Raw genomic sequence first — 113,916 nt, 5'->3', positions numbered from 1 at the left:
GTAGCTTTGACATTCGCCAGGGTTGCAATCATTTGGACCCAACGCGCCTGCATGTCTCTCAGAGTTTCGGCTGACTTACCTGCGGCCTGCTTAAACAGAAAATTCTTCACGAGATCGAGGGGCGAAAGGTCCACGCCACGATCATTTAGCGTCTCAAACAGGGTGTAGGCAGCGTTTTCATCTTTAGCAATCAGCCGAACCGTCCGAATGTTGTCGCGAAAGTAAGTCACAAAATCAAAGAAATGCTTCGCCGTCTTTGACGGATCAGCGATGGATTGGGCCATCCCCTTGACCCGATCATGCGCATAGATCACTGCTTCCAAGAGAAGGCGATTTGGGTCATTCCTCTTCAGCTTTCTGTGGGCAGCAACCACATCATCAATCGCAGATCCCTTCACAACGAAGTCTACGAAGTACTGATTGTTGGTCTGATTGAGAACAAGTTTAGGAGTAGGCTCGCTCTGTCCAAGCTCGCTACCACCAATGTACCAATCCTGAATCTTTGTCGCATCTTGAGCGTACTGCGGATATTGCCTTAGCCAATCTCGAATTGCCGCAAAGATTACTACCGTTGTAGCAAGCCGTTGCTGACCGTCGAGTATGGTGTAGGAACTGCCGCTGTACAGAAAAACCAAGAGTCCTAGAAAATATGAATCGTTCTTCTTTCCGAGAGAATCGATCACATCGTCAAACAACTGCTTCACGTCATCATCGCCCCAAGCAAAGTCGCGCTGATGAGACGGAACAATAAACCTTCCTTCCTGTAGAAGGCGCGCAATGCCATAGGCGGGTGCTTCTGAAAGGGCGTCTGTCATACCGATAATCTCGTTAATGCAAAATACGTATAGTAGAGTAGATGCGGATGATACAACCAGACCAGGACGCATACCGTCAACACTGTCAATGCGGTTTGCAACCGATGATCCCCCGCTTTTGGCAGCGGCGCGATCGGTTGCATGTATCGATCAATCACCCGACCCCGAGATAGGCCTTCTGCACCTGCGGATCCTCGGCCAGGGCCGCGGCCGTGCCCGACAGCACGCTCTTGCCGACCTGGAGCACGGTAGCGAAATCCGAGACTTCCAGCGCGAGCTCGATCGACTGCTCGGCGAGCAGGATGGTCAGCCCCTCGCGATGCAGGCGGCCGAAAGTTTCGTACATGGACTCGACCACCGCAGGCGCCAGGCCAAGTGACGGCTCGTCGAGCATCAGGAGTTTCGGGTCGCTCATCAGCGCGCGGCCGACCGCGAGCATCTGCCGCTCGCCGCCGGACATGGTGCCCGCGCGCTGGTTGCGGCGCTCCTTCAACCGCGGAAAGAACTCGTAGACGCGTTCGAGCAACGTGGCCTGGCGCGACTTGTCGTGCAGCGGCGTTGCGCCGAGCATGAGGTTGTTTTCGACACTCTGCTGCACGAACAGACGCCAGCCTTCCGGCGACAGCGCCAGCCCCTTGCGCACGATCGCAAACGCCTTCTGGCCGGCGATCTCCTCGCCGCGAAAGCTGATGGTGCCTGAATGCACCGGGATGAGCCCTGCGATCGCGTTCAGCGTCGTGGTCTTGCCGCCGCCGTTGGAGCCGAGCAGCGCAACGACACCGCCTTCGGGCACCTCCAGCGACACGTCGGAGACACCGATGAGGTCGCCGTAGCGCACCTCGAGATGCGCGATCCTGAGCAACGGCCCGCTCATAGGTCCGGCCCGCCCATCAGTTCGACCGGCGTGTGGCCGGCGGCCGCCTTGGCGGCGCGGGTGCCGAGATAGGCTGCGATCACGGCCGGGTTCGAGGTAACCTCGCGCGGTGACCCGCGCGCGATCTCCTTGCCCTGGTGGAACACCATCACGCGGCTTGCGAGCGACATGATCACTTCCATGATGTGCTCGACAATCACGAGCGTGATGCCGGAGCGGTGGATGTCGCGCACGAGGTCGATCGCGAGCTTCACCTCATGCGCGTTGAGACCGGCCATGGCCTCATCAAGCAGCAGCACCTTCGGTTCGGTCGCGAGCGCGCGGGCAATCTCCAGCCGCTTGCGGCCGGGCGTGCCGAGCGAGCGCGCCGGCGCATCCGCGAGCCTGCTCATGCCGACGCGCTCCAGCACGGCGCGCGCCTTGGTCTCGGCCTCTTTGCGATGCGCGGTGCGCAGGAAGGCGCCGATCATGACGTTCTCGAGCACCGTCATGCCTTCGAACGTCTGCGGCACCTGGAAGGTTCGTGCGAGCCCGAGCCCGGCGCGCAGCTCCGGCGTGAGATCGGTGATGTCGCGGCCCTCGAACAGCACGCGGCCCGAGCTGGTCTTGAGGTCGCCGGTGAGGCAATTGAAAAAGGTCGACTTGCCGGCGCCGTTCGGCCCGATCAGGCCGAGAATGTCGCCCTGCTCCAGCGTCACCGAGGCATCGTCCACCGCCTTGAAGCTGCCGAACGCCTTTGTGATCCTGCGTGCCTCAAGGAGCATGGCCTGCCCCCGTGTCGGTATTCGGCTTGCTGCGCCGCTTGAACAGGCTGAGAAGGCCGCCCGGCTGGAAGCGCGCGATCACCACGATGATCGCGCCGTAGAGCACGAAGGTGAGCCCTGCCCCCCTGCCACCGAGCCAGCTGTTGGAAATCTCCTCCAGCGGCACCAGGATCGCAGCACCCACCAGCGGCCCGAACAGCAGCCCTGCGCCGCCCAGTGCAGCCATGATCAGGATCTTCACGGAGATCAGGATACCGAGACCGGACTCGGGGTCGACGAACCCGAACATCATCGCATAGAGCGCGCCGGCAACGCTGGTCAGCGCCGCGCTGAGCATGAAGGCGTAGAGTTTTGTGCGGCTCGCAGGCGCGCCGAGCGAGCGCGCGGCGCGCTCGGAATCCTTGATCGCACGCAGGTAAAATCCCATCCGACTGTTGGTCATCCACCAGGTGATCAACAGCGTGATCGCGAGGATGACGAGGAAGAGATAGTAGTACGGCAGCGACGACAGGAACGAGAGATCGAAGATGTTGCGCGGCACGGTCGGACCGGAGAGTCCCACGGCCGCGCCGAGCCAGTCGGTGTTGGTGACGATCAGCCGCATCGTCTCGGCGACCGCGATCGTCGCCATGCTGAAATAATGGCCTGATAGCCGCAGCGTTGGCACGCCGATGATCGCGGCCAAGCCTACCGCCAGCACGATGCCGCCGGGGATGCCGAACAGCGGCGACAGGCCGAATTTTGCGTAGGACCCCATCGCAGCATAGGCGCCGCAGCCGAAGAACACGACGTGCCCGACCGAGACCTGGCCGGCGTAACCGCCGACGATGTTCCAGGCGGACGCCGCGATCGCATAGAGCAGCACCAGCGCGCCGAGGCGTTGCTGGAACGGCGATGACAACAGCAGCGGATAGGCGATCGCAATCGCCGCGACGACCGAGAGCCAGATCAAGCGCCGCATCACATCTTCCCCATCAGGACTTGCCCATCAGTCCTTGCGGCCGGAACCAGAGGAAGAGCAGGAACAGCACATAGACGACGATGTCCTTGTAGACCGCGCCGATCAGATAGCCGGAGAGCGACTCGATCACGCCGATCAGGAGGCCCGCGACGAGCGCCCCGGGCACGCTGCCGAAGCCGCCGAGCGAGACCGTGACGAAGGCGACGATGCTGAGCGTCTCGCCGACCGTCGGCACGATGTAGAAGAAGTTTGCGATCAGCGCACCGGCCAGCCCCGTCGCACCCGCCGCGATCGCCCAGGCGATCGCCTGCATGGTATCGGGCCGGATGCCCATGAGCTGAGCCGCGGTGGCATCCTCCGCCACCGCCAGCATTTTGGAGCCGAGCGAGGTGCGCGTCAGCAACAGGTGCAGGCCGAGCGTCACTAGCAGTGCGACCACGCCGGCCAGCAACCGCGAGGCCTCGATGCGCAGGCCCGCCACCGCAAAGGTGCCGCCGACGAAGTTTTGCGGCATCGACAGGAAGTTGGCGCCGAACCACCAGAACACGGAATAGCGCAGCAACAGCGCAAGGCCAAAGGTGCCGAGGATCTGCGCCAGCATCGGCCCCTTCATGATGTCACGGATCAAGGCGAAATAGACCACGATTCCGACGGTTGCGAGCACCAGCGTTGCCAGCGGCGCGCCGAGGATCGGTCCTCCGCCCATCAAGATGTACACGACATAGGCGACGTACATGCCGAGCATGACGAAATCGCCATGCGCGAAATTGACGATGTTCATCATGCCCCACACCAGCGTGAGGCCCGAGGAAAACAGGGCGTAGACGGCGCCAAGCAAAAGCCCGCCGACGATCACCTGCACGAGTACAAAGGACATGAGCTGCGTTGCTCTGATCAAAACATCTCGGGAATAGCGGGGCGCGCGCCCCGCCTTCAAAAAATCTCACCAGCCCTTGTAGGGCAGCACGGGGGCCTTCTCGGCATTGGCCTTCGGCCACACCGCCGTGTAATTCTCGCCATCCTGGAGCTGGATGATGAGGCCGGAGGCGAGAATATTCTGGCCCTTGTCGTCGAACTTCACGCCCTTGTAGCCCATCATCAATTGCTCGGGCTTCAGATCCGTCGCCTTCAGCGCCGCCTGGATCTTTGCCGGGTCGGTCGAGCCGGCACGATCGATCGCATCGGCCAGCACGAAGAAGCCCTGCATCTGGCGGCCAACGGTGTCGTCCATCTCCTCACCGCTTTTCTTCTTGTACATGTCGGCGATGATAGCGGACGGCGAGCCGGAGGGACCAACTGCCCATGACGAACGGTTGAAGACGCCTTGCGAGATCTTGCCGACAGCCTTGATGAAGGACGGATCGGAGTAGCCGGCGTCGTCGGCGAGCAGGATCGGCGGCTTGTAGTCGAGCGACTGCATGGTCTTGGCGAACAGGATCGCATCCGACGTGTAGCTGATCATGATGATGACGTCGGGCTTCTTCTCCTTCAGCTGGAGCACCTGGCCCTGCACGTCGGTCGCATTGACGGGATAGGCCACATCGATCGCGACCGGCTGGCCCTTCTCCTTGAAGGCTGTGCTGATGGTGTTGGCGACGGAGGTGCCGTATTCGGTGTTGTCGTGCACCAGCGCGATCGCATCGGTCTTGGCGCCCTGCGCCTTGATGTCGGCGAGGAAATCGACATAGGCCTTGGCGAAATCGGTCGCGATCGGCGTGGTGCGGAAGAACCATTTGAAGCCGCGCTCGGTGAGATTGGCGGCGACCGACTCCGAATTCAGATAGGGAATGCCATATTTCTCAGCGATGGCGCTCGAGGTCAGCGTGATACCGGACTGATAGGCGCCGAACACGGCCGCCACCTTATCTTCCGTGATCAGGCGCAGCGCCTGGTTCTGGCCCGTCGCCGGGTTGCCCTGGTTGTCGGCGAACACGGCCTCGATCTTGGCGCCGCCGAGGCCGCCAAGGCCTGCATTCTTCGCCAGCGGCAGACTACCGAGCTCGGGGTGGGCGTTGTTGATGATGTCCATGGCGACTTCGAGAGCCGCCTTGGCGTGCGCACCGATCGAGGCGGTGCCGCCGGACATCGGCAGGATAACGCCGATCTTGACGACCTTGTCCTGGGCCCGCGCGCCAGAAGCAAGCGCAAGGGACATAGCGGCCACGCAAAGCAGCCCGGTGACGTGCTTCAATGTCATGAAATCAGACCTCCCAAAGGGTTTCCCCAACCAAGATTTTTTGGAAAGCTCGGCGAGCGCGCCCGCTTCCGTTTGATTATGCCTGGCGACGAGAGGATGGCATGACAGTCCCGAGCCGGCAAGGTGAACGGATTGCCACGATGCAGCATAGGGAAGCAGCGACTACGCTGGCGCAAGGCGCGCTCAGCCCGCGACATCACGCGCCTGAAGCAGCGCCGTGAAGCCGCCATAGATCATGCGCTTGCCGTCGAACGGCATGCCGTCCAACTTCAGCCGCGGGTCCGCCATCACCTTCTTGTTGACGGCGTCGCGGGTCTCGCGGTCGCGGTAGACGATCCAGGAGAACACCACGAACTCGTCCTCCTTCGCCATCACCGCGCGCGGAAACGAGGTGAGCTCGCCATAACGACTTTCAGATGAGGCAAACCGTCGCGAGCGTGGCCCGGCGCGCCGCCCGCGATCCGGCCGCTAACGCGCGCCGATGTGGACCGCAAAACGCCTGTGCACCGCAGCGCTTGCCAGCCCACAGCCGAGCGGGTAGAAACCCCTCCACGCCTGAGCCGTGATTTGCGCGATAAGCGCCGTCGGCCACAGCCGAACAAATCAACAAGTCATTGAATTTGTTCGGCTATTCCGTTGGGGAATGGTGTAACGGTAGCACAACAGACTCTGACTCTGTTTGTCTAGGTTCGAATCCTAGTTCCCCAGCCAGGCTCGAATTTCCTCTCGCAGATCAAAGACTTCAAACCCGCAGCTTCTCGAAAAACCGCGGTGGTCCACAACAATGGTCCACATGGGGTTCGAATGGCGTCCGGTCGGTACCTGCGACGGCGTGGCTGTACATGGTTTTTTCGCTTCCGATGGCCTGCCGCGCTTGCCGCTTGCCATGTCTCGGGCGAGCTTATCGTGAGCCTGAAAACCCGCGACTACCGGTGCGCCCTGCACCGCGCCCGCGTTCTCAGGCTGGGCCTGGAGGGCCTAATGACCCGGTTTACCCCGTCCAAGACCAAAAGTGAGGCGGAGGGACTGGTCCGGCGATGGATCGACGCCGCCCTTTGGCGTCAAGAAGCCAAGCTGGCGGAAACCGATGGGTTTGCTTTCCTGGAGCCGGACGAGATCAAAACAATGGACCGGCAGGACGCCATCGAGCTCGACGGGCTGATGCGCTTTGGCGACCAGATGTTTGCCGGCGAGCAAAAGGCCAAAATCGCACGCGCGCTCGGTCCCGGCAGCCCCGGCTTCGATGCTTTCGACGGGATCGTGAGCGCCGTCGGCCGCGCCATAGACGTACCTGTCGATCGCGAAACCGCTGACGGCCGGTTCTACGCGCGAATGATATTGCGCGGCCACGCAACTCTGCTCGACGAAATGCGGGAGACCATCGCCAGCATCCCCAAACAGGTGCAAGGGTCGGTGGAACAACCGATCCTGCCGAATTTTCCGTTCTTCACGTATTGGGACGAATTCGTCGCCACCAAAAAGAGCGACCGCAAATGGAAGCGAGATACCGCGGGGGGCGCGGAAGCCTCGCCTCGCCTGTTCAAAGCGCTCATCGGCGATCTGCCATTTCCACAGATTGATGGCAGCGTTGTCGGCCGCTTCCGCCTCGAATATTTAAAGCTTCCCTTCGACCACTTTCACAGCAAGAAGTGGAACAAGTTGACGACCAAACAAGTGCTCGCGGCGGTACAGAAACTCGACGATGCGGCCAAAGCGAAACTTCGTCTGATCAGTACGACGAGCGCTAACAAGCACGTCATTAATTTTATCGAATATTGGGACCACCTGGCGCTGCATGCGAAAATCCCGCGCGGCCTGGACAATCCATTCCGCGGCCACTTCACGGCCAAGCCGCGCGGACGCGCCGCGCGTGATGAGCACCCGATGTGGCCGACGGAGCTTGATAAGGCGTTTTTCACTTCGCCTGTCTACGCCGGCTGCAAATCGATTTTCCGACGCGGCATGCCGGGTGATGAAATCCATCGCGATGCGCTGTTCTGGATTCCTCTCTTCGGCCGTACCATGGGCGTTCGTGAGGATGAAATCTGCGGGCGGTTGGTCGGCGACATCGAGTGGGTCGATACGGAAATTGGGCGGCTGCCGTTTTTGAAAATCCGCAACAGCAAAACGAGTTCTTCGAGTCGAGACGTACCATTGCACGAATTAGTCTTGCAATTGGGATTTCTTGAACACCGCTACTTTGGACGCTCGCCGGATGAACCGCTGTTTCCTGAGTTGATTGCGCAGGGCGTCGAGCCGCGGCGCAGCGGCGCGTTCAGCGGCCGATTTACCGAATACCGGAAGAAGACGAAGACTTATCGGCTGGGGGTTGATTTTCGTTCCTACCGCGGAGCCGTGGAAACTGCGCTTCGCAATTTTCCGGATGTGAACGCTGGCTGGGTCGATGAACTCATTGGCCACGACTCTCCGATTCGTCGCAGCGAAGGCGCCCGTTACACCAAATCGATTTTCATGGCCAACCTAAAGCGGACCATCGACAAGATCACCATTAGCGCCGATCTGTCGAAACTTTATTTTTCCGGTCAGCACGGCGTATGCGCGCCCGACACCGCGGAAGAAATCGTACGCTATACCACGCTTGCGGTGCGCGAGATGAATAAGAAAGCAGCCCGTCGCCGCCGCTGATCTTCCGCAGTGTTGCAGTCCGTAACGTTGAAAAGTGCAGCCTCACGCCAAGGGCCTCTCTAGAACGCTGTATAAGGCCCCAGACGTAAGTTTGAGCCTCTCGCAAGTATTGAGCATGATCATGGGATGTACTGGATTTGTCGCTACGGCTAAGGCTACACAGGGCTACAACAGACGACTCGCCCGGTTTTTTCCGATCCGGAAAGGCAAGCCCTCATGAAAGAAATTAATCAATCAGCCCAGCGACAATGCGGAGGTTGGCGGTCCCGGGCCGCCGCGCTTGCCTTGGACCTTGAAGGCTATGGGCTTCAAGAACCGGAAAGCGCGTGAGCCGCAGGCTTAGCGCGAGAGAAGTGGCGTATCAGCCGGAACGCGGCGACGGCAATCGCCAAGGCCGAGACCGGTAAAAGGGACACTCAAGCCGGCACATGCCGATTATCGAACTCCTCCCGTGAAGGGAGTTGCAAAAACTGTCATTGAATAAATCTAACGTTAGCCGGATCGAGCAATAGCTGCTTTCCTAGTCCCTGGGTCCACTGCAACCCTGGAATCGGCGGGCTATTCTTGGTGGCGTAACGATCAAACCCTGCAAAAGGCGCCGTTTTGGCGGATACCGAAAATTCATCGGCAATTTCATTCGCTGTGGATTCTAAAGCCAATGCCTCCTTTCTTACTTCGTACGTCCGCAACGCCTTCGAATAGAGCGTCTCTCCGTCTTTTCCTAGAACAAGGTCACCGGTTCCCAGTTTGCTCGGATGCATCAAGCTCTCACTGTAATAGTTGCCCAAACCGGGCGCTACTTCAGGACTGGCCCAAGCGAAAAGTTTGCTTCCCTTAGGTATCCTTTTGACTGCCACTTCTTCCGCAAAATCAATCCCTTTCAAATGCTTCGCAATTTTTTCACTGTTTCCGACAAAGCCGCGAACGTTGTTGTAATAACCCACCGCTGTGGCCTTCCGGGCCAGTAGCGTATCACCACTCACGCCGTAATGTTTGGCCTCTGCCGCTAACTTGCCGACATCACCCGTTAGAGTATCGACAGTTCGTCGGTAGGCAGCTTTCGCTTCGGGACTCCATGTCGTGAACGCTTGCAGAGCCTCATCAAAATTTCTTATTTCAGAACCAAGCACATTCTTCTGAAACAGCGCAAATTTGTTGATTTGCTGTTCTGACCAGCCCATCGCCTTTAGCTCGTCGACGATGTATTTGCTTCCATAGAGCGCTTCAAGCGCAGCCCTCGCTACGGTGGGATTCATCTCTCGAATCACGCCCGCCACTGCCTTAACGGCGTTTGCCAGACTCGAAGCAGCACCAAACGTCACAAGCGAAGTGGTGAAGATTGTTCCAGCCATAACCCGTTGCCATGTAGCCAACTCCTCGCCTGTGATGAAGTTTCGACCTGTTGCGAGTTCGTAGCCCGAACGAACAAATCCCGTCACTGGATCAAGCCCGACTAGGAGATCCGCCATCATAGTTCCGATGGATAATTGCGTCTCTGCGGTCGATATATCTTGGTCGTCCCAAGATTTTGATGCCGCCATGATCGCAGCATTGCCAAGATCTCTTACTTCCTGCTGCGTCGGATTCAATGGTTGAACCTGAGAGAGGCGTTTCCGGATGGGCTCCGCTCGACCCACAAATTTTGGGTCGGAAGTCTTGTAGCTAGAACGAATATCAGAATCAGATCCTAGTGGAAGCTTCGGACCATTCACAACTTGTGGCGGCGTTTCCAAAAGTGCTTTGACCGACGAAACGGCTATGCGCGCTTGTTCATAGGCATCAGCATAGGCGGTTTGCATTTCTTGCTGAGCCTGCGCCTGACCAGCTTGAGCAGCGTTAAAATTCTCCGTGGCGCGGCGCATTTCCGCCTCACGCGCTGGCGGCATTATCACTGTATTATAAAATCCCCTAAGAGCCGCTGCAGCCGCCGCAGCGGAGAGACCAGCTTGAGCCGCGTCGCCAAATTTTGGCCCGTTCGAGGAAGCTACCGGCGATCCTTTCACAGGCGGACTTGCCGAGGACGGGCCGGATGATTGCGAGCTAGGGGCGGCCCCAGGTTCAGGTTTTGCAATGGATTTCGTGGGCGGGACATAGCCGGGGGGCGCCGAACCGGGAACGACTTTCGGGGAGCCGACGTTTATCTCTAGCGGCTGCACCATGTGGACTGGTTGTCCATTTATGATCTCAACACCTTTGTAAATTCCCAACGTTGGGAGTCCGTTGCGGTCCGAAAAGTAGACCGGTTGACCTTCTCGCCCGCGAAACAAGTCCGTTTCGGTCTTTGGTACTAAATAGATGTTCCGCAAGGAATCGTCGAGCGCGTACGCGCTTTGAGCAAACAACGTGAGAGCAAGTATCGATCCAAGAAATTTCAGAGTTTTCTCCTATCCGCCGCAACAATCTTTGAATAAATACCAATGAATAAACGGTCTGCTCTGGAATACACCTGCTCCAAATTGGGATCCTTTGAGTCGAGACTGCTGCAATCGTTCAGCTGAAATTGCTTCATCAACTGCCGCATTTCGTGAATATTCGAGACTTTTTCATTTGGATAAGGCTGAAATCCATTCAGTGCTCTGGGCCGAAGAAATGGAATTGCCTGTAAAGTGAGTTTTCGCGCCGTAATCAAACAAATTTGTTTGAACAAGACGATCTGCGGAATTCCACCTTCGTCCAGTGCCTTTTTCATCAAGACACTTGCTGTCCAGGTGGCATAGGCTTTCAAACTCTGATTAATTTGAGTTTCAACGGCATCAACTTCCTTTTGATACTTGTTAACGAGGTCTTCCATTTCTTTTCTTGACGTTCCCACTGCCTTAAACAGTTCGTCCATTGATAGAGTTCTATTGCTGATGCTCAAGAGTTCGATGGTCAAATCAACCAGTCGACGATTTTCCGTCGCGTACTGAATTAGTGACTTCAAGCAATCGTCAATTTGGTTCATGGTCTCAAAGACGGTCTGAGGTCCGCAGCTTATTCTCAAATATTCGGCGCCCTTGAGTACGTTCGAGCTCGCCGTACTGACTCTTTGGCGAAGATCGTTAAAGCGAGCTTCGTCAGCGCGCATCATCTGTGATTCCATTTTCATCGACTCTTGATAGTTCTGAGCGACGCGAGTGTAGATCTCCATCAAACGCTTGGCGTGCTTGGCAGATTCGTTGGCGTCTGCGAGCTGTACAGCTACTACGACCGCAGCCACGACTATTCCAACAACTGGATTCACCAATGTCACAGCACCAACAACTGCGCCCGCAGCCGCAAAGCCTCTTTCCTTATCGGTTTGCGCTTTGCTGTAATCGTTGATGGCGATTCCAAGAGAGACCGCAAACAGGACCGCACCACCGACAGAAATCCCACCGCTCGCTCCACCTGCAGCACTATTCGCTCCACTCGTCGCAGCACCGGCAGCGGAGGTAGCGCCTGACGTTCCGACCTGTTGAGCCGTTTGGGCGGCTATCTTATCCAAATAACCTTTGACCAAGTGTTCTACGGCGGCTTTCGCGGCCGCTCTGCCAGCTTCTTCTAAAAGTTCCTCATCTCGGCTCTTTGCTAAAGCCGGAAAGCAAAGCGCAAAAATAATCAAACAGGAAAGTGACCGCCTCATTGGCTACTTATTCAATTCTGCGAGTTGAAGCTCTAGACTCTGCTTCTCCTTCAAACAACTTTCAAGATTCTGTTCTTGGGTTTGCTGAATGGATTGCAAGGCGCCTCGAAGCCCGGAAAGTTCCGTCAAAAATGTAACGACAGCAGCTGGGCTGCCTCCTTCGATCGCCTTCACGACGTAAGCGGCGGTCGTTTGATGCGAACCTTTGATCGAATCCGCTAATGTTTGGAGGACATCATCCCAAACATCCGCCGCTCTAGTATTCCTCTGTGTTTTTGACGATTGAACGAGGGTCACAAACATATGTAGGGCGGCGTCGGAATCCTGGACCGCCTTCGACGCCATATCCAGATTGTTCTGCAAGTGGCCGATGTATTCGAGCCTTGCTTTAGCAAAATCGATCAACAAGTCTTGCTGCTTTGAAACCGCTGGGTACTTTGCGATGATCTGCTTCCATCTGCGAATCTCGCGCTCTTTATCCTGCAGTTGGTTTTTTAAACCGTTGATCTTTTCGGTCTTGGCCTTCTGACTGCCCTCGCGCACGAGCCTTGATTTGTCTTCTTCCGTGTTGGCGCGATCGATGTCTCGCTTACGTCCGTGACCACCGAAGGTAATTAGGTCTTGGGACACATCGAGAGATCGAACCGTGTCCGCAACCGCCTTGTTGAACATATCTTGATATTGTTTAGCGGTCGGCACCTTAGGCGCTGGGGTTGTAGCTGGAGGAGCGGATTGCTTCGGTAGCGGTTGCTGCGGATTTATCGGACCACTCCCTCCTGCGGGTAAGTCCGGTGTTTTTTGGGGCGGCGCTGGGGCTGGCAACGCTGAGTCGTCGCCGGTAATTATCGTGTGGGGCTGGGTAAAGGTTTTGAACATATCCTTGCCGACGGCCGGGCTGGAGATAAGAAATAGCAAAACGGTAGCCACTGACAAATTGCGCTTGGTCATCGGGGTTACTCCCAACCTCAGAATCGAATTGTTCCAAAGAACCATTTTGAATAGCAAGGCTTTTGTAACACAATCTACCTGGAGATGCACTAAATTGGCCCGTCGCAGCAATCCTCCGGTTCATAGCACGTGGGGCCGCCCGAAGGCGGCCCCAGAACGATTAGGCCGCTTCGCCTGCCGGCGCGTCGGCCTCTTCGACCTTCGGCTTGCGAATGACGATCTCCGCGCCGTTAAGCGGGAGGTAATCGAGCTTCACATTGAAGCCCCAACCGTCGCTGTGCACCCAGGCTGCTCCTATCGGCTGCCAGAAACTGCGCTCACCGTTCTTGGTCACGGCGTAAACCCGGTGGCTCGGGCGGTTGGTTGGGCTGCTCATTTGATGTTCCTTCGTACTTGGTTTGAAAGCCATGCACCTTGCGCGGCTTCGTGGGGCACACAGGCCCGCGCGGAAAAGCGGCGCGTTCAAAGGCTGCACGCAGGGCACCGCGAAGCGGCGCGGAGTTGGCAGGGAGCCGAAGGCGACTGAAACGAGCGGCCTTGAAGGCGAAGCGCGCGCGGGTATAAACCCATAAATTCAAAGCCGCTGGTACTGGCTTTCTGATCGAAAGGAACATCAAGGAAATGAGCGACCGACGCCCTTAACCGCCGCCGAAAACCTGGGAAGCGCGCTGAAGCGCCTGGCATTGCGATTAACGGGGTGTGCTCAGGGAGCGGCAACAAGTGTGGAAATCATGCAACGATTATCCCTCGCTTTCTCGGCGCGCAGGCGTAGCGGCAAAAAAGGTCGGCTCAGCATAGCGGCCGGCTGCAGTCCGCTCGGTCGCAGGACGGCAATCGTCTTTTAGCTCGAACAGAGCGAGTTGCCGAGGCTGGGCGGCTTGAATTGCCTCAAGCTGTTGCCGCCGAAGTTCGCAGAGGCGTTGCCAGCTAGATGCATGGCCCAAGGACAATGTCAGGCTTTGCCATGATGCGTCTCCGCTCAGGCCGCGTCGGCCTGAGCGGAGATGGCTTCCTGCGAAGAAGGCTTCTGCAAGCCGTTCAGGAAATCCGTCGCGCGCTGGGCGTGGGATGCGGCGGTGAAGATCGCCCGTTTGTCGTTCTTCAGAACCTTGATCCATGACGCGATATAGGCGGCGTGATCCTCCCGAACCTCGGGGGTCAATTCGAGGTCGGCGGAAAGGAACGCTGAACCAAGCTCAGCGACAAGCTCTTCCATCGCGTAACCCTCGTCGCCGAATCGCTTGCGTCCGAATTCGCGATTGAGGCGAGAGCCGTGACGAGTCCAATGGATCGTCTCGTGAGCGCGCACGGCGTAGTAGCTCTCGGCATCATGGAAAAAATCGATACAGGGCATATGGATGTTGTCGGTGGAAGGGACGTAACAAGCGCGGCTGCCGCCGTGAATGACATTCGCACCAGTCGCGGCGAAAAAGTCTTCGGCATGCCCAATGCGCTGCACGGGGTCGGTGAGAGCTTCCGGTTTTCCGTAGTAATGCTCGGGCAACCCTTCGATCTGCTCGACGTTAAAGACGGTGTAACCCTTCATGAAGGGGATCGCGTGCTCGCTCTCCTCGCCGGTAGCCTGATCTGTCTCGGTGCGGATGATCTTGTCTGCGTAAACGACCAGACTGCCTTGCTCGCCCTTGCGGACGTAGGCTTTCAATTCCAGCGCCTGCTTGAAAGTCATCCAGATCGGAGCGGCGTAGCCCTTCTCGATGGCTGCCGACCACAGCGTCAGAACATTGATACCCTGATAAGGGACTCCATTCCCCCGCAGCGGTCGCGTGATGCGTCCGGCGGTGTGCTCTGCTTTCCACGGCTGGTGCCAGGGCCTAACCCCTTTCTCTAATTCGGAAACGATCTGATTGGTAATCCTTTCATAAACATCGGTTCTCATCTTCTGCTCCTAGTTTGCCGGTTGCGCATGCAACCGGAACTAGGCGAGCGCCGATGAGCGGGGGTTGGCCGTCACAGGCCGGAAAACGAGCGGGGTGGTGCGGGCCGGAGCCCCCTCTTCCTTGGGGCGACTACACGGCCCGCCGGTTTCCGCCCCCCATTCTTCATGGGGGCTTGGCCTTAATGGCCTGGGGGCCGCAGGCCCCGACTTCAAATAAAAAAATTCAGCCGAACGGCTGGCACTGACAAAAACGAAAACAAAAATGCAGCCGCAGGAGCGTCAGCATAGCGACGACGAAGCCGTGACGCGGGACCGACTGCTATCCTGAGACCGGTTAAAAAGGCAGTCGCAGGAGCTTCAGCATAGCGCCGCCCGCGGCGGGAAGCGGGATCGAGTCCCTCCGGCGAAGGGTTCAGAATCCTCTTGCGCGAAGGATTGTTACCGAATGGTCGAGAGCCGACATATGGCTGCGATTCGGCCTTTGTAAGTGTGCCAGACAGACAAATTTGTACAATGTCTGACAGATGATTCATCTTTTATTTGACATTGTACGATTTTCGTGCCCAAGATGAGGCATGCGTGACGACATCCACAGAAGCGTCCCCCGTCCTGCTAAGGTTCAGCAGTGGGTCAAGTGCGCTCTTCGCGAGGCCGACCGCGTAACCGGACGCTCGGTTGAGGCCCTGGCCGTCGCGATGGATGACGCTTGCAAGCGCGAAATATCCGCTGGTTTTCTGAATGGCATAAAGGCGCATCTACAGGGCCTTCCTGATTTGTTTGGCCCCCTGGATGGCGTCGCTCATCCGCGCGACGTCGGCGGCAGCGGCGGCCAGCTGGAAGTCGACATGCTGTCCTGCGTCCAGCGTCGTGTCGCTGAAGGTCAAGCACTGCGGGATGCGATTACGCAGGGATTTGGCGAAGCTTTATCTGCCCGGAACGACGCCGACATTCGGGCCGCTGAGCCGGTATTGCTCGGCTCTGACGACCCTCGCGCGCGCAGTGGCATCAGCCAAATGCGCAAAGACGCCGCATCGATCGATTGTCTCAGCCGCGCCGAGTCGCTACTTGAGCTTCAGCCGGGCGCCAGTGTTGCCCGGCCCGCGCATCGTCTTTCCGCAGACGAAGATTTGCTTGGCGGCACGTTCCGCAATGGTGGCGTCTAATGTCAAACGCGGCGCGGATTGTCGTTAGACCCAGTATCGCCTCCCCGGAAATTTCGACCAGCGCTACACAGTGCGTTGTCGGAAAGGACATCAAACTCAATCCACAGCACCTGCAGGATTACAGCGCCACCCTTCTATTACCCGTCGAGCAGGATCTGGTTATTGTCGCCGGAGCCGTCGCCTACGCGGACAGGATCACTCGCCGGAACCGGTCCTCCGGCTGGAAGCGGACGATCGAGCTCACGCTGCCCGTCAGCGACCCTAGCCGATGGGCCGACCGCAGGGTAAGCGCGCCCCTCACGGACGCGCTCAGCTTTGTGACGGGCGATGATTGGGACTTTACCTTCGTGCCCGGCGCTGAAGTTCTGACCATCCCGCAATCCAGCTTCAACTTTCTCGAACGCGAATACGTCGTTGTGCCATTCAGTGACGGGCTCGACAGTTTCCTGCAATGGCAGATTCTGTCTTCGCAGGCCGGTGGACCGTCGCCCCTGCGCATTCAAACGTCGTCCCGCGCTATTGACGAACGCCGCAACCGCGACATTGACGCGGCGGGACACCATCAACCCCCGCGGCTCAACCTGCCGGTTTCGTTCGCCGTAGGCACGCATCCCGAAATATCATTCAGAACGCGCACTTTCCTATTCTTCAGCATGGCGGCGCTTGCCGCCAGGAAAATTCGCACTCCCCGGATTGTTGTGGGCGAGAATGGCGTTGGCGCGCTAGGTCCCAGTCTCCTCCCGTACGCGGACGAATGTCCTCACCGCACCACGCACCCCGGCTTTACGCGCCGCCTGGCCGCCTTCGTGAACGGCTTGCTCGGCGGCAACATACGGTTCGATCATCCGCAGCAGTTCCGTACAAAGGGCCAGGTGCTCATTGAAGCCATAAAATCCAACATCGCCGATGGATTTGAGCAAACCCGGTCTTGTGTCAGGGGTTCGCGCGATCGCCTGGGCGGTTTCCACTGCGGCGTATGCAGCGGTTGTCTTCTGCGGCGCACGACCTTTTATGCGGCTGGGATCGAGAACGGCACATACTTTTGGGACGATCTGTCCGGCATTTCGCTGGATAGTTGCCGCAGCGATTCCTCTGGTCGTCAGGCAACGCCGAACGATGAGGGGATTGCGCATCATGCAGCCCACGGCATGACCGCGCTGGCGGCACTCGCTGAACGGAGCGCTGGTGATCCTGTCTTCCGCCGCGCGGCGTGGGACATCGCAAACGACGTCACCGGCACGACAGCAACCGCCATACATAGCCTGACGCTGGCCCATGCCGCCGAATGGTCGGCTTTTCGCGAGTCGTACGGAACTGGCGGCTTCTTGAACCACTTAGTCAGAGAATAAAACCATGTCACGTCTTGAAGAAATGTCCGCGCTCGAAATGGGCGAGCGATTAAAAACGGCTCGGAATTCTGCTGGAAAGACGCAGGACGACGCCGCCAACGCCATTGGCGTCTCTCGTCAAACCTTGATTTCGATTGAGAAGGGCGGGCGAAAGGTGAAGCCCGAAGAGCTGGAGCAGCTCGCGCATTTCTATGGCAGCTCCGTAAATCGGTTTGTTGCAAGGGATGCCGTCCATATCGATTTAAACGCCCGCTTTCGACGACAAGGTTCAGAGAAACAAGAAACGATCTCCGCTATCAACACGCTCAATAAACTTGCCGCGTCCACCGTCGAATTGGAACGCATGCTCGGCATTGAATTCTCTCCAAGTTACCCTCCTGAACAACGGATCCTGCCCGGCTCTATAGAACGACAGGCCGAAGAAGCAGCAATGGCTCTTCGGCACCGGTTGGGCGTAGGGCTTTCCCCTATATCCGACATTGTCTCACTTCTTGAGCAGGAACTCGGCATACGCGTTTTCATCAGGCCCCTTCCATCAGAAATATCCGGTCTTTTCGGTTACGATCCCATCGTCGGCGCGTGCATGGTTTTGAACGCACGACATCCCTGGGAACGCCGCGCACTAACCGCTGCTCACGAAACGGGCCACTTTGTCGGCAGCCGTTCGTTCGTTGATATTGTGGAGTTGGATGAAAATGCAACGACCGCGGACGAGCGCTTTGCGACGGCATTCTCGCTCGCGTTCCTGATGCCGCCAGCCGCGGTCAGGCGTAAGTTTCAGGAAACGATCGAATCCGACCGCCGCTTTACGCCGCGCCATCTCATTCTAATGTCCCACATGTTCCACGTTTCGCCCGAGGCCATGTGCAGACAATTAGAACGTCTTGAACTTGTGCCGCAGGGGACGTTTGATAGCTTGCGTGAGCGTGGCTTCAACCGCGAATTTGTCCGTGGTGTGATCGGCGACGTCGCGCCGGCCTCTCCCAACTTGCCCCATAACCCCAGGCTCGCTCAACTCGCGTCTTCCGCCTATCGCCGGGGGCTTTTGTCCGAGGGGCAGCTGGCACGCATGCTGGACATGGACAGGGTAGAAGTCAGGCACCTTCTCGATGCTTTTGGGGGAGGTGAAGGCGATGAATTCGCGATCTCCCTCAATTGAACTGCCGTTGGGCTGCTGGCTGGTTCTGGATGCAAGCGCACTAATCAACCTGCTCGGAACAGGGATAGCCGGAGAACTGGTCAAAGCCGCAAATCGACGCATGCTCGTTGAGGACTATGCTTTTGAGGAGCTGCGCCGACATCCTCTTCCCGAACAGGATATTCAGTCCGAAATTGCCGCACTGCTGGATTCTCGATTGCTGCAACGCGTCCGGATGGACGATGGCGCGCGCGCCTTGTTTCGTGAACTGACGGATGGCGACCTAACGGCGGGGCTCGACGACGGCGAAGCCGCAACCATAGCCTATGCGATGAGTCACGCGGCAGCGATTCCAGTGATCGATGAGAAAAAAGCCAGCACCGTCTTCGTACAACGATGGGCTTCCCGAACGATCGTAGACACGGTCACCCTTCTCGGCCTGCCCTGCATTATAGCCGCGTTCAGCGAAGAGCAATATGCTTCAGCCATTCATTCGGCGCTTCGATACGCGCGCATGCGCGTCCCGAAGGCTGCAAGACCTTGGGTTAGAGCACTGCTTGGAGATGAACGGGCGGCGCAATGCCCATCGCTGGGGCAGGCCGGGTTTATGAATACACCGGGAGGCAAGTGATGAGCCCGGCTGCAGATCAGAGCGCCAGCTATCAGCCCCCTTCCGGCGACGGGGCTGGCCAAACCTGACGGGCAATCCTCTTGAATTCCGAAACACTCAGGGATCCACGCGCCCTCGCCTTGCTTTCGGTAAGCACAAGAAGCTTGGCGACTGAAGAAAATGGCGCTTCCCACATTTCGCGTGGGTCCAACGTTGCGTTGTCCAGCAGAACAAGAAGAACGATGTCACAAGGCGAGTCGGCCTTAATGCGTGACATTCTTTGACCGGGCTTAGCGTTCTCGCCATAGGCGCGTCCCTTAATCTGAATACGCTCCGTGCCGCGCAGCGCGTCATAGCCGATGGTGCGGGCGGGAGCGAGCACCAGGCCCAGCTTTTCCGCCGCGTGAAATTCGGCAATCTCCCCGGTGACACCAATCGGTTTCCCGGTCAGCCGATAGAATTCGCAGGCCAGCGGTTTGATCGTCGCGAGTATCTCGCGGACGCGAACTTCATTCTTGGCTGCGTCCGGCTCAGGATCTTTCATCTATTTGCGCTTTTCATAGGGTGTTTGAGTCCGGGCTATCTGTAATCGCCGGGATCGATATTCTGTTCGTGACGCCGTTCCATTTCGCCTTCGCCGCCACATGCGCGGCAATCGTTGCCTTCCACACGGCCTGTCCCATGGCAAATCGGACACTTGACGTCCTCGTAATCTCGAACGTCAATGCGTTGCAGATCGCCACGATCGATCTTGGCCTCCCCGCCGCAAACGGGACAGTCATCACCTTTGCGCCGACCTTTGCCGTCGCAGACCGGACAATCCACTTTTGAATAATCATTGATATCGATCTTATCGGCAAACCTGCGCTGCATCCGCGCGTCGCCGCCGCATTCAGGACAGTCGCGGCCTTCGTACCGGCCTTTACCCTCGCATAATGGACAGTCAACCTCTTCGTATTCCCTCAAGTCGATCCGGTCGGCGTAACGACGATCTATTTGGGCGTCACCGCCGCAGGCCGGGCATTGATCTCCGTCAAAGCGACCCGAGCCTTCACAGAGCGGGCAATCAACCTCCTGATATTCACGAATGTCGATGTTATCGGCATATCGTTTGTCCATCTGCGCGTCGCCTCCGCAGACGGGGCAATCGCTTCCCCTGAAATGGCCATCGCCGTCGCAAAGAGGGCAATCAACTTTGTTGTAGTCGCTTAGATCGACGCGGTCGGCGAAATGCTCTTCGATTTCCCTGTCGCCGTTGCAAACCGGACAATCGGTTCCTTCATGTCGCCCAGTAGCCTGGCAGAGTGGACACGCGACAAAGCCAAAAGTCGCGACATAGTCCCGCCGGATGTCCTGCGCTTTCCGCAAACGTACAGAAATCGCGGCTGCCCCATTGGAGAGCGATGCGACATCTGCCGATATCGCCTGGTAGGCTTCGTATTTCGGATCGGTCTTCGAGAGGGGTGCGAGCACCGGCATAGCCGCGATCGCTTTTTTGGCGAGGTCTTCGATGGCTTCGATCTGATCTTTCGTCTTAGGGGCCTCAAGTTGTTTGGCCAGAACGTCACAAGTCTGAAGCATGGCAAAAAGCTTATGGCTGAGCTCCTGCTGCATCAGCCACAAACTGCGCTTGAAGTAATGGAGCGCCTGCTTGAAACCCTGGACGAAGTCGGCGTCTTCCGGCTTGGGACCGAAGAAAAGGCCTTTATCGTAAGACGTGTGGTGATTGCTGCATAACCACAGCAGATTTTCCGGATGGTTGTTAAAGGTCTTTGCGACAGGCTCTAAATGCGCAGCTTCGCATGAATCTTTGTTGGACCGACAGATGGCGCATTCACCATTCGCCTCTACCTTGATCTCCCGCCGGATTTCGGCCGGAATATTCGGCCGTTTGCCGTCTTTATGGGGCCATGGGGATTTCAGCCAATTGTTGAAGGATAGTAGTTCTTCCTCTTCGTAGAAGTATCTGTTGTTTTCAATCTTTGCGACTTTGAGGACGCGCGTGTCAGCATGTTTTGGCGGATTCTTCGTCAGCCATCTCAGCAGGTCCGGTGACATGCCGGACGCTACAGCCGCCTCGTATTCGTTCAAGACTTTCTTGTTGGCCATCTCTGCTTCGCTTGGTCCGTCAGTCGTTTGCTCAGGTTACGGGAATGGCGACATGAAAGCGCCCCGCTCTGCAGCGCAGGCCGGCAAGCCGACCCCGTCCGGATTCCAGGCTTCGCCCGCGATTCCGGTTTCGAACTCGTCCTCTTTCGTCTCGGCGATTCGGGGGAGGATCAGACAGGATGTGTTGCCGCGCGGATTGCCACAAACCTTACCGGCCCATCGACTGTCGTGCCACGGCACACGCACGGAGACGTGCATTGTCGGCAACTGCCTTGCACCCTGAATCATAACCCCACCCTCATTGTCAATTATCGTTCTTATTGAATTACCCAGTTCGCCACTTGGACGATGAGATCGCAATTACCTTGGTCTCATCTCCGAACGAATCTCAACCGGATCTCCGGATCTGTGAACCATCACTTTCCAACCGATCATCGCGTAACAGCCCATTTATCAGCGATCGCGCAGCATCTTCTATCGCTGGCCCCGTTCGACGGAATCCCATCCACCGAGCGAAGGCGCGGGTGGCACCTTCCCGTTCAATCCACTGCCGGCCAAGCAGGGAAGCCAAGAACTGCTCCTTCAGAAAGTCACGATCATACTGTTCTATCGTGCGAGCGAATAGACGAACGCCGCCGGACTTGTTGGCGAGGATTCTTCGCCGCGCCGCTGTGCGCAAAGCATTATCAATCTCTTCGTGAATTCGGGTTCCTGTTCGTGGGTACCCTAGCTCTCGGGCAAGCGCATCGATCGCCGTCTCACGTTCTAGTTCCCGGCCGTCGCCGAACAACTGGCGGATGCGGCAAATCAAATCCTCCCGGTCTAACTCGTCGGGATTGGGGCGCATAACATCGGGTTCGGTCGATGCGGCTATTTCGTAGAATGGCGCTTCCGGTTCAGCTGCTTTCAGTAGCTCCGACGGCGGCGTCCGATATGTGATGGTCGCAGAGTTCGGATGCGGTAGGCTTCCCGAATTGCCGGTCTCCTCAGCCTCCACAACGGCTGCTTCGATCGTTCTGTCGCCTTGCGCGAACGCACCCGGCCAGCCACCGTACTTTTCGATTATGTCGTCAACCTCTTTCATCAGCCGAATGGTTTCGGCCAGGGCCATCACGATCTTCTGATAGTGCACGATGTCGTCCTGCGAGAGCGTGCGGCCCCTGCGGTCCTTCAACCACTTTTCGCAGACTTGATAACCTCCCACGTGGAAGTTCCACACTTTCTCGGACACGCCGCGAAACCCAATTGTGCCGGGCGTCGCGGGCTGATCCTTCCTAGTTGCCGCAGCGTCGAGCCAGACGGTGCCATCCGACCAACCGATTCGCTCGACCTCAGGATCTTTCGGACCCGAATATACAGTTATTGGATGATCAAGCTCAGCCGCTTCCAACAGGTGCAGAGCTGTGAGTTCGCGACCGATTCGAACGAGCGCGCGGAACAGCTCTGAGTTAGCACCCAATGGAACACGCGGGAATTCCATCTTCAGCAAATCTTCGTAGCGCGTCCTATAGATGGACGAATACAAGATCGCATATACGTAAGCAAATCCGGCCTCTGCGATTTCGTCGGTCAGTGTTTCAGGTTTTGATGCTGCATCAACAGGTGAAAACAATTCAACAAGCTGTCGTGCAAATCTTTCTCCGAGATTTGGACACCACTCGTCACCAGCATTTCGCTGGAACAGGCTCGTATTGTCCTTCGTAAAGAGAGGGAATAGCGATTGGCCTTCGCGCGACTTATTCGAGATACAGAACATGTCCGCGGGAGCATTGACGACTAGGGCATGACGGAAGCCAGGCGTAGATTGCTGCCTACTACAAAGGAGGCCAACCCGGCTCGGCCCAACACACGCCATCACTTCGCTTCTAGGCCAATCCACGATATCCTTTGTTAGGGCAATCCACTTCTTATCAAACGAGCGAAACACGCATTTAACAATCGTCTTCTTGACCTTTTCGAAATTGGATGACCGTCGTACTTTTTTGACTTCCCAGCCTCGGGTATTTGATAGGCCGAAATCGTCGACTATTTGCTTGTCGGATCGGCTGGCATCAAAGAAGTTACGAAGGCGCCCTTCTAGGCCATGGCGATCATAGTCCGTTGCGAAATCGTCGCGCGATGTCTGGATGCCAGTTCCGTAAAACGGGAAGATATCCTTCAGCGAATAGTACTCACGATACTCGGCATCGAAATCAAGTTGTCGTTTTACAAAAAGATAATACGGGGAAGTGGGATAGAGCTCAGTACTGATGTGCCGGCTTGATGTGTGCCCGAGAAGCCAATCGAATTTGAAATTACGTGCCCCCCAAAGGTCGAAGCTTAGCACGCGCGCAGACGCCTTTTGGGCATCCTTCACGAACATCGCAATCGCAACTCCCGGCAGAATGTCGAAGACGTTGTCATCAATCTGGCCATCAGGAGCATTCTCACCCTTCTTGGTGCTTCCGTGCAGATCGACTATATTCAGATGCGTGAAAAAGCGCCGCAACTGGAACCTCATCCCCCGGCACGTTGGGCTATCGACGTAGCTATGATTCGTAATCATCCCATGAATCCCGAGCGACGATTGATCGAGCAGGAAGTGGGAAAGACGAATGAATTTTACATAATCATCTTGTAGCCAAATCTTTTTCTCGCCTAGCGGTTTACCATCAACTTCGTAGTAGTTTGCTGTCGCGTCACCATTCACGTCCTCGCCTTTCAATAGCCCTTCTATCCAGTCGTTCCGGTTAGAAGAAACTCCTGAGTAGGGAGGATTACCAATAACAACGGTGAACCGCCGGTCGCGTTTGATTGCGTTAACAGCACGAGCCTCATGTGCGAGCGCCGGCACCCACTGTTCAAACTCTCGTTGGGTCTTGTCATCGTTAGGTGGTTCAAGTGCGTTCGTGAGATAAATGCGGGCACGCTCGTCGCTGCCGAAGCGATAGCCTGTTTCAAACAACTTCAGCCCAATCTTCAGATGAGCAATGGCATATGGTGCCATTAGTAGCTCGTAACCATGCAACCGCGTCAGCAGGTGCTTTGGCACGTACTCATTCCACAGTGCTTCTATAGCTTTGTCGGTGCGACCCTCTGCTTTCCATTTCTCGTTGAGAGTTTTATGGATGAGATCGATTACTTCCACCAGAAATGTTCCCGTACCCGTGGCAGGATCCAGGATTTGAACGAAGCCCTGTGTATCTGAAACTCCCTGAGGAATTTTTACGTGCTCATGGCGCGTTGCCATTTCGCCCCACGTGGTGGTATCGGCAAGGCCATCAGATAGACCAAACTCAGTGCGTAGCGACTCGTCCACTGATCGGACGATGTATGAGACTACCGGGCGCGGAGTATAAAAGACGCCGCGCTGCATACGCTTCTTGGCGTCGTACTCTTTAAGAAAAAGCTCATAGAAGTGAATGACTGGATCTTCCAATGGATTCCTGTCGCCAAAGTCTTGAACAACTGCCTCCATTTTCGCGTCGTCGAGTAGTTCCACAACTTCACTAACGCCCAGCTCATCAAAATCGATGCCTGGACCTCCGGCCTTGCCTCGCCTCCCACCGACTCTGAGAAACATCTCCATCAGCTCGCGCAAGAACGGGTTGGTGCGCATGTGGGCAGCGAAATCGTCGGTCGTCTTCTTCTCCGGGTCGGCGATGCGGGCCGAGAGCAATCCATAGGCGATGGTCTGCGCGTACATGTCCGCGAAGCCGTCAGCGTCGAGGTCGTGGACGAGCGCCTCCTGAAATGCCTTCATCAGCTTAGTTAGCGGGCCGGCCTCCGTTTCAATGGCAAGGGCCGCCTTGATGCGGTCACGGATGGCACGCGCCAGTTCGGCGAGACGAATGGATAGGTGTTGCGAGGTGGTGACAACTTCGCGATGGCGCAGGTTGAAGGCACCGCGCCAGCTTCTTCGCCAAGCTTCTACGTCTTCGTCATCGTCGGGCCAAGCGAGGTTTTGCGTCAGCTCTTTAACCACATTGTCGAGGTGGAGTGCCGTATCGAGATTATCCCAGCCCAACACCTTGAGGGTCGGCAAATCGTGGCCGTCCTGCGCCCTCGAAAAGTGTGCGAAGCTAATCTGACGCTCGTCGCCCTCGCCGTAGTTTGAAATGAACAACAAATCGTCCGCAGCCCAGGCGGCTCGCTCTGCGCTATTGGCAGAGGGGCGCTTCTTAAGGGCGACTTGGCTCAGAATGCGGCGCAGTGCGACGACCGGCAGATTCTTCGGCTCGAACTTTACAAAGAAGATGCCCCACGGTTGTTTAGACGAAAGCGGACGCAGTCGCTTGATCTCTTGGATCTTCGCTGAATTCTGAGCATCAATACCCAGCTCAGCGGCCGAAAAATCGTAGAACAGATCATTTACGTCCTCAAACGAGTCTCGGGCAATGGGCCATCCCATCTCGTCACGCAGATAAGCGATAAGCTGGTCGAACCGCTTTATCTTCGCAAGTGCGGCACGGTGATCGGTGACCATATCCTTAGCCCTCGTTGAGTTCCATCCAGCACTTGAGCGCCGGCTTCACACCTACGGGAGCGTCTACCCGTTTAAGGTACGTGTTCTTGATGTGGTTTTCGAGCTTGCTGCGAAGATCGACCAGGGTCTTTTCGTCTGTTTTGCACTGGCGCGGCGTGTCCGCTTCGGAACGAATGCTGGCGACAATCTCGCCTGGCTCTTCCAAAATTGTATTCCGGCCGAGGTCATACAGATACCAACGCATCGTACCTGCCTCATGGGTAAACTCGCCGGTCTCCTTGTCGAGAGCGGGGAGACCATAGCAAAAGAACACACCCGTCGTACCCTTTGCTGGTCGTTGCCTTCCGCTGAAAATCCCGCCGGGCAGTGCCCGAAGCCGGCTTTGAAGCGTCGGATCTGTCAAAAGCAACGCTTGGTATTCCAGGTGCATGTCCTCGACGGCGGTTTTGGTGCCCTCATACGCGTGATTGAACTCCTTGAGCGCATCGTAATCATCATCCGGTCTCAGAAGCTTCTTTCCTTCGATCCCGAAAGTCTTGGAAATCAGGAGCGTTTTCTGAGTTACCTTGCGGTACAACGTCAGGATTGCATTCAGTTCGTCAGGTGGCAGGAAGTTCCAGAAACTTACTTTGCCGCGCGAAGAGGCCACCTCTGGATGATCGTTGACCAGGCGCTTCTCGACCTCTGGATTCATTCGGCGATCAACACGGCCAATACGCTGCATCAGCCGCACCGGATTCCAGTGAATATCATAGTTGATCATCCGCGACGCATCTTGAAGGTTCAAGCCTTCGGATAACACGTCAGTTGAGATCAACACCCGAATTTCATCGCGGCCACTGTCAACTAACATCTTGCTGGTATGGGCATTGTAGTATGGTGAGAACCGTTGGATGACATCCGCGCGATTGGTCTTGGTCGCGCTGTCAACCTGTGCAACTCCCTCCACGTCTGCCTTGTCCAATTGGCGCTTCAGGTAACGAGCTGTATCGGCAAACTCCGTAAAAATCAGAATCTTTTGGCCGGCAAGTTCCTTCGATTTCAACAGACGAATGAGCTTCTGCAACTTGTCATCGTGCTTTGTTTCGAATCTTCTGGCTTCTTCGATAAACTGGACGATCTGATCAAGATCCAGAAACGTCTCCGACATCATCTCGATAACGTCGTAATCCTCTCGATTGAGGCGCTCGACCGCATCAAGCATCTCCTGCGGCACGACGTCGTCATCGGGATCGCTGTCGTCGTCTTCCCAGAATTCGAGTTGCCGCGTCGCCGCATAGCCAAGAATCTCAGCGTTTTGGGATTTCCAGCGGTCCAGCCGCCTCTTTTCTGCGTCAGTTTCGCTGTGCACCTCAAGGAATGCCAGCAGCTTCCGGAGAAGCCGATCGCAAGACAGCTCGAACGCTGCCACAGAGCTCTCGAACCGCTTGAGAAAATTCGTCCTGATAAGACCAACGACCTGTTCCTGCCGCCCCTCTTCAAGGGGGTCTATGCTCTTGTCAGCGCCCTTATACCAAGCGAGTGGATAGTACATAGGCAGCGTGAATAGCGGCTTGGTGCGCGTAAACGCCTTTTCAAACATTTCCAATAAACGGCCGTAGGTCTTCCGGATGGAGTATTCGGCCACCTGGGGAGCTTTTCGATCCGGAAAGACAGCCGCGTTGCCCGTCTCACGCATTTGGCTCTCGCGAGCATATGCCCTGCTTCGCTGCACCACGAGAGTTTTGAAGATCTCGTCCGCAGCAAGAAAGTCCTGGACCTCCGCTATGTGCCCAGAGACGTCCGCGACTTCGGGACCAACGGTCCTTCGTAACTGCTTCTCGATATTGTTAAAGTGCGATCGCAGGTTATTTACGCCGAGCGTTCGTGCGAAATAGGCTTCGTCGCGGCGGGTGAACAGCTCGGCCATATGCCGAAAATCGCTGATCCGATTATTGATCGGAGTGGCCGTAAGCATGAAGAGACTCTTCGGGCGTACTGACGAGTCCAGAAGGTCGTAGAGCTGATAGTAGCGGGATGGAACGCCCTCCTCGTCGGTCGCCCGCCGGCTTCCAGGATTGCGAAAATGATGGGCCTCGTCGATGATCACCACGTCCGCCAGTTCTGCAATACGGCGAAACCGCTCCGGAAACTCACCCTTTCGGCCGAGATCCGTGTGGCTGAATACCGCCAGATTGCTGAAGTCCGCATTACCTCCAACTCCGCCAATGTGAGGCAGATATTCGCGCAGGTGAGGTTCCCAAACACCGTCTTTTGCCGCTTTCGGTGCAAACAGCACGACTCGCTTCCCCTCGTGGAGGACGAGGCGTTCGATCAGCATCAAGCCAACAAACGTTTTGCCCAGGCCGACACCATCACAGAGAAACGCGCCTGAATGTTGCCGCGCAATCTTCATCAGGGCCCAATAGGCCTCTTTCTGGTAGCGATCGATTTTCGGAAACATCTTTGAGCGGGTCTCATCCCACTCGGTCGCCGTCAATTCGTGCCCGCGGAAAAATTCCTGAAGCGCCTTTGTGTAAACGTCGAACGGCGAATAGATTCGGACATGACGCGAAATCGCTTCGAAAATATGATCCGTGACGTCAGCAGCCTCAACCCAATGAGCCTCAAACCATTCCTGGAGTTGAGTTACCTCACGCGCACTCTGAATCTGGACATTGAGCTCGATATTCTTGGTCAAGCCGGGCATCGTAAAATTGCTTGAGCCAACCAACGCTTGCGAACCAATGACGTCCAGCTTCGCGTGCGTAATGTATGTTTTGGCGTGGAATTTTTCGCGATCGTAGACCCGGCATTCGATCTGCCGGGACTGAAGTGCCGCGATGATCGCCCCTACACCTCGGAGAAACGGATTTGGATCCTTGGCTGCCTCCAGGCTCTTGTCGAGTTCATCTACAGCCTTTTTGACCACGGCATCCAAAAACGCCTTTCGCGTCCGATGCGTCGTATCGGCCCCCATAAGTATTCGGATCTTGTTGAGCGACTGCCACTTTCCGTCGAGTGCCAGGATAGTGCCGATGTCGAAATAGCCGGTAGCAATATCAAAACCTTTGGCTATCTCGGTCCACTCTTCGAGATACCGAAGCGCAGTCCAGCCCGACACACTGTTGTCGACAATGAAGAGATCACGACCCTTTCGTTCGTCGTTCATGACCGGGCTCCCCGAGCGGAGGCAACCACGGCTTGACGCTTTAAAACCTCGGTCTCGAAAGCATCAAGGACGAGATCATACGAACCCTCATTCTTGCCTACCTTTTGCGGGTCAGCGCGGAAGGCGTCGAGAATGACGCGATATTTTTTTACGATCGATTCCAAATGCTCGTCCAGGAAGCGGAATGGATCTTCTTTCCAGTGGACGTGGCCATTTGCGTCCTTTGCCATCAGTGCTTTTAGCCCATAAACAAGGGGCATAATGAGCCCATCGGGATATGCGTAGTCGACTTCCATGTCTGTGAAATGCGATCGCGGTTTGGACCGCATCCTGTCGGCCATCTTGACCACGGTAAGTCCACCAAAACGACCGTCTCGATCGCCGTTGTAGGCTGCCGGGAAGTCTCGATAGATCTTGTCGTAAAGCTCGGGAAGTTCGCCCGCGATCACGAGAGCACTATGCACGGCGCCATTGTGGAGTTCGTGTGTATAGTCGCCATCCGAAACGCTGGAGACGCGCTCATCACTCATGAGGGTGTCGAAATGCTTCGCAAGCTCACCCTTGTTGCGGTAGAGGTTCTGCGGAGGAATTTTGATTTCGACAGGCAGATCAATCACGGATAATGGAATCCAGGCAAGCGCGATCAGATCCCGTACCTTAATCTCTCCCCCGTCATTGGTTTTCCACTCGACGCGATTTGCGATCGTTGGCTGCAGAGATTTTCGAAGATACTCGTAGAATCCCTTCTTGTTCGCTTTGGTTTCCAACGTTAGCTCGACGTTGTTGTTGCGGGCTGCGCAAATATCGAGAAGGGAACTGTTGAACTCGTCCACTGTATCGCTGTTGGCGATATCGGCAGGCACAAGGACTTCGACTGGCACAAGAAAATCGAGCGGTCCGCTTCCCGATTCTTCGCCAGCGGCGCGCTTTAGCTCGGTAATCTCCGCGCGGTTTACAGCCCACGCATCCTTGAGCTCCGACCAACGCTTGATCTTCTTGAAAATTCGATCATCGCCCAGGGCTCGCGCCAAAACGTAGGTCCCGATAGCCAGCATATTGTGCCCGCCATCCAAAATTCCTTCGATTTTCGTATTCTCGAAACGGATTTCGTAACGTTTGCGTTCAAGGGCGACATAATTTGAGGCGCCGACAAGAACACCCTTGGTCTTGAACGGGAAGGTCTCCGGCGTCTCGCAAATGCTGTCGATGATATCTGCGGTTACTGCGCCAGCCTTGGCCTCGCGCGGGTTGGCTTCGAGATCTGCGGCATCAAACAGCTGCAGCATATTCTTGGCCCTGACGAAGCCCACGATTCGGCGAACCGGGCCTTCCGTTTGCTCGGACACCTGCTCAAAGCGGATAACGATTTTATCGGGATTCATTTTCGGTTCTCCAAATGGAGAGACCGATTCTAGATGCGGTTTCCGCATATGACGGTTCGATGGAGGCGCAAAATGCCTCGATAAACCATCGCTATCCAGCGACACCACTACCAGAACCGTCTCGGGTTCTTCTTTCAGCTTCCGTCCGGAAGCGTCACCAACATGCACAATCGCGGGTTGTCCGTCAACATAATCTGTTCGAGGCGGCGCTGGCTGATCGGCAAAGGCTCGCGGGCCACGATGCGCGTGCCGTAGAACTACGGCTTTCGGCTACGAGAGGAGGCCGAACTTCACGGGGCTTTTCGAGTAGCCCTTTCTGGACGGGCCTCATCCGATCGACTTCGTCGGAAGTCGCAAGTGGCGGGCCTAGACGGAACCGAAAAAAGCAGGCTCAACTGATAGTTGCCTCGGGACCGAGGGTCTAGGGGGATTTGGGGGACTCGTCAGTATGCACGCGGGGGAAACACCGCCTGAGAAACTAGCGTTGCCGACTCCACGTGCCTCGGTCCAACTTCTAGAGACTGCGTCACCGTGGATTTTGGAGGATTTCGAGACAAGTCCGCAGGGGGACAATGATTTTGACCCCTGGGAGCCTTTGTTCATTTTTCGAGTCCCCCATTTTCCAGAAGTCGAAGACCGTCCCACTGATTCGCCTGTCTTGGAGGACTTTTGGGATCCGATCTCTCCAAGCCATGCCGACGTCGACATCGTCGGTGCTTCCAACTGGCAGACCGACATACTTCTTCCCGACTTCGTCCCGCACGCGGCCGAAAATCCTTTCCATCTTGAACTGAGAGCCCCGAGCAGCGAAGACAAAGCCGGCCAACGTGCCCGTTGGCTTGTATCCTTGCTCGACCTTCCGCAACTAGAACGCCGAAGGGCTTTCGAACGCCGCTTTTCAGAATTGTTTGCCGTCTATCCGCACGCAGCAACGTTCTCGGCGCTCGCAGACCTTGCGCTTGAGGGTGCAGTCGCGGATGACCTTTGGTGGGCTTTCGAGCTTAAGGAGATCTGGGCGTCGTCGCCTTCGTGGTGGAGCATGCGACGCAGGGGCTCGCGCCAACCTCTCACACCGGATGGTGGGATGGGCATGCTTGGTTGGGCACGGTCGCATAGGTTCATCATCGACAGAAAGGGCCTTCCGCCAGAGGCCATAATAGACCCCGATTGGTTCGATGACTGGCTGGAGCTATCAATCGGAGACCCACTTTACTGGCGATTTATCGACTATGCGGAGGCAAGGATTGAGGCGTTTGCTGCTGGAACGCTTGATTCCCCAGTTCCTCCGCGTCGCCATATTGGCTCGCGGCCAATCGTCACCATCGACGGCTTTGACATATTCAATAGCTTTTCCCGCACGGCCGTCTTGTACCGCGCCGAAACCGAGTCCTGGGCCCTAACAGCTGCCCGATCAGAAGACGTCCTTAGTCCCAACAAGGTCCGCGCATGAACGAATTAATACCGATCGAAAACGCCTGGGTCTGCCGAGGTAACAATCCAGCCGAGATCGGCTTCGTTAAGCGAGTTTTCGCCACAGGTGACGAGCCATCTATCGAGGTGGATTTCGGTCCAAAGGGGGTCGCACGCCTCAAGGTTGGAGAATGGGGTTGCGGTTTGCGTGCCGGTTTCACAGTACAGGACGTGCCATTATCCGGTGTACGCGAGACCCTCGGAACCGGAACGGTCATGAAGACTCGCGAACTTGCTACGCGACATCAGGCGCTCGTTCAATTTCACTCAACCGGCCAATCGCTCTGGCTACCATTTGAACGACTCCGCAGAGTCATGGACCCGGCGTTGCGCTTTCGCCGCTCTGAGCCGGCAACAAACGACTCAGCGGAACGCCTCGCGCTGAATGTGATCGCCCACCTCCTAAAATCCTGGAACGAGGCTACCGGTGCTCTAGATCGATTGGACGTTGATCCTCTTCCCCACCAAATTGGGTTGGTCCACCGCATACTAAATTCCGGCCAAACAAATTGGCTGATCGCAGACGATGTTGGACTAGGCAAAACGATCGAGATCGGACTGCTGCTGGCGGCCCTCGAACGGCGTCAAAATATTCGTCGCATACTGGTGGTCGTTCCCTCGGGCCTGACCCGGCAGTGGAAAGAGGAAATGCTCATCAAGTTCGATAGACGATTTCTTATTTATGGGATCGACTTCCGTGTGTCCGATCCACGGGAATGGGGCCTCTACGAACGTGTCATCGTTTCTCTTGATCTTGCAAAGCCGCGCAACGCCCAGGATGACGGCTGCGACATGGATTCAACTTTCGGAATGTTCATGGCCGCAGGTGCTTGGGACATCATAATCTTTGACGAAGCTCATCGTTTGTCCCGGGATGAGCAAGGTCGATCCACGTTGCGTTTTCGGCTTGCGCAAGGGCTGCGCGAACGGACGGACGCGCTCGTCCTGCTCACAGGCACGCCCCATCAAGGTGATCAAGGGAAATTTAGAAACTTGCTAACTCTAGTCCGCCCTGATCTGGGAGCCCTCATAAAGAACATCGATCAAACCCCCGATGTTGTTCGTGAGATTATTCTCAGAAACCGAAAAATTGATGCCGTCGACATTGACGGCAATTTCCTTTTCCACGGTTTGTTAGTTCGGCGGGTGGAAGTGGAAACCGACGAACAATTTACGATCTTGGAAGCACGCCTTCGCCAATACCTTTCCAGAGGGTACGGGGCCGGCGACTCTATCGGCGGCAAGGAAGGAAGAGCCGTAGGCTTCGTCATGACGATCTATCGCAAGCTTGCATCGTCGTCTGTTGCGGCCCTCTGGATCGCCCTCAGACGACGTCTTGATCGGCTTTCCTTGCAGCCAAGTGCTCCTGATGAAAATCAAGAGGCGTTTGACGAGGATGACCAGCCCGAGACCGATGACAATCTTGGCCAACATGGGCCGCTGGAAAAACGTCAGCCTTTCTTTGAGGGCGAGGAGCTCATGCTGAGGGATCTGATTGCCCGTGGCGAAGCGTGCATGAGAACGGACAAAAAAGGCGCAGCTCTGGTCAAAATCGTGCGAGAGGTAGTTCAAGACCAAGGCCAGAAACTTCTGATCTTCACGGAATTTCGATCGACGCAGGCATATTTGCTTCACCAAGTTGAGAAGCTCCTCGGAGCGAGACCCGTGATAATCCACGGCGGAATGACTGTAGACGAAAAACGAGAGGCAGTTCGATCTTTCGAAGGAGATATTCCAGTCCTCATCTCCACGGAAGCCGGTGGCGAAGGTTTAAACCTGCACCGACGATGTCACATCCTTGTAAATTTCGATTTACCGTGGAATCCCGCGCGCCTTACTCAGAGAATGGGGCGACTGTATCGATATGGGCAGAAAGAGCGGGTTGTAGTGATAAATTTCCACGCTCGCGATACCATCGACAACGAAATCGTTTCAACGGTTATTGATCGCGTCGATACTATAGTGCGCGAAATGAAAAGCGTCGGGCCTGAATTCGACGAGCTGTATGCAGCGGAAGTGATGGGCGAACTTTTGGAACGTGTGGATATTTCCGAGTTATTGGATGAGGCGCGAAACGGACATGTCGAACGGACCAAGGAACGCATTGATGCCGCAGTTGCTGAGGCAACCAAGGCCAAGAGGCTACAGGATGAGATCCTCAATCAAGTCGATCGTCCAGATGTTTCAGGATCGCAGTTGCTCGGGGGTTACACCACTGCCAACGTGGCCTCATTCGTTCAACGGGCTTCTGTTCGATTTGGTATCGAGGTCGAAGCGTCGTCTAACCTCGAGAATTTTACCCTCCGCCTCCCCCCAGAACTGCGTGGCACATTTCATGAATTTGGAAATCGAACTGTTATCGTGGCTACGACTCGACGAAGAGGCTGGAATCCAGCCGGTGAAGTAGCGTTGATCGACTTCTCAGGCACGTTCTTGAAGTATCTTGTAACCTCCGTGACGGCGGCCGATTTCAGCGGCTCATATGCCACCTTCGCGGAAGAAGCAAACTTTCCAAAGTTCTTTGCGGTTTTCCTAGCGAGATTTCAGGACGACCAAGGACACCACCAAGGAGAAAATTTGATTGTTGTTCAGCAAGAAGAGGATTCAATTGAAGTAGATGGAAAGTTCCTAAGTCGGCTGTTCGACGGCCCTCTCCGTGATGCGGATCCGATCAAGAGAGATCCCACTACCAAAAAAGCGGAACTGGACGCCGCGAGAGACCGCGCGGAGTTGGCCATGGCTAAAGACGTCACTCAATTCCGTCATCCGAACGATTTGGTTACATTAGCTGTCGCCGAACTTGGTTCGCCAGCCCCGTGAGATATGCGAATCCCGCTAAGTGAGAACAATTCATTGTTCGACGAGGCGACCTTTGAAGGAACCTGCAATGCGATCTTCGTATGTAAAAGCACTGCTGATCATAGGGGTGTGCCTTCTTCTTGAGCTGATTTTCATTTGGCTTTTTCGAGCAAACCCGAGCCTCTTATCGAGACAGCTCTTGAGAGTTTGGTTCGTTGCCGGCGTCTTAGTTGGCTTGCTACTCTTAAGTCCGGTTGTCCGCTATTTGGGTGCATTTTTGCTTGCGGGTTCGGCAATCTACACCGCTTGGAGTTTCGCATCTGCGAAAATTGCAGTGTCGATGATGATCGCTTCGGCCATTGCGGCAAATACCTTGTTCGAGTTTATTGCCGTTTATCTGCTGGTATTTTCTCATTCATTTTCGGAAGATTTTTCTGCTCGACGGGCTGATGCCCCACCTTTTATCAGTTACATGCGCAAGGCATTTTGGGGGTTGGTTGCGGTCTATGCGATCTGGATGACGTTCCTCGATATCCAGAATCTAACGAAGTAGGTCTCTCCTGCTTCCCGCTAAAATCAATTAGGGTAATGCTTTAGCAAGCTTCGCAAGCGAGGGCCGAGGATGAAAAAGGTGATCCGCAAGAGTGCTAAAAAGAAGCGGCAGCTTTTCAATACCTACGGAGAAAAGACGAAACCTCCACGCGGAAAAATACAGGGACCTAAGTTAGCGTCCGCCGGACGGGTTGACGGCTTTCCGGTCCGGGGCAATCGCGCATAATTTCCAACTGAGACATTACCAATGATGCAGATCTATTGACAGTTTCATCGGCTCATGTCCCGATCTTGAGTTACCACACGTTCTTTGGCTCTAAGTTCTAAGCGGTCCTTGATTGCGTGAACAACCCCTGCCACGCGTCGCGAAACCTGTCGTCGCATATGGCGCATGCTTTCGACCAATCGCCAATTTGGGAGGATGAAGAACCAGTGGATCGATATCTCCCGGGCAGCCTCGAATGTCCGTTGTGCAGCCCGCGCAACTATACCGAGATTAAGCGACCTTGCATCACGTCGTATTTCAATTTTCCCAGTGCGCATGAATTCAATTCGGTCCACGACATAGTCTGCGACGTTGGCCTTTTCCGCGTACGATCTTGCTTCCGTGAACAGCCGCTCCCGGATTGCGATAGGCGACGCGGTGGCCCGCCCGTCGAGTTGGCGGCGCTGGACAGTCGCAGCAAGGCGGTCGCATTCGGCGACGACATAAGCGTCGATTCTGTGTCTGGTGAGTCCGACATAGACTTCTCGCGCATCGGTCGGCCTTGCGATGTAAAGGACGGCGGCAGCTGACGTGCGCGCCTGAACCGAATAGGCGGTTCCTGCGTAGGCCGACGAAATTCGAGGCGGGCTGGACAGACGTCCAGGTTGCTCCCGGACCAACGCTGCCCAGGGCTCGTGGATCAACCGGCCGTCCTCGAGTCGGATCGCGACTTTCGTTTGATCGATATCTGATTCAATGCGCTCGATCGTGCCGCGCGTCCCGTTGCGGATCTGCAATTGGGGTAGGTTTTCGCCAAATCGGATTCGATCGCCCTGGGAAAGCTCGATCGGACCGATCTTTTTGTCCCGGCCTACAGCAGTAAGAGATCGATTTGGGCCTGTCAGCCGGCCTTCGGCACGCAGCACGAGGCGGGCAGCCTTGTTGAGAGCCGCCGCGTCGGCATTTCGACGGGTGACGATGAGAACATCGTCGCCATGGGCTGCGCGATATTCATTCCAAGCCTGAATGACGCGGGCTTGCGCTGCCGCCTCGCCCGCAACCAGTTCGAGTTTCTCATTTCTGGCATACGCCCGCAGGCCGGCCTCAGGATCGCCCCTCGCCATTACCATCGAAGCAGCGCGTTGCCACGCAACTTCCTGTCGGCGTACTTGAGAAAGCACCGCGCCGCGCGCTACGACATCAGCCACCGCGCGTAGTGCACTACCCCCAGGAACAGCCTGAAGTTGCCGACGATCCCCGAAACACACTACCTTCGCGTGCGCCTCGTGCGCGGCCTTTAGGACGGATTCGAGTTCGCGCACACCAGCGAGTCCTACCTCATCAATGACGATCAGGGTCTTGGCGTCTAGCGTCAAACCAAGCCCACTCGACTGATCGTACCGCCATTTCGCAATGGCATGCGCATCGATGCCACACGATTTTGAAAGTTCGTCTGCGGCGATCCAGGTTGGTGACAATCCCAGCACCGTCAAACCCGACCGCTGGGCAGATTCAACCAAAGATTTCGTTAGAACGGTCTTTCCCGTGCCGGCAGGCGCTTCACAGATCGCAACGCCATCTCGATTGGCCGAGAACCGAATTGCCTGTGTCTGCTCCTCAGACAGGTGCGGTGCATTGGCAAGTGCTGCTTCCAGCGCGTCCGGCCGAAACCAATCATGCTCATCAAGGCGGTCCGCTGCACGTAGCAGGCTCGCTTCAGTGGCTGCGATGGACGGCGTCGTCCAGCACTCCGACCTCTCCTCATCCGCAAGCCGGACAAGAATTCCCCGATCCTCATACGACTGCAGTTCTGCCCAGACTTGGTCTATACCAACCGCGAGGAAGGTTGCCTCGACCAACGCGCCATGCAGGAGCTCTTTGCGGGTGACCACACTTTGGTGCCGAAAGAGCTTTGATGCGGCAACCGCGACCGGACCTGTACCTTCGATTTCAGGAGGATCAAAGGCACGTTCGACCATCGTCTCGATCTCGCGACTTGGTACGAAATCGCGTGCCGCCTTCCACGGATCGATGCCGGTCTCGGATAGTTCGTCTCTCCAGCGCTGCTCCAGAACCTCGCCAACAGGGATTTCATCTTTTGAGCCACGCGTTGCGAGCGCAGCAAGTTCCTTCTGGGCGCCGCTTGCGTCCCGTCCGACGAGCTCTTCGATCTGGTGCGATCTCTTTGAAAATGCCTCGATCACATTCTCCGGGATACCAGCAATCTCGAATTGGTTTCGGCCCGCCGCACGCAACGAGAAGCCGTTGTCCGCCAGCCCCCGCGCTAAGGAAGCTCTGAATGCCAAGCCAACCAGAAGTTGCGAATTGAACAATCTCTCGGGCTCAAGAGTGCGACACTTCTTTTGATCTTGGCAACCGGCCACGTTTAAAACTACGGAATGTGTGTGAACGTTGGGGTCACCCTCGCGCGAGGTGTAGTGATCGAAGCAACCGACGATGACGTCAGTCGGCGCCTCACGGATATATCCGCCTTGACCTAAGCGAACTTCGACGAGGCGCTCCTTCACCAGGAAGCCGAGGGCATCCTGCACCGCTGCGCGATGCAGTTGGTGCAGCATGGCACGCTGATTCTCGTCTCCGGCCATCCACAGTACGGATAGAGTTTTTGGGGCAGAAAATGTTACATCCCAACCGGCGCGATGTTTGGCTCCGGAACCACGAACAAGTGGTTTTCCGGTACTGGGGTCAATCCCGCCACACAGATCTCGAAATGTTTCCTTGTCGATTTCGGCACCGTGGCGAACGATCGTCTCGCCAGTTGACCACCAGGTGCCGCCCCCGTCGCGCACGTAATATTCATCGCGACTTCTTGGACGGGCCTCCCGATTGGGGTCATTGACGTAATAGAGACCGGCGTCGCGGCCGCCGCCCAACGCGTGAAGCGATGCGGTCATACCTTTGCAGGCGAGTATCGGCACAAGCTGGAAACGTCGACATCGCCGCCAGCGGTCGCCTCGCCGACGAAGGTCGCCAATTCCAGCAGCCCCTGATCGACTGCCTCTAGACGTTCAACCAGGGCAAGGTGTCGAATCGCAATATCCAGATGTTGCCTGACGCACTCTTCAATCAGGTCGACAGGCGATACCTTCGCGGTATTAGCGGCCCGCTCAAGTCGCTCCGCGAGCGTCTTCTCGATCTGAACCGTGTAGGCGGTCATGAGTTCTCCAGATGCCTTCGGCGATTACTGCTGCCGACCGCTTTGGCCGTCGCACGGCGTAGCCGGCGCAACAAGGCCGGATTCGGATCGATTTCGATCGTGGTTAGCCGGTAGCAACTTTAGTGCGTGTGGTGTGCAATTTAGTTAAAATAGTAAATGACTAGTGCTTGGACTGGTAACCCCTAGCATGACTAGCACTGGCTAGTTCGTTGGAATTGCCTAGGGTCAGATTTATGTCCCTAGATCCTAAGAAGCTTCGCCAAGACGCTCAGCGCCTCCATGGCGCGCGTTCAGCGACTGGCGTCGGCAGGGAGACGCTTGGGACGACCAAAGCCGTCCGGGCCGCCCTTCCGGTCATCTATGAGCTCAGGAAGACAGGGGTGTCATGGCCGGCGATTGCGGAGGCGCTTGGGGCGCAGGGGGTCGTTCAGGGAAGAGACCGGGTTCCTCTGACGACGAACAGACTTACGGCGCTCGTGACCCAGATCGAGGATCAAGTGCGTCGGAAGGCGGCAAAGGTCGTCCATCGCAACAGAAACGATACGACTGAGAAGGCAGCGGGACCAGTCAGGCCGCTGACACTCTCACCTGACTTTGCGAACGTTTTCCCAGACACCAGCCAACCACCCACATCGACCGCGGAAGGTCTGCGACGCGACGCGTTGCAGAGGCTTCAAACTATACTAAAAAAGGAAGACTGAATGCCTCGCATTTTGATGATCGCTCAAGAAAAAGGCGGCGTGGGAAAGACCGTTTTCGCGCGGGCTTTGGCTGAAGCGATCGACGGTGCGCCCGTGATCGAGATCGACGCGAGCCCACGCATGATCGAGCTTGGAGAGCGTGTCACCTTCTTCAAAATGCGCGCTGACCGCGAGGCTATTGAGAAAACGGGTGGTAAAGCTTCCCGCGCAGAATTTGACGGTGTACTGGCGGCACTGGAAGCTGCGAAGGCACCAACGATCGTCGATGTAGGCGCGAACACGTCATTCACGCTTTTAAGCGTGATCGCGGAGAGTGCGCCCTTCTTGTCGAGTCGTGGTTGCGAACTTGGTGTGTGCGTCATTGTAACGACAGAACACGCCGCTCTTGCGGCGGCATCATCTATCCTTTCGTCGACCAAATCGTGGACGGCGGCCCAATTCCTGATCGAGAACCGGCTGCACGAAAATGTGGACGCCGACTGGATGAGGAAAAACAGCAAAGGCGTGACGGTAAGTTCCTTCGAGCAACAGATGCTGGAAAAAGGCGCCGAGGAAATTCTGCAAGATGGCGGTTTGGGAAGCATTAAGCGGATCGATCCCGAGAAACTGCGCGCACGACACGGGATCGGGCCCGGGCTCCGCATTCAAAAAGATCTTGAACGGTTCAGAAGAGACGCCATGGAGGCTGTAAGGCCAGCCGCAGAGTGGTTGATTGGATGAGCGGCAAGAAGGACGCGTTGAACAAGAAATATAAGGCTGCGGCTAACCGAGTGACAGAGGTTGAGCGTCAACTCGAAACGGTTAGTAAGATTCGGCTTGCAGAATTGCTGAAACTATCAAAAGCACAGCGCCTCAACGCATTCGATGATCCCGATCTGCTTCCGAACGAGAGACACGAAATTCGGAAGTCGATCTTGATTGGTGACGCGCCACCAAAGTGGCAGGCCGTGACTTGGCGGGCACGGGCTATATTTCGTCGAAGCCGGGCCAGGCTTTTGTCATCGTTGCTTGGAGCTTGCTATGTCGCTGTTTTCATTGTGCCCATAGGATGGCTATTCTACGCCGTATGGCGCAACACAGGCCAGCTTATCGTCGCCTCCAGCCCAATGACCGTTGATTGGAGGATGCCGACCGGTGAAATTATCAGACGCATAGTGCCGGCCGGCGAAAGTCTTGTGCTAATGATGCGGCCCGACGGATCTTACTTCTTCCGGAAGTGGCATCCACAACAAGGTTATGCGATAGCCGAAGTTAATGTCGCCCCCCACCCATAAAGACACTCAGCCGCTCTTGCCTACTGGTGGCTGAAAATCGACAAACGATGCAAAGCGCGGGTCATCATGAGCAACCGTGCGCTTTAGCTTAACCCGGTCCGGTGTGTGGGACAGGCTGTTCAAGAACATAATTTGGTTCTTCTGTAGCACCTTTGGGAGATCAGAGGCGGGCACAAGCCGCAATGCTTCGGTCGTTTTCGTCTGAACCGGCTTTCCCGTCTTGGAGTCAGGCGTCGTTGTGATTTTGATCCCGGTGTAGGTGCCGATTGCGTTCGACCAATACTCGTTCTCTTTTGGCAGCGACGCCGGAAGATTGAAGATGCTGAGCATTTCTGCAGTGGCAATCATGGTATCGGCCCCGTTGACGTTGTACGTATCAACGAGTTGAGATCGAGACTGCCAAAACGTCCAAATTGACAATCCGTAGCCCGGTAACTCTCCGACGCCGTTCAAGATGGCGTCAAATCGACCAAGCACAAATGCCTCGTCGATGAAAGCAATAATCCGTTCTTTAGGTCGATTTTTGCGCACGGACGCGAATAGATCAGCAAGCAGCCAGCGCACATATGGCGCAAGAATCTTTTTCTCTTCTCCGGCAGGTAAGACAACAAAAAGATCGACATTGCCGGCGGCGAGGTCCGCAAGTTCAAAAGTATGAGCTTGCACGACCTCTTGCATACGATTGTCCCGCAGCCACACTGTGGCTTGCTGCGCGGTCGATGTTATGCTGTCGCGAGATTTCGCATCCATCTCAAGTATTGCAACTGCAGCCTGAGAGGAATGATCTGTTGCGCTGCGGGCTGCCTTCAGCATGTCATCGGGCTTCATAAGAAGCAGAGCTGCTCCGACCGGATCGGCTTTTCCATTGCGCACCGTTGCCAGGATTGCGGCGACGATCAGATCGCTCGCTCGGCTGTGAAAATAACTGTTTTCATTTGCCTCCTTAACGGGGGGCAAAAGAGACAGGGCCATGCTTTGAAGATAGAGGATGTCTGTCGGATCTACGAGTAGAAGGGGATTCCATCGGTCCGCTCCGCCGGCGAGATTGAGAGGATCGATACAGCGCACAACGCGCCCCATTGATTCACGGCGACGCTTGACGGCTCGGTAAGCATCGCCTTTTGGATCGATTACCACGGCTGGCCCTGCCCAAGCATCAGGTTCTGGAAATGTTAGGTTTGGAATAATGAAGCCACCAGTTTTCCCTGTTCGAGGTGGCGCGATGGTGAGAAGGTTTCCCTCCACCTGGATCCGTACCGCTTTGCCGCTGATGGGATCGATGCCGACCTCTAACCCCTTATTCATTTTACTGACAGTTCGGTCCGACGCCCAGCTGGCATCGCCATAGACTCCTGAATTGTCGCGGAGCGAGGGAAGCTTGCCACCGAGGAGAAGGAGCGCGGCAATGAAGGCTGTCACGGCCGAGATGGCATAGGACTGGACGACCCCGCCACCAGCGAAGGCGGGCGACTGACCCCGCGCCATATCCCAATACGTGCCGAAGATCATCGGAAAGTTGATAAAGCGATCGAAAAGATGAAGCGCCCAGGCGGCGGGCGAAACGCCGGTGAGTTCTGATGGCCAACTCACTGCAAACCAACCATGCTGAGCAATAAAGGCGGCCGGATAGCCCACCGTAAGCGCAAAACAAACAATGATAAGTGTCAGCGATATTCTTGGAAAAGTCGGTTTCATATTCTGTGAGATGCTTCTTCTTGTTTCATTGACCTCTAGATAATCAGAAGAAGTCTTACGTTAGGGCAAAGAACACCAACGCTTTTTAAGCTTCGTGAATAATCCTCGTTAGTAAGAGTGTGTTCTACGTTGCGCATCAATGTGGAGTACTTGAACGAATGACTATTCTAACCCCAGACCAATTCCGAAGAGCGGAGCTTGTGGCGGGTAACCTCGGTGCTGCCCGCGATCTCCTTTTGCAAAGGATTAAGGCGCTCGCCCCCGCCGTGCGAGGACTTCCTTCAAACGAAGACGATTCACGACGTCTGCAATTCGCGGACGATTTTCTTCGCGACTCATGGGAGATCCGTGCACTCGGCTTTGTCGAAGAAGGAAGAACTCCCGACGAGTGCGATGAGCTTCTTCTGACGCTCGAAGCGGCGCTTGGGAATATCGAGCAGCTTGTCCAGGCTTGGCTCCAAAGACGAGCTGCACGCCGTTGACCCTGCCGATACGATCAGCTCTTGCGCCGTGCTTCATAGAGATGAGACGCAAAGACATTCCACAAATCCGTTAACGATTTCAATTGCTCCAGAGGTTGGGGATCGGGATGAGTGTCCGCGCGCCCCAGCGAGTTGTTCCGGACAGCTCTGATATTCACGCGCCGATGAGGTCATCGAATAGAATTACGACTTCCGCTAACCAAGCTTTGGATTCCGCTTGTGCACAAAGCGTCCGTTTGCGAGGTGCAGGGCCATTTCCTGGAATTGGGGGTAGAGCCGACCTGCCGGTTGCAAGCCGGACCTCTCACTTTGACCCAATCAGACCCGCCCCACGGAAACGACACGTAATACCTCTTTGACCATGCACTACTTCGCGGTTAGCATTCCGTCAGCTAAGCTTGGGATGGACATGAATTGTGATCGGTGAAGATTCCGATTGTGCTCGTTCTCTTCGTTCGCGCGAAGCCGTCGCGCTGCGTACGGCGATGCTGCGCGATCCGCACATCGCGCGGTTTACGTGCTTTGTTGCGAAGCTTGAAAAGGCACATCCGGATTGGGAGTTTCCAAATTTCGACCGCTCGATGGCGGCGCAAAAGCCGATATGCTTTTCCTGTTCGAGAAGCCTGGGCGAATGACATCTGCGGGCGGAAAGGGGTCTGGATTCATCTCGCGCAACAACGACGATCCGACGGCGAAGGCAACCTTCGACTTTATGAAAGAGGCGAACCTGTGCCGCGACCGCACGGTTATCTGGAACGTGGTCCCCGGATGGAACGGCACGCGCAAGATAACCAAGGCGGAGCTTTCGGCAGGCGTGGCTGCTCTGAGAGGCTTGCTACCGTTGCTGCCGAAGCTGCGCACCGTCATACTCGTTGGAAAAAAAGCACAGCGGGCCAAACCGCTTGTTGAGCCCCTAGGCTTCCGGGTTTTCGTTTCAGCCCACCCCTCACCGCTGGTGCGGGCTTCGCAATATGATGTATGGCGCAAGATCCCATCAATCTGGGCACAGGCGGGCATCTTAGATCGGCCACCCGGGCCATGCGACTGACCGGCACCGCCTTGGTCCGTTGTTGGCACATCGCGTCAAATGCGGTGGCGCGGGCGTGTCCGGAGTTGGTGGTGAACCGGACTCCCTCACCGTCGGTCTGGATTAGACGCTTCTGGGGGTAAGGCCGACGTTTGTGCTTGACTCCTACGCAGAGCAGGCAGCCTCCCGTGTGATCGACCATTGGGCGATACCGGCGCCAGGCCATCGCCGATCACCGGCGCTCGCGAGCGGCTGCGCTACCGCCCCCGGGGCACGACCGACCGCTGCCGTCAGGACCACCCTGCCCGCATCTGCCAGCTTCCCCTGACCCCAGCCCATAGCCGCCCATGGCGGCGTTGGCGTGCCGATTCCCGCCGCCGCTTGAATGGTCCACGGCAATGGTCCAAAGTGACTTAACACGACCACCGCGGCAAAACAGGAAAGTGCTGCAGGCCAGTGGTTTTTGATCTCGCGATCGAGTGTTGGTTCGAATCCTAGTTCCCCAGCCAGCCCAGATCAGTCCCTCACATTCGGATGGTCAGAGGCAAGCGCTCTGCTCGGAGCACCGTCATCCCCATGCATCACGATGAGTGCTGCGAGCGAGCTTCATGCACGCACGAAGCTTGGCCGGACCTGCGCGCCAAGCCGCAATCCGGCCCCGAGCCACTTCGAATGTCGCCAGACGATCGGCCTGGAAACTACTCCAGCTTGATGTTCGCAGCCTCGATCACCTTCTTCCACCGCTGCGTCTCCGAGGCGATGTAAGCCGCGAACGGCTCGGCATCCTGCGCCACTGCGGTGGCGCCGAGCTCGGCCATCTTCTGCACCGTGTCCGGCTGCTGCATGAAGGCGCGGATCTCGGCGGAGAGCTTTTCGACGATCGGCTTCGGCGTCGCGGCGGGAACGAAGAAGCCGTGCCAGGCCACGGCCTCGAAACCCGGCAGGAACTCGGCGACGGCGGGAATCTCGGGGTCGAAGGCGGCGCGCTTCGGCGTTGCGGTCGCAAGCAGCGCGAGCTGGCCGGTCTTCACCTGCGGCAGCAGCAGCGGCACGTTGTCGAAGGCGAGATCGATCTGGCCGCTCAGGAGGTCCGTCAGCATCTGGCTCGAGCCCTTGTAGGGCACGTGCACCATCTTGGTGCCGGTCATCTGCTGAAACAGCTCGCCGGCGAGATGCTGCGAGGTGCCGACGCCGGCCGAGCCGAACGAGACCTTGTCCGGGTTCGCCTTCAGATAGGCAATCAGCTCCGGCATGGTCCGCGCCTTGATCTTGTCGGGGTTTACCACGAGGACGTTGGGTACGACGCTGATCTGGGCGACCGGCGCCAGATCCTTGTCCGGCTGGTAGCTGAGCTTCGGCCCGTACAGCGACGGATTGATCGCGAGCGCGGACGTGCTGGCAACACCGATCGTGATTCCATCCGGCGCCGACTTCGCCAGCCGGGTCACGCCAAGAATCGAGCCGGCGCCGCCGACATTCTCGACCACGAACGGCTTGCCCAGCTTCATCTGCAAGTGGTTGGAGACCATACGCGCGAAGATGTCAGCGGTGCCGCCGGCGGCGAAGGGAACGATCACCGTCACCTGCTTGGACGGATAGCCATCCTGCGCTTTGGCCGGTGACGTCGCCAGCAGCATGACTGAGGCAAGAACAAGCCATATCGATTTCATCGAAGTTTCCTCTGTTATCTGTCTGTTATTGATTGGCTGCCGCGCGCGGCGGGAGGGGCTAGAACGCGACCTCATACATCTTCAGGATCGCATCCCGGCCGAGGTCGCGCGGATTGTTGTCGAGCAGGCGGCGGATGGCGTGCGCCTCGTCGGCCATCACGCCGAGATCGTCCCTGGGCACGCCGAGCGCGGACAGCCGCATCTCGAGGCCGAGACCGGTGCAGAATTCATGGGTGGCCTCGAACGCCAGCGTTGGATTTTTGCGCTCGGGCAGGCCGAGCGCTTGCAGCACCGCCACCGTCTTCGCCTCGACCGCCGGCATGTTGAACGCCAGCGTGTGCGGAAAGATCACCGCGCAGGCGAGCCCATGCGCGACATGGTGGCGCGTTCCGAGCGGATAGGCCACGGCATGGCCGGCGGTGGTGTTTACCGGCCCGAGGCAATAGCCGCCGTAGAGCGACGCCAACGCAAGTCCGGCGCGCGCCTCGCGATCGCCACCATCGGCCACGGCGCGCGGGAGATAGCGCCCCACCAGCCGCGCGCCCTCGATCGCGTAGAGATCGATCATGGGTTGCGCCTTGCGGCTGGTATAGGCCTCGACGCAATGCGCGAGCGCATCGACGCCGGTGGCCGCGGTGACCTCCTTCGGCACAGTCATCGTGAGATCAGGGTCGACGATGGCGATATCGGCGAGCATGAAGCGGCTCTGCACCGCCTGCTTGTTGCGGCTGACGGGATCGGTGACGAGCGCGCGGGTGCCGGCTTCGCTGCCGGTGCCCGAGGTGGTCGGAATTTGCATCAGCGCCACGCTGCGGCCAGCCACCTTCTCGGCGCCGACGACGTCCGCAAAGGCCACCTCGCCGGTGCAGAGCACCGCGACCAGCTTGGCGAGATCCATCGCGCTGCCGCCGCCAAAGCCGATGACGAGATCGGGCCAAACCTCGCGCGCCATCGCGATCGCCTTCTCGAGATTGGGCAGGTCCGGCTCGGGCTTGACGTCGCCGAATACCTTGACCGCCCCCGGTAGCGCCAGGCTGTCGACGCGGCGCGCATTGAACGGATCGGAAATAACGAGCGGCCGCTTGGCGCCGATCCGCTCGGCGAAGCGGGCCGCGGCAGTGATCGTACCGCAACCGAACTCGATGGCGGTGGGACGGAGGATTTCGATGGGCGTGAAGGCGTTGGTCATCTCTGCGTTCGGTCTCATGATTTGGATGCGGAGGCGCCAGCGGCCAGCCGTTCGGCATAGTCGATGGCCTCGATCAGGCTGTGCTCGTTGGCGATGCCCTTGCCGGCGATGTCGAAAGCAGTGCCGTGATCGACGGAGGTGCGGATGATCGGCAGGCCCAGCGTGATGTTGACGCCGGAGAGCTCCTGCCAGCGGCCGGTTGCGGGATCGACCTGGAAGCCGAGCAGTTTTACGGGGATGTGCCCCTGATCGTGGTACATCGCGACCGCCGCGTCGAACTGGCCCGCGCGCAGCTTGACGAAGATGGTGTCGCCGGGCACCGGACCGATGACGTCGAGACCATCGGCGACCGCCTTCGCAATCGTCGGCGCCGAAACGTCGATATCCTGCCGGCCGAACAGACCGCCCTCGCCGGCATGCGGATTGAGCGCGGCAATCGCGATCTTCGGCTTGGAGATGCCGAGCCGCAGCAGCGCATCGTTGGTGAGGTCGATCACCAGGCGCAACCGCTCCGGCGTCAGACGTTTCGGCACGTCTTCCAGCGCCACATGGGTCGAGACATGGCTGACGCGCATGTTGCCGTGGGCAAGCAGCATCACCGAACCGCGCACACCAGTCAGATGTGCCAGCATCTCGGTATGGCCGGGAAAATGATAACCGGCCTTGTTGAGCGCTTCCTTGTTGAGCGGTGCCGTGACGATCGCTGAGGTTCGGCCAGCCTGGGTGAGACGCACGCCCTGCTCGATCGCCTTGTAGGCGAAGCGACCGCCATCGGCGCTCAATACGCCGGGCTTGATCGGCGTGCCCTCGATATCGGCCTGGAGGAAGCAGAGGTTCGGCCAGTCGCGATCGTCGGCGCTCACCTCGGGGATCGCAATGGCAGCACCGAGTGCGGCCTTCGCGCCATCCAGCGCCGCGCCGCTGCCGATGATCAGCAGACGCAGATCGCCGGTCGCGATCCGATCCTTCAGTCCGACACAGGCCTTGACGATGATCTCCGGTCCGATCCCGGCGGGATCGCCCATAGTGATGGCAAGATGACGAGAGGTCATGTCGGACCCTCCATATTGAGCAAGTGATTGTCCCGGAGCAGATCGCGCCACAGCTCGCTGGGCCCGAATGCGCCGGATTTCGAGATGACATCAACGCCGGCCCAGCGGCCGCCTTGCAGGACCGAGCGCGGCAGTCCCGGCACGATACGTCCTGTCACCTGGAGCGCAACCGCGCCAAGAGCAACGCAGACGGCCTTCAGGGTTTCGCCGCCGGCCACGATCAACGTACCCGGAGGTTCCAGTGCCGCAATCAGCGCCGTCAGTTCCCGCGCAATCCGCCGCGCCGCCTCGGCGCGCGACAGGCCCTCGACGAGGGAAAATTTGACCAGCGCCACGTCGTCGTCAGCCAGCTTGCGCTGAACGCGCGCGACGCCCTCACCCTCGGTAAGCGCGAGCGTCGCCTCGCCGCAGGCCGCCAGCTGGGATGCGGTCGCGGGCTGGTCGGAGCCGAACAGCCCCAGCAGCGGCCGCTTCAGTTGCGGCGGCGCATCAGCGCGGTGGCCGCGGGCAAGCGCGCCGGCCAGTCCACCACTGCCGCACCACAGCACGGGCGCGGGCATTTGACGTCCCATCTCGACGACGCGATCGAGATCGAGATCGCTCTCGGCATCGAAGACCTGGACGCCGCCTTGCGACAGCGTGTCGGGCCGTCCCTGGCGAGCCTCGATGCCGTCCTGTCGCAATTGGTCCAGCAGATTGTCGCCGACCCGATGCCAGTCGCCTTGCACGGTGCGCGCGAATTGCTGGCCTTCGACGGTGCGACGCCCCTGATAGTCGAAGGCGGGCGCGACCACGCAGGACGCCCAGTGGCCCTCGCTGAGGCAGGCACCGAGCTCGGCCGCCCATGCACCACGGAGCAGGCTATCGACCTTCTTGTAGGCGATCGTGCCGTCGCGGAGCAGCGGCGCCAGCCTTCCGACAATCTCGACGCTCTCCGCCTTCGAGCACTCGCGGGTGCCGCTGTCGATCGCGAGACTCTGAGATCCCGGCGCCGCAGACGCTTCCGCCCAGGTGACGTCGAACGATCCGCACAGCCCGACGAATTCCGCCGCGGTGTCGAGCGCACCGGTGAGATCGTCGGCAAGCAGGCGGACGCTCGTCATCGTCATGTCGCTCCTGCGCTGAAAATCTTGCCGGGATTCATCAGACCGTTCGGATCGAGCAACTGCTTGATGCCGCGCATCAGCTCGATGTCGAACGGATCGGCGACGCGGGCGAGCCGGCCACGATTGGTGATCCCGATGCCATGCTCGGCACTGATCGCCCCACCCTGCGCCGCAGTCTCGTCATCGACGATCTCGTTGATCTCAGCCACCAGCGCGGCCGTCGCAGCCGGATCCTGGCAATGCGCGCGGTCGATCAAGGCAACCACGTGGATGTTGCCATCGCCGATATGGCCGTGCATCACGACGCGCGCATGCGGCACGGCTTGATTGATCCGGGCCTCGACCTTGGTGACGAAGGCCGCCTGACGTTCCAGCGGCACCACGCTGTCGTGCGACACCACATAGCCACTGCGCTTGTTGCCTTCGGATACGCTGTGCCGGACCGCCCAGATCGCCTTCGCCTGCGCGAGGTTGGATGCCAGGATGGCGTCCTCAGCAAGCCCCACTTCCATTGCCTCTGCAAGCACCGCGGCCAGCGGCTCGTTGAGGTCGACGCCCGCGAGCGTGTCGGTCAGCTCGACGATCAGATACCACGGCGTCGTCAGCTCGAACGGGATCGTCACATGCGGCACGGTCGCGGCAATCGCCTCGATCTGCGACCGCGACATGATCTCGAGGCTGCCGAGCCGGTCGCCGACCGCACCGCGCAGCCGTTGCATGATCTCGAGCGCCTGCTCGACGCCCTGCAATTTCAACAGTGCCAAAGCCGAGCTGCGCGGCGGCGCGAACAGCTTCAGCACCGCCGCGGTGACGATGCCAAGCGTGCCTTCTGCACCTATGAAGAGCTGCTTGAGTGCGTAGCCCGTGTTGTCCTTGCGCAACGCGCGCAGGCCGTTGAAGACGCGGCCGTCGGGGAGCACGACCTCCAGGCCGAGCACGAGATCGCGCGTCGGCCCGTAGCGCAGCACGGCGGTGCCGCCGGCGTTGGTCGAGATGTTGCCGCCGATCTGGCAGGAGCCTTCGGCGCCGAGGCTCAGGGGGAAGCAGCGATCCGCGGCCCGCGCCGCATCCTGCACCTCGGCGAGGATGCAGCCGGACTCTACCGTGATCGTGTTCGCAAGCGGGCTGACGTCGCGCACGGCGCGCATGCGGTCGAGCCGGATCACGACATTGCCCGCGCGATCGTCCGGCGTCGCGGCCCCGCACATGCCGGTATTGCCGCCTTGCGGCACGATCGCGAGCCCCCTCGCCCCGCAGTATTTGACGACGGAGGCGACCTCGGCGGTCGAGCCGGGCTTCACCACCGCGACGGCGCGGCCGTGATAGCGCCCGCGCCAGTCCGTCACATAGGGCTCCTGGTCGGGCCCGGACGCGATGACGTGCTTGTCGCCGACGAGTTCGGCGAGCCCGGCCAACGCATCATGGAAAGAACCTAACATCGGAACGCCTCGTCGTCCGCACCAAGCCTAGACGGCGGCTGCGAATGCAGCGACATCGGCAAGCAGCTCTTTTATTTGAGCCGACGGCAACGACTCCAGCGGCGGCCGCAGGCGCTGCCATCCGGCATAGCCGGTGCGCTCGGCAACCAGCGCCTTCAGAGAGGCCATCTGCGGGAAGCGCGAGACCAGCTCGCGCGCCTGGACGATACGCGCCTGCGCCGCCTTGAGCGCCGCGTCGTCGTCGCTGTCGCGGTAGTGCTTATAGACATAGGCGAGGTCGCGCGCGATGAGATTGGAGGTCGCCGTGATGCAGCCCGCACCACCCTTGCGCAGCAGCGGCAGGAGCAGCGGATCCGCGCCGACCAGGACCGCAAAGCCGGGGAAACGCTCGACCATCGCGGTCATGTTGGCAAAGTCGCCGGAAGAATCCTTGATGCCGACGAAGGTGGCCGGATAAGCCGCGCGCAGCCGCCCGATCAGCGCATGCGAGATCGGCTGAGCCGACATCTGCGGGATGTGATAGAGCACGATCCTGAGCCGCGCATCGCCGATGCGCTGCACGATTTCGCTGTAGGACGCATAGATGCCGTCGTCGGTGACGCCCTTGTAATAGAACGGCGGCAGCATCACTACGGTGTCGACGCCGACCGAAAGCGCGTGGCGCGTCAGGGCGATGGTCTCGCTGAGCGCGGCAACGCCGGTGCCGGGGAGAAGCCGCTGCGGCGCGATGCCGGCGGCCACCACTGCCTCGAGCAGCGCGATGCGCTCGGCAGCCGAGAAGGAGTTGGCCTCGCCGGTGGTGCCGAGCAGCGCGATGCCGTCGCAGCCTTCATCCAGCAGATGGCGGCAATGCGCGACAAAGCGCGCATGATCGGGAGCGAGCTCGGCGTCGAGCGGCGTCAACGCGGCGGAGAACACGCCATGAGGGTGCAGCGATGATGTCGACAAACTTCCTCCGATCGTCAAATCGATATTGTTCGGAATGCGAACATTTGTTATTAGCTGATACGTTGGTAAAATCAGGTTGCCGCCGCGTCAAGGGCGACGGCTGTCATGGCGGGGCATTCGAGCATGGCCAAGGCCGCAAAGCGCGCATCGGAAACGACCCCGAAAAATCCCAAGAATTATGTCGCTTCCGTCGGCAAGGCCTTCGCGGTGCTGAAGAGTTTCAGCAGCGAAGCGTTCGAGCTTACCTTAAGTGAAGTTGCCGCGCGGACCGATCTCGATCGCGGCACGGCGTTCCGGCTGATCCAGACGCTGATCGAACTCGGTTATCTCCAGGCCGTTCCGCAGAGCCGCCGGTTCCGCCTCGGCGTCGCCTGCCTTGACCTCGGCTACACCGTGCTGTCGCACGGATCGTTGCGGCCGATCGTCGAGCCGCTGCTGCGCGAGCTAGTGCCGGCGGTTGGCGATGCAGCCTCGCTCGGCGTGCTCGACGGCGGCGACGTGGTCTATCTCGCGCGTATCGGTGCGGGCCTCGATCGCCACAAGATGGATCGACGGCCGGGTACGCGCATTCCCGCCTACAGCGCCGCGCTCGGCCATGCCATGCTCGCGCATCTGGCGCGGGACGAGCAGATCCAGCGGCTGGACGCCCGGCCCCGCGTCAAATTGTCGGAGCGGACGCTGACTGGTCTCGACGCCCTCCTCGACCGGCTCGATCTGGTGAAGCGGAAAGGCCATGCCGTCTCCGACGGCGAGAACGCCTATGGCCTGCGCACGCTGGCCACACCGATCTTCGATGCCCAGGGGATCGTGATCGCGGGATTGAGCGTCACCGTGGACGCAATGCGCATGGACATGTCCGCCTTTCGCGACCAGGCGCTGCCACGGCTGATGCGGATCACCAGCCTGGTGCAGGACCTCGCGATCAAGTCCGGCCTGTCGACCTGATCGCGTCTTTCGGCGTCGGCCAAGCCGTCTACACTTTCGCGGTCCGCCGAACTAATGCGTGCGTCCAATGTTGACGACGATCTCGCCCTTGCAGGTCGCGATCATCACCTGACCGTATTCGTCCTGCGGCGGACTTTCCTCATAGCGAAGCGGGATCGTGGTGATTTGCTCCGGCGCTTCGCCGCTCGGCTGCTGCGCGCTCACGTCGAGGATCAGGATCTTCGGATTGATGCCCTGCGGCGAACGCTTGGTCAGCCTGGCGTGCCAGCCATTGGTCGGCACCCGCACATCGCCCGTCATGATCAGCTTAGGCGGCGCGCCAGGCGCGCGGTCGATCCAGGCCTTGAAGGTATTTCTCAGCAGGACAGTCATGACATCTCTCCTTTGCCAAGTTACGTACCTGCAAGTGCCATTGATAGCGTCATGGCAACGGACGGAGCTTAGGCCGACGTAACGAAGCGGATCGTGAATGACACGTGAATTCGGGACGCGCGTTGGACCTGCGCCCTCCCGCACGCCGTCGGAAACGATGCCCTTTCCGACGCTCTCTTGCGGCGAATTTTCGCCCGGCGGCAGGTGCCCCGAACGGCCAGCCGTCCGGGGAGCTTGACGCCACCGCTCCAACGCGGCCAGCGGACGGATTCGCTCGTCTTCCGCGTGCAAGGTCGATTCACGCTCGAATCACGTTGCTCAAAATAGAGTGCGCTCGGCTTTGGGAGGTCAGCAATGGGCAGGCACGGGGGTGGATTCTCGATCGCAGGGGAGCAACTCGGCGGCGGTGCGGCCGGTGACGCAGGGCTATCCGGCATCGGCAACCGCGAATTGTCCGCCAGGTTGAGGGCTGACGCATTTCCGGATCGGGCATCAGCCCCACCCAAGCAAGGTGTTGTTCCGGGCTTCCGGCATTTCCTTTCCGATCTGGACACATTGCCGCTCGAGAAGCGGTTCAAGGTTGATGGCAACGATCCGCTCAAATCAGATGAGAGCAAGGAGCGGCTTCGTATCCTGATGGAACGCCTTTGCCAAGCGCATGCGCGTCGCTCCGGTGTGGGAGGAAGGACAAGGACCTCAGGAAAACGCCGACATTCCGGCCGGATACACCTATCTTCTCCAGCTCGTCGCTCACGATCTCGTTCAAACGTCGTTCCCCGTCTCGGTGCTTGAAAATACCGCGACCGGCGTGCGCAATGATCGGGCCTACCGGTTGAAACTGGACACGATCTACGGCGGCGGCCCCGAAGTCTGCCCGTTCGCTTACGTCGCCAGGCCGAAGGCCGCCCGTTCAAGGCTGCGTTTGGGCGGCGGTGGGATCAACAGCGAGGACAAGGTCGAGATGAGGCCGAAGGGCCGTGACATCGCACGGGTTGCCTGCGAGTGGGACCCGCACAGTGACGCAAAACGACTAACCGACGTGTTGATTGCCGACCAACGCAACGACGATCATGCGATCTTGTCCCAGCTCACCACCCTGTTCCACTATCTGCATAACGGTCTGCTGACCAGGCTTTCCCCGTCGCCAGCCAGCGGCACGGCAGATTCCGACATCGCGGCGACCTACAAGGCGTTTCTCTGTGCGCGCGGCGCGGCCACGCTCATCTATCGCAATGTCATACGCCGCGATTTGATGAAGCGAGTCCTGAACCGGGCAGTCTACGACAGGTACAATTTGGACCAGCCTCAATTGCTGAGCTCTGCCTCTGCGCGACAGCCCTATCGGGGGTCATTGATACCTCTGGAATTCACTCACGCTGCGTTTCGCTTTGGCCACGCAATGGTCCGCGACAGTTACAAGATCAATCCCGCCAACGAATTTCCGCTCGGCAAGGTCCTGCGCGCGACATCCTATTCCGGGCCCGGCAATATGCCGTTGCGCCGAAAATGGATCGCAAGCTGGTCGCTCTTCTTCGATATATCAGGCAGGTCTCGACCTCAGCCGAGCATGCGCATCAGCCCACACTTCAGCGGGCAACTCTACGACAAGACTTTATTTCCCCCGATTTCCTCCGACGGAGCATGGGGGCTCGCGTACAGAGACTTGATGAGCGCAGCGTTTGCCGGCCTGTGGTCGGTGAACAGCCTCATCGACGAGATCCGCGAACGGCAGCCGTCCCTGATCGGCAGCGATCGGCTGCTTGAAGATCGCAGTTATCGCGTCGGGCGGTTGCGGGCCTGGCTCGAGCAGAATCGCGGAGACCTGACCGACGCCGATATTCGGACCCTCGCCAACGACCCGCCGCTCTCCTTCTTCATTCTGTTCGAAGCAGCCATGGGCCCCGATGACCCGGCGAAGCGGGGCAAGACGCTCGGCATGCTCGGCTCGATCATCGTCGCCGAGGTCATTTTTGGTGCGATGCTCGACGACCGAATGCCGACCGGCTCCTCACCGGGGAGTCTCGAAGACCCGCTTACCAGTCTTTCAAAGCGCATCTACTCGGCCAACCGTCTCAATTTTGTGCCGGAGATCGAAACGATGAGCGACCTCGTCCTGTTCATCGCCGAGATCGCCAACCTGCAAGACGCTGACCCGACTTTTCTCTGACAGCCGGCAATGCCGCCGGCCACAAACCAAGGGAGATCGCAATGAAATTCGAGATGTTCGACGTCGTGAACTATGATGTCTGGGGCGACCTCGTGAAGAAGTGGGCTCACGACAAGTCATCGCGCCCGACCACCGTCACAGAATTCAAAGACCAGCTCGACAAGGCCGGCGTGGTGGCGAAGTATCCCCGTCCATTCACCGAGCTCGTCTTCATCGAGACGTCATACACTGACGGCAAGCTGCTCATCAAGCTGCCGCCGGCTGAGCTGATCGATGAGGCCGAAAAGGATTTGCTGGGTTCCAACTACCCGCTACCGCCGTTCTACACGGACGATATGAGGGACAGCAATCTGGAGAACGACACCCCCGACGGCAGGCTGGTTTTTCATTCCAAGCGCGTCGGCGAGTACACGATCAAGTTCTGCGGATGAGCGGACGATTGCTCACCACGCGTGATGCGTGAGGTCGACAACCGGGACGCCTGCGCCGCCGATTCCATCGCGCAGGCGCTCCCAATCCTCGCGGCGGGCAATCGGATGCGCATGGAGGAACCAGAGCGCGATCTCGCGGTCGGTGGGCGCCTTGCCAAACCATATCGCGCGTATGCCATCGAGGAATTTCTTTGCCTCGAGGCGAGCCTCGTCGTTCCTGCCGAGATGAAACAGCGCGGCGGCTTTCCAGCCGGGAAGCGTTTTCGCCACGTTGCTGGCACGATTGATCCCCTCGATCGCCTCCAGGTAATTGCCTCGCATGAATTGAAGCACGGCGCGATAGGGCCAGTGCAGCGGCGGCGGCGCCCACGAAACCTTGAGCGCTTCGGCCACGAGTTCGGTTCCACGCTCGAAATTGCCGCAAAAGCCCTGACAGGAAGCCGCCGACAACAATGTCCAGGGATCGTTGCCGTTGAGCTCGCATGCAAGATCAATGTGGGCGTAAGCTTCCGAATATTGCATCAGCATCGCCTGCGACCAGCCGAGGCAGAGTTGAGCGCGGGAATCGACGGGATCCAGTTGCACCGCCGTTCGTGCAAGCTCGAGCGTCGACTTCGCTTTCGCCAGGTCGCGGAACAGGCCGGGAAAGACGAAATGCTCGGTGTTGTTCATTTGAACCAGCGCGCTGTAGCTGGGAGAAAAGTTCGGTGCGACGGCGATCGCCTCGGTCAGGAGCGCGATCGACTCGCGCCAATGCTCGGCGCTGAAGCTTCCGAAACTCGCCTGCGCGCGCAGCCAGCGGTCGTAAATGTCCAGGGAAACGTCCGGCGCGGTGGCCACGCGCGTGAGCCGCTCGGTCGACAGATAGACGTTCACCGAGAGCGCCGTGCGTTGCACGATCCTCTGTTGCACCTGGAACCAGTTCTCGAGCTTCAACTCGAACGTGTCGCTCCAGATATAGACGCCGGTACTCGTCTCGCGCAGCGTCAACACCATGCTGATCGTGTCACCCGCCTGATAGGCGGTGGCCGCGACGCTGTAGCGGGACGCTGCGGCGCGTTCTCCGGACGACAGCGGCTGCTCTCCCGTACCGTCTCCGACATACCACTCACGGAATTTGGTCAGACAGGCGATAAAGTGATGTCGGAAACCGGTCACGAGGTGGACGCGATCCGCACTCACGCCGTTCATGCTAAACGGATCAACCAGGATCGCGATCTTGGCGGCGGTTCGCGATAACGCTGGCGATTGCCTCGGCGCTTCGTCGGCAGCCGGCGCTTGCGGGTCCTCCTGTTGCGCCGGATCGCCCGCAAGGGATGGAGCGACGCTCTCGAACTGACCGTTCTTGATGTCGGCAATCAATTGCTGGGTCTTGACCGAGGGCTCCATCCCGTACTCTTCGTCGAGGATGTTCCACAGGGTCTTGTAGGCACGTAACGCGCCGGACAAGTCGCCTTCCTCCGCGCGTGTCTGCATCACGTAGCGGCACGCCTCCTCGTGGGTCGGGTCGAGACACACGATTGCCTCTGCCAGCTCGCGCCTGTTCGCCACGACCAGCTCGACGTTCCGAAGGCCGGCCTCGAGGGCGCGCAGAATTCGATCGTGGAAGGTCTGCCGCTTGGCGAGGAGCCAGACGCGGAACGAAGGGTCGATATCGTCCAGGCCGGCAAGGAGGGTCTCCATGAGACGGGCTGAACTCATCAAGAGTGCATGCGCACGTTGGGCCTCGGCCTCCCGCAAGGCGTCCCAGAGATCGACATTAAGCCCGTCACGCGCCATTTCCACGAGCAGCTTTTCAATCTGCAACCCGTCGTAACCAGCTTCGATAAACGTCTCCCGCAACTCATGGAGGACCTGACGAAGCGACGCACGCGCCTTGTACTCGTCGGACTCGCTCCACAGCAGCCCGACCAGCCGCTCGCGTGTTTCCTGATGCCGGTCCGTCAACGCCAAATAACCGAGAACCGCGCGCGATTTTCGGCCCTTTACCCGGATTTCCCGACCCGCGAAGGCGACGGACAGACTACCAAAGACAGAAATCGTCAGGCTTTCGCGCGGCTTGAGAATGCCACCGTCCCTTACAAGGGATTTCGACAGAGGTGCTCGAGCGCTCACTTCCGATCCGCTCCGTAAACCGCACTTATGAATAGAAGCAACTATAACAAACCAATTCCACGTGTATAGACATCGCCTCCTCCCGTCCGGCTTCGCGCCGACGCCAGCCGTTCGGTCGCGACTTCGGAAGGCTCCATCTGAAGCGCGGGCGCTGCGATCCGCACGACCGGGATGCCGAACGTGGGACGGGTCAGGTCAATCGCAAACGTCTCGATACCTCTGGCCGATAATCTCTCGACCAGGGCGTGGAGCTGCCCCGCCGGCGTGCCCGGGCTGAACTCAGCGGTCGGGCGGTTTGGGGCGACCGGATGCAGCAATTCACACCTCGTCGCGTCGATCAGCGTGCTACGGGCGATGTGGCGATGGTCGTATTCGTTCAGCGCCTGGTCGCCTCCCTCCCGGCGCTTCTGCTCCACGACTGCATAGGCCAACTCCATTTGGCACATCTCCATGAGCGCCGAACGGACCGCGTTCTGGAAGTTCAGACGGGCCGCCAGCCCGCAGGCGAAGCCGCCTCCATCAGCACGGCACGACATCGCGACGATGCAGGGAACGTCCATGTCGGTCGTGATGTCGAGGAGCCAGGACCGCCTGGTCGTTACGCCGCGCCGGGCTTGAGCGACCAAAGCTGCGGCCGTCGCGATGGCGTGACCTTCGAGCGCAACCAGCCGCCCGCGAATGCCGCCGCGCCACCACAGACTGGCCGCATCTCTCTCAACCAGCTCCAGCATCCCGTGCAATGCGGCTGCCTCGAAAGAGGTGCCGGCCGCACAGCCCGAGCTCAAGCTGAATGGCGGCGTGAGCGCGCTGCGTTCAGGAATGCGCCGCAGGCACAAATCCGCGGGAAACCGCACCGGCCGACCGCTCGAAAGCTGCGTCGCTTCGATCCAATCGACATCGCTACGCGCCGACGGCCGCATGAACTCGGAGAGGACTGCCCGGGAAGCAGGATCGAAGGCGGCAAGGCCATCTTCGATCGCCCCATCCTGAAGCCGGTCCAGCGCAGTCTCGAACTGGGAGAGATACTCCACGCCTTCTCCGATGCATGACTCGAAAGCCTGACGTAGCGACAGGCCGGCGCCGGACGCACTCGATCGTGCCTGATGCAAGAAGGTGGAATCGATGCCCGCCGCGCTGATTTTCGCGCCGAAGAATGTGGCTCCCGGAGCGTCACGCGAAGCCAGTTGAAAGACACTGGAAAATCTGCCCGCCGCTTCGAGGAGCGCAATGCGATGGCGCGTTTCCGATGGATCCGTCCCGCCGAGCGGGAGGTATTCGAGCTTTTCGAGGATGACTTCGAGGTCGCTATCGCGGCCGTGCGTTGGCGGGCCCGCCAGGTATGCGGCCAACCGCTCGAATTGGTTGGTTGCCTTCGAGGCTTCCATCGGTCGAATTCCGCTACCCCGGCAGGGTACAGGTGCGACCGCCAGCATGCCATCAAGCCCCGGCGGAAGGTCAAAAAAAAATTCGCGCGATCTCATCTCGACCGATCAAATTCACGCTGGTTTCACGCCCCCACACGATGATCCGCATTGACCACAATGGTTTAGATGGCCCGCATGTTGAAAAATGGCTTTGTCGTTGCAATGGCTGCGGAATTCTCGTTCGCGGCATACGACCGACCGACTTCGATCCGACGGACGATCCGACGATGGATTATCGTATCCCGCTGCGGTCCAAACTCGGAATTCATTACCATCGCGAACGCAGCCGGCAAGGTCGAGCCGGAGGCCGATGCACCGATCGGCCTCGCTCCGATCAACACGGCCGTCGGAGTTCTGCTTTCGGAAACTGCGGCGGAAAGCACCTTCCTTATGGTTCGGCAGCAGCCGACGCGTTTTCCGATCGCAGGATCATTTTTCCCGGCCGACGGTTATGGCCGGATATTCGATACACGGGGAACATTCAGGTTGCGGAGCGAAGGGCGGCACGCGCACAGCCCGAGAGGCCCAGATAGCCATGTCCGCAACGATGTCCCGGATCCCCCGACGAACACGCGACGAGCATTGGGCTGGCACGTGGATGCGATCCGGCGCAACTGGACCGGCGAGTTCTTCACCTAATCGTCTGACACCCTGCTCCAAGGCGATTTGCCGCCATGCCTACAGCTTCACAACGACCTTGCCGAAATGTGAGCTGGTCCGGAGATAGGCGAATGCTTCGGGGCCTCGTCGAAGCCGTAGACGCGATCGACGATTGGGTGGATCGCGTTGTCGGTCAAGAAACGATTCATAGCGGCGAAATGTTCGACCGATCCGACGGTGATACCGATGATGTCGGCATTTTCCCACTGAAGGCGCGCGTGGTCCGGGCTTCGGACCGACCCCTGTCAAAACACCAATCTGAACGATCTTGCCACCCGAAGCGACCGATCGTAGCGATCGGTCATAGGTGACGCTCAGCCAAAGCCGGACAATTCTGGCTGGCTTCTTGGCAAGCGTGAACTGATCGCCAGATACCTGCCGCGATCGAAGGCGATATGCCGGGTAAATTATAGCTTAGTGCTCGATGGGCCGGCCTTCATCCGCAGGCGCAGAGCCTCGCCAGGAAGAGTCGCGACGACTAGACAACGATGTGATCGAAGTCGGCGGTGATCCGGCTGTTCGGAAACACTCGTGCCGCTTCGGCCAATATCTCTTCGTCCCGATAACGTCCCGACAGGTGGGTCAGCACGAGTTGCCCGACGTTGTTGGCGGCCGCAAACGAAGCCGCTTCTGCCGCGGTGAGGTGGCCGTAATCCCGAGCGGTCGACGCGTCGCGATCGAGGAACGTCGCTTCGATCACCAGCACGTCGGCGTCAGCAATGTATTTTGACAGCCCCTCGGTGGTTTCGGTGTCGCCGATGACCACAAGTTTCTTGGAGCCGCTCGGCGGCCCCAGGACATCCTCCGGATCGATCGCCCTGCCGCCCTCGACCACGACCGGTCTTCCTTCAGCCAACTCTCTGCGCATCGGACCGTCCGGAACACCGAGCATCGCGAGGCGGTCGGGCTGAAGGTGGCGGCGAGCGGGGCTCTGGAACGAGAAGCCGAAACTGTCCGTGTCGCGATGGCGGACGGGAAAGCAGTCGACGGTGTATTCGCCCGCATCGATGACCGGTCCCTCCGTCAGTGGCACGAATTCCACCGGTATCGGTGCCCTTCCCGCGCCCCACAAGCCCGCAAGCATTCGGGCGACGATGTCGAGCGTGCCTGGCCCTGCATGGATGGTCATCACGTCGGCGTTCTGCCGCAACCGCAACGTTGAAAAGAGGCCGGGGATACCGAGTACGTGGTCGAAATGACCGTGCGTCAACAAGATGCGATCAAGACGCCGAAAGCCGGCGCCGCTACGCAGCAACTGACGTTGAGTCCCCTCACCGCAATCAATCAGGATACGCTTGCCCGCGGCCTCCACGAGGAGGGCCGGATGGCTGCGCTCTGCGGAAGGAACGCTTGCCGAAGTCCCAAGAAACGTCAGGGCGAACATTGTCTTCGCTTGTCCAGAGACCGCCCTCTCCTCGACAGCACCTCAACGGCCTGCACGGTGGACGGCCTCACCGCCCCCAATGCCACGCGAGCAGCAGCGCGTACAGGCCCATCGACGCGGCGTAGAGCGCGGCCAGGAGTGCGTAGCTCGTGATCTGGCGACCAAGCGCCGCCTTCGGCGCGATCGGCAACGCCCGCACATCGCACTTAGGGGTTCCCGCATCGATCCGGATTCCGGCGGCGGATGCTCTGGCCCCTCGCTCCTTGGGGACGCTCCACCAAAAAACGCGAAAACAACCCCATGCAAAGTAGAAATCATTGAAGAATTTCGTCCGGCATGGCTCGAGGCCTGCCAGCGACGACGTTTGACACGTCGGGCAAAACAGGCGCAGGATTGCATGATCGCCCGATTGTGAATTCACCATCGAGCCGACCGCCATTTACCGTTCGGAAGGCATCGCCGCTTCGAACGCAAGGCTTGGACATCGATGCCGGTGTCGAAGCCGCGTCCCTCGCAAGACAGCTCGACATTCGCTGACCGTGACCACCTCGCGCCCCCGATCGGCGGGCAGGTCTGGTTCCCGTTGCGCCGCCTCCTCATCCCGTTCCACAAATTGCATGTTCGATACTCAGATCGATTTGCAGCCGCGACGGCATCGACACGGCGATGAGATACAATGGAGATCGTGATGCAACGAGGGTTGGCCGCAGAGGCCGTTGATTTGGATTACGGCTCGATCAGCGCGCTTCTGAGCGCCCTGCAAGCGCGCAGGATATCTGCGTCAGAGCTGCTCGAGCACACGATCGCGCGCATTGAGGCGCTGGACTCGGAGATCAATGCCGTCATCGTTCGTGATTTCGATCGCGCAAGAAACGCTGCGCGCGCTGCCGATGCCGCGCTTGGCCGCGGCGAGTGGCGGCCGCTGCTCGGCATCCCCGTGACCTTGAAGGAGCCCTTCAACGTCGCCGGCCTGCCGACGACATGGGGCTTTCCGCATTTCAGGGATTTTCAACCGGCGGAAGACGCCCTTGTCGTCTCGCGGTTGAAGCAGGCGGGCGCCATTATCATCGGCAAGACCAATATCCCGATCGGCCTCCGGGATTTCCAGAGCTACAACGACATCCACGGGACGACGAACAACCCGTGGGACCTCGGCCGGTCGCCCGGTGGCTCCTCGGGCGGATCGGGGGCGGCGCTGGCCGCGGGTTTCGGTCCGCTCTCGATCGGCTCGGACATCGGCGGCTCGATCCGGGTACCCGCACATTTCTGCGGTGTGTTCGGACACAAGCCAAGCCTCGGCCTGGTCCCGCTGCGCGGATACGGTCTGCCGCCGGCACCACCCGTTCCGGGCCAGGGCGATCTGGCTGTGGTCGGACCCATGACGCGCACTGCCTCGGACCTGGCGTTGGCGCTCAACGTGATTGCCGGCCCCGACGAGACGCGCGACGGGATCGGCTATCGCCTTGCGCTGCCCGCCCCGCGGCATACCCAGCTCAAGGATTTCAGGATCCTCGTGATCGATACCCATCCGCTGATGCCGACGGGAGACGCCGTGCGTTCGGCCATTGGACGATTGGCCGACCGGCTCGACAGATCGGGCGCGCGGGTCGCGCGCTCAAGCACGTCGCTGCCCGATCTCGCCGAATCCGCGCGGCTCTACATGAAGCTGTTGAACGCAGCGCGAAGTCCGCGCCTGACACCCACCGCCCTCGCTGAAGCGCAAGGACTTGCCGCTGCATTGGCGCCCGACGACCACAGCCTGCAGGCCGAGCGCGCCCGCGGCTGGGCCATGATCCATCGTGAGTGGCTCGCGACCGACGCGGCGCGCCTGCAGCTGCAACGACAATGGCAAGAGCTCTTCGGCGACTTCGATGCAGTGATCTACCCGGCGGCCGCCGTGCCGGCCTTTCCGCACGACCATTCCGAGCCGTTCGATGCGCGGCAACTCGACATCGATGGCAAGGCATACCCCTACGCCGACGCCTGCTTCATCTGGGCGGACCCGGCATCAACCTGCAGCCTGCCTGCGACCGCTGTTCCGATCGATCGATCGCCTTCGGGCCTGCCGATTGGTGTGCAGATCATCGGGCCTTATCTCGAGGACCGCACGACGATCGTGCTTGCCGAGCTGCTCGAACGCGAGTTCGGCGGTTTTGCCCCGCCGCCGGTGCTGGCTGCAATGCAATCGGCGAGATGATAGAGGCCGCGACGCTGGCAGCCGTTACTTTCGGTCGGCCGACTGCGCCTCGACCGCCTGCATCGCCACATCCGCCACCTGCCGCAGCGCCTCGCGGTCGGCACCGGACGACGCCATCACGCCCATGCCGACGGCGACGGCCGAGACGTAGCGCGCGAGCGCTGCCGGATCCGACGCCGGCTTGAGATCGCCTTCGGCCCTGGCGCGGATGAAGCGGTCGCGCAGCTGGTCTTCGTTCTGGGCGCGGCGCGCGGCGAGCTCGAAGGGGACGTTTTCGGAGCCGGTGCCACAGGCGATGCCGCCTTGCACGAGCAGGCATCCGGGCGGATTGGCAGGATCGGTCTGCTTGTCGGCGATGCCCATCAGCATGCGCTCGGCGACGCCGCGGGCGGTCGGTGCGGCGACCACCTCGTCCATCCAGACGCCGCGCAACTTGGTGTAGCGGTCGAGCGCGGCCTTCAACAGCCCTTCCTTGTTGCCGAAGCAGGCATAAAGGCTCGGCGGGTTGATACCCATGGCCTCGGTGAGCTCTGCGATGGTGGCGCCCTCGTAGCCGTGCCGCCAAAACACTTCCATCGCCTGGTCCAACGCCGCATCGGCGTCGAACTCACGGGGGCGTCCCATGGCCATTTGTGTTTCTCCCTCGAATCGGCGTCGGATATCGAGCTAACGCCTGATCCTATCTATTTGTTCTAACTTTCTTTTCTCCGCCGTCTTCCATTTTTCGCAATCCACGGCTAAGATTTTCGTAGTGAATGATACATAAGTATCTTGCACTGCGACATCCAGCTCCACATCTGTAGTGAACACTACATATCTGGAGCGCGCAAATGCCCCCCTCCCAAAATACCTCCCGCCTCGGCCGTTTTCCTCGCCTTCTCGGTGGCGTTGCCATCGTGGGCACCCTCGCCGCGGCCGGTTCAATCGCAACCGGCCGCTACTTTCATGCGGCACAGGCGACCGCGACGGCCACCGCGACTGAGCAAGCCGTCTCCGTCACCGTCGCAATGATCGAGCCGCGGCAGACCGTGCTGTGGGACGACTTCTCCGGACGGCTCGAAGCCGTCAACCGCATCGAGCTCCGCCCGCGTGTTGCGGGTGCGATCTTGTCGACCAACTTCACCGAAGGCGCGCTGGTGAAGGCCGGTGACTTGCTGTTCAAGATCGATCCGGCGCCTTATGCGGCCGAGGTCGACAAGGCCAACGCCCAGCTCGAGGCCGCCAAGGCGCGCGTGGTGTTCACCCAGAGCGAGCTCGAGCGCGGCGCGCAGCTGGTCGGCAACGCCGTCGTGACCCGCCGCGACTACGACCAGCGCGACAACGCCAATCGCGAAGCAATTGCAAACGTGAAGGCGGCCGAGGCGACGCTCCAGACCGCAAAGCTCAATCTCGACTACACCGAGGTGCGCGCGCCGGTCGACGGCCGGGTCGGCAAGATCGAAATCACCGTCGGCAATCTCGTCGCCGCCGGCACCTCATCCCCGGTGTTGACCTCGCTGGTCTCGGTCAATCCGATCTATGCGTCGTTCGATGCGGATGAGGAAGTCGTGCTGCGCGCGCTGAATTCGATCGCGGACGCCTCCGGCAAGCGCGGCCATCTCGACCAGATTCCGGTCGCGATGGCGACCTCCGGCGGCCTCTCGGCGAAGGGCCACATCCAGCTCATTGACAACCAGGTCAACGGCCAGAGCGGCACCATCCGCGTCCGTGCAGTATTTACGAACGAGGACGGGCGTCTCATCCCCGGCCAGTTCGCGCGCGTGCGCATGGGCCAGCCGAAGCAGCAGACGCTGGTGATGATCGACGAGCGCGCGATCGGCACCGACCAGGACAAGAAGTTCGTGATGGCGGTCGGCGACGACAGCCGCGCGGTCTACCGGCCGATCACGCTCGGCGGCTCCGTCGATGGGTTGCGCATCGTGACGGCGGGCCTGAAGCCCGGTGACCGCATCATCGTCAATGGCCTGCAGCGCGTGCGTCCCGGTGCCCTCCTCAAGACGGAGGTCGCCGCGATGGGTGCGCGCGGGCCGCAGCCAAGTGACGGCAACAAGCAGATCGTTCAGCGCTAAGCTTCTCTTGGCGCTCGGGGCAAAGTCATGAATCTCTCAAAATTCTTCATCGACCGGCCGATTTTTGCCGGCGTGCTCTCCGTCTTGATCTTTCTCGCGGGCCTGATCTCACTGTTCGCGATGCCGATCTCGGAATATCCGGACGTCGTGCCGCCGTCGGTCCTGGTGCGCGCGACCTATCCCGGCGCCAATCCGAAGGTGATCGCGGAAACGGTGGCGACGCCGATCGAGGAGCAGATCAACGGCGTCGAGAACATGCTCTACATGTCGAGCCAGGCGACCACCGACGGCGCGATGACGCTGACGGTGACGTTCCGGCTCGGCACCGATCCCGACAAGGCGACCCAGCTTGTGCAGAACCGCGTGCAACAGGCCGAGCCGCGCCTGCCCGCCGTGGTGCGCCAGCTCGGCATTACCACCAAGAAGTCGTCGCCCGACCTCACCATGGTCGTGCACTTGCTGTCGCCGAACAACCGCTACGACATGACGTATTTGCGCAACTACGCGGTGCTCAACGTCAAGGACCGGCTGGCGCGGATCGACGGTGTCGGCGACGTCCAGCTCTATGGCGCGGGCGACTATTCGATGCGGGTCTGGGTCGATCCGCAGAAGGCCGCCGAGCATGGGCTGACCGCGAGCGATATCGTCAAGTCGATCCAGGCGCAGAATGTCGAGGCCGCCGCCGGCGTGGTTGGCTCCTCCCCGAACGTCAAGGGCATCGACCTGCAACTCTCCGTCAATGCCGAGGGCCGACTTGCCAACGAGGAGCAGTTCGGTGACATCGTGGTCAAGACCGGCTCGCGTGGCGAGGTGGTGCGGCTGCGCGACGTCGCGCGCATCGAGCTCGGGGCCTCCGAATACGGCCTGCGCTCGCTGCTCGACAACAAGCAGGCGGTGGCGATCCCGATCTTCCAGGCGCCGGGCTCCAACGCGCTCGAGATCTCCGATCACGTCCGCGCCACCATGGCCGAGATCAAGAAGAACATGCCGGAAGGCGTGTCCTACCAGATCGTCTACGACCCCACCCAGTTCGTGCGCTCCTCGATTGAGGCGGTGATCCACACGTTGCTGGAGGCGATCGCGCTGGTGGTGCTGGTCGTGATCCTGTTCCTCCAGACCTGGCGCGCCTCGATCATTCCGCTGCTTGCCGTGCCGGTTTCGATCGTCGGCACCTTTGCCGTGATGCACGTGTTCGGCTTCTCCATCAACGCGCTCAGCCTGTTCGGCCTGGTGCTCGCGATCGGCATCGTCGTCGACGACGCCATCGTCGTGGTCGAGAACGTCGAGCGCAACATCGAGGGTGGACTGTCCCCGCGCGACGCTACCTACCAGGCGATGAGGGAAGTCTCCGGCCCGATCATCGCGATCGCGATGGTGCTGATCGCGGTGTTCGTGCCGCTCGCCTTCATCTCCGGCCTCACCGGTCAGTTCTACAAGCAGTTCGCGCTGACGATCGCGATCTCCACCGTGATCTCCGCCGTCAATTCGCTGACGCTGTCGCCGGCGCTGTCGGCGCTGCTGCTCAAGGGCCACAACGAGCCGAAGGACAGGCTGACGCTAATCCTCGACAAGGCGCTCGGCTGGTTCTTCCGCGGCTTCAACCGCGCCTTCACCCGTTCCTCGGAGAATTACAGCGGCACCGTCACCAAGGTGATCTCGGGCAAGGCCGCCGTGATGGGCCTTTACGTGGTCCTGGTCGGCCTCACCGCGGTTCTGTTCCAGCAGGTGCCGAGCGGATTCGTGCCGGGCCAGGACAAGCAATATCTGGTCGGCTTCTCGCGGCTGCCTGATGGAGCGACGCTCGACCGCACCGAAGACGTGATCCGCAAGATGAGCGACATCGCGCTGACCCAGCCCGGTGTCGAGAGCTCGGTCGCGTTTCCGGGCCTGTCGATCTCCGGCTTCACCAACTCCTCCAACGCCGGCATCGTGTTCTCGACGCTGAAACCGTTCGAGGAGCGCAAGGGTCCGGCACTCAGCGGGAACGCAATCGCGGCCGATCTCAACAAGAAATACTCCGGGATTCAGGAAGCCTTCATCGCCATGTTTCCGCCGCCGCCGGTCAACGGACTCGGCACCATCGGCGGCTTCAAGCTGCAGATCGAGGATCGTGCAGGTCTCGGCTATGAGGCGCTGAATGAGGCGACGAAAGCGTTCATGACGGCGATGCAGAAGGCGCCGGAGATCGCCGGCGTATTCTCGAGCTTCCAGGTCAACGTTCCCCAGCTCTTCGCCGACATCGACCGCACCAAGGCGCTCCAGTTAGGAGTGCCCGTGACGGAAGTGTTCAACACGCTCCAGATTTATCTGGGCTCCTACTACGTCAACGACTTCAACAAATTCGGCCGCACCTATTCGGTCTATGTCCAGGCCGACGCGCCGTTCCGCGCGCGCGCCGACGACATCAGGCAATTGAAGGTGCGTTCGTCCTCCGGTGACATGGTGCCGTTGTCGGCGCTGATGAATATCCGCCAGAGCGCCGGTCCGGAGCGTGCGATCCGCTACAACGGCTTCCTGTCGTCCGACATCAACGCCGCGGCTGCGCCCGGCTATTCCTCCGGTCAGGCGCAGGAGGTCGCGACACGGATCGCAGCAGAAGTGCTACCACCCGGCTTTGCCTTCGAATGGACCGACCTGACTTATCAGGAATTCATCGCGGGCAATTCCGGCCTCTGGGTGTTTCCGCTCGCCATCCTCCTCGTGTTCCTGGTGCTGGCGGCGCTCTATGAGAGCCTGACGCTGCCGCTCTCGATCATCATGATCGTGCCGATGGGCCTGTTAGCTGCGATGTTCGGCGTCTGGATCTCGAAGGGCGACAACAACGTCTTCACCCAGATCGGCTTGATCGTGCTGGTGGGACTCTCCGCCAAGAACGCAATTCTGATCGTCGAATTCGCGCGCGAGCTCGAATTTGCAGGGCGCACGCCGATCCGGGCCGCGATCGAGGCAAGCCGGCTGCGGCTCCGTCCGATCCTGATGACGTCGATGGCGTTCATCATGGGCGTCTTGCCGCTGGTGCTCTCGACCGGGGCCGGCTCAGAGATGCGCCGCGCCATGGGCGTGGCGGTGTTCTCCGGCATGATCGGCGTTACCGTGTTCGGCCTGTTCCTGACGCCGGTGTTCTATGTGCTGCTTCGTACCGTCACCGGCATGAAGCCGCTGACGCATCACGGCGGCGATACCAGCGCAGCCCCAGTCCAAGGTCTCGGACATTAGATCAGGGAAATGCCTGACAGGAGCAGCAGAACGAGCACGGTCTTGCGAAAGACCGTCTCGTTGATCCGGTGAAAGGCGAGGACGCCGAGCGCGGATCCTGCAAAGAGCGCAGGCAGGCTGATCGCGAGATCGACCAGGACCTTCGACGACAGACCCTGGTGCCCGACCAGCAGCACGATTGCGAAGAGCTGCATCGCGGCGATGAAGGGATGTACCAGGCCGCGCTGCTCGCTTTTGGGCATGCCGCGCATGTCGCACCAGATCGTCGGGATCGCACCGGGCATGGCGGTCAAGCCGCCGACGAGCCCTCCCCCGAATCCGATCAGCGCGACCCAGTGCCGGCCGACGGTTTCGCCGGCAGTTACGAGCGTCGGCCGCAGGAGCATGTAGGCCGCGTACAGCGTGACAACGATACCGAAGCCGCGCCTGAGCAGATGCGTATCGGTGGTCTGCAACAGCGAAACCGCGATGGGAACGCCAATCAATCCGCCGACGATCAGGAGCAGGCTGCCTTCCCAGCGAATGTTGTGCCGGAGCGCCCACAGATTGGTGGCCTGCACGCCGATGCTGCACGCCATCATCAGCGGCACGGCCTCCAGCGGCTGAAACACCCGCAGCAGGATCGCGCCCGCCACGGCCGAGAACGCGAACCCGGAAAGCTCCGAGACGAATGCTCCGGAAAACACGGCAACGCTGAGCAGAATGCTGGTTGTGATATCCGGCACGATGAACTCTCCGGTCAGTCGTAGGGCGTCTGCGCTGCGGGAACGTCGGCGCTCTCCGTACAAATCGCCCTATCGTGCGAATTCACCAGCGATGGCGAGACCGGCTGCGCGTGCGAGCGATGCAGCATGGCCAACCCGACCAGCTGAAGAGTGACGAGCGCCGCGGTGAGCGCCATCGCCACGATATTGACGTTACGCGCGCTCGAACGTGGGGTCGCCGGCGGCGCGCTCGCGCGCATCAGATCCGTGGGCATGTCCTAAAATATCCTCTTCGTTGCAGACGGGAATGATTTCATTCAAAGGCGACGTGTCGTGTTGCTCCTCCAGCAAGTGGCGATAACGATGCAATGCGCGTCGGGCCTCGATCGCGCGCTGCGCGCGGAACGCCGCGGCGACGCGATCGAAGATGTCGCGGAACTTGCCAGCCAAATTCGATGACGCCGTTCGCATGACAATCTTCTCTCAACCTGTACGCGAGATTGACGGGATTCACTTCTGCTCGCTGTGAGTCGCTTCACACAAAGATCGAACGCGTCGAACAAGAGATCGTTGTGGCGTCTCGTAGAAGAGAACGCGTAAAATCGCGTCATCCGATCGAATGACTCGCGATAACTTTCTAATGATGATTTCGTTTGAACCAATTGGCGTGCCGCATAGACACGCCAGCGCCTCGAAAGCGCGTCAGTGAACGAACGGATTGGAAAATCCCGCCGCGAGCGCCTTCGACGAGGAAAAAACGCTGCAGCGAGATGCTGAAGTATCGAACATTGTCCTTGGGTAACGTCAACCGCAGGATGCGGCTTGGACGTTTTCGCCAAAGACTAGGATAAATGCGAACGGCGGGCGAGCTGTGTGCCGTGGGTTACGCGCCGTCTCGCAGCTGCCCAATCTTGTCCTGCAAGTCTTGTCGACTTCGCAGCCGGCGTCGGGACTTTACTTCCGGTTCTCCTCGCAGAACTTCAAGGCGCCCGCGAGCAGCAACGCGGCGAGAAGAAATCGTTTCATGTCAGCCTCCAGCGTATTCCCCGACCGGAGATGACCATCTCTCCCGGCGGGCCGCAAGGGCTTCGGGAAGCCCACCGCCTATGGTGAAGGATGCTCGGGTTACCCCCGCCGCGGCACGATCGCAATCGGGGTGAAGGTGTAAACCTCCTCTCCGTTCTGGTTGAACATCGTCCATTTCACCAGCGCGATACCCTGCGGCTTCGATTTCGACGGCGTCAGGCTCATCACCTCGCCTTCGAGGTGGAGGCGGTCATTGGGGCGCACCGGAATTGCCCAGCGCAGGCCGTCGACGCCCGCGCCGATCAGCGGATGCGGACCGAAGGGACGGGTCTGGATCGCAAGGTTCATGGCAATCGCCGCGGTGTGCCATCCCGACGCAGCAAGGCCCTTGAGCAGGGTTTCCTTGGCGGCCTCGTGGTCGAGGTGCATCGGCTGCGGATCGAACTCGGCCGCGAAGCGCTTGATGTCGGCCTCGGTGACCTGAACCTCGGGGGATTTGAAGCGCATTCCAACGGCGAGATCGTCGAACCACTCCACCTGTGCCATTATTTTGCCTCGCAATATGGATGTGCCGCCCGCCGGACGCGGGCGTCTAAAGGGACGGACAATGGCGGCGGGTCTGTCCCGCCAAAACCAGCCCAGGGTTCCCCGCGAAACCCCTTTTCCAAATCGACGAAACACGCCTGAAACAGATGGCCGGTTATCTAGTTGTCAAAATCAGACAGGGACGGCCACCATGCAATTCTTCCTCGACCTCATCTGGGATTATTCCTGCTGCCAGCATCTCGTCGCTTATCCGCTGCGGGAGGAAGAGCTATGATCGAGCTGATCTCTGCCGTGCTCGCCCTTTGCAGTATCGGCGTGTTTGCGGCGCACGCGCTGGACGCTTTCCGCACCACGCATTTCTAATCGAGTGGCGCTGGCGGCGCTGATCTAGAACGGCCGCCGGTAAAACTGCTCTGAATGCGTTGCCGGCGGAAACCGGTTGGCGAGTGTCAGCGCCGCCTTCTCGTCGGTCTCAAGCGCGATCTTCTGGGCCAGCATCACGTCGCCTGGCGTGAGGAAGCCTGACGGGACGAAGCACCAGCCCATCGTCGCAATCCCGGCATCGTCGATCTCATGGACGTTGGCGGCGGTGCCGTAGTGGATGCGATACCGCTTGCCGGTATCGCAGCCGATGACATCGAAATGCCGGTGCTGCTCGAACTGCGCACGCTGAGCGGGCGACAGCCATTCGCACAACAGCCGGCGGCCGCGGGCGTCCGGCGTATTCTCGCCGAAAAAGCGCCGGTAAAGTTCGCGCAGCGCATGCAGGCGCGCTCGCGCCGGCGCGCGAAACCAAGCTGCCGCGATCATGAGCAGCTCAGATCAACCGCCGACCAGGCGGGGATAGAACAGCGTTTCATGCGCGGTCGGGTCGAACGATCGGATACGGGTGACCTCACCGGGCCCGGTTCGCAAGGCGGCGGTAAAGCCGGCTCCGGTCAGCTCCCGAAAACGCTGTTCGGCCCGCGCCAGCGCTTCGGCATTGTCGGGATCAAACTCGTGACGCGTGTCGCCGCTCTGGTCCATCACGATCTGGGTAGCCATGTTGAATCTCCTCATGCCCAGCCCTGCCCTGATCAAAGCAATCCTCGTGCCGACAGTTCCCGACGGCAACAAGTTTCTCGTATACGGCCGGTCACACCTTGCGGAGCGACTCACCTCGACGCAGCCGTGCCGCCACCCTCGTCGATCTGCCGCCCCATCAGCGCAATCGCCTTCTGATAGACGCCGGCGGCATTCCAGGCCTCGATGGCGGCGAAATTCGGCTCGCCCGGCTGGTAACCGGCTCCCGCCCGCCAGCCATGGGCTTTGAGGAAATTCGCCGTCGAGTTCAGCGCGTTGGCGGCGACCTCGAGATTGCCGGTGCCGTAGGCCAGAATGTTCTTGGGCATGAACTGGGTCTGGCCGACCTCGCCGTGCATCGAGCCGCGGGTCGCCCCCGACAGCGCGCCACGGTCGATCAGCTTTAGCGCGGCGTAGAGCTGGTCGGTGAAGAATTCAGGGCGGCGGCAGTCATAGGCAAGCGTTGCGATCGACGACAGCATGTTCTGGTTGCCGCGCTGGCTGCCGAAACCGGTCTCCATGCCCCAGATCGCGATCAGCGGTCCCGGCGGCACGCCGTAGCGCTGCTGGATCGAGGCGAACAGGGCGGCCTGGGATTGCTTCAGGGAGCGGCCGCGCGCGACAATGGTGGTGGCGCCGCGCTTGGCGAGGAACTGATCGAGCGACAGCGAAAAGCTGCGCTGGCCGCGATCGGCCGCAACGGTGGCACTGGCGTAATTGGCCTGCATCAGCGCCGCGAGCGCGGTCGGGCCGATGCCCTTGGCCTGCGCCTCCCCGCTGAACTCACGCTTCCAACCTTCAAACCCGGCTGGAGAGCTGCCGCACTGCGCGGCCTCGGCCGCGGGCACCAGGGAAAGCAGCAGCGTGGTCGCGCCGATCATGGCCGTCGCAACGGTCCTGCCCTTGGTCATTGCGCGTTCCCTCCCTGAGATGCGCGACCGGCTCGCGCGGGCGCATGATCCTACGTCAGCCATGATCGCTCAAGCCCAGATGGGCCCAATCGATGCAGGTAACGCTCTTGACATCGAACGGCCGTTTACCGTCCGCCGTTCATCCCCAGCAGGAAATCCATCATGATGCTCTGATGCTGCTGGTACATGTCCGTACCGGTCGCAGTGATGCAGCCGAGCTTCCGGGCCGCCGCAATGAAGGGGGAGATTTCGGGCCTGGTGATCACGCAGCCACAATAGGCCGACGGCGCCAGCCGCGTGACGTCGACCGGCAGCGGATCGCCGTCCTTCATCCCGGCCGGCGTGGCATTGGCGACGAAATCGTAACCGGCGGGGTCCGCGGTGCCGATCCTTACAGGCGCTTTCCCGAGTCCATTGAGCCGGCCGATCAGCGCGTCGCGGCGTTCTTCGGCGCTGTCGTGAATGGCGAGCTCGCCGACGCCGGCCTCGATCAGCGCAAGCGCGATGGCCGAGCCCGCCCCGCCGGCGCCGACGAGGAGCGCCCGCATGCCGCAAGGATCGATCCCCTTCGCCCGCGCGGCGCCGACAAAGCCGAGGCCATCGACCATGTCGCCGTGCCACGAGCCGTCGGCGCGACGGCGCATCAGGTTCACCGTGCGCAGGAAGTGCGCTCGCTCGGTCGCGCTCGCGCAGACCTGATAGCAGGCGAATTTGTGCGGGATGGTGACGACGATGCCGTCGAGGTTTTTCAACCGCGTCGCCACCGAGAGGAAATCCGGCAAGTCCGCAACCGAGACCTGGACCGGCACGAGAATGCCGTCATGACCGCGCGCAGCAAACGCCGCCGTCATGCCCGCGGGCGAGCGCACTTGCGCGATGGGATCGCCGACGATGACGTAGAGCCGTGTTGCGCCTGACGGGGCCGGGATCATGCCGTTCAAGCCGGAACTGCGGAGTCGCGTGCTTCCGTAGCGGCCCCGAAGGTCAATTCCAGTCCGTCCAGATTGCCCTCCTTGCGCCACCGCTCGAGCAGCCGCAGGAACGCCACCGGCCCGCGCCAGTATTGGCTGTTGCGAGCCGCGATCGGATCGAACACGCCCTCGTTGTTGTAATAGCCGGGCGTGCATTCGGCGAGATAGGTCTGGCGGCCGAGCGCGGCCTTCACGACCTCGTCGACCCAGGCGTTCTCGGCGGCAGGCGTCGGCTCCAGCGTTCGGGCCTCGCGCTTGCGCGCCTCTGCGATCACGTAGGCGATGTGCTGCGACTGCTCGTCGATAATGTGCGGGAAGTTGGCGCTCTGGCCGGCCTGCACCGTGACGATCAGGAAGCAGTTCGGGAAGCCGCGGCTGTAGAACCCATGCAGCGTCTTGACGCCGTCGTGCCAGCGCGCGGACAGGCTCATGCCGTCCCGCCCGTAGACCTCGAAGCCCATGCGACGGGCGTAGTCGGTGCCGACCTCGAAGCCACTGGCATAGATCAGGCAGTCGAGCTCATAGGCCTTGCCATCGACGACGACGGCGTACTCGGTGACGCGCTCGACGCCCCTGCCCATGGTGTCGACGAGGTGCACGTTGGGCCGATTGAAGGTGTCGAGATATTCGTCGTGGAAGCACGGCCGCTTGCAGAACGCCTTGTACCAAGGCTTAAGCGCCGCCGCGGCCGCTTCGTCCTTTACGACAGCGTCGACGCGTGCGCGAATCGCCTCCATCTTGCGGTAGTCGGCCTGCTCGATCACCTTCAGCGCCTCTTCCATCGAGGTTACCGGCTGCGGCTGGTGGCGTGGCGCAAGCAGTATCTCGCCGAGCAGGCCGGTCCAGCCATCCTGCACCAGATCCTGTTCGAACGGCTCGCCCGAAATCACGGCCGTGAAATTGTCCATGCGCTCGCGCTGCCAGCCGGGCTTCAGGCTCTCTGCCCAGGACTGATCCGTCGGCCGGTCGTCGCGCACGCCGATCGCAGACGGTGTGCGCTGGAACACATAGAGCTCCTTCGCCGAGCGGCCGAGATGCGGCACGCATTGCACGGCGGTGGCGCCGGTGCCGATGATGCCGACCCGCTTGTCGGCTAGACCGGTGAGGCCGCCTTCCGCGCTACCGCCGGTGTAGGCGTAGTCCCAGCGGCTGGTGTGGAAGCTATGGCCTTTGAAGGTCTCGATCCCGGGAATACCCGGAAGCTTCGGCCGGCTCAGGGGACCGCCCGCGAGGATGACGAAGCGCGCTCGGATGCAGTCGCCGCGATCGGTCTCGACCAGCCAGCGTGCCTCATCCTCTTGCCATGTCATACGCGAGATGACGGTCTGAAACAGTGCGCGCTCGTAGAGGCGGAAGTGACGGCCGATGCGGCGGGAGTGCTCATAGATCTCCGGCGCCCGCGCATATTTCCGCACCGGCATATAGCTGGTCTCCTCCAGCAGCGGCAGATAGATGTAGCTCTCGGTGTCGCAGGTTGCACCGGGATAACGATTCCAGTACCAGGTGCCGCCGAAGTCGGCAGCCTTTTCCACGATGCGAAAATCATCAATACCGGCTTCGCGCAGACGGGCACCGCAGAGCAGGCCGCCGAAGCCACCGCCGACGATGAGCACCTCCGTCTCTTCGCTGACGGCCTCGCGCGCAAAGCCGTGGTCGGCCCACGGATCATCGAGATAGCGACCAAAATCGCCGGTCACCTCGACATATTGCGCCTTGCCCTCAGAGCGCAAACGACGGTCGCGCTCGGCGCGATAGCGCGCACGCAGCGAGGCGATGTCGATGTCGATGTCGATGTCGATGTCGATGTCGATGTCGATGGTAGATTCGCCGGCTGCGCCGGTCTTGTGTTTTTCCGCTGACATCCATTTCCTCCACGGCGGACGCTGCTTCGCCGGCAGCTCGCATCAGTTAGCCCCGAAAAAGTGACGCATGCAATCGCGTCTGCCGTTTTTTGCGTGAACGCCCCGTCACCTTCCGCTACCGTGCGCGCAAATCACAAGCGCGCCGTGCAACGACATGGCGGCTCGGAGGGGACAATGCAGGGATTGATGATGGACATGCCGCTCCTGATCAGCGGCCTGATCCAGTACGCCGCCGATTATCACGGCGAAGCGGAGGTCGTCGCGCGCGAGATCGAGGGCGACGTCCATCGCTACACCTATGCCGATGCGCATCCGCGCATCAAGCGCATGGCGCTGGCCTTGAAGCGGCTCGGGATGACGCCTGGCGACCGCGTAGGTACACTCGCCTGGAATACCCACCGCCATTTCGAGATGTTCTATGCCGCACCCGGCATGGGCTATGTGCTGCACACCGTCAATCCGCGGCTGTTTCCCGAGCAACTCGTCTACATCCTCAACCATGCCGAAGACCGGCTGCTGTTCATCGATCGTGCCACGCTGCCGGTCGTCGAGGCAATCGCTCCGCAGTTGACGACGATCGAAGCTTACGTCGTGATGTCCTCGCGCGAACGGATGCCGGAGACGAAGCTTGCGAACGTCTATTGCTACGAAGAGCTGCTGGAAAAGGAGAGCGACGCCGGCTTCGCCTGGCCGCTGTTCGACGAAAAATCCGCTTCCACCATCTGCTACACGTCGGGCACGACGGGCAATCCGAAGGGCGTGATCTATTCGCACCGCGCCGCGATCCTGCAGACCATGACCTGCAGCAATTTCGACTTCCTGCCCGGACATGACGAAGGCGTGCGCGAGGTGATGATGCCGATGGCGCCCCTCTTCCACGGCAATGGCTGGAACATGCCGTTCACCGCGCCCTATACCGGCTCGAAGCTGGTGCTGCCCGGCCGCAACTACGAACCCGATAAGCTTTACGAACTGCTTGAGGGCGAGAGGGTGACGCTGTCGGCGGGCGTGCCGAGCTTCTGGCTGATCCTGCTCGACTGGTTGGGGCGGACCGGCAACAAGTTCTCGACCCTGCGCGCAACGCTGTCGTCCGGCTCGGCCCCGCCGCGCGCGATGGTCGAGAAGCTGAAGCGCGAGTACGATATCGACTATATCCAGGCCTGGGGCATGACCGAGGCCCTGGGCTGCTCGATGCCGGGCTTGAGGCCGGGCTCGGAGCATCTCAGCGACAGGGAAATATTCGACCGGCGCCAGGTGTCGGGCCGTGCCTGTTTCGGCACGAGTCTGCGCATCGTTGATGACGGCGGCAACGAGCTGCCGCGCGACGGCAAGACTGTCGGTCATCTGCGTGCCCGCGGGCCGTGGGTCGCGTCCGGCTACATGAAGCTCGACGAAGGCCTCGACCGTGACGGCTGGCTGATCACCGGCGACATGGCTGTGATCGACGCCCAGGGCCATGTCACGCTGACCGACCGCTCCAAGGACGTGATCAAGTCCGGCGGCGAATGGATCTCCTCGATCCAGCTTGAGGACATCGCGCTGTCCCATCCCGACGTGCTGCAAGCTGCCGTCGTCGCCATCGCGCATGAGAAGTGGCAGGAGCGCCCCCTGCTCCTCGTCGTCCGCAGGAAGGGAGCGACGGTCGATGGCAAAACGTTGCTCGACCACATGCGCCCGAAGCTCGCGAGCTGGTGGATGCCTGATGCCGTCGAGTTCCTGGACGAATTCCCGATGACCGGCACCGGCAAGGTGCTGAAATCGGCGCTGCGCGAGAAGTTCAGGGAGTACCACGTCGCATAAGCGGGATAGCGCAAGGCCCCCTCTCCGTGCGCGGTCGTCTTCACCTTTTGGTAGATTCGGGGGCGATATATCGAGGCGTCGCTAATCCCTTATCGAGGACATCATGGCCTTTTCCGGATTGGGCATGCATCTCGGCAATCTGTCGCGCCTGTCGAACGCGCTGACGCGCTCGATCAGCCCCGAGAATTTCACCGGTGAGAAGGGCAAAGGCGGCATGTCCGTCGACGGCCCCGCCGCCCGCCAAGCGCGTGATCTCGGCCAGGGCTGGAAAGTTTCACCCTATGTCGTCATCGAGCCCGGCGCGACGTTCACCCTTGCCGACATCGCCGGGCAAGGCGCGATCCAGCAGATCTGGATGACGCTGGCGCGCGGGCGTTTGCGTCATTCGATCCTGCGCATCTACTGGGACGACCAGGAGCAGCCGAGCGTGGAATGTCCGGCCGGCGATTTCTTTGCCTGCGGATGGGAGGAGTTCGCGCAAGTGTCCTCGCTCGCGGTCTGCGTCAATCCCGGCCGCGCCTTCAACTGCTACTGGGAAATGCCGTTCCGCCAGCGCGCGCGCTTCACGCTGGAGAACCGCAGCGAGGAGCAGCTGACCGTCTACTACCAGATCAATTATACACTGACCGAGGTGCCTGAGGATTGCGCCTACTTTCACGCGCAGTTTCGGCGCACCAACCCGCTGCCCTACAAGGACGTCTACACCATCCTCGATGGCGTCACAGGCCGCGGCCACTATGCCGGCACCTACATGGCCTGGGGCGTCAATAACAATGGCTGGTGGGGCGAAGGCGAGATCAAATTCTTCATCGACGGCGACGGCGAATTCCCGGACGATCTGCGGCACCGGCACCGAAGACTATTTCTGTGGGGCGTATAATTTCGATCCCTACGTTGCCCATTCCGGCAAGGGCCCGGCACAGCAATCGCGCTACCAGGAATTCACCACGCCCTATGCCGGTCTGCCCCAGGTGATCCGCCCCGACGGCGTCTACAAATCGCAGCAGCGGTTCGGCATGTATCGCTGGCACATCCCGGATCCCGTGCGCTTCAAAAACGATCTGCGCGTGACGATCCAGGCGCTGGGCTGGCTGCCCGGCATCAAGGAGCTAAAGTATCTTCCGTTGCAGGACGACATCGCCTCGGTCGCGTTCTGGTATCAGACGCTGCCGACGGCGCCGTTCCCAAAACTGGCCGGCCCGGACTATCTCGAAATCGGCTAGCCGCCGTTCCCTGCGCTCGCAGGATCTGCGCCACCCGGACGTCATGCAAATCGTCCGGGTGGCGCCTCCGCGTTACGGCTCTTCAGCGCCGGCCTACCAGGAATACTGGAGGCCTACGCGTCCCAGTGTCCGCACGTCGCTCCACGACTGCGCCGGGATCGCCACGCCACTCTCCGTCGCGGTCCGGTTGGATGTGGACGTGAGACTGCCGCGATCGAGACCGAACGCGATGCCCACGGTCAGCGACAGATTCCCCTGGATCCTGATCATCCCGGCGACACCGGCCGCATGCTGCCCGTCGAACACGGCCCAATGGGTCGAGATCGCGTAGTTGGTCCCGTCAGGCAGGAACGGATTGACGAGTGAAGCGGCCATGGCCGTTCCCGTCGCCGCACGGGTGAGCTGGCGTGCAAGGTCGAACTGGCTCTGCACAGTCTGCTGCGCGTTCACGCAGGTGTCGGTCCCCGGTATGTAGAAAAAGCCGGCACCGTAAAGCGAGCACACCTTTTCGTACTCGACCGCAGCATGGCCCGGCGTCGGGATCGCCAGAACCAGAGCAGCGGTCGCGAGAACCGCGCGCAGGCTACGTCCGAGGACGCATCGTGCCGCGTTGATTTGATTCCACATGGTTGTCTCCAATCAATGACGGTGGCGCTGCTCAGTAACGAGCAACGATGGCGTCGCCGTTGAAGCGGTAGTTCACGCCGAGCTTCAGGAGATGGAGCTCATGGTTGACGTTTTGCGGACTGATCCGTGTCGTCAGCGCGATCGCAGCCGGACCGAAATACAGATAGTCGTACTCCAGTCGCGCCGAGAGATTGTTCGTCAGCGCGTATTCGAGACCCACGCCGCCGATCAACCCGGTTCGCTGGTGGTTTATGTCGACCGGGAACGGCGTGCCGGTAAAGGCCTGGTAGTCGATGTTGGCCCACGCGACGCCGCCCTTGACGTAGCCGAGCAGGTCACCGAATGCGTAGCCGATGCGGCCGGTTCCAGTCGCCAGCGCATGGTACGCCACCGCAAGGCCGGACAAGATGTTCGCGGGATCACTGGGTCTGCTGCCCTTGATCGACGCCCAGGAGAGATCGAGCTCGGCGCCGACCACGAGGTTGTCGAACTGCCAGTTGCCGCCGACCTGCGCACCTGCGATCGCGCCGCGTGTATCCATCGTGAAGCGGTCCTGCGCGAAAGCGAAGCTCGGATCGACGAGACGGCTGCTTCCGACGCCGTAGCCGCCGTGAACACCAATGTAGAAGCCGTTCCAGAGCGGCACCGGGGCGACGACCGGAGCCTTCACGGCCATATCGGCTGCAATCGCAGAGGTGGCGGTGAGCGACATGGCCGCGAGAAGCGGCGTGACGGCAGCGCAGGAGAGGAAGCGGCGCGCCGATCGCAGGATTGAGATTGTCATGGGATGATCTTTCAAAATGTCAGAATGAATTTTCGGAGCGAGTGTCGCGTGCTTCACCAGGCGTACATGAAGCCCGCGCGGCCGAGACCACGGATGTCACTCCACGATTGCGCCGGGATCGCAGTGCCGAATTCCGTCTGCGTCCGGTTGGAGGAGGACGTGAGGTTTCCCTTGTCCAGGCCGAGCGAGAAACCGCCCGAGAACACAAAGTTGCCCGAGATCCGCACCAGGCCCGAGAAGCCAGCGGCGTGCTGACCGTCATAGGTCGCCCAGTGGGTCGAGACCGCGTAGTTCGTGCCGGTCGGAAGCCACGGCGCGACCAGCGACGCAGCCATCGCCGTGCCGGTCGAGGCGCGGGTCTGCGCACGCGCGAGGTCGAACTGGTTGGTCACGATCTGGTTGGCGCTCGTGCAGGTGTCAGTACCCGGAATGTAGAAGAAGCCGGCGCCGTACAACGAACAGACCTTGACGTACTCGACCGGAGCGGCGTGGCTCGGCACGGCGATCATGGCGGTGAAGCCGGCGCTGACGGCGGCGGCGATCGTCCGGGCGGCGCGGCGATTCATGGACGTGGTGAACATGGCGGTTGTCTCCAAGAATTTCTGTTGCATGCTGTTTCGATTGTGCTGGGGAATTAGCGCGGGAGGCCGTCGTCGCCGTTGAATCGCACGTTGATGCCGGCCTTCACCACCTGGACGAAGTGCTTGATCTCGGACGTCGTGTCCGGGCTCACCCAGTGCAGCGTTTCCGCCGGAAGAAAGATCGCGTTGTACTCGACCCTGGCGGAGACGTTACGCAGGAAGGCCACTTCCAACCCGACGCCGCCTACAGCACCGAACAGCTCTCGATTGTAATTGGTGAGCTGCGCGGTGAACTTCGACGAAAGCTCCATGCGGGCGTAAGCGGCACCGCCCTTTGCGTAGGCGAGCCATTGGCCCGACGCGTAGCCGAGGCGTCCCGTTGCGGTCGCGAGCCCGGTGTAGCCGACCCCGTTGTTGGTGCTCGACGAGATCGTGCCCGTGTTGCTGCTGGTGTTACCCTTCACGAAAGACCAGGAGCCGTCGATCTCCGCACCGAGGATGTAGTTGCCCTGCTGCCAGTTGTAGCCGAGCTGCCCGCCAGCGAGCGGCCCGTTGTAGTACGCAAAGAACGGATTGTTGGCAGAGCTGTTATTGGGGTCACGAAACTCCGACTTGCCCCATCCCCAGCCGCCGTGGACGCCGGCGTAGAAGCCGGTCCAGGAGGCAATTGGTGCAGGCAGCGGACCGCCGGCAAGAACGGGTGAAGCGATCATCGCGCTCGCCGCGGCAATTGCGGCTACGAGTCCACGGCGGCGAGTTAGAGAGCGTCCTGGATGTGTGTGCATGTCGGTCTCCATTTCCTTTGCTGAATTTTCGGTTGAAATTCGCCTATATCTAACTCTTAAGTTGAACATGAGACCACAGCTTCGGCCTCAAGCTCATGCTCGTCTTTGAACGCAAGAAGCCAGCGATCACGCACGTAGCGGATCGACGGGCAGAAATTCCTGGGTGTTGGAAGAGCCCGGGCGCGATCTAGGACAATGCGTTCCGCGGCTGGTCGATGGGCGAACTAAAGGCGAGCGATCCGTACGGATGCGCGTCCAAAGTCCCCTTGTCTCGTCATGATTTCTGCCCCCGTTTTAATTGAGGCCTATCTTAGGCACAGTGTTTCGAATTGCCCGTACCGTGAAGGCAACAGTTGCTGTTTGTTGCTGCTTGTTGTCCTGCTCGCTTCTCAATCGCTGCACGACGCAAGACAGCGTGTGAATGATCGTTAACATCGCAGCGCACCAAGTGGGTTCTGACGCAAGTTGCGATCGGCCAGCTGATGAAGATGCGGCGCGGTGCCGCGCGATCGTCGGCACGATTCGAATCCAGCCTGCCCCGAATGCAGGCGCTGACCTATCCACAGGAGACGAGAGATGCTCTATCCGATGTCGCCAAAAGTCGTCGAGCTCAAGCGCAAGCTCGAGAGTTTCATGGACCGGCACATCTATCCGAACGAGGAGCGATTCTATCGCGAGGCGGAAGAGCTCGGGCCTTGGAAGGTCTATCCCGTCGTCGAGGAGCTGAAGCCGCTCGCCCGCGCCGAAGGCCTCTGGAACTTGTTCCTGCCGGAATCGAGCCACGGTGCAGGCCTCACCAATCTCGAATATGCCCCGCTCTGCGAGGTGATGGGCCGGTCGCACCTTGCGCCAGAGGTGTTCAACTGCTCGGCGCCCGACACCGGCAACATGGAGGTGCTGGAGCGCTACGGTACGGAGAAGGACAAGGAGCGCTGGCTGAAGCCACTGCTCGCCGGCGAGATCCGCTCCTGCTTCGCCATGACCGAGCCTGCGGTCGCCTCGTCGGATGCGACCAACATCGAAAGCTCGATCGTGGGCGATGGCGACCACTACCTCATCAACGGACGCAAATGGTACACGACCAACGCGACCGATCCACGCTGCACGATCTGCATCTTCATGGGCAAGACCGATCCGGACAATCCCGATCGCCACAAGCAGCAATCCATGATCCTGGTCCCGATGGACACCCCGGGCGTCGAGGTCAAGCGTGCCCTCCCCGTATTCGGCTTCTACGGCGTGCCCGACCGCGCCTCGGAAGTCGTCTTCACCAACGTGCGCGTGCCGAAAGAGAACATGCTGCTCGGCGAAGGCCGCGGTTTCGAGATCGCGCAGGGCCGCCTCGGCCCCGGCCGCATCCACCATTGCATGCGGTTGATCGGCCTTGCCGAACGCACGCTGGAAAAGATGTGCCGGCGGGTGCGCAGCCGCGTCGCTTTCGGCAAGCCGGTCTCGGAGCAGACGGTGACGCAGGAGCGTATCGCCGAAGCGCGCATCATGATCGAGCAGGCCCGGCTGCTGACGCTGAATGCGGCGCATGCGATGGATACGGTCGGCAACAAGGTGGCAAGAAGCGAGATCGCAATGATCAAGGTCGCCGTGCCCAACATGGCCTGCCAGGTCATCGACTGGGCGATCCAGGCCCATGGTGGCGGCGGCACCTCAAACGATTTTGGATTGACGCAGGCTTACGCAACCGCGCGGCTGCTGCGTCTTGCCGATGGACCGGACGAAGTTCACAGAAACCAGATCGCGCGGTTCGAGCTGAAGAAATATTCGAACGCTTGAGAGAAGCGCTCTGTTCGCAGGGTCACCGCAGCGCATTTCCGCCCTTCTCCCCTTGTGGGAGAAGGTGGCGCGAAGCGCCGGATGAGAGGTCTCCATCTGCGGAGACAGACCCCTCACCCCAGTGAATCTGTGTCAGCCAGCAGAGCTGCCCTCTCCCACAGGGGGAGAGGGCGCAGCAATGCGCAGCGTGACTCGCTTCTAATTCAACACCTCCACCGTCGCCGAGCGTCCCGCAACCAGCGACATGTTGTCGGGGACGGGATCCAGCGCAATGCGCACGGGGACGCGCTGAGCGAGGCGCACCCAGCTGAAGGTCGGGTTGACGTTGGCTAGCAGGCTCGCGCCTTCGGCACGGTCGCGGTCCTCGATGCCGGCGGCGATGCTCTCGACGCGGCCGGTGAGCCGCGCCGGATCACCCATCAGGCGGATCTGAACCTTGTCGCCGATGCGGATGCGCGCGAGTTTTGTCTCTTCGAAATAGCCCTCTACATGCAGTGTGTCGGTGTCGACGAGCGCCATCACGCCCTTGCCCGCCGTGACGTACGCGCCGGGCCGCAAATCCATGTTGGTGATCACGCCGTTCACGGAGGCGTGGACCTCGCTGCGATCGAGGTTGAGCTGCGCGACCGCCCGGTCGGCGACGGCCTGATCAAAGGCCGCCTTGGCCTGGAGCTGGGTGGCCAGAACCTGCTCCTGCTTCTGCTGGGATACCGCGTCGGTCGTCAGCGCGCTGTAGCGCTTCAAATCGGCATTGGCCTGATCGAGGGTTGCCTGATGACCGGCCACCGAAGCGTCGGCCTGCCGCAGCGCCAGCGCGAAGCGTTCGCGATCGATCCGGAACAGCACGTCGCCGCGATGGACCTTCTGGTTGTCCTTGACCAGCACCTCGGTCACGAAGCCCGACACGTCGGGCGCGACCTGGACCACGTCGGCGCGAACCCGCCCGTCCCGCGTCCAGGGTTGCTCCATGTAATAGACCCAAAGCTCGCGGCCGACGGCGAGCGCCAGGGCGACGGTAATGAAGGTCAATGCGAGGCGGCCAAGCCAGGCAAAATTCCCTTTCATGCGAGATACTCCGAGAGATAGACGACGACGCCCAAGAGACAGACGAAGATCGCAAAATCGAACAGCGCGCGGTGCCAGACCAGCCGGTAGAGGTCGAAGCGCTGCATCAGCCGGCGAAGCAGCGCGCTCATGGCGTAAGCAACGATGATCCACAAGAGCAGCGCCGGCACGAGCACACCGTAAATGTCGATCTGATATCTCATGCGGCAATTCCCTCTTCTGCACCTGCCCGATAGGCGGGCGCCTGCGGGAACAGACCGCGGCGGATCCCGACAAGCCCGACCAGGGCATCCTCCCGCGCCTGGTCGTTCGGGTCCTTGACGGCCTTGGCGAGCGCCGCATCAACGCGCGCGAGCAGTTCGGCCGGCATCGCACCACCCGTGTATCTGCGGCAGACCGCAGCAAGCTGATCGAGCATGTCGTCGATGACGTGAATGGTCGACGCCGCGAGTCCATAGCGCGCCCGGCGCAGATCGATGATGTTCAAGCCAATGCGAAGCTGGACGAGGCTGTCGGCGTCGCGCCGATCGCTCTCCGAGAGGAAGGCAATACGCTGCACCAAAAGCCCGAGCCGGTGCAGCATGAGACCTGCGAATTCGGCACGATCGCGCTTACCGCGACGTTCGGCAGCGACCGCGAGCGTCTTCCAGCTCGACAGCACCAGGCGATTGGCGATCCACTCCGCGCCGACGCCGCGCGCGATTCGCGTCACAAGCTCGGCGACGACGACGCCGACGAAGAAGGCGACAGCGGAATTGGCGTAGGACGCGAAGTCCGCGCTGTAGGTCGATTGCAGCGCGAGCAGCGTCGCCGTGTTGGCCGCGAGCGCCATGCCCGTCCCCGCCGTTGCCGGCCGCGCGATCAGGAAGCCATAGAGCAGGAAGGTCGGCGCCAGCGCGACGACCAGCACCTCGAGATGTGAGATCGCAGGCACCAGCGCGAACAAATAGACTGCGACCACCACGATGGCGACGAGCGACCACAATCCAAAACTGCGGATGAAACGTGCGGGTTCGTCCTGGGCGGCGAAGAACGAACAGGCGACCGCCGCCATCATCGGCGCCGACGCGCCGTCCGGCCAACCGGTGCCGATCCAGAACGCGCAGCAGATCAGAATGGCGACGGCTGCGCCGGCCGCCGACCACAGCGCAAGGCCGCGATCCCTGTGGCGCACGGGTGCGGCGCCGGCTTCGGAATGGAAGGCCAGATCGAGGGTCGGAACATTGCGGCTTTCGGCAATCGCCTCGGTCAGTGCGCGACAGTCGCGCGAGAGGTCGACGAGCTCGCGCAGTCGTGACAACAGGCTCGTGGTGATGATCCGCTCCCAGGAGGCGCTGTCGTCGAGGATCGCCTGCCGCTCCGCGATCATGGCGCGGATCCGCTCGGCCGGCTGCCGCGCGCCGACTTCGCTCACGATCCATTGCGCCAGGTCTTCCAGAAGCCGCTTCAGCTCGGGCTGCCGCCGCAACGCCTCCTCGCCCAGCGCAGCCAGCCGGTCCTCGAGCGAGGCGATCACCGGCAGCAACATCAGCATGCGCAGCCGGATTTCGCCGAGGCCGCTCACGGCATTGCTATCCGTCAGCCGGTCGTAGGCGAGATGCGCGGAGAGCGTGTCGATCTCGACGATGTCGGTCGCAAGCTTGAGTCGCCTGGCGCGGCGCGTTTCATTGGTGCCCTCACGCAGCAGCACGACCTGGCTGAGGCGGCGCGCATCCGACAGCCAGGCATCGACGCGGTTGGCGACCGCTGGCGCGACGCTGCGGGGGAAAACGATCGTCGAGACCAGGCTGGCGCAGATGATGCCAAGCGAAATTTCCTCCACCCGCGCAACCGCTGTGTCGAAGATGGCGCCGGGCTCGGACACAGAGGGGAAGCCGATCAGCGCGACCGTGTATCCGGCCAGCATGAAGACGTAGCTGCGCGGCGTGCCGTCGAGCAGCGACAGATAGAGGCAAAGCCCGACCCAGAGCGCGATCGCGAGGCACAGCAGTTCCGGCGCTTCGACAAGATTGGGCACCAGTGCGACCGTCATGATCGCGCCGGCCAGCGTGCCCATGACACGGAAGAACGCCTTCGAGCTGGTCGCGCCTGCCAGCGGCTGGGAAGTGATGTAGACCGTCGCCATCGCCCAATAGGGCCGCGGCAGGTCCATTGCGAGCGCGATGACGAGCGCCAGCATCGACGCGGCAAACGTCTTCAAAGCGAAAACGAGATCCGCATGGCGGACCAGAAACGGCTCTTCGGCCCGCATGGCTATTTCGCCTCTGGACCAGTCTTGGCGTCATGCAGGCGGCACGCCCGCTGCTCGATGCGCTGGAGCGTCTCGAAGGTTACCGCAAGTTCCTCCGGCCCGATATCCTTCAGCAGGCTCGCCCGCACCCGGCGCAGCACCCTGTTGGTCTCCTCGACCTTGGTCTCGCCCGCCTTCGTCAGATGTAGCGTTTTGGCACGGCGATCGGTCGGGTCCTCGCGGCGCTCCACCAGCCCCTCGGCCTGGAGCAGATCGATCAACCGGACCAGCGACGGCCCTTCGATCCCGAGTTCGTCGGCGAGCACGCCCTGGCGGACATTCTCGCCCTGGCGCGACAGCACCAGCAGCGGAATCGCGGTCGCATAGGACAGGCCGTGATCGGACAGCGCCTGATCCGACTCGCGGCGCCAGATGCGGGCCAGGCGCGCGATGAGCCGGCCGATTTCGGCGTGGATGTGAGCCTGCGAGGGAGCCATGCAAATTAGATAGGACACGAACTATTAGTCTGCGACTATATAGCCTGGCATATTGCCGGCAATCACGAAAATGCGAACGAGGACAACGCAGATGGCACCGGGTTCCACGACCGAAGTACGGGAGGCGATGGCGGGCGACAGCACACTAACGCTCGTCCCGACCTTCGTCGTCGTGGCCGTGGACGCCACGGGGATGGGGATCATCCTGCCGCTCCTGCCCTTTTATTCGCAGCGGCTCGGCGCCACACCGTTCCTGATCGGCGCCCTGATTTCGGTCTATGCCGTCTGCCAGCTCATCGCCGGTCCCGTGGTCGGCATCCTCTCGGACCGCTACGGCCGCAGGAAAGTGTTGGTCGTCAGCCAGATCGGAACCCTCGTCGGATTCCTCCTGCTTGCGGTCGCAGACAACCTGACACTGGTGTTCCTGGCGCGCATCATCGACGGCTTGACGTCGGGCAACATCTCGGTCGCTCATGCCTATGCCACCGAGCATAGCGCGCCGGCGACCCGCAAGCAGGCGCTCGGCATGACCAGCGGCGCGATCGGAACCGGACTCCTGCTCGGACCCGCACTCTCAAGCTTTCTCGTCCATTACGGCCCGACCGCACCGATATGGGCTGCGGCCGCACTCTCGTTGGTCAGCATCCTTGCGACGGTCGCCCTGCTCCAGCCTGACCATCCGGCGTCCGAGCCGCTCTACCAGCACCGCGTGCCGGAGCCGACGCTGACCCGCAGCTTGCTCGGCATGCGCTACGCCTGGAGGCTGCTCGGCCTGCTCATCGTCTTCTTCTTCGTCAACTCGATGTTCCTGTCGCAGATCGGCCTGTTCCTGACGGCGCGGTTCTCCTGGGACGGGCATGCTTTCGGCGCACGTGAGCTCGGCTGGATGTTCGCCTATGCCGGCTTCATCAACATGGTCGTCCAGGGTCTTTTGATCACGCGCGCAAACCTCGTTGCTTCCGACCGCAGCATCGTGATGGCGGCGTTCGCCTGCATGGGTCTCGGGTTTGCAGGGCTTGCGGCCGGCGACAATATCAGCCTGCTCGCGATCTACCTAACACTGATCATCGTCGGCACCATGTTCGCCCGCAGCACGCTGACGGCGGAACTGTCGCGCTCGACCGCGATCAACCGCCAGGGCATGATCATGGGTCTCAACCAGTCGCTGATGTCGGGCGCAAATATCAGCGCCCCGCTGGTGAGCGGCGCGCTGATCGGCCATCGGTTGTTCGTCGTGTGGGCACTGGCAATGGCCGCGATCGCAGCGATCGGCGCGGCGTTCGCCGGACGACTGCTTGACACGCCGCGGGCGCGATAGCCCTCGCCTCAATTCACCAAGTACACGTCGGGATCGAAGCTTGAGCTCGGCTTCTTGAAGGCGTTGCGCAGGGACGGCGAGATCGGGACGTTGTAGTTGAGGCCGTTAGGCGGCGTCGGCGATTGCAACCACTTCTTGTAGAGAACCTCGACATCCGGGCTCGCGTAGAGCTCGGCCGTGGCGCGATCGGCGAGCGCCTTGAACGGCGCGTCCTCCCTGCGCAGCATGATCCCGTAGGGCTCCGGCTTCGAAAAAGTCTCCTCGCTGATCATGAACAGGCCCGGCTCCTTTGATCGCGCAATCGCGACCGCAAGCTGGACGTCGTCAAGCGCATAGGCCTGTGCACGATCGGTCTCGAGCAACAGGAAGGCCTCGGCCTGATCCTTGGCCGGCATCACGTTGATGCCGAGATTGCGCTCGGTGTTGACCTTGGCGAGTTGCGTCAGGTTGACCGATCCCGCCACCGCCGTGACCGACTTGCCTTTGAGATCGTCTATGGTGTTGATCTTTGCGGCCTTCTTGGCCGCAAATCGCGTCGCGCTGAGGAAATGCGTGTTGGTGAAGGCGACTTGCTTCTGGCGATCGGCGTTGTTGGTGGTCGCCGAGCAATGCAGATCGAGCGTACCGTTGACCATCAGGGGGATGCGGTTCGACGACGTCACCGCGATATAGTCAACCGCAATGTCGGGCATCCCGAGCTGCTGCTTCACGGCGTCCACGATCTTGAGGCAGATATCCATGGCGAAGCCGACCGGCTTCTGGTTTCCGTCCAGATAGCTGAAGGGAACGGACGCCTCCTGATAGCCCAGCGTGATCTTCTTCGTCTCCTTGACCTTCTGGAGGGTGCCCGACAGGTCTTCGGCCGAGGCTGCGCCCGCAAGACATGTGACGGCCAAGAGAACGGTGGGAAGACGCATCAGTGGCTCCTTTGGGGCATCGACTGCGCCGCCGTGTCGGGGCGCGGTCGCGGACCTGATAGCTCAAAGGTGGAACGATCGCCAGACCAGGTTCCGTCTATCAGCTATCGCGTTTTTATATGCGCCACAGCACGGGGCACTATTCGCAGGTGAGCTGTTGCTCGAGCCAGCCCGACAGTCGGTCCGACAAAGGCTGTCACATCCGATCCTGCGTTAAGCCTCGATGCCACGCTGAACCAGGATTCGCTCGGCGCTGTCGTTCCAGACGTCCATCTTCACGATCTGGCCACCCCTGACGACGAAGCGATCGACATAACGGTTGCCCTCGAACGGCGTGCCGTCCATCCACTCGCCATAGAGCGTGCCGACGCTGTAGACAACGGTCTCGTCCGCGCCCGGGCAGACGTCGAACCGATCCATCTTCTTCTTGACCGAGCGATAGCGCTTGGCGTTGAAGCCCGTCGGCCCGCGCGGATGATCGAACTCACGCCCCCCGGTAAATGTGATCACCGTCCCCGGCTTCATGTATGCCGCCGCGGCATCGGGATCGGGTATCATCGAAGCCGTGAGATAGGCTTCCACGATCTCGGCGTCGGTCATCGGACGAGCTTCGGCTTTTGCGGGGGCGGACATGACGGATTCTCCGGAATCTCGAGATTCTACAATCCGCCCCCCAAATTGCATGCACATTCTTTGAACAATTTGGGGTTAGCACTACAATCTGGAGCTGCCGGAAGCGGCGGCTTTCGTTACACCAGCTCACCTGAATCGGCGCCATGACCACCCAGCCCACCTTCGACCTGATCTTCCGCAACACGCTGTTGCGATCATCCGCCGCACCCGTCGATATTGGCGTGAAAGGCGGCCGCATTGCCGCGATCGAGCCCACGCTTGTCTGCGATGGCGTCGAGATCGACGTCGCCGGCCGGCTGGCCCTGCCCGGCTTCGTCGACACCCACATCCATCTCGACAAGGCGTGCCTGCTCGGCCGCTGCGGGCACAATCATGGCAGCGTCTCGGAGGCCATCCGCGCCGTCGCGGCGATGAAGCGCGACTTCACGGTCGAGGATATCTATGCGCGCGGCGCCCGGGTGCTTGAACGGGCGATCGTGCACGGCACGACACGCATGCGCACCCATGTGGAGATCGATCCGCGGATCGGCTTGCGCGGCTTCGAGGCAGTCAAGGCGCTGAAGCGCGACTATGCCTGGGCGATCGATCTCTCGCTCTGCGTTTTTCCGCAGGAAGGACTCACCAACGATCCCGGCAGCGAGGAGCTGCTGGTACAAGCGCTGCGCGACGGCGGCGAGGCGATCGGCGGCTGTCCCTACATGGACACTGATCCGAACGCGCATCTCGAACGCATCTTCGATCTCGCGCGAGAATTCGACGTCGACGTCGATCTTCATCTCGACTTCGATCTCGATCCGTCCTGGTGGCATCTTGACGAAGTCTGCCGGCAGACCAAGCAGCGCAACTATCAGGGGCGCGTCGCGATCGGCCACGCCACGAAACTCTCCGCGCTGCCGCCAGAACGGCTGAAAGCGGCCACCGCGCAACTGGCGAAAGCCGGCGTCGCCGTCACCGTGCTGCCCGCAACCGATCTCTATCTGATGGGGCGCGAGGCCACCCAAAACGCGCCGCGCGGATTGACGCTCGCACACAAGCTCGCCGACGACGGTGTCGTATGCTCGGTCGCGACCAACAACGTACTCAATCCCTTTACGCCGTTCGGCGACGCCTCGCTGCTGCGAATGGCGAATTTCTATGCCAATGTCGCGCACGCCTCCGTCGCCGACTTCGACACCTGCCTCGATCTCGTGACCGAGTTGCCGGCGCGGCTGATGAACCTGACCAACTATGGCATCAAGGTCGGCAACCCCGCCGATCTCGTCGTGCTCGATACGCACGACAGCCGTTTAGCCATCGCGGCGCTGCCTGATATCCTGATGGGATTCAAGAACGGCCGGAAGATCTTCGAACGGCATCAAGCCGTCCTGTTTCCGCCGTCCGAGTCAGGCAAGGCGCGCGTCGTCATCCCTCACGCTTGATTTTCGCCAGGATGCGGTCCGCCTCGATGCGCCAATCGGCGCTGCGGGCAAACTCCTTCGTGCCTTTGGTGCCGAACAGGCCTTCATCGGCGAGATCGGCCACCCAGGCCTGCCGCTCGGCCGTGCCTTGCGCCGACCATGGCGTCAACCCCGCCTCGCGCACGGTCTCGGCGACCTCGCGCACCTCCTCGGCACGGCGCCGGCCGTGCTCGATCACGCGCTGGAAAAAATACGCGCCCTGCTTCTCCCAGTTGATGCTGGGAAACGTCTCCGCGAGCGAAGCCAGCACCGCATCCTCGACGCCATAGGCGCGCGCGGTCGTAAAACTTTCGATGACCATGGCCTCCAGACCCTTGATCATGATGCTGCGGCACATCTTCACGGCCGACGACACACCGAGCTTGTCGCTGGCAACCTTGGCCGCAAAGCCGATTGCATTCAGAAGCGGCTCGAGCTCCTTCGCGCCGGGACCGCCAAGCAAGAGCGGCACCTTGATGCGATAGGGCGGCACCGAGGTCATCACCGCGCCTTCGACATAGCGGCCACCGGCGCCGTCGATCAGCGCCGCAGCACGCTGCTTGGCGCCGGGCGAAGCCGAATTGAAATCCAGGAACCAGGTGCCCTGGTTGATCGTATCAGCGCAGGCCTTGGCCACCGGCACGGCCTGGCTGGCTGTGACCGCGGAGACGATGAAGTCGGATTTCGCGGTCAGCTCGGCGTGAGAGGCGGCCAGCGCAACGCCGAATTTGGCAGCGTGCTCTTTCAGAGAAGCGCCCTGCTCGCCTCCGAGCTTGATGTCATAGGCCGCGACCTTGATGTCCTGCTGCCGCAGGTCCTCGGCCAAAATCCTGCCGACCTCGCCATAGCCGATCAGACCGATCTGCCATCGCCTGGGATCGCCCGCCATCAGTTCAGTCCTCGCGTGGTGTCGTCGAAGAGCTCCTCGACTGCATAACGGCGCGGGATCAGCGCCTGCTGGAATGCGTAGTCGACGATCAGCTCCAGAGGCTTCCTGTTCGCCTCTATTCCGAAGGGAATGAGATCGGGTGAGGCCGCGGGTCCCACCTGCATCTTATTTCGCTTGAGGAGATCATAGACGCCTGCGACCACGTCGGGATGTGATTTTGCGAGCCGTTCGGTCACGACCACGAGATGGTTGACGGGGACGACGCCGCGGCGGCCGTACCATTTGGCGGCTTCCGCGGCCGGATCGGGGAACAGCGGTTTCAGGCGCACATCGACCGAGGTCTCGCCGAGGACGGCGTCGAGCTCGCCGTCGATCAACATCTGCAAGACCTTCTTGTCCTTCGGCGCGCGCTCGGTGGTGTCGACATATTCGGCGACGTGCGGGTCCTCGAACGTGACCCAGCGTATCTTGTCGAGATTGACGCCATAGTCATTGGCCAGGATGCCCCTGATCCAGGCGCCTGTCGTCGTCGTGAACGAGCGGATGCCAACGCGCCTGCCTTCGAGATCGGAAGGCCCGAGCGTCCCGTGCTCGGGATTATACAGCGCGTAAGCATGCTGGAAGCGGCCGAGCATGGTCGCCGGCAGCAGCACCAGCGGCTTGCCGTGGGCCTTCGCCATCAGATAGGTGACGATCGCCATTTCGCAGACGTCGAATGCCTGCTCGCGCACCATCGGCTTGAACGCCGTGTTGGTCGGCGTGTACTCGATGAACTCGAGATCGAAGCGGTGGGAGCGGAGCTCGCCGGTCTTCACCGCCTGGACATGGGGGTGACTGCCGAACACGGCCCGCAGCTTGAGACGATCCATCCGCCCGCTCCGCTTCTCTTCTTTCGCCGTTCAGGCATCCTCGGGATTGTCGACATAGATGAGCCCCGCCTTCGCCAGCGCCTCGCGCATGCTGTACATGTCCAGCCCGAGCTCGCCCGAACCAAGCCGCTTGCGCTTGCCGTCTTCGTCGGCGTTGCGCTTCTTCGCCTTCTCGGCGACTTCCGCGGCGTAGCGCTTCGGGACCACCACGACGCCGTCGTCATCCGCCACGATGATATCGCCGGGATCGACATTGACGCCGGCGCAGACCACTGGAACGTTGACCGAGCCGAGTGTGGCCTTGACCGTCCCCTTGGCCGAGACCGCGCGCGACCACACCGGAAAGTTCATCTCGTGCAGCGCTTTGACGTCGCGGCAGCCGGCATCGATGATCAGCCCCTGCACGCCGCGCGCCTGAAGCGAAGTGGCGAGCAACTCGCCGAACATGCCGTCGGTATTGTCGGTCGTGCAGCCGACGACGAGAATGTCGCCCTTCCTGCACTGCTCGACCGCGACATGGATCATCCAGTTGTCGCCGGGCTGCGCCAGCACGGTCACCGCGGGGCCCGCGATCGCCGCGCCCGGCCAGACCGGCCGCAGGTAAGGCTTCATCAGTCCGATGCGCCCATAAGCCTCGTGCACGGTCGAGACGCCGTACTCCGCCATTCCGGCGGGATCGGCGCGCTTGATGTTGCGAACGACAACCGGCTTCATGCCAGCACCTCCTCGACGGTCGGGAACAGACGCTGATAGGCCTCGCCATAAGTCATGGGCACGCCGGTGTTGCGGCTGCCCTGGATGCCGCGGTTGAGCGCAACGCGCTCGTAATAGCCCCAGAGGTGCTTTTGCGCCGCGAGGATCTGGAACGCCTCGTACTTCTCCTTCCAGACCTCATCGATCTTGAGGATCAGGTTCGGCTTGAAATTGCACATCTCCGGCTGGTGCGGCTCGAACAGGAACACCGGCGGTGCCGAATATTTGTACTGCGCGCCGGGCTTGTGGCCCATGGCCTGAGCGACCACGCGGGTCTCCTGCGCGAAATGCGCCGCGTTCGGATGGTCGAAATTATAGGGATCCTCCAGCGCGTGCGTCAGCACAAAGCTCGGATTGAGCTCGCGGTAGATGTCGACCATGCGGTCGAAATGCTCTTCAGTGAGCTTCAGCGGATAATCGCCACAGTCGAAGAATTCGATCTCGGCGCCCAAGAGCTTGGCCGCCTGCTCCGCCTCGTCCTTGCGGCCGGCCTTGACCGACTCCAGCGTTGCGCCTGATTCCTTCCAGGCAAACTGGCTCTCGCCACGCTCGCCGAAGGACATGCAGACGATCTTCATGCGGTAGCCCTTCTTCGCGTGCTGCGCGATGGCTCCGCCGGCGCGCCAGACGAAGTCACCCGGGTGGGCGGTGATCACGAGACCCGTTTTCATGGGACAAACTCCCCTCTCTCATTCGTAAGCATCATAGGCTCCCTGCGTCACGCAGGAAGCAAGTTCATCAGGCCGCGGCGACCGCGGGTTCCTCGCCATCAAGCACACGCCTCAGGCGGTCGCCGTCGAGTGCGCCTTCCCATTTGGCAATCGCAATCGTCGCCACCGCGTTCCCGATCAAATTGGTCGGTGTCAGTCCCTGCGACATCAGGCGATGGATGCCGAGCACCAGCGCGACGCTCGTCACCGGAATCGTGCCGGTGGCCGACAGCGTCGCCGCCAGCACGACAAAGGCAGCACCTGCGATTCCCGCCGCGCCCTTGGAGGTCACGAGCAGGATCAGCAGCAGCTCGATCTGCTCGGCGAGCCCGAGCGGCGTGTTGGTCGCCTGCGCCAGGAACACCGAGGCCGCAGCGAGATAGAGGCAGGTGCCGTCGAGATTGAAGGAATAGCCGGTCGGGATCACCAGCCCGACCACGCTGCGCTCACAGCCGGCCTTCTCAAGCTTCGATAGAATGCGCGGCAGCACGGTCTCCGACGAGGTCGTGGCGATGCAGATCAACAGCTCCTCCCAGATATAGCGGATCAGCTTGAGCAGGCTGAAGCCGCAGAGCCGCGCCACCGGGCCGAGCGCCACGATGATGAAGATCACGCAAGTGAGATAGAAGCCGCCCAGGAGCTTGCCGAGCGAGGCCAGAGAGCCGACGCCGAACTTGCCGACCGTAAACGCGATGGCGCCGAACGCGCCGATCGGCGCCACCCACATCACGAAGCCGACAATCGCGAACACCATTTTGGCGGCGATGTCGATCAGATTGATCAACGGCGCGGCCCGCTCCCCGAGCTGCACCAGCGCGAAGCCGCAGAGCACCGAAATGAACAGGACCTGGAGGATGTTGCCCTCGGCAAAGGCGCCAATGAAGGTGGCAGGCACGATGTTTATCAGGAACGGCACGAAGCCGATGGCACCGGTCTGCTTGACGTAAGGCTCGATCGCGCTGGCGTTGATGCTGGCGGGATCGATGTTCATGCCGACGCCGGGCTTTAGCACGTTGACCGCGATAAGGCCGATCACCAGTGCGATCGTGGTCATGATCTCGAAATAGACGATTGCCTTGATGGCGACGCGCCCCACACGCGCCATGTCGGCCATATGCGCGATACCGTGTACGACGGTGCAGAATATGATCGGCGCGATCAGCATCCGGATCGCCTTGATGAAGGCGTCGCCGAGCGGCTGCATCTTGGCGCCTGCCTCGGGATTGACGATCCCAAGCGCGATGCCGACCGCCATGGCGATGAGCACCTGGATCCAGAGCTCCTTCCACCAGGCGCGGCCGCGCGGCTTGTCGATCGTAAGCGCCGTCATTCGTCGAATCCAAACAGGCGCGCCGGATTGCTGACAAGGATCTTTTGCTGGAACTCGGCCTCCGGCGCGAACAGCGGGATCAGGTCGACGAGGTCGCCGTCATTCGGCATCACCTTGACGTTGGGATGCGGCCAGTCGGTGCCCCAGATGACGCGATCGACCGCGGTCTCGACGATTTTTCGCGCGAACGGCACGGCGTCAGTAAAGGGCGGGCCGGCCGAGGACACCCGCTCGGAGCCGCAAATCTTGACCCAGCACTTCTCGTCCCGCCGCATCAGCTCGATCAAAATCTTGAACGGCAGCTGATCGAGTCCCTCGGATGCCTTCACCCGCCCCATATGATCGATGGTGTAGCTCAGCGGCAGCCTTGCCAGCATGTCGGCATACTCAGGCAGATCGATCGCATCGAAATGCAGGTCGATATGCCAGCCGAGCGGAGCGACCATCGCAATGACGCGATCGAATTCCCGCTTGTCGGGAACGCCGCCGAGATGACGGACGAAATTGAAGCGGCAGCCACGGAAGCCACCTTCGTGCAGATCCCGAAGTTCGCGCTCGGTGATGGTGTCGTCGATGTTGGCGACCGCGCGGTAGGCGCCGTTGCTCTGCGCGATGGCATCGAGTGCCACCGTGTTGTCGGTGCCGTGCACGCTGGCATTGACGATGACGGCGCGCTCCACGCCGAGCTTGGCGTGCAGCGCCCTGAAATCCTCCAGCGGCGCGTCAGGCGGCGTGTAGGAGCGATCCGGCGCATACGGATATTTCAAGCCGGGCCCGAAGATATGGCAATGCGCGTCGCAAGCCAGCTTCGGCAGCTTGAATTTCGGCGTGCGCGTGTTCGGGTCGGGGGGCGGAATGGTGGGCGTGTACATCATCGTCATCAGGTGAACTTGAACAGGCGCGCGGGATTGTCGACCAGCAGCTTCTGCCGGATCGCAGCATCGGGCGCGTAGAGGGGGATCAGGTCGACGATCTCGCCGTCATTGGGCATGATCTTGACGTTGGGATGCGGCCAGTCGGTGCCCCAGATGACGCGATCGGGCGCGTTGTCGATCAACGCCTTGGCGAACGGCACCGCGTCATGGAACGGCTTGCCAGTCGCCGACGCGCGTTCGAGCCCCGTGATCTTGACCCAGCACTTCTCGTCCTTCTTCTGAAGGTCCAGCAAGGCGGTGAAGCCGGGATCGTCGAGCCCCTTCCCCGCCTGCACCGTGCCCATATGATCGATCACGTAGCGTGTCGGCAGTGCCGTCAGGATGGGCGCGAATTCGGCGACGGTGCCCGGCTCGAAATAGACATCAATGTGCCAGCCCAGCTCGGCGACGCGGCGAACGATCCGCAGGAACATCGCCATGTCGCCGACACCGCCGAGGCGCTTGAGGAACGCGAAGCGGCAGCCGCAGATGCCGCCCTTGTCGAGCGCCGCGAGCTCCTTCTCGGACATCTCGTCGTTGACGTTGGCGATGCCCTTATAGGCGCCTTCGCTCTGCGCGATGGCATCGGTGACGACGCGATTGTCGGTGCCGTGCACGGTGGCGTTGACGATCACACAGCGCTCTGCGCCGATCTTCTCGTGAACGCTGCGGAACGCCTCCAGTGGTGCATCAGCCGTGTTGTAGGGCCGGTTCGGCGCAAAGGGATAGCGCGCTGCGGGCCCGAAGATGTGAGTGTGGGTGTCGCAGGATTTCGGCGGCAGCTTGAAGGAAGGCGTCTTCGGATTCGGGTCGGGGGGCTCGATCGTCGGAATTGCCTTCGGCTCGGCCGCCTGCGCGCGTACTTCGCTCGCCAAGGCAGCGCCGGCCAGTCCCGTCAAGAGATGCAAGCAGTCTCGCCTGTTCATTTCCTCAACACCCAGTCGAATGGTCCGCTTGCGAGCGGAAACGCTTGACGCGCCTCCCCTCGGCGGTTTCTTTCAAGTCTTGCTGCTTGCAACCGTCCGCCGTCGGGCCGGCAAGGCCTGATCCAGCGCCGGCGCCTGGAATGCAGCGACCGTGGCCTGCACCAACTGCTCGATGGCACTGGCGGCATCGCCGCCGTCGGCCTCGCCGCGCGACAGGCGCGAGACACGGTCCGGCGTCACCAGCGAATAATAGAGCGCGCCGAGCAGGAAATGGCTGCGCCAGACGATGTCGGTGCGCGGAACGTGCGGCACGCTGTCGTGAATCGCATCGATGAAGGCGTGGCTGGTGTCGTCAAAAGTCTGTGCGATGATTTTTCGCGCGACCTCGTTGCCTTCCGCCGACATCACCGCGCGCAGCCGCGTGAAGCGCGCCCCGCCGCCGGCGAGATCGCTGCCCGAGGTGAAGGCCGGCACGACATAGGCGCGCACGATCGCCTCCAGCCGGTCCTGGAGATCGCGCACACGCTTGGCGGCGGCGAGCAGCTCGGAGCGGCGGAGATTCATCGGCCCGCAATGGCGCTGGTAGATCTCCAGCAGCAGCCCGTCCTTGGTCTTGAAATGATAGGTGACGCTGCCGGGGTTGGCGCCGGCGGCGTGCGCGATGTCGCGCACCGACACGGCGTTGAAGCCGTTGGTGGCGAACAGCTCCTCGGCCGCGGCGAGGATCGCCTCGCGCATGTTCGGCTTGCGGGCCGTTTCCTTGCTGGTGGGCTTGCGTACCATGTTATTTGTACTATCGTACAAAAGATCAGGTCCCGTCAACAAAAACCATGGGCAACATCCGGGACTGCCTCGGAAAACCGCGGCAAGGACGCGAATGCCCTTGTGGAGTGCAAAGAAAATGCTGGGTTTCAACAAGAAGATCGGCCGTTTGATGCTGGGTGCCGGTCTGCTGCTGGCGGGCAGTGTCGCGCAGGCGGACAATTATCCGAGCAAGCCGGTTCACATCCTCGTGCCCTATGCGGCCGGCGGTGCCGTTGACGTGCTCGCACGCACGCTGGGCCAGGCGCTGGCGAAGATTTGGGGCCAGCAGCCTGTGATCGACAACCGTCCTGGCGCCGGCGGCATCGTCGCCTCGCAGGCGCTGACGCAGGCCGCGCCCGACGGCTACACGCTGATCCTGGTCGCGAGCGGCCATCCGCTCAATCAGTTCATCTATCCGAGCGTGCCCTATGACACGTTCAAGGATTTTACTGCCATCACTGAAGTCGCCTCCTCACCGCTCGCGATCGTGGTGGCCAAGGACAGCCCTTACAAGACGCTCGGCGATCTCCTGGCCGCCGCGAAGAAGGAACCGGACAAGCTCTCCTACGGCATGTCCGGCAATGGCACCTCGGCGCATCTTGCCGGGGAGCTAATGAAATACATGTCCGGCACGAAGATTGTCGCAATCCCCTACAAGGGCGGTGCGCCGGCGCTGACCGCGGTGATTGCCGGCGAGATCCCGCTCAGCATCAATCCGCTTGCGGAGGCGATCGGCCAGCTCGAAGGCGGCCCGGTGCGCGCGCTCGCGGTCACTTCGGCCGAACGCTCGAAGGCGCTGCCGAATGTTCCGACCGTCGCAGAGTCCGGCGTGCCCGGCTACGACGTCTCGGTCTGGTGGGGCCTGCTTGGCCCGGCAAAGATGCCGCCAGAGATCGTGGCGAAGCTCGAAACAGATTTCAAGGCGGCGTTGCAGGACCCGAACGTGCTGTCGACGCTCGGCAAGATCGGCGCCGCGCCGGTCGGCTCCTCCGCAAAGGATTTCGACGCCTACATGCACGCCGAGGCGACCAAATGGGAGCCGGTGCTGAAGGCCGCCGACATCCGCGCGCAGTGAGGTGGGCTGTTTACATGAGGACACTTTCTCATCCGCGGCGCATCGTGTGCGCCACCCTGCTCGCCGTCGTAGTCGCCAGCCTATCCGGCCCGCCCGCCCGCGCTGACGGCGAAGCAAGAACGTTGGCGCCCAACGGCACCTTGCGCGTCGGCATCTATCCGGGCAGCCCGACCTCGATGGTGACCGACCCGGCCGGCAAGCCGCACGGCCTGAGCTACGATCTCGGCGGCGAGTTGGCAAAACGGCACGCCGGCCCGTGCCAACGAGGTCAGCTTCAGCCAGCCCGTGCTGGCGATCGAGCTCGGCTATCTCGTTCCGGCGAACTCGCCAATCGGCAAGATCGAGGATATCGACCGCCCCGGCGTGAAGATCGGCGTCACCAAGGGCTCGACCTCCGAGCGCACCCTTCCGGCCAAATTCAGGAACGCGACCATCGTTCCGGCTGAGAGCGTCAAGGTGGCCATCGCGATGTTCGGCCGTAGCGAGATCGATCTCTACGCGACCAACAAGCCGACGCTGTTCGAAATGTCCAACCAGATGCCGGGCGCGCAAATTCTCGACGGCAATTGGGGCCTGGAGCACATGGCGATTGCGATCCCGAAAGGACGCGAGAGCGCGCTTCCGCTCGTCAACCGCTTCGTCGCGGAGGAGCAATCATCCGGAGCGCTCGACACGATCCAGCAGCAGGCCGGCCTGCGCGGGGCAACCAAAGCCGCGCGCGAGTAGCCATCGGTCGAACTGGACCTGCCGCCTTTCCCAAGAAGCGCCACTCCGTCAATTGCGCGCGCTCGCGCGCATCCTTTTCGGTGACGCAGGACGCCGCAAGAAGTCGGCATCGTCGTCCCCCGAAGGGATCAGGATCGCGCGCTCTCGCGGCAGGGCTTCCGGCATCTCGTCGCGAATGAAGGCGACGAGCTTCTCCCTCATCTCGCAGCGCAGGTCCCAGGATTGCGGCGCATTTCGTGCGCTCACGAGTGCCCGAAGCTCGATGGTGCGTGAATCCGCATCGATCACCTGGAGATTGACCACCGCGCCGTCCCAGAGCCTGGATTCCTTGATCGCCCCCTCCAGCCAGCGCCGGATGCGCGGCACGTCGGCGCGGTAGTCGACATGGAGCGCGATCACACCGATCAGGGAAGCCGTATCGCGGGTCCAGTTCTGGAACGGCCTTTCGATGAAGTAGGACAGCGGCACCACCATGCGGCGCCAGTCCCACAGCCGGATCACCACATAGGTCGAGGCGATGTCCTCCACCCAGCCCCACTCATTCTCGATGATCACGGCATCCTCGATGCGGATCGGCTGGGTGATCGCGATCTGCAAGCCCGCGATCAGGTTGCTGAGCAGCGGCCGCGCGGCAAGACCGACGATGATACCGGCGGCACCGGCGGATGCGAACAGGCTGACGCCATATTGCCTTACCGAGTCGAACGTCATCAGCGCGGTGGAGATCGTGATGATGACAATGATGGTGTCGGTCACGCGCTTGAACGCGCGGACCTGGGTGACATGCTTGCGCGCGACGAAATTTTCAGCGACGTCGCGAAAGTTCTGGAGATAGCGCGCCGCACTCATGTCCACGACCCTGATCGCAATCCATCCGATCAGGGCGATGAAGGCGACGACGAACAGGCGCAGTAGCGACGTACGGATTGTCTCGCCAAGAGGCGCAAGCGGCAAGACCAGGGCGACCGAGGCAAGACACAGCGCCAGCTGAGCCGGACCGGCAGTCCGGTCGATGAACACGGCCAGAAGAGGGAGGCGGGTTCCGAAGGCGCGATTGAGTAGCCGTACCGCCATCCGATAGAGGACCAGCGCGAGCAGGATCGCGCCGGCGATCAGGCCGAGACCGACAAACCACGAGGGTATCCAGCCGAGCATCTTGTCGATGTCGGCCATAACGGCTTGCAGATTCATCCATGTCCCCGCAATTGCGTTAGCGTCTGCGCTCAACGCATTCCCAACGGCTTCGCTCCCCCCGCTCAGTGCGACGCAACATTCCTCTGGTGCAACCGTCGCCGAACTGCGCTATTTGTGGGCAATCATGACTCGACGTACCGGCAGCGCCGACCTTCCGTTGCACACCGGCCGGGTTCCGCCCTGGCTCGCGACCCGCATGGCCTCGCTTGGCGCGATCGTGACGCAGGCGATCGTGCATCATTACGGGCGCGACGCGTTCCTCCAGCGGCTGTCGCATCCGTTCTGGTTCCAGTCGTTTGGCGCCGAGGGATGGACTGGCACTCCTCCGGCATCACGACCTCGGTGATCGGTGCGCTGAAGCGCGGGCTCGGCCCGCTCCAAGACGAACTCGGAATTTACGTCTGCGGAGGGCGTGGCCAGCACTCGCGCAAGACACCGGACGAACTGATGCAACTCGGCAACCGCGTCGGCTTCGATGGTGCGAAACTCACGCGCGCGAGCCGGCTGGTGGCAAAGGTCGACAGCGCGGCGGTGCAGGACGGTTTTGATCTTTATCTGCACGGCTTCTTCGTCACCGCCGACGCCAAATGGACCGTGGTGCAGCAGGGCATGAACGGCGACAAGCGCCAGGCCCGCCGCTATCACTGGCATTCCGAGGCGCTGAAGAGCTTTGTCGATACGCCGCACAGAGCCATCGACGGCCCGCAGCAAGGCGAGATCGTCAATCTCACGGATCATCGCGCCGACGTCTCGCGGAACGCACAACTCGAGCTGCTGGCTGATCTCGGCCCCGACCGCATCGTGTCGGAGTTCGAAAGGCTGAGCGGCATCGAACCCGCGCAGGCCATGCTGCCGCATCTGATCATGCCCGCGCATCACGACGTGCGACCGAAGGACGTATTCGCGCGGCGCCTGCACGGCACGTTGGCCGCGGCCGCCGAGCGTGGCCCGGTCGATTTTCCGGAGCTATTGCTGACGCCCGGCGTCGGCGCGCGCACTGTGCGCTCGCTGGCGATGGTCGCCGAAGTCGTGCACGGCGCGCCCTATCGCTTCAACGATCCCGCCCGCTTCTCGCTCGCACATGGCGGCAAGGACCGGCATCCCTACCCGGTCCCGATCAAGGTCTATGACGAGACCATCCGCGTGCTGAAGGACGCGATTCAGAACGCGAGGCTCGGGCGCGAGGAAGAAATGCAGGCGATCAGGCGTCTCGATGATCAGGCCCGGCGCCTGGAGCGCACCGCGCAGGGGCCGTCGGTGGAATCATTCATCGCAGGTGAACGCGCGGCATCGCCGGCGCTCGATGGGCGATCCGTATTCGGCTGGGAACGCGATCTCGCGGAGACAAAAAAAGGACCGGCTGAGCACCGGTCCAAGCTGGTCGGGAGGAAACGACCTTCTCCTCAAGTCTCGTCGGAGTCCTGATCCTCATCCGCGAGCCGGTTTGCCGCGTGGTCCTGATATTGCTCAGTCTGGATGAACTTGCCGTCCATGCCGCGGATGTCCGAGTGCTGGGCCTTGTCGCGGTTGGACAAGACCATGTTATCGCCGATTTTGTCCTTGGACACGTCGGCCAAGGCGCCGGTGCCGTCGCTCTTGCCGTGCATGCCCGATCTGAAATGCGTCTTGCTGCCATGTCCACCTGGCATCGGCCTCTCCTTCTCGAATAATCGCCCCGGAAGTCAGTGCTTCTGTTGTTGCGGGGATGGTTTCGGCGGCTTATGGCCGCTCTGGCCGGGATTGTTGTGCTTGTTGTGATCGCTTTCCTGGTTGAGGCCACCGCGACTGACCGGGAATTCGCTTTGCCGCGCCTCCGCCCTCGGGCGATGAACGGCGACGTTCCCGGGATTGCGACCAGAGGCCTGCTCGAGTTCTCGTGCGTCAGGCACATCCGGTTTGCGCTCGAGAATGCGCACCTGCTGCTCGTGGGTCTTTCTGCCTTGCATGTTCAGTCTCCCGGTGTTCACCGGCCTCTTCGAGGCGAGCCGCTGCGCGCGACGTCCTTGTCAATACCCCCGGCGACATTCACGTCGTTCTCGACGTCGCCCTCGATCGTGTTCTCGCCGAGAGCATCCTCGATGTCGTCGGGCGACGCGCCCGCCATGGTGGCGCCCTTCGAACCACCGATCAGGGGATTGTCGCGAATATCCTTGCCGGTGGGCGTGTACAGCTTTGGCTGCTTGTTGCTCATGGTCACCTTCCTCCGCCCTTCCCGGCAGCATCGTGCCTGTGATGGGAATCGTGCTCGCCTCCGCCGCCGGACACCCGGCTGTGGGTCCGCTGCGGATCGTCCGCAGGCGGCTTCTTTATCTCCAATGGGGCCTTTGCATTTTCGTGCGACGCGCCGGGTCCGCCCTGACGAATACTTTTCGGTGTCTTCGTGGATGTCGACATGAGATGTCGTCCTCCTCAGCGGTCTTGCTGGTATCCTTGATTGGTCGTGTTTTGCTTGATGTTGCCCTGTTGACCCTGCTGATCCGGATTCTGCGCGCGTTTCTGACCATGCGGCGTCTGGTCCGCGGGGGTTTGCTTGTGATCGCCGGTTCCCTTCGCACTCTGGTTCGCGCGTGGGACGGGTGGCATCTTGCTGGTCATATCGGTTCCTTTCGGAAGTGACGTCATACAATGAGCGCGCTACTGCCACTCCCCGTCCGCAGGTGCGGAGATATCCTTCAACGCATCCTGGGCGCACTCGTCGTCTGCCCTGCTGATGTCGGCAAGGGCGACAACGCCGACCAGGCGCTTCTGCCGATTGAGCACCGGGAGCCGCCGGACCTGATGCGTCGCCATCACTTGCGAGGCGCCTTCTACGTCATCGTCCTCGAAGCAGTAGCAGACGCCCTCGGACATCACCTCTCGAACCGAGGTGTTGCCCGGCGATCGCTCCTCGGCGACGGCACGCATCACAATGTCTCTGTCGGTGACCACGCCGACCAAGCGATCGTTCTCACCCACCGGCAATGCGCCGACATCGTCGGCACGCATCCAGCGCGCGACTTCCCGGATGGTCATGTTGGGATCGGCAATATGCACTGATGGCGTCATGATCTCGTGAACTTGCATGGCTGCTCCTCAGTTGATCTCAGGAGGTTTGACTGGTTAACGCGGACATCGCGCAGAAGGTTTCTCCCGGCCTAGTGCGACGTACCCTTCGACCGCGCGGATGGATCCGCTGTTGTGCGACCCGATGAGTCCTGCGTACCGGGCTCGCTCCAAATCATCCGCACCTCTTCCGGCAACGCCTCTCTCACCTTGTCGATCTGGCCCGCGCTCAAATGCCGCGACAAAACCTTGAAAACCGCACGCGCCGCGTCCTTGGTATCGACCGGTCGGCCGAACGTCAGTTCCGCGGCGATCATCTGAAGGAATTCGTCGAGGGAACGTACCCGTTTTGGCAGCTCCGATGGCCGGAACTGATCGTAGTACGCGCCACGGACCAACAGCGGCAATTGCGATCCGAGATGCGCGGCGAGTTCGATCGGCAGGCGGTCGCGCAATGCGTGCAACACGGCGCCCGTCACGCGCCATGATTGCTGGTCATCGAGCCCCATCTCTTCACCGATCTCATTGAGCCAGAGGTGCGTGGTTTGTGCCGTCTTATCGAACACGGGAATAGCGCTGGAACCCATTGCGAACCTCCACCTCGGATTCTTGAGCTTTGGATTACAACAGATGCGACTGCGCGCCGTTCCCAGACACGATATAAGTTGAGATCAAATCCGGATACTGGAACTGGCTGGTTGCGCCCAGCGAGCCGGGATCGTCAGGCGGCTTCCTTCGTCGACGCGGCCGGTGCGGCATCGTCGAACACGGGAAGTCTGTCGAGCGCCCGAATGCCCGGTCGCCGGCGCCAGCGGATTTGCGCCGGCTCGACTGCGAGACCGAGCCGCGGCCAGCGCGTCAACAACGCTTCCAACGCACACGCCGCCTCGATCCGCGCGAGCTGGTGACCGAGACAGAAATGAAATCCGGTGCCGAAGGAGATGTGGCGGTTCGGCTTGCGCTGTAGATCGAGCCGTTCGGGATGATCGTGCTCCGCCGGATCCATGTTGGCCGCGGCAAGCATGACCATGACGCGATCGCCCTTCTTCAGGCGCACGCCTCCGAGCTCGATGTCTCGCCGCACGTAGCGCGGCTTTGAGAACTGTACCGGTGAGACGAAGCGCAAAAACTCCTCGACGGCGAGAGGAAGGCGGCTCCAATCCTCCTCCAACCAGTCGCGCAGAGCGGGATTTTTGAGGACTTCATAGACCGACCCGCTAATGAGGTGCGTCGTGGTCTCCGAGCCCGCCGCCAGCAACAGGAACACCATCGACACCATTTCGCTCGGCGTGATCTGGCCGCCTTCCCGCTCGACCTGGACCAACTCGGCGATCAGGCCCTCGCCGCCCTGCTCGCGCGCGATCTGCAACCGCGTTTCGAGATAGCGTCGCATCTTTCGGAACGCAAACAGCAGGCGAAAGAAGCCGGCGATGTTGGTCAGGGAGGACATCGAATTGGCCCAGGCGATGAACCTCGGCCGATCCGCCGGCGGCAGGCCCAACAGTTCGGAGATCACCGACAGCGGCAGGATGCGCGCATAGCGCTGGACGAGATCAGCGGGGCTGCAATTCGCAAACAGGTCCGCCGCGAGATCATCGGCGATGGCGCGAATGCGTGGCTGCATGTCCATGATCGCGCGGCGGCGAAAGGCTTCGTCCACGATGCTGCGCAGCCGCGTGTGGTCCGGCTCGTCCATCGTCAGCATGTTGTTGGCAATGGTCGTGATGAGTTTCGGCATCCACCAGCGCAGGCCTGCGATCTCGCCGTCTTCCCTGCGCAGCGTGAAGGTGGCACCGTCCTTCAGCACCTGCGCCGTCGTCTCATGGGTCGTCGTGATCCAGACTTCGCCGACGAGCGGAAAGCGCGCAGCGATCACCGGTCCCGCGGTCCGGAGCCGCGCAATGGTCGCAGGCGGATCGCGAAAGAACGTGTCGCTGGTGAAATCGATACGCGGTGTCATGGCTCGCCCGCGTTCCTGACGGCCTCACCAGATGGTGGGCCCCGCCGGAGGCGCAAGGGCTGGAACCCCGCAGATCCGGCTTGCCGATCGACCTAGCCGCGTTCCGGCGAACGCTGGCCGGTCTTACGCTGCTGCTGGCTGGTATAGGCGTCCCAATGGCTCCAACTGCCGTTGCTGAGGCTTTGTCGATCGGTTGCGAGCGGACGGCGGGTGCGCTTGTCGTAGTCCGCGATCGAGCGTTCGGATTGCGCGATCTTGTGCTTGAGCTCCGCGATCGCCTTCTGGGTCTGGCCGTTCCGCTTCGACGAGGCGATCTCACCCATCGTGAAGCGCGCGGTCTCGAGCACCTTCAACTCGGCACGGTTCTTCTTCAACTGGACCCGGTGCCAGGCGATGTTGCTGTCGCTGTCCGCAACCATGTGGGAACTCCGCTGATTCGCAGCCACATAGTATCGCGGGCCGAATCGACGCCGCAACGGGCGCGCGGCGGCGAAAATACGGTCTTATTGCGCGAAAATTTCGCGATCAGCGTTCCGCGAAGGCCTTTTCGACCACGAACTGGGCCGGCTCGCCATGATTGCCTTCGACGAAGCCGCGCTCGCCCAGCAGCACGCGGGTATCCGCCACCAGCGCCGGGCTGCCGCAGATCATCACGCGGTCATGGGCTGCTTCCAGCGCCGGCAAGCCGATATCGGCAAACAGCTTGCCCGAGGTGATGAGGTCGGTGATGCGGCCGCGGTTGCGGAAGGGATCGCGGGTCACGGTCGGGTAGTAGATCAGCTGGCTGCGGATGTAGTCGCCGAGCAGGTCGTCGTTCGGCAGCGTCTTGGTGATCATCTCGCCGTAGGCGAGCTCCCTGACGTGACGGCAGCCGTGCAGCAGCACCACCTTCTCGAAACGCTCATAGGTCTCCGGATCCTTGATCACGCTCAGGAACGGGGCCAGCCCGGTGCCGGTGCCGATCAGATAGAGGTTGCGCCCTTCCTCAAGATTGTCGATCACGAGCGTGCCGGTGGCCTTGCGACTGACGATGATCTCGTCGCCTTCCTTCAGGTGCTGGAGCCGCGAGGTCAGCGGGCCGTCCGGCACCTTGATCGAGAAGAACTCCAGCGTGTCCTCGTAATTGGCGCTGGCGACGCTGTAGGCCCGCAGCAGCGGCCTCTCACCGACCTTGAGCCCGATCATGGTGAATTCGCCGTTGCGGAAACGGAAGGTCGGGCTGCGGGTGGTCTTGAAGCTGAACAGCGTGTCGGTCCAGTGGTGGACGCTCAAAACGCTTTCCTGGTTGAAATTGCTCATCTCACCTTCCCTGTCGCTTGCCTGCGGTTCCGGGGCGAACGTCATCTATGCGTCATTTGTACACGATCATTCGTATACTAATGAATAATCCGGCTTGATCCCGCGGTCAAGGCTGCCCAAGATCGGAAGCGTTGCAGTTAAGGACAAGGACCCCCTTCCATGGCGCATGACGCACCCCAGGCCACCGGACCTTCGAAGCTCGTGATCCGCAATATCGGCCTGATGCTGTCGGGCGCGCTGGAAAAGCCGATCCTGGATGGCGACACCATCGTCGCCGAGAACGGCAAGATCACCGCGATCGGCCGCTTCAAGGATCTCGATACGGAAGGCGCGACCACCATCGTCGACGCTCAAGGCACGACCGTTGCACCGGGCCTGATCGACAGCCACGTCCACCCCGTTGCCGGCGACTGGACGCCGCGGCAGAACCAGACCAACTGGATCGACAGCTACCTCCATGGCGGCGTCACCACCATGATCTCGGCCGGCGAAGTGCACATGCCCGGCCGCCCCCGCGACGTCGTCGGCCTGAAGGCCATGGCGATCTTCGCCCAGCGCGCGTTCTGGACGCTGCGTCCGGGCGGCGTGAAGGTTCATGCCGGTGCGCCGGTGATCGAATGCGAGATGGTCGAAGAGGATTTCAAGGAGTTGGCCGCCGCCGGCGTCAAGCTGCTCGGCGAAGTGGGCTTGGGCGGAGTCAAGGACGGCCCCACCGCACGCAAGATGGTCGGGTGGGCGCGCAAATACGGCATCCAGAGCACGATCCACACCGGCGGCCCCTCGATCCCCGGCTCCGGCCTGATCGACAAGGACGTTGTACTTGAGGCCGACACCGACGTGGTCGGCCACATCAATGGCGGCCACACCGCGCTCCCGGACGACCAGATCCGCTGCATCTGCGAGGGCTGCAAGCGCGGCCTCGAGCTCGTTCACAATGGTAACGAGCGCTCCGCCCTGTTCACGCTGCGCACAGCGCGCGAGATGGGCGATTTGCACCGCGTCATCCTCGGCACCGATGCGCCCGCCGGCTCCGGCGTGCAGCCGCTCGGCATCCTGCGCATGGTCTCGATGCTGTCCTCGCTCGGTGACCTGCCGGCCGAGATCGCCTTTTGTCTCGCCACCGGCAACACCGCGCGGATGCGCGAACTCGACTGTGGCCTGATCGAAGTCGGCCGCTCCGCCGACTTCGTCCTGATGGACAAGGCGCAGCATTCGCCCGGCAAGAACATCCTGGACAGCGTGCAGCTCGGCGACCTTCCCGGCATCGGCATGACCATCATCGACGGCATCGTGCGCACCCAGCGCAGCCGCAACACGCCGCCGGCAGGCAAGGTGCCGGAGATCGTGGCGAAGTAGATGCCTGAAATCCGGAACGCACCTTGACTTTGGTCGGCCCCTTACCGGAGGCATCCTGGCCGATCTTTGATTTAATTTCCGGTGACAGCATGTTCGATAAATTTGCAGACCGGTTACGTCGGACGGCTTTTTTCTCGGCAGCTATCGACATCGCGCGCCGGACATTGCCGACGCCGGTGCTGACGTGGATGCGCTCGCAAATGGTGCGCAATCTGCGCGGCACGCCCGGCGAAGTGTTCGGCGAAATCTATCGGCGCAACATCTGGGGTTATCAGGAAACTGCTTCCGGCGGCGGATCCACCCTGCACAATACTCAAAGAGTACGAGCAAGCCTGCCCGACCTGGTCGGCGACCTCAAGATCCGCACCCTGCTCGACTTGCCTTGCGGCGATTTTCATTGGCTGTCGAAGATCGAACTTCCGGTGGCGCACTACATCGGGGGTGACATCGTCCCGGAGTTGGTCGAATGCGCGGCTAAACAATTCGGCCGGCCGGATCGCACCTTCCGCCGGATCGACCTCTGCAAAGATCCGCTTCCGGAAGCCGACCTGCTGCTCTGCCGGGACTGCCTCGTTCATCTGTCCGAGGACATGATCTTTCAAGCGATCGAAAACATCCTCCGGTCCGACATCAGATATCTTCTGACCACCACCTATCCGGATGGCCGAAACCGCGCGATTCGCGCGGGCGACTTCTTCACCATCGATCTGTGCGCGCCACCCTACAACTTCCCGCCGCCGATCACGGTGCTCGACGACGGGGTGCCGCCGTTCGACCGGCGGCAGCTGGCGCTATGGGAAGTCGAAAGCCTGCGTAAGATCCGGTGGGACGGCATGTCGGGCCGACAACCGGTGGCTAGGCCGGGAAAGACGTGATCGCCTGAATCAGCGACGTTTGAAGGTCTCACAACGCACGTAAACTTGGTGCTTGGCTTGGCCGACCGGGCCGTTCTCAACCGGCTATCCGCGCCGATCGAAATCCGGGGATTGGAGCGAAACTTCTCCCCCTCGCCTTCGCAAGCGAGCCGCATCTTCCAGCTTCGATTGGCCTCGGCGGTGATCTCGCTGGCACGGCAGCGGGTCTCGTACCAGTAGAGGCGGTTGCCGCCTTCGATGCTCATGCGGTTGGCACTGTCCTGATCGCGGCAATCCTTTTTGGTCGACGCCCAAAAACCCTCATAGGCTTGGGTTGCCCAGACAGGGCCGCAACCGGCCGCCAATGCCGCGCCGACACTCAATACCGTCGCAAAGCGCTTCGCCGCCCTCATTCCGAACATCCCCGATGAAATCGATTCATCGAGGTTAGTCGCCGCTCACCGCAACTTGTTCAATAGCGCCATCAGCGTCTCGCGCTCCTTGGCATCGAGCGGTGCAAGCGTCTCACGGGTGATGGCGAGCGCATTCGGCGCGACTTTTTCCGCGACCTGCTGGCCGGCGCGCGTGAGGCTGACCAGCAGCCGCCGCCCGTCATCGGGATCCTGGCTCGTCTCGGTCAATCCGCGCGCAGTCAAGCGATCGATCACGCCCTTGATCGTCGCGACGTCCATCGCCGTCAGACGCCCGAGCTGGTTCTGCGAGCACGGTCCGGTCTCGGCGAGTTTCGACAGCGCCGCCCATTGCGTCGGCGTGATATTGGTGCCGATGTCGCGGGCGAAGATCGAGCTATGACGCTGCCAGACCTGGCGCAGGATAAAGCCGACCTGCTCGTCGAGCACATAGGAGGGCTTCGCCTGCTTGACGCTCTTCTTCACCGCAACGCTTCTCGCCATTGACTGCCCGTCCCCCTCACAACGACAGATGCGCATCGCGGATATCCGGGCGCGCATCGAGCTCGACCATCGTGCCGCCGAAGCAGATCCGGCCGCGCTCGATGATGTAGGCGCGATCGGATATCAGCCGCGCAAAGTGCAGATTCTGCTCGGAGACGACGATGCTCACGCCTTCCTTCTTCATGGTCAGGATGGCATCGACCATCTGCTCCACGATCTTCGGCGACAGACCTTCCGAGGGTTCATCCAGCAGCACCAGCGACGGATTGCCCATCAGCGTGCGCGCGATCGTCAGCATCTGCTGCTCGCCGCCGCTCATGCGGCCGCCCGGCCGGTTGCGCATCTCGCTCAGGTTCGGAAACAGCGTGAACAGCTTTTCGCGGGTCCAGAACGGCGCGTTCGGCCGCTTCGGCTGCCGGCCGACCTCGAGATTCTCCTCGACCGTCAGATCGGTGAAGATGCGGCGCTCCTCCGGCACATAACCGAGGCCGTCGCGCACGATCTCATGCGTCGGCCGCACCGATACGTCCTTGCCTTCGAACATGATGCGGCCGGAGCGCTGCGCCACGAGGCCGACGATCGAGCGGAACGTCGTCGACTTGCCGGCGCCGTTGCGCCCGAGCAGCGCCACCACCTCGCCCTCGCCGACCTCGAAGCCGATGTCGAACAGGATATGCGCCGGGCCATAATGGCTGTTGAGCCCTTCGACCGTGAGCTTCATGCCGAGGCTCCCTCGCGATGGCGGGAATCGTAGACCAGACCTTCGCCGAGATAGACCGCCTGCACCTGCGGATTGCCACGCACCTCCGACGGCGAGCCCTCGGCAATCAGCGTGCCGCGGTTAAGCACGATGATGCGGTCGGCATGCTCGAACACCACATCCATGTCATGCTCGGTGAAGAGCACGCCGATCGACTTCTCCCGCGCGATCTGCGCGGTCAGACGCATCAGGTCGACGCGCTCGCGCGGCGCCATGCCGGCGGTCGGCTCGTCCATCAGCAGCAACTTCGGCTGGTTGGCGAGGGCCACCGCCAGCTCGAGCCGCTTGAGGTCGCCATAGGCGAGCTCGCCACACGGGCGATCCGCGTAGCCCCCCATGCCGACGAGTTCGAGCAGACGGCCGGCCTCGCCGCGGTCGAAGTTCGGGGCCGAGCCCCAGAGATTGAACAATTGCTTTCCGTGCGAGATCAGCGCGACCTGCACGTTCTCGCGCACCGTCATGGTCGCGAACGTCGCCGTGATCTGGAACGTGCGCCCGACCCCGAGCCGCCAAATCTCGCGCGGCTTCTTAGCCGTGGTGTCCTCGCCGAGAAGACGGACGTGCCCCGTGTCAGGCTTGTTCTGGCCGTTGAGCATGTCGAAGCAGGTGCTCTTGCCCGCACCGTTCGGGCCGATCAGAGCCAGAATTTCACCGGCGCGCAGTGAGAACGAGACGCCGCGCACGGCATGGATGCCGCCGTAGGATTTGGTCAGGCCTTCGACCGCGAGAAGTGGGGGTGCGACACTCATTCGGCGGACTCGATCGGCTTGGCAAGCAGGGTTGCCCCCGGCGGCGACGTGCTCTTGCGCCGTTGCGCGAGCATCTCCAGCATGCCGACGATGCCCTTCGGGAAAACCACGACGATCAGAACAATGAAGCCGCCGAGCACCAGTTTGGAGAGATCGGTCTGGCTGATCAGCCAGATGTTGAGCGCCTTGTAGACGATCGCGCCGATCACCCCGCCCGACACCGTCTCGACGCCGCCGAGCAGCACCATGACGAGCGCGTCGACCGAGAGCGAAATGCCGAGATTGTCGGGGAAGACGCTGCCCTTGAGGTAGGCGAACAGCGCACCGCCGATGCCGGCCGTCGTTCCCGCGATCACGAAGGCTGTCCACTGCATCCGCTTGACGTTGACGCCAACGGCTTCGCTGCGCAACGCCGAATCACGGGTGGCGCGCAAGCCGTAGCCGAACGGCGAGAACACTGCGATGCGCAGCGCGACCGTCACCAGCGCGGCGACACCGAGCGCCAGCCAATAGAAATGCGACGGGCTCGCCGCCCAGCTCGAAGGCCAGACACCCAGAATGCCGTTGTCGCCGCCGGTCACGCTCACCCACTGAAACGCGATCGACCACACGATCTGCGCGAACGCGAGCGTCAGCATCGCAAAATAGACCCCAGAGAGCTGCACCGCGAAGAAGCCGAACACGGCGGCGCCGAGGCAACCGAGTAGCGGCCCGAGCAGCAGGCAGAAGATCATCGGCAGTCCCGCCATCTTGGCGAGGAAGGCGACGCCGTAGGCGCCGAGCCCGAAATAGGCGGCATGGCCGAAGGACGCGAGCCCGCCGACCGCCATCAGGAAATGCAGGCTCACGGCGAAGATCACGAAGATCGCGATTTCCGAGCCGACGGTCAGCGCATAGTTGCCGGCAAACAGCGGCAGCGTCGCCGCGATGATCAGTGCTGCCAGCGCAGCCAGCCGCTCGTTCAAGGTCAACGGGCGCCAGGGATTGACGGTGAGACCCGGCGTCTTGCGCGCCGGCGCCTCGGGCCGGCCGAACAGGCCCCAGGGCCGCACGATCAGCACCGCAGCCATCACGAGGAAGACGAGGATGATGGAAATCTTCGGAAAGATCAGGATACCGAAGGCGTTGAGCTCGGAGACGAGCACCGCCGCAACGAAGGCGCCGATGATGCTGCCGAGGCCGCCGATCACGACGACGACGAAAACCTCGACGATGATGCGCAAATCCATGGCGTGATGGACTGCATCGCGCGGGATCTGGAGCGCGCCGCCGAGCGCGGCGAGGAACACGCCAACCGCAAACACGCTCGTGAACAGCCATTTCTGATTGACGCCGAGCGCCGCGACCATGTCGCGATCCTGCGTCGCCGCCCGCACCAGCACGCCCCAGCGCGTGCGCTGGAACAGCAGCCAGAGAATGCCGAGCACGACGGGACCTAGCACGATCAGGAATAGATCGTAGCTCGGGATGTTCTGGCCGAAGAAATCGACAGCGCCCTTGAAACCCGGCGCGCGGCGGCCGACGAGATCGTCAGGTCCCCAGACCAGCACCACGAGATCCTCGACCATCAAAGTCAGGCCGAAGGTCGCAAGCAGCTGGAACAATTCCGGCGCATGATAGATGCGCCGGAGCAGCACCATCTCCACGATGACACCGATCAGCGCCACCGCGAGCGCCGCGGCGACGATGCCGCCCCAGAAGCCGAACGCGCCCGAAAGGCGCTCCGTCAGCGTGAAGGCGATATAGGCGCCGATCATGTAGAAGGCGCCATGCGCGAAATTCACGATCCGCGTCACGCCAAAAATGATCGACAGGCCCGACGCCACCAGGAACAGCGACGCTGCGCTGGCGAGACCGGTCAGAAACTGTACGACATAAAAGGCCATCGGCGGTCCGGGTTGGGTTTGGAGTCACCTCTCCCCGCCCTTGCGGGGAGAGGGAGAGGAAAGAACATCAATCCTTCGGACGCAGCTTCTCGACTTCGGCGTCGCTCGGCAAATAATCCGCGCCCTTCTTGTAGGCGGAGTCCACCATTACGCCCTTGCCGTCCTTCAGCGCGGTCTTGCCGACATAGGCGCCGAGCGTCGACTGGTGGTCGATCTTGCGGAAGGTGATTTCGCCGAGCGGCGACGGCATCGACAGCCCCTCCGCCGCAGCAATCAGCTTCTCCGGATCGGTCGAGCCGG

General features: G+C 60.9%; 102 protein-coding genes, 1 tRNA gene and 4 pseudogenes (2 of these 107 cut by a window edge). 32 read left to right on the top strand and 75 right to left on the bottom strand.

Annotated features, from left to right (window positions below):
• From IVB18_RS21765 to IVB18_RS21735, 7 genes and pseudogenes are all read right to left on the bottom strand, one after another.
• Positions 1-815: pseudogene (locus tag IVB18_RS21765) on the bottom strand (DUF262 domain-containing protein); its annotated part reaches 853 nt to the left of the window's first position; the annotation flags it as partial.
• Positions 816-969: 154 nt separating this feature from the next.
• The gene (locus IVB18_RS21760) at positions 970-1,689 is read right to left on the bottom strand and encodes an ABC transporter ATP-binding protein (protein ID WP_247991005.1); all 720 of its coding nucleotides are present in this window, start codon (positions 1,687-1,689) and stop codon (positions 970-972) included.
• Positions 1,686-2,453, bottom strand: coding sequence for an ABC transporter ATP-binding protein (locus tag IVB18_RS21755; RefSeq protein WP_247991004.1), 768 nt, complete (start codon positions 2,451-2,453; stop codon positions 1,686-1,688). The genes IVB18_RS21760 and IVB18_RS21755 overlap by 4 nt, the downstream gene beginning before the upstream one ends.
• Complete coding sequence (locus IVB18_RS21750; protein WP_247991003.1) at positions 2,443-3,414, bottom strand: branched-chain amino acid ABC transporter permease; 972 nt, start codon at positions 3,412-3,414, stop codon at positions 2,443-2,445. The genes IVB18_RS21755 and IVB18_RS21750 overlap by 11 nt, the downstream gene beginning before the upstream one ends.
• A 13-nt stretch (positions 3,415-3,427) precedes the next feature.
• A complete protein-coding gene (locus IVB18_RS21745) occupies positions 3,428-4,291 on the bottom strand; it encodes a branched-chain amino acid ABC transporter permease (RefSeq protein ID WP_247991002.1) in 864 nt (287 codons plus the stop codon).
• Between the two features lie 66 nt (positions 4,292-4,357).
• Positions 4,358-5,611, bottom strand: a complete 1,254-nt coding sequence (locus IVB18_RS21740; RefSeq protein WP_247991001.1) for an ABC transporter substrate-binding protein — start codon at positions 5,609-5,611, stop codon at positions 4,358-4,360.
• 183 nt (positions 5,612-5,794) lie between these two features.
• A pseudogene (locus IVB18_RS21735) lies at positions 5,795-6,016 on the bottom strand (DUF1428 family protein); the annotation flags it as partial.
• Positions 6,017-6,248: 232 nt separating this feature from the next.
• On the opposite strand from IVB18_RS21735, the gene IVB18_RS21730 reads away from it, so the two are divergent.
• Positions 6,249-6,322 (top strand) — tRNA-Gln (locus IVB18_RS21730).
• Between the two features lie 93 nt (positions 6,323-6,415).
• Entirely contained in the window at positions 6,416-8,257 is a 1,842-nt protein-coding gene (locus tag IVB18_RS21725) for a DUF6538 domain-containing protein (RefSeq protein WP_346732652.1), read from the top strand.
• Between the two features lie 473 nt (positions 8,258-8,730).
• Here the strand turns inward: IVB18_RS21725 and IVB18_RS21720 are convergent, their stop codons facing one another.
• From IVB18_RS21720 to IVB18_RS21700, 5 genes are all read right to left on the bottom strand, one after another.
• A complete protein-coding gene (locus IVB18_RS21720) occupies positions 8,731-10,119 on the bottom strand; it encodes a pre-toxin TG domain-containing protein (protein ID WP_247990999.1) in 1,389 nt (462 codons plus the stop codon).
• 509 nt (positions 10,120-10,628) lie between these two features.
• Positions 10,629-11,861: a hypothetical protein gene (locus tag IVB18_RS21715; RefSeq protein WP_247990998.1), complete on the bottom strand. Its 1,233-nt coding sequence runs from the start codon at positions 11,859-11,861 to the stop codon at positions 10,629-10,631.
• A 3-nt stretch (positions 11,862-11,864) separates the two neighbouring features.
• The gene (locus tag IVB18_RS21710; RefSeq protein WP_247990997.1) at positions 11,865-12,809 is read right to left on the bottom strand and encodes a hypothetical protein; all 945 of its coding nucleotides are present in this window, start codon (positions 12,807-12,809) and stop codon (positions 11,865-11,867) included.
• Positions 12,810-12,969: 160 nt separating this feature from the next.
• On the bottom strand, positions 12,970-13,185 hold the full coding sequence (locus IVB18_RS21705; RefSeq protein ID WP_247990996.1) for a hypothetical protein: 216 nt from the start codon (positions 13,183-13,185) through the stop codon (positions 12,970-12,972).
• 603 nt (positions 13,186-13,788) lie between these two features.
• Positions 13,789-14,706 (bottom strand): zincin-like metallopeptidase domain-containing protein, encoded by a 918-nt coding sequence (locus IVB18_RS21700; RefSeq protein ID WP_247990995.1) that lies wholly within the window; start codon positions 14,704-14,706, stop codon positions 13,789-13,791.
• 575 nt (positions 14,707-15,281) lie between these two features.
• Between IVB18_RS21700 and IVB18_RS21695 the strand changes: the two genes are divergently transcribed.
• From IVB18_RS21695 to IVB18_RS21680, 4 genes are read left to right on the top strand one after another with little or no spacing between them, the layout of a single operon-like run.
• Positions 15,282-15,869 carry a hypothetical protein gene (locus IVB18_RS21695; protein ID WP_247990994.1) on the top strand — a complete coding sequence of 196 codons (588 nt, stop codon included), beginning with the start codon at positions 15,282-15,284 and terminating at the stop codon, positions 15,867-15,869.
• Positions 15,869-17,218 carry a 7-cyano-7-deazaguanine synthase gene (locus tag IVB18_RS21690; protein WP_247990993.1) on the top strand — a complete coding sequence of 450 codons (1,350 nt, stop codon included), beginning with the start codon at positions 15,869-15,871 and terminating at the stop codon, positions 17,216-17,218. Before IVB18_RS21695 ends, IVB18_RS21690 begins: the two co-directional genes overlap by 1 nt.
• 4 nt (positions 17,219-17,222) lie before the next feature.
• Positions 17,223-18,377: an ImmA/IrrE family metallo-endopeptidase gene (locus tag IVB18_RS21685; RefSeq protein WP_247990992.1), complete on the top strand. Its 1,155-nt coding sequence runs from the start codon at positions 17,223-17,225 to the stop codon at positions 18,375-18,377.
• Positions 18,352-18,987 carry a hypothetical protein gene (locus IVB18_RS21680; RefSeq protein WP_247990991.1) on the top strand — a complete coding sequence of 212 codons (636 nt, stop codon included), beginning with the start codon at positions 18,352-18,354 and terminating at the stop codon, positions 18,985-18,987. Before IVB18_RS21685 ends, IVB18_RS21680 begins: the two co-directional genes overlap by 26 nt.
• Positions 18,988-19,018: 31 nt before the next feature.
• Here IVB18_RS21680 and IVB18_RS21675 read toward each other — a convergent pair whose 3' ends face one another.
• From IVB18_RS21675 to IVB18_RS21655, 5 genes are all read right to left on the bottom strand, one after another.
• Complete coding sequence (locus tag IVB18_RS21675) at positions 19,019-19,510, bottom strand: hypothetical protein (protein ID WP_247990990.1); 492 nt, start codon at positions 19,508-19,510, stop codon at positions 19,019-19,021.
• A 35-nt stretch (positions 19,511-19,545) separates the two neighbouring features.
• Complete coding sequence (locus IVB18_RS21670) at positions 19,546-21,075, bottom strand: HNH endonuclease (protein ID WP_247990989.1); 1,530 nt, start codon at positions 21,073-21,075, stop codon at positions 19,546-19,548.
• A 388-nt stretch (positions 21,076-21,463) separates the two neighbouring features.
• Positions 21,464-25,540, bottom strand: coding sequence for a type ISP restriction/modification enzyme (locus IVB18_RS21665; RefSeq protein WP_247990988.1), 4,077 nt, complete (start codon positions 25,538-25,540; stop codon positions 21,464-21,466).
• 4 nt (positions 25,541-25,544) lie between these two features.
• A complete protein-coding gene (locus tag IVB18_RS21660; protein WP_247990987.1) occupies positions 25,545-28,691 on the bottom strand; it encodes a helicase-related protein in 3,147 nt (1,048 codons plus the stop codon).
• Entirely contained in the window at positions 28,688-30,073 is a 1,386-nt protein-coding gene (locus IVB18_RS21655) for a hypothetical protein (protein ID WP_247990986.1), read from the bottom strand. Before IVB18_RS21655 ends, IVB18_RS21660 begins: the two co-directional genes overlap by 4 nt.
• A 658-nt stretch (positions 30,074-30,731) precedes the next feature.
• Between IVB18_RS21655 and IVB18_RS21650 the strand changes: the two genes are divergently transcribed.
• From IVB18_RS21650 to IVB18_RS21640, 3 genes are read left to right on the top strand one after another with little or no spacing between them, the layout of a single operon-like run.
• Positions 30,732-31,523 (top strand): hypothetical protein, encoded by a 792-nt coding sequence (locus IVB18_RS21650; protein ID WP_247990985.1) that lies wholly within the window; start codon positions 30,732-30,734, stop codon positions 31,521-31,523.
• Positions 31,520-34,363: a DEAD/DEAH box helicase gene (locus IVB18_RS21645; RefSeq protein WP_247990984.1), complete on the top strand. Its 2,844-nt coding sequence runs from the start codon at positions 31,520-31,522 to the stop codon at positions 34,361-34,363. Before IVB18_RS21650 ends, IVB18_RS21645 begins: the two co-directional genes overlap by 4 nt.
• A 52-nt stretch (positions 34,364-34,415) precedes the next feature.
• Complete coding sequence (locus IVB18_RS21640) at positions 34,416-34,895, top strand: hypothetical protein (protein WP_247990983.1); 480 nt, start codon at positions 34,416-34,418, stop codon at positions 34,893-34,895.
• A 269-nt stretch (positions 34,896-35,164) separates the two neighbouring features.
• Here the strand turns inward: IVB18_RS21640 and mobF are convergent, their stop codons facing one another.
• Both mobF and IVB18_RS21630 read right to left on the bottom strand, forming a co-directional pair.
• Positions 35,165-38,014, bottom strand: coding sequence for a MobF family relaxase (mobF, locus tag IVB18_RS21635; protein ID WP_247990982.1), 2,850 nt, complete (start codon positions 38,012-38,014; stop codon positions 35,165-35,167).
• Positions 38,011-38,277, bottom strand: a complete 267-nt coding sequence (locus tag IVB18_RS21630; RefSeq protein WP_247990981.1) for a hypothetical protein — start codon at positions 38,275-38,277, stop codon at positions 38,011-38,013. Before IVB18_RS21630 ends, mobF begins: the two co-directional genes overlap by 4 nt.
• 701 nt (positions 38,278-38,978) lie before the next feature.
• On the opposite strand from IVB18_RS21630, the gene IVB18_RS21625 reads away from it, so the two are divergent.
• Both IVB18_RS21625 and IVB18_RS21620 read left to right on the top strand, forming a co-directional pair.
• Positions 38,979-39,698: a hypothetical protein gene (locus tag IVB18_RS21625; protein ID WP_247990980.1), complete on the top strand. Its 720-nt coding sequence runs from the start codon at positions 38,979-38,981 to the stop codon at positions 39,696-39,698.
• Positions 39,695-40,252, top strand: a complete 558-nt coding sequence (locus IVB18_RS21620) for a hypothetical protein (RefSeq protein WP_247990979.1) — start codon at positions 39,695-39,697, stop codon at positions 40,250-40,252. Before IVB18_RS21625 ends, IVB18_RS21620 begins: the two co-directional genes overlap by 4 nt.
• Before the next feature lie 6 nt (positions 40,253-40,258).
• On the opposite strand, the gene IVB18_RS21615 is transcribed toward IVB18_RS21620, so the two are convergent.
• Positions 40,259-41,947: a type IV secretory system conjugative DNA transfer family protein gene (locus tag IVB18_RS21615; protein WP_247990978.1), complete on the bottom strand. Its 1,689-nt coding sequence runs from the start codon at positions 41,945-41,947 to the stop codon at positions 40,259-40,261.
• Positions 41,948-42,105: 158 nt separating this feature from the next.
• Between IVB18_RS21615 and IVB18_RS21610 the strand changes: the two genes are divergently transcribed.
• The 3 genes from IVB18_RS21610 to IVB18_RS21600 all read left to right on the top strand — a co-directional run bounded on the left by IVB18_RS21610 (position 42,106) and on the right by IVB18_RS21600 (position 43,477).
• Positions 42,106-42,429: a hypothetical protein gene (locus IVB18_RS21610; RefSeq protein WP_247990977.1), complete on the top strand. Its 324-nt coding sequence runs from the start codon at positions 42,106-42,108 to the stop codon at positions 42,427-42,429.
• A 416-nt stretch (positions 42,430-42,845) separates the two neighbouring features.
• The gene (locus IVB18_RS21605; RefSeq protein WP_247990976.1) at positions 42,846-43,064 is read left to right on the top strand and encodes a hypothetical protein; all 219 of its coding nucleotides are present in this window, start codon (positions 42,846-42,848) and stop codon (positions 43,062-43,064) included.
• Positions 43,031-43,477: a uracil-DNA glycosylase gene (locus tag IVB18_RS21600; RefSeq protein WP_247990975.1), complete on the top strand. Its 447-nt coding sequence runs from the start codon at positions 43,031-43,033 to the stop codon at positions 43,475-43,477. The genes IVB18_RS21605 and IVB18_RS21600 overlap by 34 nt, the downstream gene beginning before the upstream one ends.
• A gap of 677 nt (positions 43,478-44,154) precedes the next feature.
• Here the strand turns inward: IVB18_RS21600 and IVB18_RS21595 are convergent.
• Genes IVB18_RS21595 through IVB18_RS21570 form a run of 6 tightly spaced genes read right to left on the bottom strand, consistent with a single transcriptional unit; the run spans position 44,155 to position 50,860 of the window.
• Complete coding sequence (locus IVB18_RS21595; RefSeq protein ID WP_247990974.1) at positions 44,155-45,126, bottom strand: tripartite tricarboxylate transporter substrate binding protein; 972 nt, start codon at positions 45,124-45,126, stop codon at positions 44,155-44,157.
• Positions 45,127-45,184: 58 nt separating this feature from the next.
• Positions 45,185-46,315: an iron-containing alcohol dehydrogenase gene (locus IVB18_RS21590; RefSeq protein WP_247991694.1), complete on the bottom strand. Its 1,131-nt coding sequence runs from the start codon at positions 46,313-46,315 to the stop codon at positions 45,185-45,187.
• Between the two features lie 14 nt (positions 46,316-46,329).
• On the bottom strand, positions 46,330-47,367 hold the full coding sequence (gene pdxA / locus IVB18_RS21585; RefSeq protein WP_247990973.1) for a 4-hydroxythreonine-4-phosphate dehydrogenase PdxA: 1,038 nt from the start codon (positions 47,365-47,367) through the stop codon (positions 46,330-46,332).
• Positions 47,364-48,470 carry a four-carbon acid sugar kinase family protein gene (locus IVB18_RS21580; RefSeq protein ID WP_247991693.1) on the bottom strand — a complete coding sequence of 369 codons (1,107 nt, stop codon included), beginning with the start codon at positions 48,468-48,470 and terminating at the stop codon, positions 47,364-47,366. Before IVB18_RS21580 ends, pdxA begins: the two co-directional genes overlap by 4 nt.
• A gap of 2 nt (positions 48,471-48,472) precedes the next feature.
• Positions 48,473-49,912 carry an FAD-binding oxidoreductase gene (locus IVB18_RS21575; protein ID WP_247990972.1) on the bottom strand — a complete coding sequence of 480 codons (1,440 nt, stop codon included), beginning with the start codon at positions 49,910-49,912 and terminating at the stop codon, positions 48,473-48,475.
• 27 nt (positions 49,913-49,939) lie between these two features.
• Positions 49,940-50,860 (bottom strand): dihydrodipicolinate synthase family protein, encoded by a 921-nt coding sequence (locus IVB18_RS21570; protein WP_247990971.1) that lies wholly within the window; start codon positions 50,858-50,860, stop codon positions 49,940-49,942.
• Between the two features lie 105 nt (positions 50,861-50,965).
• Here IVB18_RS21570 and IVB18_RS21565 point away from each other — a divergent pair, with 105 nt between their 5' ends.
• Complete coding sequence (locus IVB18_RS21565; RefSeq protein ID WP_247990970.1) at positions 50,966-51,805, top strand: IclR family transcriptional regulator C-terminal domain-containing protein; 840 nt, start codon at positions 50,966-50,968, stop codon at positions 51,803-51,805.
• A 51-nt stretch (positions 51,806-51,856) separates the two neighbouring features.
• Here IVB18_RS21565 and IVB18_RS21560 read toward each other — a convergent pair whose 3' ends face one another.
• Entirely contained in the window at positions 51,857-52,177 is a 321-nt protein-coding gene (locus IVB18_RS21560) for a hypothetical protein (protein ID WP_247990969.1), read from the bottom strand.
• Positions 52,178-52,835: 658 nt separating this feature from the next.
• On the opposite strand from IVB18_RS21560, the gene IVB18_RS21555 reads away from it, so the two are divergent.
• On the top strand, positions 52,836-54,344 hold the full coding sequence (locus tag IVB18_RS21555) for a peroxidase family protein (protein WP_247990968.1): 1,509 nt from the start codon (positions 52,836-52,838) through the stop codon (positions 54,342-54,344).
• Between the two features lie 41 nt (positions 54,345-54,385).
• Positions 54,386-54,775, top strand: coding sequence for a hypothetical protein (locus IVB18_RS21550; protein WP_247990967.1), 390 nt, complete (start codon positions 54,386-54,388; stop codon positions 54,773-54,775).
• Positions 54,776-54,787: 12 nt separating this feature from the next.
• On the opposite strand, the gene IVB18_RS21545 is transcribed toward IVB18_RS21550, so the two are convergent.
• Together IVB18_RS21545 and IVB18_RS21540 are read right to left on the bottom strand one after the other, a co-directional pair.
• Positions 54,788-56,722, bottom strand: coding sequence for a BTAD domain-containing putative transcriptional regulator (locus tag IVB18_RS21545; RefSeq protein WP_247990966.1), 1,935 nt, complete (start codon positions 56,720-56,722; stop codon positions 54,788-54,790).
• Positions 56,723-56,931: 209 nt separating this feature from the next.
• Positions 56,932-58,275 carry a YcaO-like family protein gene (locus IVB18_RS21540; RefSeq protein WP_247990965.1) on the bottom strand — a complete coding sequence of 448 codons (1,344 nt, stop codon included), beginning with the start codon at positions 58,273-58,275 and terminating at the stop codon, positions 56,932-56,934.
• 165 nt (positions 58,276-58,440) lie between these two features.
• Here IVB18_RS21540 and IVB18_RS21535 point away from each other — a divergent pair, with 165 nt between their 5' ends.
• On the top strand, positions 58,441-58,953 hold the full coding sequence (locus tag IVB18_RS21535; protein ID WP_247990964.1) for a hypothetical protein: 513 nt from the start codon (positions 58,441-58,443) through the stop codon (positions 58,951-58,953).
• Between the two features lie 39 nt (positions 58,954-58,992).
• Here the strand turns inward: IVB18_RS21535 and IVB18_RS21530 are convergent.
• From IVB18_RS21530 to IVB18_RS21520, 3 genes and pseudogenes are all read right to left on the bottom strand, one after another.
• Positions 58,993-59,283: pseudogene (locus IVB18_RS21530) on the bottom strand (zinc-binding dehydrogenase); the annotation flags it as partial.
• Positions 59,284-59,452: 169 nt separating this feature from the next.
• Positions 59,453-60,358 (bottom strand): ribonuclease Z, encoded by a 906-nt coding sequence (gene rnz, locus IVB18_RS21525; protein ID WP_247990963.1) that lies wholly within the window; start codon positions 60,356-60,358, stop codon positions 59,453-59,455.
• A 67-nt stretch (positions 60,359-60,425) separates the two neighbouring features.
• Entirely contained in the window at positions 60,426-60,797 is a 372-nt protein-coding gene (locus IVB18_RS21520; RefSeq protein ID WP_247990962.1) for a hypothetical protein, read from the bottom strand.
• Positions 60,798-61,034: 237 nt separating this feature from the next.
• On the opposite strand from IVB18_RS21520, the gene IVB18_RS21515 reads away from it, so the two are divergent.
• On the top strand, positions 61,035-62,555 hold the full coding sequence (locus IVB18_RS21515; protein WP_247990961.1) for an amidase: 1,521 nt from the start codon (positions 61,035-61,037) through the stop codon (positions 62,553-62,555).
• Positions 62,556-62,579: 24 nt separating this feature from the next.
• Here IVB18_RS21515 and IVB18_RS21510 read toward each other — a convergent pair whose 3' ends face one another.
• Positions 62,580-63,185, bottom strand: coding sequence for a TetR/AcrR family transcriptional regulator (locus tag IVB18_RS21510; protein ID WP_247990960.1), 606 nt, complete (start codon positions 63,183-63,185; stop codon positions 62,580-62,582).
• A 200-nt stretch (positions 63,186-63,385) separates the two neighbouring features.
• Here IVB18_RS21510 and IVB18_RS21505 point away from each other — a divergent pair, with 200 nt between their 5' ends.
• Both IVB18_RS21505 and IVB18_RS21500 read left to right on the top strand, forming a co-directional pair.
• Complete coding sequence (locus tag IVB18_RS21505; protein WP_247990959.1) at positions 63,386-64,624, top strand: efflux RND transporter periplasmic adaptor subunit; 1,239 nt, start codon at positions 63,386-63,388, stop codon at positions 64,622-64,624.
• A 27-nt stretch (positions 64,625-64,651) separates the two neighbouring features.
• Positions 64,652-67,840, top strand: a complete 3,189-nt coding sequence (locus IVB18_RS21500) for an efflux RND transporter permease subunit (RefSeq protein ID WP_247990958.1) — start codon at positions 64,652-64,654, stop codon at positions 67,838-67,840.
• Here the strand turns inward: IVB18_RS21500 and IVB18_RS21495 are convergent.
• The 8 genes from IVB18_RS21495 to IVB18_RS21460 all read right to left on the bottom strand — a co-directional run bounded on the left by IVB18_RS21495 (position 67,837) and on the right by IVB18_RS21460 (position 74,922).
• Positions 67,837-68,565 (bottom strand): sulfite exporter TauE/SafE family protein, encoded by a 729-nt coding sequence (locus tag IVB18_RS21495; protein WP_247990957.1) that lies wholly within the window; start codon positions 68,563-68,565, stop codon positions 67,837-67,839. The genes IVB18_RS21500 and IVB18_RS21495 overlap by 4 nt on opposite strands.
• 192 nt (positions 68,566-68,757) lie before the next feature.
• Entirely contained in the window at positions 68,758-69,015 is a 258-nt protein-coding gene (locus IVB18_RS21490; RefSeq protein ID WP_247990956.1) for a hypothetical protein, read from the bottom strand.
• 654 nt (positions 69,016-69,669) lie between these two features.
• The gene (locus tag IVB18_RS21485) at positions 69,670-70,116 is read right to left on the bottom strand and encodes a MaoC family dehydratase (RefSeq protein WP_247990955.1); all 447 of its coding nucleotides are present in this window, start codon (positions 70,114-70,116) and stop codon (positions 69,670-69,672) included.
• Between the two features lie 387 nt (positions 70,117-70,503).
• Positions 70,504-70,926 (bottom strand): hypothetical protein, encoded by a 423-nt coding sequence (locus IVB18_RS21480; RefSeq protein ID WP_247990954.1) that lies wholly within the window; start codon positions 70,924-70,926, stop codon positions 70,504-70,506.
• Positions 70,927-70,938: 12 nt separating this feature from the next.
• Entirely contained in the window at positions 70,939-71,160 is a 222-nt protein-coding gene (locus tag IVB18_RS21475) for a hypothetical protein (RefSeq protein ID WP_247990953.1), read from the bottom strand.
• 110 nt (positions 71,161-71,270) lie between these two features.
• Positions 71,271-72,089 carry a lytic murein transglycosylase gene (locus IVB18_RS21470; RefSeq protein WP_247990952.1) on the bottom strand — a complete coding sequence of 273 codons (819 nt, stop codon included), beginning with the start codon at positions 72,087-72,089 and terminating at the stop codon, positions 71,271-71,273.
• A gap of 125 nt (positions 72,090-72,214) precedes the next feature.
• A complete protein-coding gene (locus IVB18_RS21465) occupies positions 72,215-73,021 on the bottom strand; it encodes a shikimate dehydrogenase (RefSeq protein WP_247991692.1) in 807 nt (268 codons plus the stop codon).
• A gap of 5 nt (positions 73,022-73,026) precedes the next feature.
• Positions 73,027-74,922, bottom strand: coding sequence for an NAD(P)/FAD-dependent oxidoreductase (locus tag IVB18_RS21460; protein WP_247990951.1), 1,896 nt, complete (start codon positions 74,920-74,922; stop codon positions 73,027-73,029).
• A 174-nt stretch (positions 74,923-75,096) separates the two neighbouring features.
• On the opposite strand from IVB18_RS21460, the gene IVB18_RS21455 reads away from it, so the two are divergent.
• The 3 genes from IVB18_RS21455 (at position 75,097) to IVB18_RS21445 (ending at position 77,945) form a co-directional block, all read left to right on the top strand.
• The gene (locus tag IVB18_RS21455) at positions 75,097-76,722 is read left to right on the top strand and encodes a long-chain fatty acid--CoA ligase (RefSeq protein WP_247990950.1); all 1,626 of its coding nucleotides are present in this window, start codon (positions 75,097-75,099) and stop codon (positions 76,720-76,722) included.
• Positions 76,723-76,825: 103 nt separating this feature from the next.
• Entirely contained in the window at positions 76,826-77,602 is a 777-nt protein-coding gene (locus IVB18_RS21450; RefSeq protein ID WP_247990949.1) for a glycoside hydrolase family 172 protein, read from the top strand.
• Positions 77,496-77,945, top strand: coding sequence for a DUF2961 domain-containing protein (locus IVB18_RS21445; protein WP_247990948.1), 450 nt, complete (start codon positions 77,496-77,498; stop codon positions 77,943-77,945). The genes IVB18_RS21450 and IVB18_RS21445 overlap by 107 nt, the downstream gene beginning before the upstream one ends.
• 93 nt (positions 77,946-78,038) lie before the next feature.
• On the opposite strand, the gene IVB18_RS51655 is transcribed toward IVB18_RS21445, so the two are convergent.
• From IVB18_RS51655 to IVB18_RS21425, 4 genes are all read right to left on the bottom strand, one after another.
• The gene (locus tag IVB18_RS51655) at positions 78,039-78,500 is read right to left on the bottom strand and encodes a porin (protein ID WP_256477114.1); all 462 of its coding nucleotides are present in this window, start codon (positions 78,498-78,500) and stop codon (positions 78,039-78,041) included.
• Positions 78,501-78,603: 103 nt separating this feature from the next.
• A complete protein-coding gene (locus IVB18_RS21435; RefSeq protein WP_247990947.1) occupies positions 78,604-79,356 on the bottom strand; it encodes an outer membrane beta-barrel protein in 753 nt (250 codons plus the stop codon).
• Positions 79,357-79,409: 53 nt separating this feature from the next.
• Complete coding sequence (locus tag IVB18_RS21430) at positions 79,410-79,937, bottom strand: porin (RefSeq protein ID WP_247990946.1); 528 nt, start codon at positions 79,935-79,937, stop codon at positions 79,410-79,412.
• Between the two features lie 53 nt (positions 79,938-79,990).
• Entirely contained in the window at positions 79,991-80,650 is a 660-nt protein-coding gene (locus IVB18_RS21425) for an outer membrane beta-barrel protein (RefSeq protein ID WP_247990945.1), read from the bottom strand.
• 648 nt (positions 80,651-81,298) lie between these two features.
• Between IVB18_RS21425 and IVB18_RS21420 the strand changes: the two genes are divergently transcribed.
• Positions 81,299-82,510, top strand: coding sequence for an acyl-CoA dehydrogenase family protein (locus IVB18_RS21420; protein WP_247990944.1), 1,212 nt, complete (start codon positions 81,299-81,301; stop codon positions 82,508-82,510).
• 198 nt (positions 82,511-82,708) lie between these two features.
• Here the strand turns inward: IVB18_RS21420 and IVB18_RS21415 are convergent, their stop codons facing one another.
• From IVB18_RS21415 to IVB18_RS21400, 4 genes are read right to left on the bottom strand one after another with little or no spacing between them, the layout of a single operon-like run.
• On the bottom strand, positions 82,709-83,575 hold the full coding sequence (locus IVB18_RS21415) for an HlyD family secretion protein (RefSeq protein ID WP_247990943.1): 867 nt from the start codon (positions 83,573-83,575) through the stop codon (positions 82,709-82,711).
• Positions 83,572-83,778, bottom strand: coding sequence for a DUF1656 domain-containing protein (locus IVB18_RS21410; RefSeq protein ID WP_247990942.1), 207 nt, complete (start codon positions 83,776-83,778; stop codon positions 83,572-83,574). The genes IVB18_RS21415 and IVB18_RS21410 overlap by 4 nt, the downstream gene beginning before the upstream one ends.
• Complete coding sequence (locus IVB18_RS21405) at positions 83,775-85,826, bottom strand: FUSC family protein (RefSeq protein ID WP_247990941.1); 2,052 nt, start codon at positions 85,824-85,826, stop codon at positions 83,775-83,777. Before IVB18_RS21405 ends, IVB18_RS21410 begins: the two co-directional genes overlap by 4 nt.
• A gap of 2 nt (positions 85,827-85,828) precedes the next feature.
• On the bottom strand, positions 85,829-86,302 hold the full coding sequence (locus IVB18_RS21400) for a MarR family transcriptional regulator (protein ID WP_247991691.1): 474 nt from the start codon (positions 86,300-86,302) through the stop codon (positions 85,829-85,831).
• A gap of 91 nt (positions 86,303-86,393) precedes the next feature.
• Between IVB18_RS21400 and IVB18_RS21395 the strand changes: the two genes are divergently transcribed.
• Positions 86,394-87,620 (top strand): MFS transporter, encoded by a 1,227-nt coding sequence (locus tag IVB18_RS21395; protein WP_247990940.1) that lies wholly within the window; start codon positions 86,394-86,396, stop codon positions 87,618-87,620.
• Between the two features lie 8 nt (positions 87,621-87,628).
• Here the strand turns inward: IVB18_RS21395 and IVB18_RS21390 are convergent, their stop codons facing one another.
• Both IVB18_RS21390 and IVB18_RS21385 read right to left on the bottom strand, forming a co-directional pair.
• Positions 87,629-88,537, bottom strand: a complete 909-nt coding sequence (locus tag IVB18_RS21390; protein ID WP_247990939.1) for an amino acid ABC transporter substrate-binding protein — start codon at positions 88,535-88,537, stop codon at positions 87,629-87,631.
• A gap of 213 nt (positions 88,538-88,750) precedes the next feature.
• Positions 88,751-89,170, bottom strand: coding sequence for a nuclear transport factor 2 family protein (locus IVB18_RS21385; RefSeq protein WP_247990938.1), 420 nt, complete (start codon positions 89,168-89,170; stop codon positions 88,751-88,753).
• A gap of 143 nt (positions 89,171-89,313) precedes the next feature.
• On the opposite strand from IVB18_RS21385, the gene IVB18_RS21380 reads away from it, so the two are divergent.
• Entirely contained in the window at positions 89,314-90,588 is a 1,275-nt protein-coding gene (locus tag IVB18_RS21380; protein ID WP_247990937.1) for an amidohydrolase family protein, read from the top strand.
• Here IVB18_RS21380 and IVB18_RS21375 read toward each other — a convergent pair.
• The 8 genes from IVB18_RS21375 to IVB18_RS21340 form a co-directional block, all read right to left on the bottom strand.
• Entirely contained in the window at positions 90,572-91,495 is a 924-nt protein-coding gene (locus IVB18_RS21375; protein WP_247990936.1) for a DUF1932 domain-containing protein, read from the bottom strand. The two genes, IVB18_RS21380 and IVB18_RS21375, sit on opposite strands and share 17 nt — an antisense overlap.
• Positions 91,495-92,364, bottom strand: coding sequence for a hypothetical protein (locus tag IVB18_RS21370; protein ID WP_247990935.1), 870 nt, complete (start codon positions 92,362-92,364; stop codon positions 91,495-91,497). Before IVB18_RS21370 ends, IVB18_RS21375 begins: the two co-directional genes overlap by 1 nt.
• 30 nt (positions 92,365-92,394) lie before the next feature.
• Positions 92,395-93,078 carry a 4-carboxy-4-hydroxy-2-oxoadipate aldolase/oxaloacetate decarboxylase gene (locus IVB18_RS21365; protein ID WP_247990934.1) on the bottom strand — a complete coding sequence of 228 codons (684 nt, stop codon included), beginning with the start codon at positions 93,076-93,078 and terminating at the stop codon, positions 92,395-92,397.
• On the bottom strand, positions 93,075-93,788 hold the full coding sequence (locus IVB18_RS21360; RefSeq protein WP_247990933.1) for a PIG-L deacetylase family protein: 714 nt from the start codon (positions 93,786-93,788) through the stop codon (positions 93,075-93,077). The genes IVB18_RS21365 and IVB18_RS21360 overlap by 4 nt, the downstream gene beginning before the upstream one ends.
• 67 nt (positions 93,789-93,855) lie before the next feature.
• Positions 93,856-95,157, bottom strand: a complete 1,302-nt coding sequence (gene dctA, locus IVB18_RS21355) for a C4-dicarboxylate transporter DctA (protein ID WP_247990932.1) — start codon at positions 95,155-95,157, stop codon at positions 93,856-93,858.
• The gene (locus tag IVB18_RS21350) at positions 95,154-96,038 is read right to left on the bottom strand and encodes an amidohydrolase family protein (RefSeq protein ID WP_247990931.1); all 885 of its coding nucleotides are present in this window, start codon (positions 96,036-96,038) and stop codon (positions 95,154-95,156) included. Before IVB18_RS21350 ends, dctA begins: the two co-directional genes overlap by 4 nt.
• The gene (locus IVB18_RS21345) at positions 96,038-96,997 is read right to left on the bottom strand and encodes an amidohydrolase family protein (RefSeq protein WP_247990930.1); all 960 of its coding nucleotides are present in this window, start codon (positions 96,995-96,997) and stop codon (positions 96,038-96,040) included. The genes IVB18_RS21350 and IVB18_RS21345 overlap by 1 nt, the downstream gene beginning before the upstream one ends.
• 72 nt (positions 96,998-97,069) lie before the next feature.
• Positions 97,070-97,780, bottom strand: a complete 711-nt coding sequence (locus IVB18_RS21340; protein WP_247990929.1) for a TetR family transcriptional regulator — start codon at positions 97,778-97,780, stop codon at positions 97,070-97,072.
• A 118-nt stretch (positions 97,781-97,898) separates the two neighbouring features.
• Between IVB18_RS21340 and IVB18_RS21335 the strand changes: the two genes are divergently transcribed.
• Positions 97,899-98,876 (top strand): tripartite tricarboxylate transporter substrate binding protein, encoded by a 978-nt coding sequence (locus tag IVB18_RS21335; RefSeq protein WP_247990928.1) that lies wholly within the window; start codon positions 97,899-97,901, stop codon positions 98,874-98,876.
• A gap of 285 nt (positions 98,877-99,161) precedes the next feature.
• Positions 99,162-99,602, top strand: coding sequence for a transporter substrate-binding domain-containing protein (locus IVB18_RS21330; protein ID WP_247990927.1), 441 nt, complete (start codon positions 99,162-99,164; stop codon positions 99,600-99,602).
• Between the two features lie 48 nt (positions 99,603-99,650).
• On the opposite strand, the gene IVB18_RS21325 is transcribed toward IVB18_RS21330, so the two are convergent.
• Entirely contained in the window at positions 99,651-100,793 is a 1,143-nt protein-coding gene (locus tag IVB18_RS21325) for a mechanosensitive ion channel domain-containing protein (RefSeq protein ID WP_247990926.1), read from the bottom strand.
• 127 nt (positions 100,794-100,920) lie between these two features.
• Between IVB18_RS21325 and IVB18_RS21320 the strand changes: the two are divergent.
• Positions 100,921-102,221: pseudogene (locus IVB18_RS21320) on the top strand (DUF763 domain-containing protein).
• On the opposite strand, the gene IVB18_RS21315 reads toward IVB18_RS21320, so the two are convergent.
• The 10 genes from IVB18_RS21315 to IVB18_RS21270 all read right to left on the bottom strand — a co-directional run bounded on the left by IVB18_RS21315 (position 102,200) and on the right by IVB18_RS21270 (position 107,097).
• Positions 102,200-102,445 (bottom strand): hypothetical protein, encoded by a 246-nt coding sequence (locus IVB18_RS21315; RefSeq protein WP_247990925.1) that lies wholly within the window; start codon positions 102,443-102,445, stop codon positions 102,200-102,202. The pseudogene IVB18_RS21320 and the gene IVB18_RS21315 sit on opposite strands and share 22 nt — an antisense overlap.
• Positions 102,446-102,478: 33 nt before the next feature.
• Positions 102,479-102,742 (bottom strand): hypothetical protein, encoded by a 264-nt coding sequence (locus IVB18_RS21310; protein WP_247990924.1) that lies wholly within the window; start codon positions 102,740-102,742, stop codon positions 102,479-102,481.
• A gap of 17 nt (positions 102,743-102,759) precedes the next feature.
• Positions 102,760-102,987: a hypothetical protein gene (locus IVB18_RS21305; RefSeq protein WP_247990923.1), complete on the bottom strand. Its 228-nt coding sequence runs from the start codon at positions 102,985-102,987 to the stop codon at positions 102,760-102,762.
• A gap of 2 nt (positions 102,988-102,989) precedes the next feature.
• Positions 102,990-103,190 carry a hypothetical protein gene (locus IVB18_RS21300; protein WP_247990922.1) on the bottom strand — a complete coding sequence of 67 codons (201 nt, stop codon included), beginning with the start codon at positions 103,188-103,190 and terminating at the stop codon, positions 102,990-102,992.
• Positions 103,191-103,205: 15 nt separating this feature from the next.
• Positions 103,206-103,391 (bottom strand): hypothetical protein, encoded by a 186-nt coding sequence (locus IVB18_RS21295; RefSeq protein WP_247990921.1) that lies wholly within the window; start codon positions 103,389-103,391, stop codon positions 103,206-103,208.
• Between the two features lie 39 nt (positions 103,392-103,430).
• Positions 103,431-103,859: a CBS domain-containing protein gene (locus IVB18_RS21290; RefSeq protein ID WP_247990920.1), complete on the bottom strand. Its 429-nt coding sequence runs from the start codon at positions 103,857-103,859 to the stop codon at positions 103,431-103,433.
• Between the two features lie 71 nt (positions 103,860-103,930).
• Positions 103,931-104,425 carry a DUF2267 domain-containing protein gene (locus tag IVB18_RS21285; protein WP_247990919.1) on the bottom strand — a complete coding sequence of 165 codons (495 nt, stop codon included), beginning with the start codon at positions 104,423-104,425 and terminating at the stop codon, positions 103,931-103,933.
• Between the two features lie 134 nt (positions 104,426-104,559).
• On the bottom strand, positions 104,560-105,798 hold the full coding sequence (locus IVB18_RS21280) for a cytochrome P450 (protein ID WP_247990918.1): 1,239 nt from the start codon (positions 105,796-105,798) through the stop codon (positions 104,560-104,562).
• A 92-nt stretch (positions 105,799-105,890) separates the two neighbouring features.
• A complete protein-coding gene (locus tag IVB18_RS21275; RefSeq protein WP_247990917.1) occupies positions 105,891-106,217 on the bottom strand; it encodes a hypothetical protein in 327 nt (108 codons plus the stop codon).
• 106 nt (positions 106,218-106,323) lie between these two features.
• On the bottom strand, positions 106,324-107,097 hold the full coding sequence (locus IVB18_RS21270; RefSeq protein WP_247990916.1) for a ferredoxin--NADP reductase: 774 nt from the start codon (positions 107,095-107,097) through the stop codon (positions 106,324-106,326).
• A 159-nt stretch (positions 107,098-107,256) separates the two neighbouring features.
• Between IVB18_RS21270 and IVB18_RS21265 the strand changes: the two genes are divergently transcribed.
• Both IVB18_RS21265 and IVB18_RS21260 read left to right on the top strand, forming a co-directional pair.
• A complete protein-coding gene (locus IVB18_RS21265) occupies positions 107,257-108,453 on the top strand; it encodes an amidohydrolase family protein (protein ID WP_247990915.1) in 1,197 nt (398 codons plus the stop codon).
• 89 nt (positions 108,454-108,542) lie between these two features.
• The gene (locus IVB18_RS21260) at positions 108,543-109,328 is read left to right on the top strand and encodes a class I SAM-dependent methyltransferase (RefSeq protein ID WP_247990914.1); all 786 of its coding nucleotides are present in this window, start codon (positions 108,543-108,545) and stop codon (positions 109,326-109,328) included.
• Positions 109,329-109,765: 437 nt separating this feature from the next.
• Here the strand turns inward: IVB18_RS21260 and IVB18_RS21255 are convergent, their stop codons facing one another.
• The 5 genes from IVB18_RS21255 to IVB18_RS21235 form a co-directional block, all read right to left on the bottom strand.
• Positions 109,766-110,221, bottom strand: a complete 456-nt coding sequence (locus IVB18_RS21255) for a MarR family winged helix-turn-helix transcriptional regulator (protein WP_247990913.1) — start codon at positions 110,219-110,221, stop codon at positions 109,766-109,768.
• Positions 110,222-110,237: 16 nt separating this feature from the next.
• The gene (locus IVB18_RS21250) at positions 110,238-110,942 is read right to left on the bottom strand and encodes an ABC transporter ATP-binding protein (protein ID WP_247990912.1); all 705 of its coding nucleotides are present in this window, start codon (positions 110,940-110,942) and stop codon (positions 110,238-110,240) included.
• The gene (locus tag IVB18_RS21245) at positions 110,939-111,730 is read right to left on the bottom strand and encodes an ABC transporter ATP-binding protein (protein WP_247990911.1); all 792 of its coding nucleotides are present in this window, start codon (positions 111,728-111,730) and stop codon (positions 110,939-110,941) included. The genes IVB18_RS21250 and IVB18_RS21245 overlap by 4 nt, the downstream gene beginning before the upstream one ends.
• Positions 111,727-113,616 (bottom strand): ABC transporter permease, encoded by a 1,890-nt coding sequence (locus IVB18_RS21240; protein WP_247990910.1) that lies wholly within the window; start codon positions 113,614-113,616, stop codon positions 111,727-111,729. The genes IVB18_RS21245 and IVB18_RS21240 overlap by 4 nt, the downstream gene beginning before the upstream one ends.
• 67 nt (positions 113,617-113,683) lie before the next feature.
• Positions 113,684-113,916, bottom strand: partial view of an ABC transporter substrate-binding protein gene (locus IVB18_RS21235; protein WP_247990909.1) — the end only. 970 nt of this gene lie beyond the right edge of the window; only the last 233 of its 1,203 coding nucleotides appear in the window; its start codon lies beyond the right edge, outside the window; it ends in the stop codon at positions 113,684-113,686.

This window comes from Bradyrhizobium sp. 186 (genome assembly GCF_023101685.1).
Classification (GTDB): Bacteria; Pseudomonadota; Alphaproteobacteria; order Rhizobiales; family Xanthobacteraceae; genus Bradyrhizobium.
Note: the sequence above shows the minus strand (reverse complement) of the source record. Positions and strands in the feature narration are given on the sequence as shown.

Bases quoted from the DNA above. Each gene is read 5' to 3' on its own strand.
- IVB18_RS21725 (WP_346732652.1), top strand. From the start codon at position 6,416: ATGGCGTCCGGTCGGTACCTGCGACGGCGTGGCTGTACATGGTTTTTT.
- IVB18_RS21390 (WP_247990939.1), bottom strand. From the start codon at position 88,537: ATGCGTCTTCCCACCGTTCTCTTGGCCGTCACATGTCTTGCGGGCGCA.
- IVB18_RS21365 (WP_247990934.1), bottom strand. From the start codon at position 93,078: ATGAAGCCGGTTGTCGTTCGCAACATCAAGCGCGCCGATCCCGCCGGA.
- IVB18_RS21245 (WP_247990911.1), bottom strand. From the start codon at position 111,730: ATGAGTGTCGCACCCCCACTTCTCGCGGTCGAAGGCCTGACCAAATCC.
- IVB18_RS21555 (WP_247990968.1), top strand. From the start codon at position 52,836: ATGCGCGTCGCTCCGGTGTGGGAGGAAGGACAAGGACCTCAGGAAAAC.
- mobF (WP_247990982.1), bottom strand. From the start codon at position 38,014: ATGACCGCATCGCTTCACGCGTTGGGCGGCGGCCGCGACGCCGGTCTC.
- IVB18_RS21410 (WP_247990942.1), bottom strand. From the start codon at position 83,778: ATGAGATATCAGATCGACATTTACGGTGTGCTCGTGCCGGCGCTGCTC.
- IVB18_RS21455 (WP_247990950.1), top strand. From the start codon at position 75,097: ATGCAGGGATTGATGATGGACATGCCGCTCCTGATCAGCGGCCTGATC.
- IVB18_RS21720 (WP_247990999.1), bottom strand. From the start codon at position 10,119: ATGCGCCGCGCCACGGAGAATTTTAACGCTGCTCAAGCTGGTCAGGCG.
- IVB18_RS21695 (WP_247990994.1), top strand. From the start codon at position 15,282: ATGCGTGACGACATCCACAGAAGCGTCCCCCGTCCTGCTAAGGTTCAG.
- IVB18_RS21610 (WP_247990977.1), top strand. From the start codon at position 42,106: ATGACTATTCTAACCCCAGACCAATTCCGAAGAGCGGAGCTTGTGGCG.
- IVB18_RS21270 (WP_247990916.1), bottom strand. From the start codon at position 107,097: ATGAGCAATTTCAACCAGGAAAGCGTTTTGAGCGTCCACCACTGGACC.
- IVB18_RS21465 (WP_247991692.1), bottom strand. From the start codon at position 73,021: ATGATCCCGGCCCCGTCAGGCGCAACACGGCTCTACGTCATCGTCGGC.
- IVB18_RS21335 (WP_247990928.1), top strand. From the start codon at position 97,899: ATGCTGGGTTTCAACAAGAAGATCGGCCGTTTGATGCTGGGTGCCGGT.
- IVB18_RS21580 (WP_247991693.1), bottom strand. From the start codon at position 48,470: ATGACGAGCGTCCGCCTGCTTGCCGACGATCTCACCGGTGCGCTCGAC.
- IVB18_RS21310 (WP_247990924.1), bottom strand. From the start codon at position 102,742: ATGCAAGGCAGAAAGACCCACGAGCAGCAGGTGCGCATTCTCGAGCGC.
- IVB18_RS21315 (WP_247990925.1), bottom strand. From the start codon at position 102,445: ATGCCAGGTGGACATGGCAGCAAGACGCATTTCAGATCGGGCATGCAC.
- IVB18_RS21490 (WP_247990956.1), bottom strand. From the start codon at position 69,015: ATGCGAACGGCGTCATCGAATTTGGCTGGCAAGTTCCGCGACATCTTC.
- IVB18_RS21560 (WP_247990969.1), bottom strand. From the start codon at position 52,177: ATGACTGTCCTGCTGAGAAATACCTTCAAGGCCTGGATCGACCGCGCG.
- IVB18_RS21480 (WP_247990954.1), bottom strand. From the start codon at position 70,926: ATGATCGCGGCAGCTTGGTTTCGCGCGCCGGCGCGAGCGCGCCTGCAT.
- IVB18_RS21755 (WP_247991004.1), bottom strand. From the start codon at position 2,453: ATGCTCCTTGAGGCACGCAGGATCACAAAGGCGTTCGGCAGCTTCAAG.
- IVB18_RS21430 (WP_247990946.1), bottom strand. From the start codon at position 79,937: ATGTTCACCACGTCCATGAATCGCCGCGCCGCCCGGACGATCGCCGCC.
- IVB18_RS21275 (WP_247990917.1), bottom strand. From the start codon at position 106,217: ATGGTTGCGGACAGCGACAGCAACATCGCCTGGCACCGGGTCCAGTTG.
- IVB18_RS21285 (WP_247990919.1), bottom strand. From the start codon at position 104,425: ATGGGTTCCAGCGCTATTCCCGTGTTCGATAAGACGGCACAAACCACG.
- IVB18_RS21300 (WP_247990922.1), bottom strand. From the start codon at position 103,190: ATGTCGACATCCACGAAGACACCGAAAAGTATTCGTCAGGGCGGACCC.
- IVB18_RS21345 (WP_247990930.1), bottom strand. From the start codon at position 96,997: ATGAACAGGCGAGACTGCTTGCATCTCTTGACGGGACTGGCCGGCGCT.
- IVB18_RS21290 (WP_247990920.1), bottom strand. From the start codon at position 103,859: ATGCAAGTTCACGAGATCATGACGCCATCAGTGCATATTGCCGATCCC.
- IVB18_RS21420 (WP_247990944.1), top strand. From the start codon at position 81,299: ATGCTCTATCCGATGTCGCCAAAAGTCGTCGAGCTCAAGCGCAAGCTC.
- IVB18_RS21260 (WP_247990914.1), top strand. From the start codon at position 108,543: ATGTTCGATAAATTTGCAGACCGGTTACGTCGGACGGCTTTTTTCTCG.
- IVB18_RS21675 (WP_247990990.1), bottom strand. From the start codon at position 19,510: ATGAAAGATCCTGAGCCGGACGCAGCCAAGAATGAAGTTCGCGTCCGC.
- IVB18_RS21565 (WP_247990970.1), top strand. From the start codon at position 50,966: ATGGCGGGGCATTCGAGCATGGCCAAGGCCGCAAAGCGCGCATCGGAA.
- IVB18_RS21685 (WP_247990992.1), top strand. From the start codon at position 17,223: ATGTCACGTCTTGAAGAAATGTCCGCGCTCGAAATGGGCGAGCGATTA.
- IVB18_RS21520 (WP_247990962.1), bottom strand. From the start codon at position 60,797: ATGGCGGTCGGCTCGATGGTGAATTCACAATCGGGCGATCATGCAATC.
- IVB18_RS21445 (WP_247990948.1), top strand. From the start codon at position 77,496: ATGGCTGGTGGGGCGAAGGCGAGATCAAATTCTTCATCGACGGCGACG.
- IVB18_RS21395 (WP_247990940.1), top strand. From the start codon at position 86,394: ATGGCACCGGGTTCCACGACCGAAGTACGGGAGGCGATGGCGGGCGAC.
- dctA (WP_247990932.1), bottom strand. From the start codon at position 95,157: ATGACGGCGCTTACGATCGACAAGCCGCGCGGCCGCGCCTGGTGGAAG.
- IVB18_RS21540 (WP_247990965.1), bottom strand. From the start codon at position 58,275: ATGGAAGCCTCGAAGGCAACCAACCAATTCGAGCGGTTGGCCGCATAC.
- IVB18_RS21740 (WP_247991001.1), bottom strand. From the start codon at position 5,611: ATGACATTGAAGCACGTCACCGGGCTGCTTTGCGTGGCCGCTATGTCC.
- IVB18_RS21385 (WP_247990938.1), bottom strand. From the start codon at position 89,170: ATGTCCGCCCCCGCAAAAGCCGAAGCTCGTCCGATGACCGACGCCGAG.
- IVB18_RS21590 (WP_247991694.1), bottom strand. From the start codon at position 46,315: ATGACCAACGCCTTCACGCCCATCGAAATCCTCCGTCCCACCGCCATC.
- IVB18_RS21475 (WP_247990953.1), bottom strand. From the start codon at position 71,160: ATGGCTACCCAGATCGTGATGGACCAGAGCGGCGACACGCGTCACGAG.
- IVB18_RS21250 (WP_247990912.1), bottom strand. From the start codon at position 110,942: ATGAAGCTCACGGTCGAAGGGCTCAACAGCCATTATGGCCCGGCGCAT.
- IVB18_RS21615 (WP_247990978.1), bottom strand. From the start codon at position 41,947: ATGAAACCGACTTTTCCAAGAATATCGCTGACACTTATCATTGTTTGT.
- IVB18_RS21485 (WP_247990955.1), bottom strand. From the start codon at position 70,116: ATGGCACAGGTGGAGTGGTTCGACGATCTCGCCGTTGGAATGCGCTTC.
- IVB18_RS21665 (WP_247990988.1), bottom strand. From the start codon at position 25,540: ATGGTCACCGATCACCGTGCCGCACTTGCGAAGATAAAGCGGTTCGAC.
- IVB18_RS21415 (WP_247990943.1), bottom strand. From the start codon at position 83,575: ATGAAAGGGAATTTTGCCTGGCTTGGCCGCCTCGCATTGACCTTCATT.
- IVB18_RS21405 (WP_247990941.1), bottom strand. From the start codon at position 85,826: ATGCGGGCCGAAGAGCCGTTTCTGGTCCGCCATGCGGATCTCGTTTTC.
- IVB18_RS21295 (WP_247990921.1), bottom strand. From the start codon at position 103,391: ATGACCAGCAAGATGCCACCCGTCCCACGCGCGAACCAGAGTGCGAAG.
- IVB18_RS21745 (WP_247991002.1), bottom strand. From the start codon at position 4,291: ATGTCCTTTGTACTCGTGCAGGTGATCGTCGGCGGGCTTTTGCTTGGC.
- IVB18_RS21600 (WP_247990975.1), top strand. From the start codon at position 43,031: ATGCTTTTCCTGTTCGAGAAGCCTGGGCGAATGACATCTGCGGGCGGA.
- IVB18_RS21325 (WP_247990926.1), bottom strand. From the start codon at position 100,793: ATGAATCTGCAAGCCGTTATGGCCGACATCGACAAGATGCTCGGCTGG.
- IVB18_RS21505 (WP_247990959.1), top strand. From the start codon at position 63,386: ATGCCCCCCTCCCAAAATACCTCCCGCCTCGGCCGTTTTCCTCGCCTT.
- IVB18_RS21375 (WP_247990936.1), bottom strand. From the start codon at position 91,495: ATGGCGGGCGATCCCAGGCGATGGCAGATCGGTCTGATCGGCTATGGC.
- pdxA (WP_247990973.1), bottom strand. From the start codon at position 47,367: ATGACCTCTCGTCATCTTGCCATCACTATGGGCGATCCCGCCGGGATC.
- IVB18_RS21710 (WP_247990997.1), bottom strand. From the start codon at position 12,809: ATGACCAAGCGCAATTTGTCAGTGGCTACCGTTTTGCTATTTCTTATC.
- IVB18_RS21460 (WP_247990951.1), bottom strand. From the start codon at position 74,922: ATGTCAGCGGAAAAACACAAGACCGGCGCAGCCGGCGAATCTACCATC.
- IVB18_RS21280 (WP_247990918.1), bottom strand. From the start codon at position 105,798: ATGACACCGCGTATCGATTTCACCAGCGACACGTTCTTTCGCGATCCG.
- IVB18_RS21240 (WP_247990910.1), bottom strand. From the start codon at position 113,616: ATGGCCTTTTATGTCGTACAGTTTCTGACCGGTCTCGCCAGCGCAGCG.
- IVB18_RS21620 (WP_247990979.1), top strand. From the start codon at position 39,695: ATGAGCGGCAAGAAGGACGCGTTGAACAAGAAATATAAGGCTGCGGCT.
- IVB18_RS21655 (WP_247990986.1), bottom strand. From the start codon at position 30,073: ATGAATCCCGATAAAATCGTTATCCGCTTTGAGCAGGTGTCCGAGCAA.
- IVB18_RS21515 (WP_247990961.1), top strand. From the start codon at position 61,035: ATGGAGATCGTGATGCAACGAGGGTTGGCCGCAGAGGCCGTTGATTTG.
- IVB18_RS21500 (WP_247990958.1), top strand. From the start codon at position 64,652: ATGAATCTCTCAAAATTCTTCATCGACCGGCCGATTTTTGCCGGCGTG.
- IVB18_RS21305 (WP_247990923.1), bottom strand. From the start codon at position 102,987: ATGAGCAACAAGCAGCCAAAGCTGTACACGCCCACCGGCAAGGATATT.
- IVB18_RS21450 (WP_247990949.1), top strand. From the start codon at position 76,826: ATGGCCTTTTCCGGATTGGGCATGCATCTCGGCAATCTGTCGCGCCTG.
- IVB18_RS21350 (WP_247990931.1), bottom strand. From the start codon at position 96,038: ATGACGATGATGTACACGCCCACCATTCCGCCCCCCGACCCGAACACG.
- IVB18_RS21470 (WP_247990952.1), bottom strand. From the start codon at position 72,089: ATGACCAAGGGCAGGACCGTTGCGACGGCCATGATCGGCGCGACCACG.
- IVB18_RS21715 (WP_247990998.1), bottom strand. From the start codon at position 11,861: ATGAGGCGGTCACTTTCCTGTTTGATTATTTTTGCGCTTTGCTTTCCG.
- IVB18_RS21705 (WP_247990996.1), bottom strand. From the start codon at position 13,185: ATGAGCAGCCCAACCAACCGCCCGAGCCACCGGGTTTACGCCGTGACC.
- IVB18_RS21760 (WP_247991005.1), bottom strand. From the start codon at position 1,689: ATGAGCGGGCCGTTGCTCAGGATCGCGCATCTCGAGGTGCGCTACGGC.
- IVB18_RS21575 (WP_247990972.1), bottom strand. From the start codon at position 49,912: ATGTTAGGTTCTTTCCATGATGCGTTGGCCGGGCTCGCCGAACTCGTC.
- IVB18_RS21435 (WP_247990947.1), bottom strand. From the start codon at position 79,356: ATGACAATCTCAATCCTGCGATCGGCGCGCCGCTTCCTCTCCTGCGCT.
- IVB18_RS21360 (WP_247990933.1), bottom strand. From the start codon at position 93,788: ATGAAAACGGGTCTCGTGATCACCGCCCACCCGGGTGACTTCGTCTGG.
- IVB18_RS21340 (WP_247990929.1), bottom strand. From the start codon at position 97,780: ATGGTACGCAAGCCCACCAGCAAGGAAACGGCCCGCAAGCCGAACATG.
- IVB18_RS21660 (WP_247990987.1), bottom strand. From the start codon at position 28,691: ATGAACGACGAACGAAAGGGTCGTGATCTCTTCATTGTCGACAACAGT.
- IVB18_RS21690 (WP_247990993.1), top strand. From the start codon at position 15,869: ATGTCAAACGCGGCGCGGATTGTCGTTAGACCCAGTATCGCCTCCCCG.
- IVB18_RS21630 (WP_247990981.1), bottom strand. From the start codon at position 38,277: ATGACCGCCTACACGGTTCAGATCGAGAAGACGCTCGCGGAGCGACTT.
- IVB18_RS21425 (WP_247990945.1), bottom strand. From the start codon at position 80,650: ATGATCGCTTCACCCGTTCTTGCCGGCGGTCCGCTGCCTGCACCAATT.
- IVB18_RS21595 (WP_247990974.1), bottom strand. From the start codon at position 45,126: ATGAAATCGATATGGCTTGTTCTTGCCTCAGTCATGCTGCTGGCGACG.
- IVB18_RS21680 (WP_247990991.1), top strand. From the start codon at position 18,352: ATGAATTCGCGATCTCCCTCAATTGAACTGCCGTTGGGCTGCTGGCTG.
- IVB18_RS21535 (WP_247990964.1), top strand. From the start codon at position 58,441: ATGGCCCGCATGTTGAAAAATGGCTTTGTCGTTGCAATGGCTGCGGAA.
- IVB18_RS21380 (WP_247990937.1), top strand. From the start codon at position 89,314: ATGACCACCCAGCCCACCTTCGACCTGATCTTCCGCAACACGCTGTTG.
- IVB18_RS21670 (WP_247990989.1), bottom strand. From the start codon at position 21,075: ATGGCCAACAAGAAAGTCTTGAACGAATACGAGGCGGCTGTAGCGTCC.
- IVB18_RS21550 (WP_247990967.1), top strand. From the start codon at position 54,386: ATGAAATTCGAGATGTTCGACGTCGTGAACTATGATGTCTGGGGCGAC.
- IVB18_RS21750 (WP_247991003.1), bottom strand. From the start codon at position 3,414: ATGCGGCGCTTGATCTGGCTCTCGGTCGTCGCGGCGATTGCGATCGCC.
- IVB18_RS21400 (WP_247991691.1), bottom strand. From the start codon at position 86,302: ATGGCTCCCTCGCAGGCTCACATCCACGCCGAAATCGGCCGGCTCATC.
- IVB18_RS21265 (WP_247990915.1), top strand. From the start codon at position 107,257: ATGGCGCATGACGCACCCCAGGCCACCGGACCTTCGAAGCTCGTGATC.
- rnz (WP_247990963.1), bottom strand. From the start codon at position 60,358: ATGTTCGCCCTGACGTTTCTTGGGACTTCGGCAAGCGTTCCTTCCGCA.
- IVB18_RS21255 (WP_247990913.1), bottom strand. From the start codon at position 110,221: ATGGCGAGAAGCGTTGCGGTGAAGAAGAGCGTCAAGCAGGCGAAGCCC.
- IVB18_RS21370 (WP_247990935.1), bottom strand. From the start codon at position 92,364: ATGGATCGTCTCAAGCTGCGGGCCGTGTTCGGCAGTCACCCCCATGTC.
- IVB18_RS21645 (WP_247990984.1), top strand. From the start codon at position 31,520: ATGAACGAATTAATACCGATCGAAAACGCCTGGGTCTGCCGAGGTAAC.
- IVB18_RS21700 (WP_247990995.1), bottom strand. From the start codon at position 14,706: ATGAGAACCGATGTTTATGAAAGGATTACCAATCAGATCGTTTCCGAA.
- IVB18_RS21625 (WP_247990980.1), top strand. From the start codon at position 38,979: ATGCCTCGCATTTTGATGATCGCTCAAGAAAAAGGCGGCGTGGGAAAG.
- IVB18_RS21510 (WP_247990960.1), bottom strand. From the start codon at position 63,185: ATGGCCATGGGACGCCCCCGTGAGTTCGACGCCGATGCGGCGTTGGAC.